This is a genomic window from Streptomyces sp. NPDC104226, assembly GCF_055584085.1.
On the sequence record NZ_JBVJMS010000009.1, the window covers coordinates 345,305 to 460,394 of the forward strand.

The window sequence follows — 115,090 nt, forward strand, 5'->3', positions numbered from 1 at the left end:
CTAGTTTTCTCCGACGTCCGAAGTCCGAGGGGGACTTGATGCGCACCCGTCACATCTACCACGCGGTGGACTCGCACACCGAGGGCATGCCCACCCGGGTGATCACCGGGGGAGTCGGAGTGATCCCCGGCGCCACCATGGCCGACAAGCGGCTCCACTTCATCGAGCACCTGGACCACCTGCGGACCCTGCTCATGTACGAGCCGCGCGGCCACTCCGCGATGAGCGGCGCCATCCTGCAGCCCCCCACCCGCCCCGACGCCGACTTCGGCGTCCTCTACATCGAGGTGTCGGGCCTGCTCCCCATGTGCGGGCACGGCACCATCGGGGTCGCCACCGTCCTGGTCGAGACGGGCATGGTGCCCGTCGTCGAGCCGGTCACCACCGTCCGGCTCGACACCCCGGCCGGACTGGTCAGCGTCGCCGTCCGGGTCGAGGACGGGGCGGCCACCGCCGCCACCTTCACCAACGTCCCGGCGTTCTGCGTCGGCCTCGACCTCAAGGCCGAGGTCCCCGGATACGGCACGGTCACCTACGACCTCGCCTACGGAGGCAACTTCTACGCCTTCGTCGAACTCGACTCCCTCGGGCTCCCCTTCGACCGGGAGCGCGGGGACGACCTGCTCGCCGCCGGACTGGCCGTCATGGAGGCGGTCAACGCCTCCGAGGACCGGCCCGTCCACCCCGAGAACCCCTCCATCGCCGGGCTCAAGCACGTCTACCTCGCAGCCCCCGGCTCCGACGCCCGCCGCTCCCGGCACGCGATGGCCATCCACCCCGGCTGGTTCGACCGCTCGCCGTGCGGTACGGGAACCAGCGCGCGCATGGCGCAGCTGCACGCCCGCGGACTCCTGCCCCTGGACACGGACTTCGTCAACGAGTCCTTCATCGGCACCGAGTTCACCGGCCGCCTCGTCGGCGAGACCACGGTGGGCGGCCGCCCGGCCTTCGTGCCCACCGTCACGGGACGGGCCTGGATCACCGGCACCGCCCAGTACTTCCTCGACCCGTCCGACCCGTTCCCCGGAGGGTTCCTGCTGTGACCGTCGTACGCACCGTGGACTACCACACCGCCGGCGAGCCCTTCCGGATCGTCGACCTCACCTCCGGGGGAGCGCTGCCCGTGCCCGGGGACACCGTCGCCGAGCGCTGCGCCACCGCCATCGGACCGGGGGGATCGGGCACGGCCCCGCGGCGCGGCCCGCTGGACGACGTACGCCGGCTCCTCGTGCAGGAGCCGCGCGGGCACGCCGGGATGTACGGGGGCTTCGTGGTCCCGCCCGACGACGACGGGGCCCACTTCGGGGTGCTGTTCTGGCACAAGGACGGCTACTCCACCGCCTGCGGGCACGGCACCATGGCCCTCGGGGCCTGGGCCGTGGACACCGGCCGGGTCGCCGCCCCGGACGACGGGGACGTCCAGGTGCGGATCGACGTGCCCTCGGGGCGGGTCGCCGCGACCGTGCACCGTGCGGGGGGCCGCACCACCGGGGTCACCTTCCGCAACGTCCCGGCCCGTGCCAGCGCCCGCAAGGTGCCCGTCGCCACCACCCTCGGCATGGCCGAGGTGGACATCGCGCACGCCGGGGCCTGCTACGCCTCCCTGCCCGCCCGGGACCTCGGCCTGGACGTGACCCCGGCCTCCCTGCCCGCGCTCGTCCGGGCCGGGAAGGAGATCCGCGCCGCCCTCGCCACCCACCCCGGGACCTGGCACCCGGACGGGCCGCTGCTCTCCGGGGTGTACGGGGTGACCCTGTACGAGGAGCTCCCCGACACCCCCTTCGGGCCGCACCAGCGCAACGTCACCGTCTTCGCCGACGGGCAGACCGACCGCTCGCCCTGCGGCTCAGGCACCTCGGCTCGGCTCGCGCTGCTGGTCGAGGACGGGCGGCTGGGGGAGGGGGACGACCTGCTGCACGAGTCGGTCGTGGGCACGGTGTTCACCGGCCGCGTCGCAGCACGGGTGGCGGAGGGCGTGGTCACCGAGGTCACCGGTACGGCCTACCGCACCGGCGAACACCTCTTCAGCGTCGACCCGCAGGACGCGCTCGGCGCCGGGTTCCAGCTGTGATCCCCCAGCTGTCGGGTGCGGCGATGGCCGGGCTGCTCGGCCCGGCCGCCGCCGCGGACGCGCTGGCCGGCGTACTGCGGGCCGGGCTGGACCCGGAGACCTGCCCGCCGCGCAGCGCCCTGCCCGTGCCGGGAGGCGGGGAGCTGCTGCTCATGCCGGCCGCCACCGGGGCCTACGCCGGCGTGAAGATCGCCGGGGTGGCCCCGGGGAACCCGGCGCTCGGACTGCCCCGGATCACGGGCTCCTACCTCCTCCTGGACGGGCCCACTCTGCGCCCCCTGGCGCTGCTCGACGGGGCGGCGCTGACCGCCCTGCGCACCCCGGCGGTCTCGGCGCTCGCGCTGCGCCACCTGGCCCCGGCCGGGCGGCCGCTGCGGCTGCTGCTCTTCGGCTCGGGACCGCAGGCGTACGGGCACCTCGACGCGGTGCACGCGATGCGGCAGCTGGCGGAGGTGGTGGTCGTGGCCCGTGCGGGGTCCGCGGCCGGCGCCGCCGGTGCGCAGAAGCTGGCGGCGCACGCGCGGGGGCTGGGCGTGCCCGCCCGGACGGGGGCGGCGGAGGAGGTGGCCGACGCCGACCTGGTGATCTGCTGCACCACCTCCCGCGAACCCCTCTTCGACGGGCGGCTGATCGCGCCGGGGGCCACCGTGGTCGCCGTCGGCTCGCACGAGCCGGACGCCCGCGAGGTGGACACGGCGCTGGTCCGGCGGGCGGCCGTGTACGTGGAGTCGCGTGCGGCGGCTCTGCGCGAGGCGGGGGACCTGCTGGTGCCGGAGGCGGAAGGGGCGATCGGCGCCGGTCACATCAGCGGCACCCTGGCCGACCTGGTCGCGGGCCGGATGCCGGGTCCGGGGGCGGCGAGTTGTCCACAGCTCTTCAAGAGCGTGGGCATGGCCTGGGAAGATCTCGCTGTGGCGGTCGCCCTGTTCGAGGCCGCCGGGAGTGGCGTCCGCTGAGGAGCAAGCGCAACGTGACATTGTACGCTGTTCCTCCGCACGCCGGTCGTGTGAGCGGTCTCGGAGGAAATGCAATGGGTGACCTGAAGCAGCACAGTCTCATCAAGGCTCAGGAACGGCTCCGCGACCAGGTAGGCCACGCCCTGCGGGCAGCCCTGATAGCGGGTGAACTGCGCCCGGGGAGCGTCTACTCCGCCCCCGGTCTCGCAGCCGAGCTCGGCGTCTCGGCCACCCCGGTCCGCGAGGCCATGCTCGACCTGGCCCGCGAGGGCCTGGTGGAGCCGGTCCGCAACAAGGGCTTCCGCATCACGGAGGTCAGCGAGCGCGACCTGGACCAGTACACCGAGCTGCGCACGATGATCGAGGTCCCGACCATCGGCAGGATCACGAAGATCGCCACGCCCGAGGCCCTGGAGGCCCTGCGCCCCATCGCGCAGGAGATCGTCACCAGCGCGCGCGAGCACAACCTCATCGGCTACCTGGAGGCCGACCGCCGCTTCCACCTCACCCTGCTCGGCCTCTCGGGCAACGACCGCCTGGTGGAAACCGTCGGCGACCTGCGCAAGCGCTCCCGGCTCTACGGCCTGACGGGCCTGGACGAGGCCGGCAAGCTGGTCTCCTCCGCCGAGGAGCACATCGAGCTCCTCGACCTGATGCTCAGCGGCGACGCCGAGGCGGCGGAAGCCTGCATGACCCGCCACCTGGGACACGTCCGCTCCCTCTGGGCCCAGGGCCGCGACGAGCCGGTGGGCCGCCCCAAGGGCCGCCTGGGCTCGGGCCTCTAGGCCGGAGCCCAGGCGGACGCTGACGGCCCGCACGGCGGTCGTGCACGCCCGGCGGCGTCGCGGCCCGCCAGGTCGAGCACCGCGCGCATGGCCTCCACGGGCAGGTTGGGGGAGGTGGCGGCGAACATGGCGACGGACTCCGAGCCGTCGCCGAGCAGGCGCGTCAGCGTGCCCGGGGCCGTCCGGGAGTCCTCGGTGACGGCCCGCCGTACGGTGTGGTCCCCGTCCGCCGCCAGCTGTTCCAGCAGCGCGGCGGGCAACTCCGGGTCGCGCAGCGCCAGTACGCGCATCCGGGCTTCGGGGTCGGTGGCGAACCGGCGGAGCGCCTCGGCCGGAAACGCGTAATAGTCCGCGGGCCGGTCGATGAACTTCGACCGACCGTGGCGCCGTTCGATGGACTCGGCGGTCGCGAGGCCCGCGTCGGGCGTCCGGGCCAGCGCGATCATGCGGATCGTCGGGTCCTCGTCGTCGAGCATCCGGCTCACCAGCTCCGCCGGCAGTCGATCACTGCGGGCCGCCGCGCGCCGCAGGCCCAGGTAGGGGGAAGCGGCGTACGGAACGGGGTCGGCCGTGACCCAGGCGCAGGAATTCAGGTCCAAGAGGGTGAGGGCCATCTCGCAGAAGACGTCGTCCTCTTCCGCGTTCTCCCAGTCCTCCTCTGCCCGGCGGGCTCCGGCGGTCAGCCACGCGTGGATCTCGTCCCGGAGCTCCGGCGGGGTGTCCGCGCGGAGGAAGACCCTGCCCCGAACGTCAGGGCTCGCGTCCCGGGCCAGTACGTCCCGTACCCGCGAAGGCAGCAGCGGGTGGGCGGCGAGCTCCGCCCTCACCTCCTCGTCCGGGTCGGTGGCCAGGACCGCGGCCGTGTCCGCATCCAGGTCGAGGAAGCGTACGACGGGCCTGCGCGTGGCCGGATCGGCCAGCAGGGCGGCGTGCAGGTCGAGGGGCGGGCGGTGCCTGCAAGCAGCCGCCCGCACCTGGGGGTCGGCATCCGTGAGCAGCTTCCGAAGGACGTCTCCGGTCGGCTCCGTCCCGCCCTCGGCGAGTGCCCGCCGCACCCGGGCGTCGGGGTCGCCCGCCAGGGCGGCCAGCGAGCCGGCCGACAGATCGGCGCGACCCGCGAGGGCGATGCGTACGTCCGCTGCGGGGTCGGCGGCGAACAGGGCGTGCCGTCCGGCGGCAACAGGCTCGACGTTCGCCCGCGCGGCCCGCACCCGCGGGTCCGCGTCGGCGGCGAGCCGCTCGGCGACTGTCGGGGGCAGCGACTCGGCGTGCGCGAGGGCCTCGGCCTCGCCGCGCGCCATGAACTCCTCGCACAGGGCCGCGCCCGGGGTGACCCCCCGCCGCGCCGACAGGCGCAGCGGGGCCGAACCGTACGGCAGGAGGCGTACGGCGAGTTCGTCGGGGAGGGCGGTGTTGCGGCCCAATCCCTGCAGCACCTCGGAGAGGTGGACGAGCCCGGGTATCCCGGGAGGCCCTGTCAGATCCATGGCGGCAGCATAGAAGGGCGGCTCAACGCCGCGGCTTCCGGCCGCATTTGGACACGGCTGGATAACGACGGCCTCAACCCCTTGTCAGTACAATTTCACATTACTATGTTACCGGTCACATCCTAGAGCGCGGCCCTTCACTGGAGTGACCCATGACCAAGCGCACCCAACTCGCCCTCGCCACCGCCCTGGTGGCCGCACTCGCACTCGGCGCCTCGGGCTGCTCCGACCCCAAGAAGGGCTCCGCCGGCGGCGGCGGTGCTTCCAACCCCGCCTCCGCCAACGACGGGAAGATCCTCGGCGGCGCACCCGTCAAGGGCGGCACCCTCACCGTCCTGTCCAACCAGGACTTCGCCCACCTCGACCCCGCCCGCAACTGGGTCATGCCGACCATGGACTTCGGCACCCGCCTCCTCTACCGCACCCTGGTCACCTTCAAGGCGGAGCCGGGCAAGGGCGGCAGCGAGCTCGTCCCCGACCTCGCCACCGACCTGGGCACCCCCTCCAACGGGGGCAAGACGTGGACCTTCACCCTGAAGGAGGGCGTCAAGTACGAGGACGGATCGCCCATCAAGGCCCAGGACATCAAGTACAACGTCGAGCGCTCCATGGCCCCCGACCTCACCGGCGGCCCCGACTACGCGGCCCAGTACCTGGCCGGTGCCGAGGGCTACAAGGGACCGCTCCAGGGCAAGCACCTCGACTCCGTGAAGACCCCCGACGACCGCACGATCGTCTTCGAACTAAAGCGTCCCGTCGCCGAGTTCTCCGCGACCGCGACCCTCCCCACCTTCGCCCCGGTCCCCGAGTCGCAGGAGAAGGGCACGCAGTACGACGCCCGCCCGTTCTCCTCCGGCCCGTACAAGATCGAGTCGTACGACCGTGACAAGAAGCTCGTCCTGGTCCGCAACGAGCACTGGGACGCCAAGACCGACACCGTCCGCAAGGCCTACCCCGACAAGTTCGTGGTCGTCATGGGCCTCAAGGGCGGTCAGATCGACGACCGGATCATCGCCGGGGAGGGCGCCGACGCCTCCTCCGTCCAATGGGCCAACATGCGGCCGGAGAGCGCCCCCAAGGTGCTGCCCAAGCCGGAGGTCAAGTCGCGGCTGCTCGCCGAGTCCCAGGGCTGCACCACGATGCTCCAGATGAACAACTCCCGCGCCCCCTTCGACGACCCGAAGGTGCGCGAGGCCATGCAGTACGCCGTCGACAAGGAGGCCGTCGTCACCGCGGGCGGCGGGCCCGCCCTCAACGAGGTCGCCACCGCCTACCTGCCCGCGGCCCTCTCCGGCGGCAAGCAGGCCGACACCCTGAAGATCGCTCCGTCCGGCGACCCCGCCAAGGCCAAGGAACTCCTCAAGGCCGCGGGCAAGGAGACCCTGAAGGTCTCCCTCGCCGTCTCCACCGGCGACAAGGGCAAGGCCGAGGCCGTCCAGCAGGGCCTGGCCCGCGCCGGCGTCGAGGTGGTCATCGACACCGTCGACCCGGGTGCCTACTACGACGTCATCGGCGACACCACCACCGCCCCCGACCTCGTCCTGTCCGGCTGGTGCCCCGACTACCCCTCCGGGTCCACCTTCCTGCCCTTCGTCTTCGACGGCCGCACCATCAAGGTCAAGGGCAACTCGGGCAACTACTCGCAGTTCAAGGACGACGCGACGATGAAGCGCATCGACGAGATCAACGCGATGGCCGACGCCAAGGAGGCCAACCAGGCCTGGATCGACCTCGACGCCGAGATCATGAAGAAGTCCCCGGCCGTCCCCGTCCTGCTGGAGCGCAAGCCGCTGCTCGTCGGCACCAACATCGCCGGCGCCTTCGGCCACCCCGTCTGGGTGGGCCAGCTCGACTACGCCACCATCGGCCTCAAGGACCCCTCGAAGAGCCAGGGCTGAGGAAACAGGGGAACACGGGACTTCTGACACCATGACCACCACCGCACCCGACGCCGACGGCCGGGCGGCCCCGGCGTCGGCTCCGGCGTCGGATCCGGGCGGGGTACCGGCACCCGGTTCCGCCGCCGCCCAGACCGCGGCGGCGCCCGGCAGCAGCCCCTGGCAGCTCGCCCGGCGGGAACTCCGCCGCCGTCCCGCCGTCCGCGTCAGCCTCTGCGTCGTCCTGCTCTTCGTCCTGATGGCCCTCACCGCCCCCTGGCTGGGCGCACTGGGCGGCTGGTCCCCGGACGAGTTCGACAAGTCCGCCATCGACCCCTACCTGGGCGGCCAGCCGCTCGGCTCCTTCGGCGGGATCAGCCCCGACCACTGGCTCGGCGTGGAACCGGTCACCGGCCGCGACCTGTTCGCCCGCGTGGTCCACGGCGCGCAGGTCTCGCTCCTCATCGCCTTCACCGCCACCGCCATCGTGGTCGTCGCGGGCACCGCCGCCGGAATCGCCGCCGGCTACTTCGGCGGGCGCACCGACACCGTCCTGTCCCGCCTGATGGACCTGACGATGTCCTTCCCGTCCCTCATCTTCATGATCGCGATGCTGTCGGTGGCCAAGGACGTCAACCGGATCGTCCTCATGACGGTCGTCATCGGCGTCTTCGGCTGGCCCGGCGTCGCCCGCGTCGTCCGCGGCCAGACCCTCTCGCTGAAACACCGCGAGTACGTGGACGCCGCCCGCGTCGGCGGATCCGGTTCCTGGCGGATCCTGACCCGCGACATCCTCCCGGGGGTCTCCGGCCCGGTCATCGCCTACACCACCCTGCTCATCCCCGGCATGATCAGCACCGAGGCCGCCCTCAGCTACCTCGGCGTGGGCGTGCGCCCGCCCACCCCCTCCTGGGGCCAGATGATCGCCGAGTCCGTGGCCTTCTACGAGACCGACCCCATGTACTTCGTCATCCCGAGCCTCTTCCTCTTCCTCGCGGTACTCGCCTTCACCCTGCTCGGCGACGCCCTGCGCGACATCCTCGACCCGAGGGGCGGCCGTACGTGATCCTCTACCTCGCGCGCCGGCTGCTCGCCCTCGCCGGCGTCCTCCTGGCCATCGCCGCCATCACCTTCCTCATCTTCTACGTGCTCCCCGCCGACCCGGCCGCGGCCGCCTGCGGCAAGACCTGCAGCGCCGAGCGGCTGGCCGACGTACGCGCCTACCTCGGCCTGGACCAGCCGCTGTGGCGGCAGTTCGCCGACTTCCTCACCGGGATCTTCACCGGCCGCACCCTCGGCACCGGCCAGTACGCCGTCCAGTGCGACTTCCCCTGCCTGGGCTACTCCTACGAGAACTCCCTGCCCGTGTGGGACCTGCTCATGGACCGGCTCCCGGTCTCCGCCTCCCTCGCCGTCGGCGCGGCCGCCCTCTGGCTCGTCCTCGGCCTCGGCGCGGGAGTCACCGCCGCCCTGCGCAAGGACACGGTCACCGACAAGGCGCTGATGGTCGGCGCGGTCGCCGCCGCCTCCCTGCCCGTCTACTTCACCTCCGTGATGCTCATCTACGGAGTCATCCGCATCGCCGGGCTCCTGCCCTATCCCACCTACCAGGCCTTCACCGACAACCCCCTCGCCTGGGCGGGGAACCTGCTCCTGCCCTGGACGGCCCTCGCCCTGCTCTACGCCGCGATGTACGCCCGCCAGAGCCGCGGATCGATGATCGAGGCGATGGCCGAGCCCTACATCCGCACCGCCCGCGCCAAGGGGATGCCCGAGCGGACCGTCGTGGTCAAGCACGGACTGCGCTCCGGGATGACCCCGATCCTCACCATCTTCGGCATGGACCTCGGCGGCCTGCTCGCCGGCGCCGTCATCACCGAGTCCATCTTCGGACTCCCCGGCATCGGCAGGCTGTTCTACGGGGCCCTGGTCAACTCGGACCAGCCCGTGGTGCTCGGGGTCACCCTGCTGGCCGCCTTCTTCATCGTCGTCGCGAACCTCGCCGTCGACCTCCTGTACGCCGTCATCGACCCGAGGGTGAGGTACTGATGGCTCCTCCTCCCGAAGCCCGCCGGCCCAAGCCGCCGCTGCTCCAAGTCCGCGACCTGCAGGTCACCTTCACCACCCCGCGCGGCACCGTGCGCGCCGTCGACTCCCTCGGCTTCACCGTCGAGGCCGGACGCACCCTCGGCATCGTCGGCGAGTCCGGATCGGGCAAGTCCGTCACCTCCCTCGCCGTCATGGGCCTGCACCGGGGCGCCGAGATCGGCGGCTCCATCGCCCTCGACGGACAGGAACTGACCACCAAGTCCGAGAAGGAGCTCTCCCGGCTGCGCGGCCGCAAAATGGCCATGATCTTCCAGGACCCGCTGTCCAGCCTCCACCCCTACTACACGGTCGGCGAGCAGATCGCCGAGCACTTCCGGGTCCACTTCCGGGCCGGCCGGGCCGCCGCGAAACGGCGCGCCGTCGACATGCTCGGCGAGGTCGGCATCCCCGAACCCGCCCGCCGGGCGGGGGAGTACCCGCACCAGTTCTCCGGCGGCATGCGCCAGCGCGCGATGATCGCCATGGCGCTGGCGTGCGAGCCCGACCTGCTCATCGCCGACGAGCCCACCACCGCGCTCGACGTCACCGTGCAGGCGCAGATCCTGGAGCTGATCGCCGGCCTCCAGCAGGAGCGCGGACTCGGCGTCGTCATGATCACCCACGATCTGGGCGTCGTCGCCCGCGTCGCCCACGAGGTGCTCGTCATGTACGGCGGCCGTGCTGCCGAACAGGCCCCGGTGGACGAGCTGTTCGCCGATCCGGCCCACCCGTACACCCGGGGGCTGCTCGACTCCCTGCCCCGGCTGGACGACGCCGACGACGAACCGCTGCGGGCCATCCCCGGCTCCCCGCCCTCCCTGCTCGCCCCCGCCGCGGGGTGCGCGTTCGCCCCGCGGTGTGCCACGGCCGCCGCGAGCGGCGAGGAGGACCGGGAGCGGTGCGCCACGGTGCGGCCTGAACTCCGGCCGTACGGCGACTCCGGCCGCGCAACGGCCTGCCACTTCGCGGGCGCCGTACGGGAGGTGGCCCGATGACCACGCCGAACCGGACGGATCCCCGCACCACCCGGGACCCGGTGGGCCGCGCCGAGGTTCCGCCGCCCCTGTTGAGCGTCCGCGACCTCACGATGGCCTTCCCCGGCAAACGGTCCGCGACCGGGCGCCGGGGGGCGCCCGTGCGCGCCGTCGACGGAGTCTCCTTCGACCTGGAAGCCGGCCGCACCCTGGGCCTCGTAGGCGAGTCGGGCTGCGGCAAGTCCACCACCGGGCGGATGCTCGTCCGGCTGCTGGAGCCGACCTCCGGAAGCGTGGAGTTCGACGGCAAGGACATCAGCCGGCTCTCGCAGCGCGCCCTGCGCCCGCTGCGCCGGAACCTGCAGATGGTCTTCCAGGACCCGCACTCCTCCCTCAACCCCCGCCAGACGGTGGCCCGGATCATCTCCGACCCGCTGCTCGTGCAGGGGTCGAGCGCGGCGGACGCCCGTCGCCGGTCCGCCGAGCTGATGGAGCTCGTCGGACTGATCCCGGAGCACATCGACCGCTATCCGCACGAGTTCTCCGGCGGCCAGGCGCAGCGCATCGGCATCGCCCGGTCGCTCGCCACGAGCCCCCGGCTGATCGTCGCCGACGAACCGGTCTCGGCGCTCGACGTCTCCGTCCAGGCGCAGATCGTCAACCTGATGGAGCGGCTGCGCGCCGAACTGGGCCTGGCCTACGTGTTCATCGCGCACGACCTCTCGGTCGTCAAACGGGTCAGCGACCGGGTCGCGGTCATGTACCTCGGCCGGATCGTGGAAATGGGCGACAAGAAGTCGCTCTACGAGAACCCCCAGCACCCGTACACCAGGGCGCTGTTGTCCGCCGTACCACTGCCGGACCCGGCGGCGGAGCGGCGGCGCGAGCGGATCGTGCTGCTCGGCGACCCGCCGAGTCCGGCCGCCCCGCCCCCGGGCTGCACCTTCCATCCCAGGTGCCCCGTGGCGCAGGAGATCTGCCGCACCGAACGGCCGCTGCTGCGGACGGTCGCCTCCCGTGAGGTGGCCTGCCACATGGCGTAGCCGCGGACTCCCGGGGGACCGGCGGGGAACCCGGGTACGGGGGAGGGCCCCGGAGCGATGATCTCGCTCCGGGGCCCTTTGCCGTTCGGCCATGCCGTTCCGGTGTGCCTCAGGCCAGGCCCAGCTCCTTGCGGAAGAACTCCAGCTCCAGCGCCATGACCTTCTCCCGCGTCCCGCCCGGGGTCATGTGGGTGACCCCCGGCAGGGCGAGGAGCTGGTGCGGGCGGCCCGCGTCGGTCAGGGCCTGCGAGAGCCGCAGGGTGTGCGAGGGGTGGACGTTGTCGTCGGCCAGCCCCGTGACCAGCAGCAGCGGCCGGCGCAGACCCGCGGCGTCGGAGAGCAGGCTGTCCCGCTCGTACACCTCCGGGTGCTCCTGGGGCAGACCCAGGTACCGCTCGGTGTACGCCGTGTCGTACTGCCGGAAGTCGGTCGGCGCGGCCCCGGCCGCCGCCGCGTGGAAGACGTCCGGGCGGCGCAGCACCGCGAGCGCGGACAGGTAGCCGCCGTACGACCAGCCGCGGATGCCGACCCGGGTCAGGTCGAGGTCGCCGTGGCGCGCGCCGAGCGCCCGCAGGGCGGCGACCTGGTCCTCCAGCGTGACCTCGGAGAAGCCCCGGTACATGGCGTGCGTGTGCCGCGGCGAGACGTACGCGGTGCCGCGGTTGTCGACGGTGACCACGGCGAAGCCCTGGTCGGCCCACCACTGCCGGTGCTGCCAGCGGCGCGGCTCGGCGCTGACGTCCTGCATGCCGGGGCCGCCGTAGCTGTCCATCAGGACGGGCAGCCGGGTACCGGGGACGTGCCCGCGCGGCAGGACCAGGGCGGTGGGCACGGCGTGCTCGGTGACCCGCTCCAGCACCGGGACCACCCGGTACGGCAGCGGCTGCGACAGGTCGACGGGGACGAACTCCCGCCCGCCGGAGGCGCGCAGGACGCGCCGGATCCCGTCGGCATCGGCGGAGGTCAGCAGCAGCGCCCCGGCGGAGGCGAGGACGGAGTGCACCCCGGGCCCGTCCGCGAGCGGGGTCAGCTCGCCCGTGTCCGGGTCCAGCAGGAGCACCTGCTGCTCGGCGGGGTCGCGCTGCCCGGCCTCGATCAGCAGGCGGTTCCCGTGGACGCCGGCCACCTTGCGGACCTGGAGCCCGTCCCCGGTGCGGAGCACGCCGTCCAGCGCGAGCGCGCGGGCGGCCCCGCCGGGGGTGTCGGCCGCGGTGAGCATCCGGCCGTCGGCCAGGCGCGCCGGGGTGCCGGGGAGCAGGGGGTCAACCCACTGGGGGTGCGTGGTGCGCGACAGCTCCCGGGTGCGGCCGGTGTCCGGGTCGGCGGAGAGCAGCAGGACGGTCTGCTGGAGCCGGTCGTGCACGGTGAGCAGGATCTCGGTGGGCGAGTCCCAGTCCGCGTCGGAGCAGTAGGGGTAGGTCTCGGTGTCCCAGTCGAGGCGCACGGCGGCGTCCGGGCCCGGTCCGAGCACCCAGAGCCGCACGTCGGCGTTGGGGCCGCCCGCCTCGGGGTACGCGAAGTCCTCGGCCGGCAGCTCCGGGTGCGCCGGGTCGGCGAACCAGCGCCGCTGGAGGGCGGATTCGTCGACGCGGGCGGCCAGCAGGCGCTCGCCGTCGGGGGCCCACCAGTGCCCGCGGTGCCGGTCGAGCTCCTCGGCGGCGGCGAACTCCGCGACGCCCCAGCGGGCTCCGTCGTCGGGGCTGATCCGGCCGCCGGGGACGGTGTGCAGGGCGTCGCCGGTGACGTAGGCGACGCGCGAGCCGTCGGGGCTGGGGCGGGGGTCGAAGACGGGCCCTGCGGTGGGGAGTTCCTTGGGCTGCGCGGCCGCTCCGGTGTCCGCCGCGCGGGCGCCTTCGTACGCGGCTCGGTACAGGCGCCCGTAGAGCGCGAACACCGCGGTGCGCCCGTCGGCGGAGAGCGCGTACGAGCCGATCCCGGCGGCTACGAGCCGCGAGCGTTCGCGCAGCCTGCGCTCGACGACGGGGAGGGGCGCGGGTTCGGGGGACAGTTCGCGGGGGTCGGCGAGCCGGGTTTCGGCGCCGGTGGCGGTGTCCAGGACCCAGAGGGCGTCGTAGGGATCGGTGGGGCCGGTGGAGCGGAGGAACCAGAGCAGCCGGCCTGCGTCGCCGAAGGAGAAGGCGCGCGGGGTGCCGTGGGTGAACCGGGCGGTGCTCGCGGAGAGCCTGAGGAAGTCATCCATGCGATCCATGGAATCAGTGTGTCATGTGAAATACTACACGGCACATACCACACGGCATATGCCACATGGCCTAGGCTGTTCGAGTGGTGACACCCCACATACAGGTTTAGCGTCGAAAAAGTGGACCCGAACGCTACGCCGAGCAGCACCAGCACCGGGACCGACGGCAAGGTCCAAGACAGCGAAGGCCATCACGGGCTAGCCCTGTTCGTGCTCGCCTCCTGCCAGCTCATGGTCGTTCTCGACATCACCATCGTGAACATCGCGCTGCCGCACATCCAGACCGCACTCGACTTCTCCACCGAGAGCCTGTCCTGGGTCGTCAACGCCTACACCCTCACCTTCGGCGGACTGCTGCTCCTCGGCGGCCGCACCGGCGACATCCTCGGCCGGCGGCGCGTCTTCATCTTCGGCGTCCTGCTCTTCGGCCTGGCCTCCCTGCTGGGCGGATTCGCCCAGAACGCCGGCCAGTTGATGGGTGCCCGCGCCCTCCAGGGCGTCGGCGGCGCCATCGCCTCCCCGACCGCCCTCGCGCTGATCACCACCACCTTCCGCGAAGGACCCGAACGCAACCGGGCCTTCGGGGTCTTCGCCGGCGTCTCGGCCGGCGGTGGCGCGATCGGGCTGCTGGCCGGCGGCGTGCTCGTGGAGTGGCTGAACTGGCGCTGGGTGCTCTTCGTCAACGTCCCGATCGCGCTGCTGATCGCCCTGGTCACCCCGAAGGTGATCCGTGAATCCGCACGCCGCCCCGGACACTTCGACCTCGCGGGCGCCCTGCTCTCCACCCTCGGCATGGTGGCACTGGTCTACGGGTTCATCCGCGCGTCCCAGGACGGCTGGCTGGACGGGCTGACGCTCGGCTCCTTCGCGGCGGCCGTGGTCCTGCTCACCCTCTTCGTCATCAACGAACGGCGCTCGCCCCAGCCCATCACCCCGCTGCACATGTTCGCCGACCGCAACCGGGCCGGCACGTACGCCATCATGCTCTTCTTCGCCTGTGCGATCTTCGGGATGTTCTTCTTCCTGACCCTGTTCGTGCAGAACGTGCTGGGCTTCAGCCCGCTGCGGGCCGGGCTCGCCTTCCTGCCGGTCAGCGCGATGATCGCGGTGACGGCGGGGATGACCTCGCAGCTGCTTCCCAAGTTCGGGCCGAAGCCGTTCATGGTGACCGGCTCCCTGCTCGCGGCCGCCGGACTGGCCTGGCTCACGCAGACCGACATCCACTCGACGTACCTCGGCAGCATCCTGGGCCCGATGCTGCTGTTCAGCGCCGGCATGGGCATGCAGTTCGTGTCCCTGACCCTGATGGCCCTCTCGAACGTCCCCGACCGGGAATCGGGCGCGGCCTCCGGACTCCTGAACGCGATGCAGCAGGTGGGCGGTTCGCTGGGCCTGTCCATCCTCGTCACCGTCTTCGGCACGGCCAGCCGCAACGAGGCCAAGGAGCAGGCGGGCTCCTTCCTGCGCACCGCCACACCCGAACAGAAGCTGTTCTTCGCCAGGACCAAGCAGTACCCGAAGCCCTGGAGCGACCAGGTCCTCACCTCGGGCGTCAGCGCAGCCTTCGTGGCGGCAGCCGTGTTCACCCTGGTCACGGCGCTGATCGCGCTCCTCGTGATCCAGGTGCGGCCCTCGGACCTCGCCCGCCTCCAAGGCAACCACACACCGGCCGCGGGGGCCTGACCGGGCCGGCGGCTCGGGAGCCCGCGCGGCTCGGCCCGGGCTCCCGAGCGGCTCAGGAGCCCGTGCGGCGGATCCGGCAGCGTGCCGGACCGGTGGTGCGCAGGGTGATCCCGGCGGTCACGGGCACCTCGGTGTCCACCGCCTCGAACTCGTAGGCCCGTAGCAGCATCGCCAGCGCGATCACCGATTCCAGCATGGAGAAGTGCTGTCCGATGCAGGCGCGCGGACCGCCGCCGAAGGGCAGCCAGGCGTAACGCGGCCGGGCCGCTTCGGCCTCCGGGGTGAACCGGTCGGGATCGAAACGCTCCGGGTCCGGCCAGTAGTCGGGGTGGCGGTGGGTCACCCAGGGCGCCACGATCACGTCGGCGCCGGCCGGAATGGTGTGCCCGTCGACCTCCGCCGCGGCCACCGAGCGGCGACCGATCGCCGGGGCCGCCGGGTAGAGCCGCATGGCCTCCTTGAGCACCCGGGTGAGGTACGGGAGCCGGTCGAGGTCGGCGGCTCCGGGCGTACGGTCGCCCAGCACCGCGGCGACCTCGGCGCGGGCCCGGTCCTGGAGCTCGGGATGCAGGGCCAGCAGGTGCAGGGAGAAGGCCAGCGAGGTGGCGGTCGTCTCGTGCCCGGCGAGCAGGAAGATCAGCACCTGTTCGCGCAGCTCGGTGGCGTCGAACTCCCCGTCGTCCGCACTGCTCGCGGCGGCGAGCAGCGACAGCAGGTCCTCACCGGCTCCGACGTCCGTACCGCTGCTGCTCCTGCGGCGCTCGGCGATGATCCCGTCGCACACCGCGTACAGCTCGTCCATCGCGGCGGCCGCCCGCTTGTTGCCCGGAGTGGGCCAGTCGCGGGGGACGTTGACGGGGGAGTAGCCGCGGCGCATCACGTAGGCGGTGATGACCGGAAAGGACCGGTCCACGACGTCGGCGGTGGCGTCCACGTCCGTGCCGAAGAGGATCCGGGCGACGGCGCGCAGCGCCAGGGTCATCATCTCGTCCGCGACGTCGACGACCCCGTCCGGGGCCGCCTGCCAGGCGTCGAGGGTGGCGGCGGTCTCGGTCGCGACGGCGTCCGCGTACCCGTCCACCCGGCGCTTGGTGAACAGCGGCTGCACCAGCCGCCGCTGGCGCAGGTAGTCCTCGTCCTGGCTGGTGAGCAGACCGTTGCCGAGGGCGTCGCGGACCTCTTGGTATATGGCGTTGTCCTTGCGGAAGTTGGCCGCCTGCGTGGCCAGGACCTGCTGTGCCCCCTCGGCCGAGAACACGCAGTGCAGCTCGGCGCGCAGCCCGGGCGGGCCGGCCGTGATTCGTACGACGTCGCCGTGCAGGACCCGCGCCCGCTGGTAGGTACCGAGGGCGTCCGCCTTCAGGTCGGCGAGCGACCCGAGCAGCGGGGAGCCCTCCAGCCGGGGGATCCCCGTACGGTCGCCGCTGTCTGTCCGTGATGCTTGCACTGCTGCCATGACTCCGCCCTCAGAACCGTTCCGTCAGGGCGATTCTGGGGGCAGCGGCTCGACGGGGGCGAGGCCCCCCGGACCATCAGGCCGAATATCGCCGCAGTCCCGGGAGCCTCGCCGCCTGCTACTTGTCGCAGGCGATGCCGTCGTTGTCCTTGTCGAGGTGCTTGGCGTAGCCGGGCTGGCCGCGCCGGATCGGGGCGGCTCCGGCGGCCTTGGCCTCGGCGCAGTTCTTGTAGGAGACGTCCTTGGGCGCGGGGGCCGGGGTCGGGGAGGAGGCCGGCGGCTTCGCCTTGCCCGTCGAGGCGGGGGCCGGGGTCTTCCCGGAGCCCTTGGTCGGGGTGGGAGTGGGGGTACCGACGGGCTTCAGCGCGGCCCCGGCCTTGTCCGGGCACGGGGTGGTCGGGTTGGTGAGCGAGAGTTCGGCGGCGGTGCCGGGCGGCAGCGGGGCCCCCGCGGCCGGGGTCTGGAAGCAGACCAGCCACATGGAGTGGAGGCCCGGCATCTCGACGTCGCCGTAGGCGCTGCGGAACTCGATCGGCTTGTCCGTCAGCTTCTTGACGAGGCGCTCGGCCTCGTAGGAGCCCTTGCCGACGAGCGCGGGCATCGTGGGCGCCGAGCCCGGCTTGCCGGAATCCTTCGTGGCCGTACCCCCACAGCCCGCGAGGGACAGGACGACCGCGCCCGCCATCGCCGTCATGGCGACCCCCCTGCCGCGTCTGCGGTGCGTGCTTCGCTGGTACATAAGACCCCCCATGGTCGTTGTCGAGGCGAACCGTCGCAGACTATGTGGATCATCTCCGCGCGCGTACGGGAAGCCAGGAACCGAGACCCGGGGTTCCGCTCCCGAGCGCTCCCGGGGAGATCGCCGCCGAAGGATCGTCACGCCGTCAACTCGCCGCAGCGGGAGGCCGAGGTGGCCTTCCCGGGCGGCATCGCCCGCTCGTTCATCGTGGCCGTCTGCCCGGTGGACACCGTGAAGAAGGTGGAGATCACGGACCGCTGCGAGGACAACCCGCACTACGGGCCCTGGCGGGCCAACTGCTCCTGACCCGGCACCACCGCAGGGGCCGCAGATAAAGAACGGCCGTCAACCGGTGCAGCGCCTAGTGTGTGGCGCATGAGCCAGACTCCCGTCGACCCCATGGACCCCGTAGACCCCGTCGCGCACAACCGTCTCGCCTGGGACCGCCAGGCGGAGGCGGGCAACGAGTGGTCGCGCCCGGTCGGCCCCGAAGTGATCGCGAAGGCGCGGGCGGGCCAGTGGTCCATCGTCCTGATCGGGTACGAGCCGGTCGACCCGGCCTGGTTCCCGCCGGACATCACCGGTCGGGACGTGCTCTGCCTCGCCTCCGGCGGCGGGCAGCAGGGTCCGGTGCTGGCCGCGGCGGGCGCCCGGGTGACCGTCTTCGACAACTCGCCCCGCCAGCTGGCGCAGGACGACATGGTCGCGGCGCGGGAAGGCCTCGACCTGCGCACCGTGCTCGGCGACGCGCGCGACCTGAGTGCCTTCCCGGACGCCTCGTTCGACCTGGTCGTCCACCCGGTCTCCAACCTGTTCATTCCGGAGCTCGGGCCGGTCTGGCGCGAGTGCCACCGGGTGCTGCGCCCCGGCGGGACGCTGCTGTCCGGCTTCCTCAACCCGGACGTCTACCTCTTCGACGCCGAGGCCCTTGAGGAGCGCGGCGAGTTGGCGGTGCGCCACCGCCTGCCGTACAGCGACCTCACCCACCTGGAGCCCGCCGAGCGGGAACGTCTGTGGGGCCTCGATGCGCCGGTGGAGTACAGCCACACGCTCACCGATCAGCTCGGCGGACAGATCGCGGCGGGCTTCGCCGTCACCGGCTTCGCGGAGGCGCCGCACCACTCCGACGCCACGGCCGGCTGGCTCCCCGGCTACTTCGCCACGAAGGCGGTCAAGGCCGGCGCCGGTCACCCGTAGGCGCGCACGCAGAAGCCCCCGCCCGCAGGCGGGGGCTTCCGCGACCCGGACGGCTTCCTAGATGTCGCGGAAGATCTCGATCTGGGCGCCCACCGAGTTGAGGCGTTCCGCCAGTTCCTCGTAGCCGCGGTTGATGACGTAGACGTTGCGCAGGACCGAGGTGCCCTCGGCCGCCATCATCGCCAGGAGGACGACCACCGCCGGGCGCAGGGCCGGGGGGCACATCATTTCTGCCGCGCGCCAGCGGGTGGGGCCCTCGACCAGGACGCGGTGGGGGTCCAGGAGCTGGAGGCGGCCGCCGAGGCGGTTGAGGTCCGTGAGGTAGATGGCGCGGTTGTCGTACACCCAGTCGTGGATCAGGGTCTGGCCCTGGGCCACGGCCGCGATGGCGGCGAAGAAGGGGACGTTGTCGATGTTCAGCCCGGGGAAGGGCATCGGGTGGATCTTGTCGATCGGCGCTTCGAGCTTCGACGGGCGGACGGTGAGGTCCACCAGGCGGGTGCGGCCGTTGTCGGCCGCGTACTCGGGGGAGCGGTCGTGGTCGAGGCCCATCTCCTCCAGGACCGCGAGCTCGATCTCCATGAACTCGATCGGGACCCGGCGGATGGTGAGTTCGGATTCCGTGACGACCGCCGCGGCCAGCAGGCTCATCGCCTCGACCGGGTCCTCGGAGGGGGAGTAGTCCACGTCCACGTCGATGTTCGGGACGCCGTGGACGGTGAGGGTCGTGGTGCCGACGCCGTCGACCCGGACGCCGAGCGCCTCCAGGAAGAAGCACAGGTCCTGGACCATGTAGTTGGAGGAGGCGTTGCGGATGACGGTGGTGCCGTCGTGCCGGGCGGCGGCCAGCAGCGCGTTCTCGGTGACGGTGTCCCCGCGCTCGGTCAGCACGATCGGGCGGTCCGGGGAGACGCCGGACTCGACCTGGGCGTGGTAGATGCCCTCGGTCGCGGTGATGTCCAGGCCGAAGCGGCGCAGGGCGATCATGTGCGGCTCGATGGTCCGGGTGCCGAGGTCGCAGCCGCCCGCGTAGGGCAGCTTGAAGTGGTCCATCCGGTGGAGGAGGGGACCGAGGAACATGATGATGCTGCGGGTGCGGCGGGCCGCGTCCGCGTCCATCGCGTCCATGTCGAGGCGGGCCGGCGGCACGAGTTCCAGGTCGATGCCGTCGTTGATCCAGCGGGTGCGGACGCCGATGGAGTTCAGGACCTCCAGGAGGCGGTAGACCTCCTCGATGCGGGCGACGCGGCGAAGGACCGTACGGCCCTTGTTGAGCAGGGAGGCGCAGAGCAGGGCCACGCACGCGTTCTTGCTCGTCTTGACGTCGATCGCGCCGGACAGGCGACGGCCGCCGACCACGCGCAGGTGCATCGGACCGGCGTAGCCCAGGGAGACGATTTCGCTGTCGAGGGCTTCCCCGATGCGCGCGATCATCTCAAGGCTGATGTTCTGGTTGCCGCGCTCGATGCGGTTCACGGCGCTCTGGCTGGTGCCCAGTGCGTCCGCGAGCTGACTCTGCGTCCAGCCACGGTGTTGCCGGGCGTCACGGATGAGCTTGCCGATGCGTACGAGGTAGTCGTCTGCCATGGATGCACCGTATCTCAGATATGAGATGTTCCCCGCGTTGGGTGTGGCAGACGGGTGTCAACGCACACGAAAAGGGACTTACCGGTCGTCAGCTCCCATGGTGGGGCCGCCGTGCGCGGGGTGCGCGTGGTGCTCGACCAGTCGGCCGAGGAGGCCGACGAGCTGCTCGCGTTCCGGTGCGGACAAAGGGGACAGGAGCTCCTCCTGGGCCGCGGCGAGCAGTTGCTCCAGCTTGCGCAGCCGGCGCCGGCCGGCGGTGGTCAGGGTGATGACGTTGCGCCGCCGGTCGGCGGGGTCGGGGGTCCGCTCGACCAGCTCGCGCGCGGCGAGTTCGTTGATGACGGCGACCAGGTCGCTGCGGTGGATGTCGGTGCGGCCGCTCAAGGCCGCCTGGCTCGCGGGTCCGAACTCGTCCAGGGCGACCAGGGCCGCGTAGTGCCACTTGCGCGCGTCCGCCCCGCTCAGCCCCTCGGTGACGAGGCGCGCGGCGTGCGCCGAGGCCTGTGAGAGCAGTCGGCTGGGCAGTTCGCGCAGGCGCGCCGGGAGGGCCGGTGCGCCCTGGTCCTCTTCCGTGGTCATGACGGGATCGTACCCCTTGCGTTCGGAGCACTAACGGTTTAATTTCGTTGGCGTTACGAACGTTAGTGACACCAACGAAAAGCCCGGTGGATCGAAACGAACGGATGGTTCCGCCATGCCCGTCATCGACGTACTCGACTCGACGATGTACTACGAGGAGCTCGGCGCCCCCGACGGCGTCCCCTTCGTCTTCCTGCACGGCAACCCGACCTCCTCCCACCTGTGGCGGGGCGTACTGCCCCGGATCGGGGGCCGGGTCCGCGTCCTCGCCCCCGACCTCATCGGGATGGGCCGCTCCGGCAAGCCCGGCGGCGAGTACCGCTTCGCCGACCACGCCCGCTACCTCGACGCCTGGTTCGACGCCCTCGGCCTCGACGGGGCCGTCCTCGTCGGCCAGGACTGGGGCGGGGCGCTCGCCTTCGACCGGGCCGCCCGGCACCCGGGGCGGGTCCGCGGGCTCGCCTTCATGGAGACGATCCTGCGCCCGATGACCTGGGAGGAGTACCCGCCCGCCGCCCGCGCCCGGTTCGAGGCGATCCGCACGCCGGGGGTCGGGGAGGAGATGATCCTGGAGCGGAACCTCTTCATCGAGGACAGCATCGGCAAGACGGTGCTGAACCCCTTGAGCGAGGCCGACCACTCCGTCTACGCCGCCCCCTACCCGACCCCCGAGAGCCGGGTCCCCCTGCTCCGGTTCGCCCGCTCCCTGCCGATCGGCGGCGAACCGGCGGACGTGGTCGCCCGGGTCGAGGCGTACGACGCCTGGCTCGCCGCCAGCCCGCAGGTGCCCAAGCTCCTGCTCCACTTCGACGGCTCGCCCGCCCTGATGGTCGGCCCCGGGCTGGTCGCGTGGAGCGAGGAGAACATCTCCGGGCTGGAGAGCGAGTACGCCGGAGCGGCCGCCCACCTCTGCCCGGAGGACCGGCCCGAGGAGATCGCCGCCGCCGTCACGGCCTGGGCCGTCCGCCACGGTCTCGCCGGCTGACCGACGCGTCCTTCCGTGACCACCGTCACGCCTGGGGGTGCGTGCCTCGTCCAGGCGCCCCGGCATGTACTAGAGTTATCTCGACATCGAGATATCTGCCCCGGACGTGCCGCAGCCGCCCCGCTGGTAAGGGTTACCTAACTTAGCCTCACCTTAGCGGAAAGGCCAGAGTGCCTCGCGGCAGGATTGCGGCAATACGCGCGAATTCATGCATGAAGGAGACTGTCGTGTCGGCGAACAGCTTCGACGCCCGCAGCACGCTGCAGGTGGGCGACGAGTCGTACGAGATCTTCAAGCTGGACAAGGTCGAGGGCTCCGCCCGCCTTCCCTACAGCCTGAAGGTCCTGCTGGAGAACCTGCTCCGTACCGAGGACGGCGCGAACATCACCGCCGACCACATCCGGTCGCTCGGAAACTGGGACTCGCAGGCCCAGCCCAGCGAGGAGATCCAGTTCACGCCGGCCCGCGTGATCATGCAGGACTTCACCGGCGTCCCCTGCGTCGTGGACCTCGCCACCATGCGCGAGGCCGTGAAGGCCCTCGGCGGCGACCCCGCGAAGATCAACCCGCTCTCGCCCGCCGAGATGGTCATCGACCACTCGGTCATCGCCGACAAGTTCGGTACGGCCGACGCGTTCTCCCAGAACGTCGAGCTGGAGTACGGCCGCAACAAGGAGCGCTACCAGTTCCTGCGCTGGGGCCAGACCGCCTTCGACGACTTCAAGGTCGTCCCCCCGGGCACCGGCATCGTCCACCAGGTCAACATCGAGCACCTGGCCCGTACGGTCATGGTCCGAAACGGCCAGGCGTACCCCGACACCCTCGTCGGCACCGACTCGCACACCACGATGGTCAACGGCCTGGGCGTACTGGGCTGGGGTGTCGGCGGCATCGAGGCCGAGGCCGCGATGCTCGGCCAGCCGGTCTCCATGCTGATCCCGCGCGTCGTGGGCTTCAAGCTGACCGGCGAGCTGCCGGCCGGCACCACCGCCACCGACCTCGTGCTGACCATCACCGAGATGCTTCGGGGGCACGGCGTCGTCGGCAAGTTCGTCGAGTTCTACGGTGAGGGCGTCGCCGCCACCTCCCTCGCGAACCGGGCCACCATCGGCAACATGTCGCCGGAGTTCGGTTCCACCGCCGCCGTCTTCCCGATCGACGGCGAGACCCTGAAGTACCTGCGCCTGACCGGTCGCGACGCCCAGCAGGTCGCGCTCGTCGAGGCGTACGCCAAGGAGCAGGGCCTGTGGCTGGACCCGGCCGCCGAGCCGGACTTCTCCGAGAAGCTGGAGCTCGACCTCTCCACGGTCGTCCCCTCCATCGCCGGTCCCAAGCGCCCGCAGGACCGCATCGTCCTCGCGAACGCCTCGCAGCAGTTCGCCCAGGACGTGCGCAACTACGTCTCCGACGACGAGGAGGCCGGCAAGGAGTCCTTCCCGGCGTCCGACGCCCCGGCGTCCTCCAACGGTGTGCCCACCAAGCCCACCCCGGTGACCCTGTCCGACGGCACCTCCTTCGAGATCGACCACGGCGCCGTCACCGTCGCCGCGATCACCTCGTGCACCAACACCTCGAACCCCTACGTCATGGTCGCCGCGGCGCTCGTGGCGAAGAAGGCCGTCGAGAAGGGCCTGACCCGCAAGCCGTGGGTCAAGACCACCCTGGCCCCGGGCTCGAAGGTCGTCACCGACTACTTCGACAAGGCCGGCCTGACCCCGTACCTCGACAAGATGGGCTTCAACCTCGTCGGGTACGGCTGCACCACCTGCATCGGCAACTCGGGTCCGCTGGAGGAGGAGATCTCCAAGGCGATCAACGACGCCGACCTCGCGGTCACCTCGGTCCTCTCGGGCAACCGCAACTTCGAGGGCCGCATCAACCCCGACGTCAAGATGAACTACCTGGCCTCCCCGCCGCTGGTCGTCGCGTACGCCATCGCGGGCTCCATGAAGGTGGACATCACCAAGGACGCCATCGCCACGGACTCCGAGGGCAAGCCGGTCTTCCTCACGGACATCTGGCCCACCGAGGCCGAGGTCAACGACGTCGTCGCGAACGCGATCGGCGAAGACATGTTCAACAAGTCCTACCAGGACGTCTTCGCGGGCGACGCCCAGTGGCAGGCGCTGTCGATCCCGACGGGCAACACCTTCGAGTGGGACCCGCAGTCCACCTACGTGCGCAAGCCCCCCTACTTCGAGGGCATGACGATGGAGACCACCCCGGTCTCCGACATCGCCGGCGCCCGCGTGCTGGCGAAGCTGGGCGACTCGGTCACCACCGACCACATCTCCCCGGCCGGCGCCATCAAGGCCGACACCCCGGCCGGCAAGTACCTCACGGAGCACGGCGTCGAGCGCCGCGACTTCAACTCGTACGGTTCCCGTCGCGGCAACCACGAGGTCATGATCCGCGGTACGTTCGCCAACATTCGCCTCCGCAACCAGATCGCGGCGGGCACCGAGGGCGGCTTCACCCGCGACTTCACCGTCGAGGGCGCCCCGGTCGCCTTCATCTACGACGCCTCGCAGAACTACCAGGCCGCCGGCATCCCGCTGGTGATCCTGGCGGGCAAGGAGTACGGCTCGGGCTCCTCGCGCGACTGGGCTGCCAAGGGCACCGCCCTGCTCGGCGTCAAGGCCGTCATCGCGGAGTCCTACGAGCGCATCCACCGCTCCAACCTGATCGGCATGGGCGTCCTGCCCCTGCAGTTCCCCGAGGGTGCCACGGCGGCCTCCCTGGGCCTCACCGGCGAGGAGACCTTCGCCTTCACCGGTGTGGAGGAGCTGAACAACGGCACCACCCCCCGCACGGTGAAGGTCACCACCGACACCGGTGTGGAGTTCGACGCGGTCGTCCGCATCGACACTCCGGGTGAGGCGGACTACTACCGCAACGGCGGAATCATGCAGTACGTGCTCCGCAACCTCATTCGCGGCTAAGCGCAAATCGGCACCAAAGGGCCGTACTTCCGTTAAGGAGGTACGGCCCTTCCGTTTCTGCGGGCGGCTCCGACGGTCCAGCTCAGGTGACGGTGAGGTCTCAACTCGGAAAAGCCGGGGCCCATACCTGTACATGATCTTGCTCACAGGAGCGGAAGTGGACTATACCTGTGCCCGTCCGGGTCACCGCGAAACGAGCGGCACCGGACGGGGGGACGGCGGGGACCTGCGGTGATGTCCGCTGGGCGGCAGCAGTCGCACTTTCCTTCCTCCTTCACACTCCTGACGAAGGCGAGGACTTGAGCATGGAATCCACCTCCGCCCACGGCGAGCACAGCAACGGTGAGGGCTTCGGCCGCCGGGACCTGATCAAGCGCTCCGCGGCACTCGGCCTCATCGCGGTACCGACGATGAGCTTCCTGTCCGCCTGCGCCTCCGGCTCGGACGAGACGACCAAGGGCAACGAGTCCAAGGTGGCCGTCACCAAGGAGAACCCGTTCGGCGTCGCCAAGGGCGGCAAGCTCGACGTGGTCGTCTTCAAGGGCGGATACGGCGACGACTACGCCAAGGCCTGGGAGGCGGCGTTCGACAAGAAGTGGGGCACCACTTCCTCGCACCTCGCCACCCAGGAGATCACCTCCAAGCTGCAGCCGCGCTTCAACGGTGGCAACCCGCCGGACGTCGTCGACGACTCCGGCGCCCAGCAGATCAAGCTGGACGTGCTCGCCAAGGGCAACCAGCTCGCCGACCTCACCGTGGTCCTCGACGCCCCGTCGCTCGACGACCCGAGCAAGAAGGTCCGGGACACGCTGATGCCCGGCACCATCGAAGGCGGCATGATCGGCGGCAAGTTCGTCGCCCTGCAGTACGTCTACACCGTGTGGGGACTGTGGTACTCGGGCAAGCTCTTCAAGGAGAAGGGCTGGACCGCGCCGAAGACCTGGGCCGAGTTCATGGACATCTGTCAGAAGGCCAAGGCGGCCGGCATCGGCGGCCTGGCCCACCAGGGCAAGTACCCGTACTACATCAACGTCGCCATCATGGACCTGATCGCCAAGAAGGGCGGCCTGGATGCCATGAAGGCGATCGACAACCTCGAGCCGAACGCCTTCGCGGACAACCCGGTCGCGCTGGAGGCCGTCGAGGCGGTCTACGAGCTGGTCGAGAAGGACCTGCTCATGCCGGGCACCAACGGCCTGACGCACACCGAGTCCCAGACCCAGTGGAACCAGTACAAGGCCGCCTTCATCACCTCCGGCTCCTGGCTGGAGAACGAGCAGCTCAAGCAGACCCCGGAAGACTTCGACATGCAGTTCCTGCCGATGCCGGTGCTGCCCGACTCGAAGCTGCCGTTCGAGGCCATCCGCGCCGGCGCCGGCGAGCCCTTCATCGTCCCGGAGAAGGCCGCCAACAAGGCCGGCGGCCTGGAGTTCCTCCGCTCGATGCTGTCCCGCGAGTGGTCGACCCTCTTCGCCCAGCAGGCCAACTCCCTCACCGTCCTCAAGGACGGCGTGGACCCGACGGTCAAGCTCCGCCCGGGCACCCAGTCGGCCGTCGCCGCCCTCAAGTCGGCCGGCGACAACACGTTCAACTACCGGTACGCCGACTGGTACAGCGCGATGGGCACCGAGCTCGAGAACGCGTCCAATGAGCTGATGGCCAAGCGCATCCAGCCCAAGGAATGGATCAAGCGGGCCCAGGCTGCGGTAAACAAGGCGACCGAGGACCCGAACGCCAAGAACAACAAGCGCAGCTGACACCGCGTCCACCGGGCACCCGGAACCACCAGGGACGGACACCATGAGCCACGTAGCAAACAGCAAGGGGCGGGGCGGCTTCATCGCCGGCTTCCTCATCCTGCCCCTTGCGCTGTACCTGACCTTTGTCATCTGGCCGTACATTCAGACGTTCGGCTATTCCTTCACCAACTGGACGGGTCAGTCACCGACTTTCGACTTCGTCGGGCTGGACAACTACTCGGCCTTGATGAAGGACGAGGTCTTCGGCGGCGCACTGCTGCACAACCTGCTGCTCCTGGTGTTCGTCCCGACGGTCACCATCCTCATCGCCCTCTTCTTCGCCTTCATGCTGAACGCGGGCGGGCGCAGCGGAGCGGGCGGCGTCCAGGGGGTGGCGGGTTCCGCCCTCTACAAGGTGATCTACTTCTTCCCGCAGGTGCTCTCCCTCGCCATCCTCGCGGTGCTCTTCGGAGCCGTGTACCGCAGTGACGAGGGGGGCCTGCTGAACGGTTTCCTCACCAAACTGGGCCTGGTCGACCCGGCCCACCCCATCGAATGGCTCAACGAGCCCAACTTCGTCCTGTGGTGCCTGCTGCTCGTCGTCGTCTGGCACGGGGTCGGTTTCTACCTCGTCCTGTTCTCGGCGGCCATGCAGTCGGTCCCCAAGGACATCTACGAAGCCGCACTGCTCGACGGCGCGGGGCGCGCCCAGACCTTCTTCAAGGTCACGCTGCCCCTGCTGTGGGATTCTGTGCAGACCTCCGCGGTCTATCTGGGCATCGCCGCGATGGACATGTTCGTCCTCGTGTCGACCATGACCTCGGGCCAGTTCGGCGGCGGACCGGACCACCACAGCGAGGTCATGGCAACGGTGCTGATGCGCAACTTCCTCTACTTCGGCCAGGCCGGCTACGCCTGCGCCATGGGGGTCGTCATGCTCGCCCTGACCCTGATCCTCTCCGCCATCACGCTGCGGGCCACTCGCCGCGAGCACGTCGAGTTCTAGCGGGAGACCACGATGACCACTGTGATCAAAGCACCGGGCGAGGCGGCGGCCGAGAAGCGCTCCGCCGCCACCGGGCAGCCCCGCGGGAAGAGCAAGAACGGCTCCGACGGCATGGTGCTCAACGTCTTCTCGCACGGCTTCCTCGCCGTGTGGGGGATACTGATCGTCCTGCCGCTGATCTGGCTGGTGCTCGGCTCCTTCAAGACCGACGTGCAGATCGGCAGTTCGGCCCTCAGCTGGCCGAGCAACTGGCACTTCGACGCCTTCGGGCGGGCCTGGGACAAGGGCATCGGGGACTACTTCGCCAACACGCTGATCGTGATGGTGTTCTCGGTCCCGCTGACGATGCTGCTCGGCTCGATGGCCGCGTACGTCCTGGCCCGCTACCCCTTCTGGGGCAACCGGCCGATCTACTACTTCTTCGTCAGCGGGGCCATGTTCCCGGTCTTCCTGGCGCTCGTCCCGCTGTTCTTCATGGTGAAGCGGCTGGACATGCTCAACAGCTACCAGGGCCTGATCCTGGTGTACGTCGCGTACTCGATGCCGTTCACCGTCTTCTTCATGCACTCGTTCTTCCGGACGCTGCCGACGGCCGTGCACGAGGCGGCGGTGATCGACGGCGCCTCCCACACCCGGATCTTCTTCCAGGTGATGCTGCCGATGGCCAAGCCCGGCCTGATCAGCGTCGGGATATTCAATGTCCTGGGCCAGTGGAACCAGTACATCCTGCCCTCCGTGCTGATGCAGCCGCAGACCGGATCCGACCCCGAGCGCTACATGCTCACCCAGGGCCTGATCCAGCTGCAGTACCAGATGGGCTACGAGACGGACCTGCCGGTGCTGTTCGCCGGTGTGACCATCGCGATGATCCCGATGCTGGTGGTCTACCTGTCCTTCCAGCGGCAGATCCAAGCCGGACTGACGTCCGCCACGCTCAAGTAGCGGAGGCGGAGGGGTCGGGAACCACCGACCAGCTGACCGCCGAGACGGAGGGGTCGAGAGAGAGGTTGCTGACCGCTTCCTCGAGCATCCGGCCCCCCTCGCCCTCGGCGGTCAGCAGTGCGGACACCGTCACCAGGCCGGCCTCCGGGCCGTCCTGGCTGCGGATCGAGCGCAGCTGGTAGCCCGGCCGGCCCAGCGCGTCGACCAGCCGGTGGCGGATGTGGGCCTCCTCCGCCTCCAGGCACACGGCCTCGAAGTGGAAGTCGGTGGCCACCTCGGCCCCGCCCCCCGGCTCGCGGTCCATCCGCCGGCCCAGCGGGCGCAGCAGGAGGTTCGCCCCCACCACGCCCGCCGTGCCGCAGGCCGCCAGGACGAACATCCCGGTGCCCGCGAGGCAACCCACGGCCGCCGAACACCACAGCGTGGCCGCCGTGTTCAGGCCCCGGACGCTCAGCCCGTCGCGCATGATCACGCCGGCGCCCAGGAAGCCGATCCCCGAGACGATCTGGGCGGCGACCCGCGAGCCGTCGTACTGGACCACCGAGACCTCGCTGATGAACCCGTACTGCGAGAGCAGCACGAACAGCGCGGCCCCGCCCGCCACCAGGGCGTTGGTCCGCAGGCCCGCCATCCGGGCCCGCCACTGCCGTTCCAGGCCGATGGCCGCCCCGAATCCGAGCGCAGCGACCAGGTGCCCGGCCATCTCCCATTCGGTGAGCATCATCGGCCTTCTCCCTTCTTCCTCTTCGTGCGAGCTCTCGTCTGAGCTCTCGAACGCCTAGAGCCAGGTGCCGAACTTGCGGATGTACACGGTCTTCAGCACCTGCGTGAGCGTGCAGTACGCCAGCAGCACGCCGATCAGCCACGGGAAGTAGCTCGCGGGCAGGGGTACGAAGCCCAGCGAGGAGGCCAGCGGCGAGAAGGGCAGCAAGAGTCCGGTCAGCACCGCGAGGACGGTCATCACCATCACGGGCCAGGAGGCCCGCGACTGGATGAAGGGGATCTTGCGGGTACGGATCATGTGGACGATCAGGGTCTGCGAGAGCAGGCCCTCGATGAACCAGCCGGACTGGAAGAGCGCCTGGTGCGCCTCGGTGTTGGCGGCGAAGACGTTCCACATGATCAAGAACATCGCGATGTCGAAGATCGAGCTGATCGGCCCGATGCAGACCATGAAGCGGCCGATGCCCTTGGCGTCCCAGTTGCGGGGCTTGCGCAGGTACTCCTCGTCCATGCGGTCCCACGGGGTGGCCAGCTGGGCGATGTCGTAGACCAGGTTCTGCACCAGCAGCATGATCGCCAGCATCGGCTGGAAGGGGATGAAGGCGCTCGCCACCAGCACGGAGAAGACGTTGCCGAAGTTGGAACTGGCCGTCATCTTGATGTACTTGATCGTGTTGCCGAAGGTGGTCCGGCCCTGGATCACGCCCTGCTCCAGGACGGTCAGGTCCTTCTCCAGCAGGATGATGTCGGCGGACTCCTTGGCGATGTCCACGGCGGTGTCCACCGAGATGCCGACGTCCGCGTCGCGCAGCGCGGCCGCGTCGTTGATGCCGTCGCCGAGGAAGCCCACCGTGTGGCCGTCGGCCTGCAGGGCCCGTACGATCCGGGCCTTCTGGACCGGGTTGACCTTGGCGAAGACCGTCGTACGGGCGGCCAGTGCGCGCAGCTGCGCGTCGTCGAGGGCGTCGATCTCGGTGCCGCCGACCACGTGGCCGACCGTGAGGCCGACATCGGCGCAGACCCGGGCGGCGACGAGCTCGTTGTCGCCGGTGACCACCTTGACCGCGATGCCCTTGTCGGCCAGGCCCTGCAGGGCCCGGGCGGCGTCGGCCTTCGGCGGGTCGAGGAAGGCGAGGAAGCCGACCAGGGTCAGCCGGTCCTCGTCGGCCACCGTGTAGGTGGAGCGCGCGCCGTCCATCGTGCGGGTGGCGACGGCCAGGACGCGCAGGCCCTGGCGGTTGTTCTCCTCGGCGATGCGGGTGACGTGCCACCGGAGCTGTTCGGTCAGCTCCACCTTCTGCCCGCGATCCGTCATGTGGGTGCACAGGGCGAGGACTTCCTCGACCGCACCCTTGGTGATCATGACGTGCTCGGGCCGGCCGGCGCCGCCCACGATGCTGTTGCGGTTCAGGACCACGGACATCCGTCGCCGGGCGAAGTCGAAGGGGATCTCGTCGACCATCGAGAAGCGAGCATCGACGACAACCTCCTCGGCCTCGCCCACGCGGTCGATGACCGCCTGGTCCATCAGGTTCTTCAGGCCCGTCTGGAAGTGCGCGTTGAGGTAGCCGTACTCCAGCACCTCGTTGTCCTCGTCGCCGTGCACGTCGAGGTAGCGGTCCAGGACGATCCGGTCCTCGGTGAGGGTGCCGGTCTTGTCCGTGCAGAGCACGTCCATCGCGCCCAGGTTCTGGATGGCGTTGAGCCGCTTGACGACCACCTTGCGCTTGGACATGGCCACCGCCCCGCGCGCCAGGTTGGCGGAGACGACCATCGGCAGCATCTCGGGGGTGAGACCGACCGCGACGGCGATGCCGAGGAGGAAGGCGGCCTCCCAGTCACCCTTGGTCAGGCCGTTGATCATGAAGACGACGGGGACCATCACCAGCATGAAGCGGATCAGCAGGAAGCTGACCTTGCGCACGCCGGTGTCGAAGTTGGTCTCCGGGCGCTCGCCGACCAGGGATCCGGCCATCGAGCCGAAGTAGGTGTCGGAGCCCGTGGCGACGACGAGTCCGGTGGCGGTGCCGGAGGTCACGGACGTGCCCATCAGGCAGAGGTTGTCGGCCTCGACGGGGTCGGTGGTGGCGCTCTGGCCGAGGTCGTCCGTGCGGGTGTCGGCCTTGGCGACCGGCAGGGACTCCCCGGACAGGGCGGCCTGGCCGACCATCAGGTCCTTGGCGGTGATGAGCCGCAGGTCGGCCGGGATCAGGTCGCCGGCGCCCAGCTTGACCACGTCACCCGGGACCACCTGGTCCATCGGGATCTCGAAGGTGGTCGGTCCGGAGCCGCTGCCGGCCCGGCGCTGCACCGCGCAGGTGGTGGTGACGAGCTGCTTGAGCGCGTCCGCCGCCCGGCCGGAGCGGTACTCCTGCCAGAAGCGGAGCAGGCCGCTGATCCCGACCATCACCGAGAGGATGACGACGCCCGGGTCGCCGGGCTCCTGCCAGTACATGACGGCGGCCAGGAAGACCAGGACGGCGATGAAGGGGTTCGCGTACGCCTTCGCCAGCTGGACGTACCAGCGCGGGGCGCGCTCCTGGGCGATGACGTTGGAGCCGTGGCGCTCCAGGCGCAGTGCGGCCTCGGCGTGGGTGAGGCCGTTGCGGGAGGCGTCCACCTCCTGCAGGACCTGGACGCCGGGGCGGGCGCTGATCGCGGCGAGCCGCTCGCCGACGACCCGGGTACGGGCCTCCAGCTCGGCCGCCTTGCGCTCGCGGCGGGCCCGGCCCGGGGGGGCGAGCTTCGTGGGGGTACGGGGGGTGAGCATGGTCATGACGAATACCTCCCTCCACGCCGTCCGGGCAGCACGGAGCCGCACGGTCACGTGGAGTGATCATGGGTCGGCGCGCGGTGGCACGTACGGCCACGGGGCACGCCGGTGGGCATGGATGACGCGCGCCGGACGGAAGCGTCAGGGCGTGCGGAAGGGGTTACGAAGGTGAATGCAGAAAAGCACGGAGGCGGCGCGGGGCCGCGGGCGTGCACACTCGAAGAGAGACCGGCCGCTCGGAGGGCTCAGCCGAAGAGAGCGCTGCAAGGACTTCGATCGGGACTCATCCCGAACACCTCCTTGCGTAGCGCCGTCATTGCGAAGGGCACCCTGCCAGCCGTGAAAGCCCCGTTGAAGGCAACGAGGGCCACGAAGGCCGTGAAGGCCACGGAGGCAAGCGCCATTGCGACCGTAGCACGATCAGGATGGAGGTTTCTCTCATACTTATGACCGGTCTGACCGATTCGTGCTGCGGCGGCCTCTTGACGTCGCGAGGCGCAAAGGCTCGACTTAAGGTTCACAAGTTGGAGAGACGCCGGGGTCTCGTGTCGGTCGGAGCGCTCAGCCGCCGACGGCCCCGGCCGGGGGGCGACGGCTTGCCGTTGCTTATGGGCAGGAGTGAATGAGTCGTGCAGACTCCCGGATCGCAGTCCTCACTGCATCGCGCCAATCTGGAGCGCGTCGTACGGGCGGTACGGCTCGCCGGTTCGCTGACCCAGGCGGAGATCGCCCGGAGCACCGGACTGTCGGCGGCCACGGTCTCCAATATCGTCCGGGAGCTCAAGGAGGCCGGGACCGTCGAGGTCACGGACACCTCCGCCGGGGGCAGGCGGGCGCGCAGCGTCTCGCTCAGCGGGGACGCCGGCATCGTGATCGGAGTCGACTTCGGCCACACCCACCTGCGGGTGGCGGTGGGGAACCTGGCGCACCAGGTGCTGGCCGAGGAGTCCGAGCCGCTGGACGTGGACGCGTCGTGGGTCGACGGCTTCGACCGGGCGGAAGCCCTGGTGGGACGGCTCGTCGAGGGCATCGGGATCGGCCGCGACAAGATCATCGGCGTCGGGCTCGGGGTACCGGGCCCCATCGACGTGGAGTCCGGCACCCTCGGGTCCACCGCGATCCTGCCGGGCTGGGCCGGGATCAACCCGCGGCGCGAGCTCTCGCAGCGCCTGGGCGTACCGGTCTACGTGGACAACGACGCGAACCTCGGAGCCCTCGGCGAGCTCGTCTGGGGGAGCGGCCGGGGAGTGAAGGACCTGGCCTACATCAAGGTCGCCAGCGGCGTCGGCGCGGGGCTGGTCATCAACGGCCAGATCTACCGCGGACCCGGCGGCACCGCGGGCGAGATCGGGCACATCACGCTGGACGAATCGGGTCCGGTCTGCCGCTGCGGCAACCGCGGCTGCCTGGAGACCTTCGCCGCCGCCCGGTACGTGCTGCCGCTCCTGCAGGGCAGCCACGGGCCGGAGTTGACGATGGAGCGGGTGGTGGAGCTGGCCCGCGACGGGGACCCCGGCTGCCGCCGGGTCATCACGGACGTGGGCCGTCACATCGGCAGCGGCGTGGCCAGTCTGTGCAACCTCCTGAACCCGAGCCGGGTGGTCCTGGGCGGCTCGCTCGCGGACGCCGGTGAACTGGTGCTGGCTCCCATCCGTGAATCCGTGGGGAGGTACGCGATTCCCAGCGCGGCCCGGCAGTTGTCGGTGCTCACGGGGTCGTTGGGCGGGCGCGCCGAGGTGCTGGGGGCGCTGGCCCTCGTACTGAGCGAGATGGGCGATTCGACGCTTTTGGCGGAAAATGGAAGTGGAGTGCGAGCTCCCGCCGTCTTGTCTTCAGCTAGATAACGAATGGCGTCGTTGTCATCTCGTTAAGCATTCACTCCTTGACGACAAACTCGCGGCCGGGGTTGACTCACATCCACCTCGGCCGCAGTGCTGCGGCCTCGTCAGGGAGGTTCAAGTAATGAACACGCGTATGCGCAGAGTTGCCGTCGCCGTTGCCGCCGGAACCATGGCCGTCTCGCTCGCCGCTTGTGGCAGCGCGAAGGAGTCCGGTGACAAGAAGGACAACGCCACCGGCGCGGTCAAGGGTGGCGCCATCAAGGTCGGGCTGCTCCTGCCGGAGAACCAGACCGCGCGTTACGAGAAGTTCGACAAGCCGCTCATCGAGAAGGCGGTCAAGGACCTGACCGCGGGCAAGGGCGAGGTCGTCTACGCCAACGCCAAGCAGGACGCGACCACGCAGAACTCGCAGGTCGACACGATGATCACCAACAAGGTGAACGTCCTGATCATCGACGCGGTGGACTCCAAGGCCATCGCCGGCTCGGTCAAGAAGGCCAAGGAGGCCGGCATCCCGGTCGTGGCCTACGACCGTCTCGCCGAGGGCCCGATCGACGCCTACACCTCCTTCGACAACGAAGAGGTCGGCAAGGTCCAGGGCAAGGCGCTCCTGGAGGCCCTGGGCGCCAAGGCCAAGGACGGCCAGATCGTCATGATGAACGGTTCCGTCACCGACCCGAACGCCGCGCTGTTCAAGAAGGGCGCGCACTCCGTCCTCGACGGCAACGTGAACGTCGGCAAGGAGTACGACACCGTCGAGTGGAAGCCGGAGAACGCCAACACCAACATGGCGGCCGCCCTTTCGGCGCTCGGCAAGGACAAGGTCATCGGCGTCTACTCCGCCAACGACGGCATGGCCGGCGGCATCATCACCGCCCTCAAGGCGGCCGGCGTCTCCCCCCTGCCCCCGGTCACGGGCCAGGACGCCGAACTCGCCGGTGTGCAGCGGATCGTCGCGGGCGAGCAGTTCATGAGCGTCTACAAGCCGTACGCCCCCGAGGCCGAGGCCGCCGCGAAGATGGCCGTCGCCCTCGCCAAGGGCGAGTCGATCGCGACCACCGCCACCGCCAAGGTCGACAGCCCCACCACCAAGGGCGTCCCGTCCCTGCTGATCCCGGTCGTCTCGCTGACCAAGGCGAACGTGAAGGACACCGTCATCCGCGACAACGTCTACACGGTCGACGAGATCTGCACCGACAAGTACGCGGCCGCCTGCGCCGCCGCCGGCCTGAAGTAAGGCCCCCGCCGCTCGGTCACCCGAGCCGGCCCCCGTGCCTGTCCGGTGCCCCCGCCTCCATCCCGCCACCGGCGGGGGTGCCGGACAGAACAGAACAGAAACGTTTCCCCGCTACAGAAACGTTTCCCTCGCTTTCCCCCGTGGTCCTGCTCTTTTTGTACGACATCCCCGCCGGTCAGGCGGCAAGGAGATGGTTCATGTGTCCGCTGCGCCCGTACTGGCGTTGCGCGGGGTCTCGAAGCGGTTCGGTGCCGTTCAGGCCCTCACCGACGTAGAACTCGAGATCCACTCCGGCGAGGTGGTCGCCCTCGTCGGCGACAACGGCGCCGGTAAGTCCACGCTGGTCAAGACGATCGCCGGCGTGCACCCCATCGATGACGGAGTCATCGAGTGGGAGGGCCGGCCGGTCTCGATCAGCAAGCCCCACGACGCCCAGAACCTGGGCATCGCGACGGTCTACCAGGACCTCGCGCTGTGCGACAACATCGACGTCGTCGGCAACCTCTTCCTCGGACGCGAGCTCAAGCGCCGCGGCATCCTCGACGAGGTGGAGATGGAGCGGCGCGCACGCGAGCTCCTGACCACCCTGTCCATCCGGATCCCCAGTGTCCGCATCCCCATCGCCTCGCTCTCCGGCGGTCAGCGCCAGACCGTGGCGATCGCCCGCTCCATGCTGGGCGAGCCCCAGCTCGTGATCCTCGACGAGCCCACCGCCGCCCTCGGCGTCGAGCAGACCGCACAGGTGCTCGACCTCGTCGAGCGGCTGCGCGAGCGCGGTCACGCGGTCATCCTCATCAGCCACAACATGGCCGACGTGAAGGCCGTGGCCGACAAGGTGGCCGTCCTGCGGCTGGGCCGCAACAACGGCGTCTTCTCCGTGAAGGACACGTCGCAGGAAGAGATCATCTCCGCCATCACCGGGGCCACGGACAACGCCGTGACCCGCCGGGCGGCCCGCACCGGGGAGGCCCGCAAGTGAGCACCCAGCACATAGACCCCGTCAATCCGGCGGCCGCCCACGACGCCATCCCGGCCGTGGACCCCCGTCTGCTCGTACGCGAGCAGGGCATCGCCGGGTACGTGAACGAGTTCGGCCGCAAGCTGAAGGCCGGCGACCTGGGCTCCGTGCCCGTCGTCCTCGGCCTGATCATCATCTGGAGCATCTTCCAGGGGCTGAACTCCAACTTCCTGGGCGCCGAGAACCTCACCAACATCGCGATCACGATGACGGCCACCGGCATGATGGCGGTCGGCATCATCTTCGTCCTGCTGCTCGGCGAGATCGACCTCTCGGTCGGCTCGGTCAGCGGCGTCTCGGGCGCGATCGTGGCCGTCCTCTCGGTCACCAACGGCGTCAACGAATGGCTGGCCATCCTCGCGGCGATCGCCGGAGGCGCCCTGATCGGCTCCCTCCACGGCTTCTTCTTCGCCAAGATCGGCGCCCCGGCCTTCGCCGTCACCCTTTCGGGCCTGCTCTTCTGGTCCGGCGCCATGCTGCAGATCCTGGGCAGCAACGGCACGATCAACCTCGACTCCGAGGGCGTGGTCGGGCAGCTGACCACGTACTTCTTCTCGGACGTGGCCGCCGGCTACGGGCTCGCCGCCGTCGCCGTGGTGGGGTACTTCCTCGCCACCTTCTTCGACGCACGGCGCCGCGAGGCCGCCGGGGTGCCCTCCCGCCCCCTCGGCGAGATCGTCCTGCGCACCGGGCTCCTCGCGGTGTTCACCTTCGGTCCGGCCGTGGTCTTCAACCAGTACAAGGGCCTGCCGCTGGCGGTCGTGCTCTTCGTGCTGGCCCTGGTCGTCACGGACTTCGTCCTGCGGCGCACCACCTTCGGCCGCCAGGTCTTCGCCCTCGGCGGCAGCGTCGAGGCCTCCCGGCGCGCCGGCATCAACGTCAACCGGGTCCGGATCACGGTCTTCGCGATCGCCGGCACCTTCGCGGCCATCGGCGGCCTCTTCTGGGCCTCCAAGATCGCGGCGGCGAACCAGAGCGCCGGCGCCGGCGACCTGCTGATGAACGTGATCGCGGCGGCCGTCATCGGCGGCACCAGCCTCTTCGGCGGCCGCGGCCGGACCTGGAACGCCCTCCTCGGCGTCATGGTCATCACCTCCATCCAGTACGGTCTGGCTCTGGAGGGAATCGCGACGCCGATCCAGTACATGATCACCGGCGCGGTCCTCCTCGCCACCGTGGTGATCGACTCGGTCACCCGCAAGACGCAGAAGACGGCCGGGCGCGCCTGACCGGCGTGCGCGGAGTCTGACGCGGTCGCGGCGGCAAGAAGCGCGACGCGGCGGTAAGAACCGTCACAGTGCCCGGTGCCACTTCCTGTGGTGCCGGGCACCTGTGCGTGGACGCGTACGTGCGAATGTACGGGTATTCCCCCTTTTGGGGGGTGTGACTCCGTACTGATGTGTACAGGTATGACAAAGGTGTGACCTGACCGGGACAGCTCTTTCACGACGCCCCAGCGGCGAAGATTAGACTCGGCAGACCAGCAAGCGACTGCAAGGAGGCACGGGTGCTGCTGACCCGCATCAAGGGACCGCGCGATCTGGACCGGCTCAGCCAGGAGGAGCTGGAGCAGCTCGCCGCAGAGATCAGGACCTTCCTCGTCGACGCCGTCTCCAAGACCGGCGGGCACCTCGGCCCCAACCTCGGTGTCGTCGAGCTGACGATCGCTCTGCACAGGGTCTTCGACTCGCCCAAGGACAAGGTCCTCTTCGACACCGGCCACCAGGCCTACGTGCACAAGCTGCTCACCGGCCGCCAGAACTTCGAGGGCCTGCGCACGAAGGGCGGCCTGTCGGGCTACCCCTCGCGCGCCGAGTCCGAGCACGACGTGATCGAGAACTCGCACGCGTCCACCGTGCTGGGCTGGGCCGACGGTTTCGCGAAGGCCAACGAGGTGCTCGGCAAGGAGGACCACCACGTCGCGGCGGTCATCGGCGACGGAGCCCTCACCGGCGGCATGGCCTGGGAGGCGCTGAACAACATCGCCGCCGCCAAGGACCGCCCCCTGGTGATCGTCGTCAACGACAACGAGCGCTCGTACGGCCCCACCATCGGCGGCCTCGCGAACCACCTGGCCACCCTGCGCACCACGGACGGCTACGAGCGCTTCCTGGCCCGCGGCAAGGACCTCCTGGAGCGCACCCCGGTCGTCGGGAAGCCCCTCTACGAGACCCTGCACGGCGCCAAGAAGGGCCTCAAGGACTTCATCGCCCCGCAGGGCATGTTCGAGGACCTGGGCCTGAAGTACATCGGCCCCATCGACGGCCACGACATCGAGGCCCTGGAATCGGCCCTCCAGCGCGCCAAGCGCTTCAGCGGCCCGGTCATCGTGCACTGCCTCACCCAGAAGGGCCGCGGCTACGAGCCGGCCGTCCAGGACGAGGCGGACCGCTTCCACGCGGTCGGCGTGATCCACCCGGACACCGGCCTGCCCGTCTCCACCGACGCCGCCAGCTGGACCTCCGTCTTCGCCGACGAGATGGTCAGGCTCGGCAAGGAGCGCAAGGACATCGTCGCCATCACCGCGGCCATGCTCCAGCCCGTCGGCCTGAAGAAGTTCGCCGACGCCTACCCGGACCGGATCTTCGACGTCGGCATCGCCGAGCAGCACGGCGCCACCTCGGCGGCGGGCCTGGCCTCCGGCGGCGCCCACCCGGTCTTCGCGGTGTACGCGACCTTCCTCAACCGCGCCTTCGACCAGGTCCTGATGGACGTCGCCCTGCACAAGTGCGGGGTCACCTTCGTCCTGGACCGGGCCGGTGTCACCGGAACCGACGGCGCCTCCCACAACGGCATGTGGGACATGTCCATCCTCCAGGTGGTCCCGGGGCTGCGCCTGGCCGCCCCGCGCGACGCCGAGCAGCTGCGCGCCCAGCTGAACGAGGCCGTCCTGGTCAAGGACGCGCCGACGGTCGTGCGCTTCTCCAAGGGCGTCGTCGGCCCGGCGGTCCCGGCCGTCGGCAGGATCGGCGGCATGGACGTGCTGCGCCGTCCGGCCGACGAGGTCACCCGGCCGGACGTCCTGCTCGTCTCGGTCGGCGCACTCGCCCCGATGTGCCTGGAGATCGCCGACCTGCTCGACAAGCAGGGCATCTCCACGACGGTGGTCGACCCCCGCTGGGTCAAGCCGGTGGACGAGGCCCTGGCCCCGCTCGCCGACCGCCACCGCGTGGTGGTCACCGTCGAGGACAACAGCCGCGCCGGCGGTGTGGGCTCCGCCGTCGCGCAGGCACTGCGGGACGCGGGCGTCGACGTACCCCTGCGTGACTTCGGGATCCCGCAGCGGTTCCTGGACCACGCCACGCGCAAGGAGGTCATGGCCGAGATCGGTCTGACCGCCCCGGACATCGCGCGGCAGGTCACCGGCCTGGTGGCCAAGCTGGACGGGCGCTACGACAGCGAGCCGGCCGCCGCCGTCGACTGATCATCTGCGGTTGCACGTCACGGGCCGGGAGGGTCACCCTTGGAGGGTGGGCCTTCCGGCCCGTTCCGTTTCGATGCGGTCTCTCCTGCGGAGGTGCGTCGGTGAGTAGCAACCTGAACGGTCCCTTCCGTACGAAATCGGTCGAGCAGTCGATCCTCGATACGGAAGAGCCGGAACACGCGCTCAAGAAGTCGCTCTCCTCCTGGGACCTGACCGTCTTCGGCGTGGGCGTGATCATCGGCACCGGCATCTTCGTCCTCACCGGCAAGGTCGCCAAGGAGACCGCCGGACCCTCCACGGCCCTCGCGTTCGTCGCCGCCGGCATCGTGTGCGCGCTGGCCGCCCTGTGCTACGCGGAGTTCGCCTCGACCGTCCCGGTGGCCGGATCCGCGTACACCTTCTCGTACGCGTCCATCGGCGAGCTGCCCGCCTGGATCATCGGCTGGGACCTCGTGCTGGAGTTCGCGCTCGGCACCGCGGTCGTCGCCGTCGGCTGGTCGGGGTACGTCCGCTCGCTCATGGACAACGCGGGGCTCCATCTGCCCGCCTCGCTCCAGGGACCCGACGTTCCGGGCGGCACCTTCGACCTGCTCGCCTTCGTCCTGGTCCTGGTCCTCACCGTGATCCTGGTCATCGGGGTGAAGCTGTCCGCGCGGATCACCGCGGTGGTCGTCGCGATCAAGGTCACGGTGGTGCTCATCGTGATCATCGCGGGCCTGTTCTTCATCACGAAGTCCAACTACACGCCGTTCATCCCGCCGGCCGAACCCCAGAAGGGCGGCTCCGGGCTGGACGCCCCGCTCGTCCAGCTCCTCTTCGGCTACGACCCGACGAACTTCGGCGTCATGGGCATCTTCACCGCCGCCTCCGTGGTCTTCTTCGCCTTCATCGGCTTCGACGTGGTGGCCACCGCCGCCGAGGAGACCAAGCTCCCGCAGCGGGACATGCCGCGCGGCATCCTCGGCTCGCTGATCATCTGCACCGTGCTCTACGTGGCGGTGTCGATCGTGGTCACCGGCATGCAGAACTACAAGGACCTCTCCGTCAGCGCCCCGCTGGCCGACGCCTTCAAATCCGCCGGCCATCCGGTCTTCGGGGGCATCATCAGCTTCGGCGCCGCCGTGGGCCTGACCACCGTGTGCATGATCCTGCTCCTCGGCCAGACCCGGGTGTTCTTCGCGATGAGCCGCGACGGCCTGCTGCCGCGCTTCTTCTCGCGGACCCACCCGAAGTTCCGTACGCCCTACCGGCCGACGATCCTGCTCGGCGTCGTCATCGCCGTCGTCGCCGGGTTCACCAGCATCAACGAGCTGGCGACCCTGGTGAACATCGGCACCCTCTTCGCCTTCGTCGTCGTCGCGCTCGGCGTGATGGTCCTGCGCCGCACCCGTCCCGACCTGCACCGGTCCTTCCGCACCCCGTGGGTGCCGCTCGTGCCCGTCCTGTCGATCGCCGCGTCGGTCTGGCTGATGCTGAACCTGCCGGCCGAGACCTGGCTGCGCTTCGGGATCTGGATGGTCATCGGCTTCGTCGTGTACTTCCTCTACGGCAAGCAGCACAGCCGGCTGGGCCGCGGCGAGGGCATGACGGCCAACCCGGCCCGGGAAGGGCGCTGAGTCCCCCGTCTACGGTGAGGGCATGGAGATCACCGTAGGACTGGAACCCTGGGCGGAAGACGACTTCTGGCTGCTGGTACGCAAGAACGAGCCGGCCATGACGGAACACCTGGGCGGCCCCGAGACCGAGGCCAAGCTCAGGGACCGCCACCGGCGCTACCTGGCGCTCAGCGCCCGGGAGCCGGGGGCCGGGCGGATGTTCCGGGTCGTGGCCGACGGGGAGTCCGTGGGCAGCATCGGTTTCTGGGAGCGGGTCTGGCAGGACGAGGAGGTCTATGAAACCGGCTGGGGCATCCTCCCCGAGTTCCAGGGCCGGGGGCTCGCGGCCCGCGCGGCCCGGGCGCTCGTCGCCCACGCGGGCGTCCACGGCACCCGCCGCCACCTGCACGCCTTCCCCTCCGTCGAGCACACGGCGTCCAACGCGGTGTGCCGCGCGGCCGGGTTCGTACTCCTCGGCGAGGTGCGGTTCGAGTACCCGCCGGGGCAGTGGCACGCGAGCAGTGACTGGCGTGCGGTGCTGCGGGGTGACGGGGCGTGACGCCGACGTGCCCCGGCTCCCATCGGGGGCCGGGGCACGTCCTGCGAGCCGGGAGCGGGGGTGGTCAGCCGCCGGTGGCGGGGGACTTCTTCGCCGAGGCCGGGATCGGCTGGTCCTTGCGCAGGGCCTCCCACAGCTGGCCGCACTGCGGCTCCACGGCGACCACGCGGTTCTTGTCGATCTTGTCGTAGGCGACCGGGAGCATGATCGTCTCCATGGTCTCCGGGTCCACGCCCTTCATGCTCTGGGCGAAGTCCGACAGGCCCTTGAGGGAGTCGAGTTCGGCGTCCGTGGTCAGCGCCTTGGTACCGGCGTCGGCGAGCTTGTACAGCCGGGCCGGGTTGCTGAGCGCGTCCTGCTTCTTGATCTCGGACAGCATCGCGATCATGAACTTCTGCTGGAGGTCGATGCGCCCGAGGTCGCTGCCGTCGCCGTAACCGTGGCGGGTGCGAACGAACTTGAGCGAGTCGGTGCCGTTGAGGCGGTGCGTGCCGGCGTCGAGGTTCAGACCGCCCTTGATGGGCTTGTCGATGGTGACGTCCACGCCGCCGAGCGCGTCCACCAGCTCCTTGAAGCCGGCGAACTCCACCTTCACGAGGTGGTCGACGCGGATGCCGGACATCTGCTCGACGGTCTTGACGACACAGGCCGGGCCGCCGGTGCCGATGATGCTGTTGATCATGACGCGGTTCGCGCCGGCGATCGACTTGCCGTTCTTGTCCTTGCACTCCGGCCGGGTCACGAGGGTGTCGCGGGGGATGCTGATCGCGGTGGCCTTCTTGCGGCCCTCGGGTATGTGCACCAGCATGTTGGTGTCCGAGCGCTGGCCGCTGACATCGCCGTGGTCGAGCTCGCCGTTGGCGCCGTCGCGCGAGTCCGAGCCGAGCACCAGGATGTTCTGCCCGCTGTCCGGGACCTTCGCCGGCCGGTTGTCGACACCGATCGCCTGATCCAGGTCGACACTGTCGATGTTCCCGTTGAGGTGGTTGTATGCCCACCAGCCGGTGCCGGCGGCGCCGAGCAGCAGCAGAACCAGTACGAGCAGGACGATCCTCAGGACGCGCCGTCTGCGCGGACGCACCCCGCGCCCCGTGGTTCGCCGACGACTGCGTACGGTGGTGTCTTGGGTCATACTGCTCGAATCCTCGGGGCCCTGGGTCGGAGGGCAGCGGGCAAGGGTGGCCGGATGCCGCTGCACTATAAGCAGATTTCCGAGTCGAATGGGAGTGCGCTTATCGTCCTCCTGGTCGGCCGTGATGCGGAAAACACAGGAGTCCCCACAGCGCGGGGGAGGGGGAGCGGAAGCCATGGCCCGAAATGCCGGACGTCGTGCGCGACGCGGTGACGCCTCGCGCGAGCAGCTCCAGCAGGGTTCCCCCTCGCAGGCCGGCCGGGCCTCCACGGTGGCCATCGTGGTCGCCGGTCCCGCCGACGCCGTGCCGCTGATCAACTCGGAACCGTCCGGTTCGGTGATCGAACTGGTCTGGCTCGACGGAGCCGCCCCGGCCGAGCAGCGCGCGATGGAAGCGGCCGTGGCCCAGGCGAAGCGGCGCGGGTGCAGGTTCCCCGGGGAACCGTTCCTCCTGTACGCGGCGGACGGCAACCTCACGGGCCAGATCCTCGACGCCCTCCACGAGATCGAACCCGTACGCGTACGCACCCTCGACCCGGACCCCGCGCACAGCGACTTCGACCGCGAGCGCAAGCTCCCGATCGTCAGCGAGCCGGCCGCGCGCGGACAGGTGGCGCGCAGCACGCTCAGGGCCGCACGCCGCTACCAGCTCGCCGTCGGCACCCCCGTGTTCGTGGACTGCCGCCGCGCCGGTGCGGACCCGGCGCTGCCGGCCGCTGCCTGCTCCCGCTACCCCAGGCCGACCGATTGGTTGCTCAGGGGCAAGGACGGGCGGCTGTCCGCCTACCTGCCGACGGCTGCCGGCGTGGTCCGCTGGACCGAGGGAGCCACCGAGGCCCAGGGCTGGAGCGGACCGGAACTGCTCCAGGGCCCGGAACTGATGCCGGCGCTGACCGTGCTGCGGGGCCCCGAGGGCTACGCGTACCTGATCGGCCTGAGCCGGACCAAGCGCAAGGACAGCGGCTCCGACGTCGAGGTGGTGTACGCCGCCCAGTACCAGACGGGCCGTCCCCTCGGCCCCTGGACCGCGGTCGGCAATCCCAACGCGGCGAGCTGGCAGATGGCCCGGGAAGCCGGTTTCCCCGTGGCCACCTTCGACGCGGACGGCGTCCTGCACGTGTTCGTGCGCAACTTCGGGCACAGCATCAGCGTGCGCCGGCAGAACCCGAAGGGCCGCATGACCGCCTGGGAGGCGCTGGGCGGGCTGCGGGTGGCCGACGAACTGGTGGCCTTCCCGGCCGCGCAGGGCGGGGTGCACGTCGTGGCGCGGGCGCGCGACACCGCGTCCGCGGGGCACTTCTTCCAGCAGGACGCGAAGGCGGCCTGGGTGGAGAACCGGCGGATCCCCGTGAGCCCGTACCCGGGCAGCCTCTCGGTGGCCGCGGACGGCGGAGTCGTGCGGTTCCGCTACGCGGGGAGCAACGAGGTCTGCGTCTGGTGGCCGGGCGCGCAGGTGCCGATAGGGCTCGGCGGGCCCGAGGGGATCGGACCGGTCGCGGGGGTGGCGGGAGCCGACATCCAGGGCTGGGGCTGCACGGTGCTCGTGCGCGAGGGCGCCGGGGGAGTGGCGGCGATCGGCGCCTACCCGGACGGGCGGCCGGACACCGGGGTGTGGTGGGAGGAATCCGGGGAGCCCTCGGTGGTTCCGCCGGCCGCGGCGTTCGACAGCCGGGGCCGTGTGGTGATCGCCACAGTGGGAACGGACGGCAGGCTCCGTGTGGCGCGCCAGCAACTGGGATCTCAGGGCCTGGAGTTCACTCCGTGGACTGTCCACTAAGGATCGTTTGAGTCCTGGATATGCAGGTTTAAGCACAGCGATGGCCGACTTGCGTGCTGGATGGTGCCACGCGTGACTTGTTATGGTCATTGAGCGCCCATTTACCTGGACCATAGGTGAACGTTCGGCGTCACGGGGGCGGTGCTCGCCTTCGTGTCTCGTGGGGTGGGCGCAGGCGCTCTGTTGACCAGGTTCGCGCCGTTGACGACTGAGGGGTTATGTCCAAGCTGTCACTGAAGGCTGTCCAGAAGCTCACGTGCAAGAAACGGGACGCCTGGTGGACGGTCCTTCTGGTCGATCCGATCGCGACCCGCCTCGTCTGCGTGTTCGCGCGCTGGAACTTCGTGACGCCCAACCGTGTGACGTGGGCCGCGCTCTACGTCGGCCTCGGCTCGGCCTGGTTCTTCCTCCAGGGTGACTGGCTCTCCCTCTGCATCGGCGCGGGGCTGTACCACATCAGCTTCATCCTCGACTGCATCGACGGAAAGCTCGCCCGCCTCAAGGGCAACGGCACCATCTTCGGCGGCTGGCTCGACTACGTCTTCGACCGCATCCGCGTGCTCTTCTGCGCGCTCGCCCTGATGGGCGGGCAGTTCCTGCAGCACGACGAAGAGGTCTACCTCCTCGCCGCCCTCGTCGTGATCTTCCTCGACATGCTCCGCTACGTCGACGCCCTCCAGATCTACAAGATGCGCATGTCCATGCGTAACAAGATCGAGGCCGTCACCCTCGCCCGCCAGGCCGAGGAGGGCATCGAGGAGGAGGAGCGCAAGGTCGTCTTCATCGAGGACCTCCTGCGGGAGAACCCCCTCGGTCAGGCCGACGAGCTCAAGCGGGAGTCCGCGCAGGTCGAGCAGGCCGAGGTCATCGACCTCCACCAGCAGTTCCGCGAGAGCTTCCCCTGGTACGCACGGTTCCGCCACGCCCTGGTGCAGAGCCGCATCCGGCCGCACCTCATCAGCGGCATCGAGTTCCAGATGTTCATCTTCATCGTCGGACCCGTCATCGGCCACATCCTGTGGACCACGGCGGTCTCCGCCGTGCTGATGGGCGGCTTCGAGCTCGTGATCATGTTCAAGTTCTGGCTCTCCACCCGCGACTTCACGCGCACCATGGAACGCCTCGACCCCGGCAACATCCCCTCCCGGGCCGGCTCCATCGCCCCGCACCTGCACGCAGGACGCCACCGGCGCCGCGGCGAGGACGGCCTGAGCCCGAGCGAGGCCGCCGAGATGTTCCCCGCACCCGAGCCCTACGAGGACCCCGGATTCGAGCCGTTTCCGCGGGCCTACACGGACCAGTTCACGGGCAGCGTGACCGACACGATGCAGCTGGCCCAGATCCCCTCGCAGAACTCGCAGCGACCTGACTACGCCGAACGAGAGCGCCACCCCCGATGACTTTCCCGGTCGACATCTCTCCGTACGGCGTCACGATCGTCATTCCGGCCTACAATGCGAGCGCCACCCTCGCCCGCGCCATCCAGTCGGCCGTGGCCCAGACGCACCGGGGCATCGAGGTGCTCGTCGTCGACGACTGCTCCACCGACGGCACCAAGGGCGTCGCCCGGCAGTTCGCCCGCCAGGACGCCCGGGTCCGCATCATCGAGCGGCCCCACAACAGCGGCGGCTGCGGCGCCCCCCGCAACAACGGCATCGAAGCGGCCGCCGGCCAGTTCGTGATGTTCCTCGACGCGGACGACGAGCTGCCGCTCAAGGCCGTCGAGACCCTGCTCTCCTCCGCCGTCGTCACGGGGTCGGAGGTCACCGCCGGCCGCGTCGTGCGCATCAACCAGGCCACCGACGAGGTCACCGTCTGGCAGCCGCAGCTGTACCCCGCCGACCAGACGGTCGGGGGCCTGTCGGCCATGCCGGAGCTCTTCGAGGACCCGATCGCCGCCGGCAAGCTGTACCGGCGGGACTACCTCAACAACTTCGGCATCCGCTTCCCCGAGGGCGTCTTCTTCGAGGACACGTACTTCTCCACGGTCGCGAACTTCCACGCGCGCTCGTTCACCATCCTCGCCACCCCCGTCTACCGGTGGATGTGGGAGCGGGAGTCCGACCAGCCCTCGATCACCAACCGCCGCCACGAACTGCGCAGCATCGGCGACCGCATCCGGGTGCACCAGTACACGGACAGCTTCCTGCACAGCGTCGGCCGGCCCGACCTGCTGGCCCGCAAGGCCGCCAAGTTCCTCTCGCACGACCTGCGCCTGTACACCCCCGAGCTCCGCAGCGGCGACCGCAACTACCGCAACGGGTTCCTCGCGGCCGTGGCCCCGTACCTGCGCACCCTGGAGCCCACCACCTACGAGCTGTGCGGGCCCATGGAGCGGGTACGCGCCTTCGGCCTGATGCACGGCCGCGTCGACATCGCCGTGTCGGCCTCCGACTACATGCGCCGCCGCAGCGTCATCAGCTCCGACGTCGTGGAGCGCGACGGCCGGGTGTTCTGGTCCGGGTCGCTGCTCCGCCACCCCGACGCCGAGCGCTTCCTCGAGGTCACCGAGCTCGATCTGACCGGCCAGAAGCTCGCCGAAGCCCGGCTCTACAACCAGGCGACCTCCGTCGAGCTGGTCGACGGCGAACTGCACATAGCGGGCGCGATACGCAACCAGTTCGGCCGGGTCCGCCCCGACGACAAAGTCGAGCTCATCGCGGTGCTGCGCCGCCGCAGCTCCAAGACCGACTACCACTTCCCCGTCTCCAGCGTGGAGATCGACGCGGAGTGGATCCGCTACCACGCCACCGTCGACCTCACCTCCACCCTGGACAAGGCCGACCGCGCGGGGCACTGGAACTTCTTCGTCCAGCTCCGGCACGACGGCGAACGGGCCTCCACCGCCCTCAACGTCAGCGGACTCGACGCCACCAGCCTGCGCTACGCCTCCGCCAAGGGCGTCCACGAGGTCTACGAGACCATCAGCGGGAACCTCGGCCTGCGCCCCCAGACCGAGGAACTGCAGGCCAAGGCCTCCGACCGGGGAACCCCCTGGCTGTGGTGGCAGGACGCCCAGCCGACCGGCCCCGTCCAGCCCCCCGAGCAGTACGCCGCCGCGCTCGTGGTCCTGTGCCACAACGACGAGTACCACCTGCGCGAGTTCCTCTCCTCCCTCGTGGCCCAGGGCAGCTTCGGCGGCACCCAGGTGGTGTTCGTCGACGACGGCTCCAACGACACCACCGCCCAGCAGCTGGCGGCCTTCGCCGCCTACTACCCGAACGCGATGGTCGTCACCCAGCACAGCCTCGGCGCGCGCACGGCCTTCGAGAACGGCCTGCAGTACGTCGCCGCCCCCTACGTGATGTTCGCGCGGGCCCGGGACATCCTCGGCGAGGACTCCGTGGGCCGGCTGCTCACGGCGGCCCGCAAGGCCAAGGGCGCCGACGCCGCCGTCGGCGTGGCGGACAACTTCCCGGGCCCGTGGCTCGGCAAGGACGAGCCGTGGGAGCGCTACTTCACCGCCAAGGGCACCATCCGCAAGCTCGCCGACGCCCCGTACCTCGTCTTCTCGACCCGGCTCGGCGGCAAGCTCTTCAAGACCTCCTTCGTGCGCGAGCACGGCTTCCGGTGCGGCCCGGGCCACGGCCTCGAGGACGACTGGTTCACCGTCCCCGCCCTCCTGTTCACGAAGACGGTGGCCGTCGCACCCGGTGCCCGCTTCTTCGAGCGCGAGGAACAGAAGCAGAACTCGCTCTTCGACCGCCCCTGGAACGACCCCGCCAAGGCGGTGGACCGGGTCCGGCTGGCCGAGTACGTCCTGACGTCGGTCCAGGGCGCACCGCCCCGGGTCGTCCGCCTGGCCCACCGCTTCGTCGTCCGCTCGCTCCAGCCCTACGTGCGCAACATGCACCGCATCATGAGCAAGACGGAGCTCGCCGGGGTCCTTCCCCTGCTCGCGTCGGTCTACGGCAAGATCCCCGACGAGATCATCCTGCAGTACGCCACGCACCCGCAGTCCAAGGTCCAGCACCACGCGATCGTGACGGGCAACCTCGAACTCTTCGCCGACCCGCTGGGCGCGCCCGAGTTCCTGCCCCGGCTCTTCCTCGACGACGAGGGCATCTACCGGCGCCTCGCGAGCGACCCGGTGGAGACGAAGCTGCTGCGCGTCCCGCGGTCCAACGCCGTCATGGAGACCTTCGTCTGGAAGGACGACGAGATCCAGCTCGAGGGCCTCCTCGTGATCTCCGGCGTCGACATCGACACCCAGTACACCAACCGCATCCAGCTGGTGTTCTCCGACGGACACCGCGAGGTGGCGCTCCCCGTCGAGCAGGTCTACCGCCGCGACCGCTGGCGCACCCGCAAGAACCAGGACTGGTTCTCCGGCTGGCGCGCCACGGCGCGCCCGTCCGCGCTCAACCCCCTGGCCAACGCCGAGCTGACCATGGTGATCCGGGTCCTCGACGAGGACCGCCACCACGACATCAAGCTCGCGGCCCGCATGAACATGCACCGCTTCAAGGGCGTGCACACCTCGGGCAAGCAGCGCTTCGTCCTGTCCATCGACGAGGAGGAGCAGGTCACCGCACGCTGGGTGAAGGGCTTCTCGGCCCGGCGCAAGGACAAGATGCACCGCTTCCGCGAGGAGCTGCGCAACTCCCTCCCGGGCCGTCCCGGCTGGCGCACCCGCTTCATGTACTGGCTGACGTACCCCTACCTGCACGGCCGGGGCATCTGGATCATCGGTGAACGCGAGGACACCGCCCAGGACAACAGCTACCACCTCTTCAAGTGGATCCGGCTGAACCAGCCCAAGCGCAAGATCTACTACTCGATCAACCGGGACGCGCACGACTGGGACAAGGTCGCCCAGTACGGGCAGGTCATCGACAGGCTCTCGTGGAAGCACCGCGCGTACCTGCTGCACGCCGAGCGCCTGATCAACTCCTACGACCTGGAGGCCTACCTCGGCTTCCCGGGCCTCAACAAGCGTTCCTTCCTGCGCGGCTACGGCGACCTGCTGCGCTACAAGCGCGTGTTCCTCGGGCACGGCGTGGGCTACAACGACGTCGTCGCCTCGATCCACGGCCAGACCACCAACGTGGACATGGTCCTCAGCACGGGCCGCAGCGAGCGGTCCTACACCGCCGAGCACTGCGGCTACGGCTACGGGCGCGTCGCCGCCACGGGCATGCCCCGGTTCGACGCACTGGAGCCGGTGCCGGGCCTCCGGCGGGTCCTGGTCATGCCCACGTGGCGCCGCGACATCGTGGCGCCCTCGTACAACAAGGCCGCCAAGCCCGAGATCCCGTTCGCGGCGTCCGAGTACTACCGCTTCTTCTCGTCCCTGCTGCGCAACGAGCGGCTGCTGGCCGCGCTCCAGTACCACGGGGTCGAGCTGGAGTTCATGCCGCACTACGAGATCCGGCCCTATCTCCAGCACTTCAAGATCGAGCACCCGTCGATCATCGTGTCCTCGACCGGCCGCGACGTACAGCTGGCCATGCGCGAGTGCTCGATGATGGTCACCGACTACTCCTCGGTGTTCTTCGACGTGGCGTACATGGGCAAGCCGGTCGTCTACACGAACTTCGACGACGAGTCCTTCTACAGCAAGCACTACAAGCGCGGGTACTTCGACATCGACCGGGACGGCTTCGGTCCGGCCTGCCGGACCGTCGACCACGCCGTCGAGGAGATCATCGGCGTCCTGGAGCGGAACTTCCAGCTGGAACCCCGCTACAAGCAGCGCGTGGACGACTTCTTCATCCTGCGCGACACCTCGAACTGCGAACGCGCCTTCAAGGTCATCGACTCGATGGACTCCAACATCGTGGGCGACGAGCGGGCCCGGCTGCACTTCGGGGAACGCGGGAACGGGGAGTTCTGAGAGACGTGAAGGTCGCACGATGACGTCGATATACCTGGCGGGCGGATCCGCCGTGTCCAGCCGCCGGCGCAGCACGGCACCGATGGCCGGGTGGGGGCAGACGCTCCCCCTGTTCCTGCAGGGCGTCGAGGTGGTCAACTGCGCCCGCGACGGCGCGAGCACCACGAGCTTCCGGGACCACGGACACCTCGGTTGGATCCTGGAGAACATCCGGCCGGAAGACCTCCTGGTCGTCTCCTTCGGCCTCAGCGACACGGACGAGCGGCCCGGCCCGCACGCCGAGCCGTTCGGTACGTTCCAGGCCAACCTGCGGCGCTACGTCAACGAGGCGCGGGACCGCGGCGCCCACCCGGTGCTCGTCACCAGCCACGAACGCCGGGTCTTCGACCGCTTCGGCAACATGCGCCGGCCGCTGGTGATGCACCCGGCCGCGATGCGCGAGGTGGCGGTCGAGCTCACCGTGCCGCTGGTCGACCTGAACGAGTGGAGCGCCGGCTGGTGGCGCCAGCTCGGCCCGGAGGGCACGAAGAGCCTCTTCGTCCACCTCGCGCCGGGAGAGCACCCCAACTACCCGCGCGGGGTGGCCGACGACTCGCACCTGCGCAGCCACGGGGCGCTGGAGTGCTCCCGGTTCGTCGCGCGCCGGCTGCTGGAGCAGGGCATGCTGCCCGCGCAGGCCTTCCGGAACCTGGAGACGGGTTTCGACGCGGACCGGGTGGTGGAGTTCCTCGACGACGACGCCGTCTTCGACCAGATGACCAAGACACGTGTCGCGGGAGGCATGAAGTGAGCGGGAACTGGTTCCCCCTGGTCCGGGCCTGGGCCACGCAAGGGCCGTACACCGGGGTGCTCGACGTGCTCGCCACGGCGGACCCGGCGTACCCCCTGGTGCCGGGCACGCAGTTCCAGATCGCCATGACGGTGACCCCGTCGGGCGGAGCGTTCCGCACGTACGGCTACGTCCTCGGCGAGAGCCTCGAGGACGGCGTGGTCGTCGAGGACCTCCAGGGCGGGCTGCGCAAGCTGCCCAACGGCCGCTACGCGCTCTTCGCCTCGGGCGACGAACCGGCCACCGCGACCTTCACGGTCCGCGTCCTGGACGACTCGGACGGCTCGGTCGTGGTGCCGCGCGCGGTCGTCGGCGTCATGCCCTTCCAGGGGGACAAGCTCTCCGCCTCCTCGGGCATCGAGGACAAGGGCTACTACGTCCGCCGCCACAGCATCCCGGCACGCCGCCTGGACCTGCGCCCCGGCGAAGTGGTGTCGCTGCCGCCGGGCGCCGAGGGACTGCGGGTGACCGGAGTGACCCTCGCCCGGTACGGCATGCTCGGTGCCTCCCCCGACGGCACGGTCACCTACCAGGCCCCCCACTCCTTCCACGGGTACGACCGCTTCGTGTGCACCTACGAGGACCAGGGCGGGCACGTGGCCGAGGGCCACGTGGTCGTCCGCGTGGGCGACCTCGGTGCGTCCCCCGGCGCGCTCGGCGCCCTCCGTGGCTAGGCGCACGCGGCTCGCCGCCGCCGCACTGGCCGTGTCCGTGGCCGTCGCCCTCGCGGGATGCACGGCGGACCCGCGGCCCCCGGACGACCCGGCCCCCTCGGAATCCCAGCCCGAGGACCTCAAGCTGCCCGAAGGGGTCACGTACAAGGAGTCCGTGCGCAAGCTCGACGGCCAGGAGAGCTCGCACGTGCGGGTCCTGACCATCCGTCCCGACGCCAAGGTCAGGGTGGCGGGCATGCACGGCCCCGCCGTGGCGCACGCCGAGACGGTGCGCAAGATGGCCGAGTCCTTCGGGGCGCTGGCCGCCGTCAACGCCTCCTTCTTCGACATCAGCACCGGCAAGAGCTACGCCGGCTACGACGGAGACCCCCTCGGCCTGTACACCGAGGGCGGCAAGGTCCTCAGCGAGGCGATCAAGGGCCGGCCCACCCTGCTCCTGGGCTACAACCGCGGCAAGCTCAGCGCCCGGGTCGACGAGGTCTCCACCGACGGGGTGGTGGTCCCGGACGACGGCGTGCCCCAGGAACTGGACGGGATCAACCGGGTCCCCGGCCGCGTCCTGGGCTGCGGGGGCGTCGGCGGCGACGTCCTGGCCGTCACGGAGGAGCCGATGCAGGAACCGTACGGCGGGCTCTGCACGGACCCCGACGAGCTCGTGGTCTTCACCCCGGAGTGGGGAGAGCGCACGCCTCCCGGCCCGCCGGGCAGCATGGAGGTCCTGCTCGACGCCGACGGCCTGGTGACGAGCGTCCGCAAACCCGCCGGAGGGGCCGTTCCCAAGAACGGCAGCACCCTCTACGGGATCGGGACCGGCACCGACTGGCTGCGCACGAACGCCCAGCCCGGAGCCGCGCTCACCACCTCCTTCGTCATGAACGACGCGACCGGAGCGGTGGTCCCCGGCCCCGTCGAGACGGCGGTGGGCGGCCGGTACCGGCTGCTGCGCGACGGAGTCCCCGACATCGGCGAGCCGACGTCGCCCACGAAGACGGCCCCGCGGACCGCCGCCGGCGTCACCAAGAACGGAAGCCTCCTCCTGGTGACCATCGACGGCCGGGCACCGGGGGTGGACGCGGGCGCCACGGTCATGCAGACGGCCAAGCTCATGGCCTCGCTCGGGGCCCGGGACGCCATGATGCTGGACGGCGGCGGCTCGACCACGATGATCGTGCGCGACGAGCTGCGCAACACCCCGCGCGGGGCCGAGGGCGCGGAGCCCTCGGAGCGGCCCGTGGCCAACGGCATCGGCATCTTCGAGAAGTAGGCGGGCAGCCGGTCCGAGCAGCGAGCGGGCGGACGCGAAAGAGCGGGCCGTACGGGATCTCCTCCCGTACGGCCCGCTCTTCGTGCTACCGGCGGCCGCTCGTTACGCGGGAACGCTCGCGACGCCCGGCGCCAGGAACTTCTTGCCGTTCACCCGCTCGGAGACGCCTTCGCGGTCCAGGTACGGGGTGACCCCGCCCAGGTGGAAGGGCCAGCCCGCGCCCGTGATGAGGCAGAGGTCGATGTCCTGGGCCTCGGCCACGACACCCTCCTCCAGCATCAGGCCGATCTCCTGCGCCACCGCGTCCAGGACGCGGTCGCGGACCTGCTCCTCGGTCAGGACGGTGTCGCCCTGGACCAGGAGCGCGGCGACCTCGGGGTCGAGCTCCGGCTTGAAGCCGTTCTCCGCGTTGTAGACGTAGAAGCCGCGCTTGCCGGCCTTGACCACGGCGGCCAGGTTCGGGGACACGGTGAAGCGCTCCGGGAAGGCGCGGTTCAGGGTCTCGGAGACGTGCAGACCGATCGCCGGGCCGACGAGCTCCAGGAGCACCAGCGGGGACATCGGCAGGCCGAGCGGCTCGATGGCCTTCTCGGCGGTGACCACCGGGGTGCCCTCGTCGATGACGTTCTGGATCTCGCCCATGAAGCGGGTCAGGATGCGGTTCACGACGAACGCCGGGGCGTCCTTGGTGAGGACCGCGGTCTTCTTCAGCTTCCGCGCCACACCGAAGGCCGTGGCCAGCGAGGCGTCGTCGGTCTGCTCGCCGCGGACGATCTCCAGCAGCGGGAGGATCGCGACCGGGTTGAAGAAGTGGAAGCCGACCACGCGCTCCGGGTGCTGGAGCTTGGAGGCCATCTCCGAGACCGACAGCGAGGAGGTGTTGGTGGCGAGGATCGCGTGCGCCGGGGCGACCGCCTCGACCTCCGCGAACACCTTCTGCTTGACGGACATCTCCTCGAACACGGCCTCGATGATGAAGTCCGCGTCCGCGAAGCCCTCGGCCTTGTCCAGCACGCCCGTCACCAGGGCGGTCAGGCGGTTGGCCTTGTCCTGGTTGATGCGGCCCTTGCCGAGCAGCTTCTGGATCTCGGCGTGGACGTAGCCCACGCCCTTGTCCACGCGCTCCTGGTCGATGTCGGTGAGGACCACCGGCACCTCCAGGCGGCGCAGGAACAGCAGCGCCAGCTGCGAGGCCATCAGGCCCGCGCCGACGACGCCGACCTTGGTGACCGGGCGGGCCAGGTTCTTGTCCGGGGCGCCGGCCGGGCGCTTGGCGCGCTTCTGGACCAGGTTGAAGGCGTAGATGCCGGAGCGCAGTTCGCCGCCCATGATGAGGTCCGCGAGCGCGGCGTCCTCGGCGTCGAAGCCCTTCTGCAGGTCGCCGTCCTTGGCAGCCTCGATGATCTCCAGCGCGCGGTAGGCGGCCGGGGCCGCGCCGTGCACCTTGGAGTCGGCGATGAAGCGGCCCTTGGCCACGGCCGCGTCCCAGGCCTCGCCGCGGTCGATCTCCTCGCGGACGACCTCGGTGGTGCCGTTCAGCACGTTCGCGGTCCACAGGAGCGACTGCTCCAGGAAGTCCGCGCCGTCGAACAGCGCGTCCGCGATGCCCAGCTCGAAGACCTGCTTGCCCTTGAGCTGACGGTTCTGGTTCAGCGAGTTCTCGATGATGACCGAGACCGCGCGGTCCGCGCCGATCAGGTTCGGCAGCAGGGCGCAGCCGCCCCAGCCGGGAACCAGGCCGAGGAAGACCTCGGGCAGCGAGAAGGCCGGGATGGCCTTGGAGACGGTGCGGTAGGTGCAGTGCAGACCGACCTCGACACCGCCGCCCATCGCCGCGCCGTTGTAGTAGGCGAAGGTCGGGACCGCCAGCGCCGCGAGGCGCTTGAAGACGTCGTGGCCGCCCTTGCCGATGGCGAGCGCCTCGTCGTGCTGCTTCAGCAGCTCGACGCCCTTGAGGTCGGCGCCGACCGCGAAGATGAACGGCTTGCCGGTCAGGCCGGCGCCGACGATGGAGCCCGCGAGGGCCTCCTGCTCGACCTGGTCGATCGCCGCGTTCAGGTTGGCGAGGGACTGCGGGCCGAAGGTGGTCGGCTTGGTGTGGTCCAGGCCGTTGTCCAGCGTGATCAGCGCGAAGCGCCCGGCGCCGAACGGCAGGTCGAGGTGGCGTACGAGCGCGCGCGTGACGACCTCGTCCGGGAACAGCTCGGCCGCACCCTTCAGGAGCTCAGTGGTGGTGGTGCTCACTTGCTGTCTCCCTCGGCGGTGAAGTGCGGGTTCTCCCAGACGACCGTGGCGCCCATGCCGAAGCCGACGCACATGGTGGTCAGGCCGTAGCGGACCTGCGGCTGCTCCTCGAACTGGCGGGCCAGCTGGGTCATCAGGCGGACGCCGGAGGAGGCGAGCGGGTGACCGAAGGCGATGGCCCCGCCGTACTGGTTGACGCGGGCGTCGTCGTCGGCGATGCCGTAGTGCTCCAGGAACGCGAGGACCTGGACCGCGAACGCCTCGTTGACCTCGAAGAGGCCGATGTCGTCGATCGTCAGACCGGCCTGCGCGAGGGCCTTGTCGGTGGCCGGGATCGGGCCGTAGCCCATGACCTCCGGCTCGACGCCCACGAAGGAGTACGAGACCAGGCGCATCTTGACCGGGAGGTTGTTCTCGCGGGCGAAGTCCTCGGACGCGATGATCGCGGCGGTGGCACCGTCGTTGAGACCGGCGGCGTTGCCCGCGGTGACCTTTCCGTGGGTACGGAAGGGGGTCTTGAGGTTCGCCAGGTTCTCCAGGGTGGTCCCCGGACGCATCGGCTCGTCGGCGGTGACCAGGCCCCAGCCCGTCTCACCGGCCGCCTCGTTGTTGTTGCGCACCGAGATCGGCACCAGGTCGGGCTGGATCTTGCCGTCGGCGTACGCCTTGGCGGCCTTCTCCTGCGAGCGCACGGCGTACTCGTCGACGCGGAGCTTGGTGATCGTCGGGTACCGGTCGTGCAGGTTCTCGGCGGTCATGCCCATGAACAGGGCGGACTCGTCGACCAGCTTCTCCGAGACGAAGCGCGGGTTCGGGTCCACGCCCTCGCCCATGGGGTGGCGGCCCATGTGCTCGACACCGCCGGCGAGGGCGACGTCGTACGCACCGAAGGCCACACCGCCCGCGACGGCGGTCACGGCGGTCATCGCGCCGGCGCACATGCGGTCGATGGAGTAGCCCGGGACGGACTGCGGGAGGCCCGCGAGAATGCCGGCCGTGCGGCCCAGCGTCAGGCCCTGGTCGCCGATCTGCGTGGTCGCGGCGATGGCGACCTCGTCGATCTTGGCGGGGTCCAGGTCCGGGTTGCGGCGCAGCAGCTCCCGGATGGCCTTGACGACGAGGTCGTCGGCGCGGGTCTCGTTGTAGATGCCCTTCGGGCCCGCCTTGCCGAACGGGGTGCGGACGCCGTCGACGAAGACGACGTCCCTGACGGTACGAGGCACGTTGGCTCTCCTCCAGGTGCGGGTGTGCACTGCTGCGCGGGGGCGGGCTCATTGCTGAGCGCCCGCTCACCTCTCCATGCTACTTGCCGGTAACTGGCATGGACAGCCCCCTCGGAAGGAGCGGCGAAGGTCACACTCCGCCGCCCCGGCCCGCACGCGCCGGGGCGGCGCCGCCGGACCGGCCCGCCTACGCCCGCAGGCGCCCCCTCGGAGCGCGTACGAGGCCTGCGGGGCCCGTGGGACCGGGGGAGCCGGCGGCCGCGATGGCGGCGGCCATGGGGGCCGAGCTGCGGACGGTGTCCGCCACGAAGGTGCGGCGGCGCAGGCCCAGGGTGCGCAGGGCCGGGCCGTGGTCGACGGCGACCACGGCGGCCGCGGCGGCGAGGGCGGCCCGCCAGGCCGCGACCGCCGCCCGGCGGGCGGGGGCGGGCAGGGGTGCGAGCGACGCGCGCAGGCGCAGGCAGTGGAAGGGGACGTGGCGCTCCTCGTCGGCGAGGATCAGCCGGGCGACCTCGGAGGCCAACGGGTCGGCGGCGCCGTCCCGCACGGCCCGGTAGTAGCGCAGGGCCACCACCTCCGCCACCATCAGCACCAGGAGTTCCACCCGCAGTCCGAGCAGTCTGCGCAGCCGGACGAACACGGTGTCGCTCCAGTGTCCGGCCAGGGTTCCCTCGCCCGCGGCCTCCAGCAGCAGGGCCAGCATCCGGGCGTGGTTCTGCTCCTCCGCCACGAAGAGGCGTACGGCCCGCGCGTACACCGGGTCACCCGCGCGGTCGGCCTTGCCGATCAGCGCGGAGCCGTCCCCGTCCTCCCCGACCTGGAACCGCTGCAGGCTCCGGACCAGCTCCGCGGGGAGCGCGGCGGCCCGGCCCCAGTCCGGATCACCGCGCTCGGCCCGGCGCTCCCGTTCGGCTTCGAAGTCGGCCAGCCACGTGTCGTATCCCCACCCATGTTTGATCACGTTCAAAAACTAGTGGGCTTTGAGCGTGTTCAAAAGGAGCGGGGCCGGGCTGTAGCGGAACCGGGACATGGCGGAGCCCCCCGGCCGAAGGGCAGGGGGGCTCCGCCATGTCCCGCGGGCGCGGGTGCGTCAGTCTTCCGGCGCGGGCGCCGGCGCCGCCACGGGCGCGGTCGCGGCCAGGGCCGTGACCAGGGCGTCCGTCACCTGCTCGATCTGCCACGGGCGGGCACCGTAGCCCGCCAGCGCCTCGGCCACCGCGCCGGCCTCCCGCCGCGACGGCGGCTCCCAGCACAGCCGGCGGACCGTGTCGGGAGCGATGAGGTTCTCCTGGGGGAGGTTCAGCCCCTCCGCCAGTGCCGACACGGCCGTACGGGCCGCAGCCAGCCGCGCCGCGGCCTCCGGGTCCTTGTCCGCCCAGGAGCGCGGCGGCGGCGGACCCGCCGGAGTGGCCCCGGGCAGCGGGAGCTCGGCCTCGGGCAGGGCCTTCGCCCGGTCCACGGCGGCCATCCACTGGTCCAGCTGGCGCCGGCCCATGCGCTGCCCGTAGCCGGGCAGGGCGGAGAGGGCCTGCACGTTCAGGGGCATGGAGAGTGCGGCCTCGACGATCGCGGCGTCACCCAGGACCTTGCCCGGCGACACGTCGCGCCGCTGCGCGATCCGGTCCCGGGACTCCCACAGCTCCCGGACCACGGCCAGCTGCCGGCGCCGGCGCACCTTGTGCATGCCGGACGTACGGCGCCACGGGTCCTTGCGCGGCGGCGCCGGGGGTGCGGCGCAGATGGCGTCGAACTCCTGGCGGGCCCATTCCAGCTTGCCCTGCCGGTCGAGCTCCTTCTCCAGCGCGTCCCTCAGGTCCACGAGCAGCTCCACGTCGAGCGCGGCGTAGCGCAGCCACGGCTCGGGGAGCGGACGGGTCGACCAGTCGACGGCGGAGTGGCCCTTCTCCAGCACGTACCCGAGGACCCCCTCGACCATCGCGCCGAGTCCGACCCGGGGGAAGCCGGCCAGCCGGCCGGCCAGCTCGGTGTCGAAGAGGGAGGTGGGAGCCATGCCTATTTCGCGCAGGCAGGGCAGGTCCTGGGTGGCGGCGTGCAGGATCCACTCGGTGCCGGACAGGGCCTCGCCGAGGGAGGAGAGGTCGGGGCAGCCCACCGGGTCGATCAGTGCGGAGCCCGCACCCTCGCGGCGCAGCTGTACGAGGTAGGCGCGCTGGCCGTAGCGGTAGCCGGAGGCGCGCTCCGCGTCCACGGCGACGGGTCCGGTGCCCGCGGCGAAGGCCGCGACCACCTCGGCGAGCGCGGCCGCGTCGGCGACCACCGGAGGGATGCCCTCGCGGGGTTCCAGCAAGGGGATCGGCAGCCCGTCGGACGAAACCTCTTCGTCCGGGGGGCCGCCCCCGGTGGTGGTGCGCAGGCCTGCTGCGGTTTCTTGGGCGTCTGTCACCGGTCAAGGGTATCCGTGGATGCAACGCGCCCGTCGCCGGAACGTTCCGGCGACGGGCGCGAGGGGGGAGGGCGGACGTTTCCCCGGGTTCTCCGGGAGTTCTCCCGGGGGCCTACGGGGGATATCGGCCGGGTCAGTGGATGATCCCGGTCCGCAGGGCGACGGCGACCATCCCGGCCCGGTCGCCGGTGCCCAGCTTGCGGGCGATCCGTGCGAGGTGGGACTTGACGGTCAGGGCGGACAGGCCCATCGAAACGCCGATGGCCTTGTTGGACTGGCCCTCCGCGACGAGGCGCAGGACCTCGACCTCGCGGCCGGAGAGCTCTCGGTAGCCGCCCGGGTGGCTCGGGGCACCCGGGGGGCGGCGGTGCATACGGGCGGCGGCGGCGCCGATGGGGGCGGCGCCGGGCCGGGACGGGAGCCCGATGTTGGTCCGGGTGCCGGTGACGACGTAGCCCTTCACTCCGCCCGCGAGGGCGTTGCGCACGGCGCCGATGTCGTCGGCGGCGGACAGGGCCAGGCCGTTCGGCCAACCGGCGGCGCGGGTCTCGGAGAGCAGGGTGAGACCGGAGCCGTCGGGCAGGTGCACGTCGGCCACGCAGATGTCGCGCGGGCTGCCGATGCGTGGGCGGGCCTCCGCGATGGACGAAGCCTCGATCACGTCGCGTACTCCGAGGGCCCACAGATGGCGGGTCACGGTGGAACGCACGCGCGGGTCGGCCACGACGACCATGGCCGTCGGCTTGTTCGGGCGGTAGGCGACCAGGCTTGCGGGCTGCTCGAGGAGAACGGACACCTAGGCCTCCTGGGGGGAGTGGCGGGACGGCCGGCTCGGGGAAGGAAGCCGGTGCGAACCGTGCGGATGGTCTATGACTCCTTCGGCACGTCACCCGCCCGGCTTTAGGGAATGATCACGATTTGGTGAGTAACAATTCGGGCAATTCGGACGCACGATCGATCATAGGGTGATCAGAAGCCCGCATGGGGCGCCCCGTAACGACATCCGGACCCGGCATTCCGGCCCCGCACCGGGTCCGGGTCGGCATGCCGGGAGGGGCCGTGGCCTCGGGCTGTTACCCCTGGGGGTGATGCGGACCGCGCCGCTGGGGCAGCGAGACCACGCCGGTCACCGTCTCGGTCGGTCCGACCGGCGGCAGCCCCGCGATCTGGCACAGCAGTTCGCACCATGCCGACAGGTGTGCGGCGGTGTCGGGCACCCCGCCCACCCCCTCGCGCGGCGTCCAGGAGGCCCTGATCTCGATCTGCGTCGCCGGACGCCGCTCTCCGAGCCCGCCGAAGTAGTGCGAGGCGGCCATGGTCACGGTCCCGCTCGCCTCCCCGTACGTCAGCCCGCGCGCGTCCAGCGCCCCCGTCAGCCAGGACCAGCACACCTCGGGGAGGAGCGGGTCCACGGCCATCTCCGGCTCGAGCTCCGCCCGTACGAGCGTCACCAGCCGGAAGGTGCCCTGCCAGGCGTCGTGCCCGGCCGGGTCGTGCAGGAGGATGAGCCGGCCGTCGGCCAGGTCCTCGTCGCCGTCCACGACCGCCGCCTCCAGCGCGTACGCGTGGGGCGCCAGCCTCTGTGGCGGTTTGGTGGGGTCGATCTCGATCCCGTGCCGCAGCCTCGCCTTCTTCAAGCCGTCGACCGCCCGCCGGAACGGGAGTGGGACGGAACTGTCCTTCGCGCTGTCCGTACCGTCAGCGCCATCTGAAAATCGTCCCTGAGCCGCAGCCATGCGGGGAAGACTAGGCGGAACGAGCGCCCGTACGGCGCAGGGACACCCGCGCCGGGCCGGGCACTTCTTCATACGTGCGAAGATTTGAGTCGTGAGCGCCAACACCCGCCCCACGGGCACGCCGAGCCAGACGTACGATTCCGCCTTCCTGAAGGCGTGCCGGCGCGAGCCGGTACCGCACACCCCCGTGTGGTTCATGCGACAGGCGGGGCGCTCGCTCCCCGAGTACCGCAAGGTCCGCGAGGGCACGCAGATGCTGGAATCCTGCATGCGGCCCGACCTGGTCACCGAGATCACGATGCAGCCGGTCCGGCGTCACAACGTGGACGCGGCCATCTTCTTCTCCGACATCGTGGTCCCGCTGAAGGCCATCGGCATCGACCTGGACATCAAGCCGGGCGTCGGCCCGGTCGTCGCCCAGCCGATCCGCCGCCGCGAGGACCTCGCACAGCTGCGCGACCTCACCCCGGAGGACGTCTCGTACGTCACCGAGGCGATCGGCATGCTCACGGGTGAACTCGGCTCCACGCCGTTGATCGGCTTCGCCGGTGCGCCTTTCACCCTCGCGAGCTACCTGGTCGAGGGCGGCCCCTCCAAGAACCACGAGCACACCAAGGCCCTCATGTACGGGGACCCGGAGCTCTGGGCCGACCTGCTGGACCGCCTCGCCGAGATCACCTCCTCCTTCCTGAAGGTGCAGATCGAGGCCGGCGCCTCCGCCGTCCAGCTCTTCGACTCCTGGGTCGGCGCGCTCGCCCCGGCCGACTACCGCCGCTCCGTGATGCCCGCCTCCGCGAAGGTCCTGGAGTCCGTCGCCTCGTACGGGGTCCCGCGCATCCACTTCGGCGTGGGCACGGGCGAGCTGCTCGGCCTCATGGGCGAGGCCGGCGCGGACGTCATGGGCGTCGACTACCGGGTCTCCCTGAACGAGGCCGTCAAGCGGGTCGGCCCCGGCAAGGCGCTCCAGGGCAACCTGGACCCGGCGGTCCTCTTCTCCACCCCCGAGGCGGTGGAGACCAAGACCCGCGAGGTCCTGGACGCCGCGGCGGACCTGGAAGGCCACATCTTCAACCTCGGCCACGGCGTCCTCCCCACGACCAACCCGGACGCCCTGACCCGCCTGGTGGACTACGTCCACACCCAGACGGCGGTCTGACCCGAACCGCGCCGACGTCGGTACCGTGCCGTGCATGACATGGCACGGGCCGACGTTTCGCATATCCGACGGAGAGACCATCGACGGGGCCTGGTGCCTCGTGTGGTGGAAGCCCGACCGGCAGGACGACTACTTCCCCGAGAACCTGTTCGTCTACGCGGACGGCCGGATCAGCCGGGGAGGGTACGAAGCGACCGATCTCGCAGGGCTGGCGGGACTGCTCGCCTCGGGAACGGTCGCGCTCGCGCGGCCCGACGACCGCGAGCGGACCCCGGAGCGGGGCCCCGAGCCCTCGAAGTGGCTCGCCCGCTACCCCGAGCCGCGGACGGACGAGAGCTTCCTCGCGGAAGTCGCCGACGAGATCTCCCGGCTGGCGGGCCGGCCCAGGGCCGCGGACCTGCTCTGGGAGGCCGTCCGCCGCTACCAGCGGGACACCACGGAGGCCAACCGGTCCCTGCTCCGGGCCGCGTACCTCGCGGTTCCCGCCCACCGGCGGGTCTTCGTCCTGGGGGACATGGACCAGCAGGACCGGCCGCTGCGCATCCTGGTGACCGATCCGGGCGAGCCGGTGGACGGCGACGGGCCGGCGGCGACGCCGGAGATGCACCGGGGCGCCCTGGACTACTTCGCCGACGTGGACGAGGCCGTCGAGCGTGCGGAGCGGCAGCGTGCCGTCCGGTACGCGGACGCGCCGCCCGGTGACCCGCAGCCCCCGGTCGTCCTCCACGAGGCCGTGTACCCCCGGGGATGGCCGGCCGAGCTCGGCACCTTCGCGCTGCGCAACGACTACGACTCCCCCTTCACGCACGAGGGGGAGACCTACCCGACCGTGACGCACGGCTATTGGGCCCTCTTCGCCGCCGACCGGGCCGACCACGACCGGATCCGCGACGCCGCGACCGCCCGCGAGGCGCGGGAGCTGGGCGGAGCGGCCGCGGGGCGCCCGGACTGGGCCGCCCGGCGGGTCGCCGTCATGGCGGCGCTGCTGCGGGCCAAGTTCGGGCAGCACCCGCGCCTCGCGGAGCTGCTGGTCGCCACCGGTGAGGGCGCGATCCTCCACACCGGCATCTCCGACGCCCCCTTCTGGCGGGACGAGGGCCCGCGCGGAGGCCGGAACTGGACCGGCCGCCTGCTGGAGCTGATCCGCTCCGAACTCCTCGCTACACCCCCGCCGCCCGCACCGCGGTGACCGTCTTGCGGGCCGCGACCAGGACCGGGTCCCAGACCGGGGAGAACGGTGGGGCGTAGCCGAGGTCCAGGGAGACGATCTGGTCCACCGTCATGCCGGCCGTCAGGGCGACCGCGGCGACGTCCACCCGCTTCGCGGAGCCGGGGCCGCCGACGATCTGGCAGCCCAGCAGGCGGCCCGTGCGGCGTTCCGCCAGCAGCTTGACCGTCATCTCCGTCGCCCCCGGGTAGTAGCCCGCCGTGTTCGTCGAGCTGATCGTCGCCGTGACGAAGCGCAGGCCGACCGACAGGGCGTCCCGCTCGCGCAGGCCCGTACGGGCGATCTCCAGGTCGCAGACCTTGCTCACGGCCGTGCCGACCACGCCCGGGAAGGTCGCGTAGCCGCCGCCGACGTTCGAGCCGATGACCTGGCCGTGCTTGTTCGCGTGCGTGCCCAGCGCGATGTGCCGCGTCCGGCCCGCCACCAGGTCCAGGACCTCCACGCAGTCGCCGCCCGCCCAGATGTTCTCGTGGCCGCGGACCCGTTGGGCGAGGTCGGTCAGCAGGCCGCCCGACGCGCCCAGCGGCAGGCCCGCCGCGCGGGCCAGGGCCGTGCGCGGCTCGACGCCGATGCCCAGGACGACCACGTCCGCCGGGTACTCCTCCCCGGTCGCCGTGGTCACGGCGCGGGCCCGGCCCTCCCCGTCCGTGAGGATCTCCGTCACCTCGGCGCGGGCGACCGTACGGATCCCCATGCGGTTCATCGCGCCGTGCACCAGGCCGCCCATGTCCGGGTCCAGCGTGGACATCGGCTGCTCGCCCCGGTGCAGCACGGTGACCTCGAAGCCCCGCCCGAGCAGGGCCTCCGCCATTTCCACGCCGATGTACCCGGCGCCCACGACCACCGCCCGGCGGCCGGCCGTCCGTTCCAGATCCGAAAGCAGCCGCTGCCCGTCGTCCAGCGTCTGCACCCCGTGCACCCCGTGCGCGCCGATGCCGGGCAGCCGGGGGCGGACCGGCCGGGCGCCGGTGGCGAGGACGAGCTGGTCGTACCCCGTCCAGTACTCGGAACCCGAGTCCAGATCCCGGGCACGCACCCGCCGCCCCGCGAGGTCCAGCTCCACGACCTCCGTCCGCGTCCGCAGGTCGATGTCCCGCGCGCGGTGCTCCTCGGGCGTCCGGGCGATCAGCTCGTCCCGGTCGCCGACCAGGCCCCCGATCCAGTACGGGATCCCGCACGCCGAGTACGAGGTGAAGTGCCCGCGCTCGAAGGCGGTGATCTCCAGCTCCGCCGGGCCCTTGAGCCGCCGGGCCTGTGACGCGGCGGACATACCCGCCGCGTCACCGCCCACCACCACCAGCCGCTCCGTGCCGTTCCCCATGCGCCCGTACCGTCCTTCCCCGCCGCCTGTGTCTGCGGGCCCCACGGTACGGGCGCACGGGTGATCAGTCCTGGACCTGCGGCGGCGTCGCCTTCGGAGCGGCCGGATCCGCCGGCACGGCGACCGCGTTCCACGGCCGTTCCGGCCCGCCCTGCGCGGGCAGGCGCCGCGCCGCGGCGGGCTTCTCCTTCGCCGGCCGCCACCTGCGGTACAGCCGGAAGGCGACCAGCAGGACACCGCCGCTGAGCAGGAACGGCGAGGCCGCGGCGAGCGCCATCAGGACGTAGAGCAGCACGGCGGCGAAGGCCTTCCAGCCACCCGCCAGGGCGTCGAGGAAGCCCGGATCCGGCTTCTCGGCCTCCTTGACGGGCGGCTTCCCCGGCTCCGAGAACGTCAGCGTGATCGTGCCGAGCGAGGTCTGGTCCTTCAGCGCCGTCTGCTGGGCCAGCAGCGACTCCAGATCGGCCTGGCGCTTGCTGAGTTCCGACTCCAGGGTGACCACCTCGGACAGCCCCGAGGCCTTCTCCATCATCTCCCGCACCCGCGCCACGCTCGCCTGCTGGGACTTCACCCGGCTGTCGACGTCCGCGACCTTCTGCGTCACGTCCTGCGCCTCGACCTTGCGGTTGAGCAGCTTCCCCGCGCCCTCCATCGCGGCCAGGACCGCGTCGAAGCGCTCGCCCGGCACCCGCAGGGTCACCGTCGAGGTCATCGCCCCGTCGGGTGCGCGCGTGGTGCCCTCGTTGCCCACGTACCCGCCCGCGCTCTCCGCCGCCGTCCGCGCGCCGGCCGTCGCCTTCTGGACGTCGGCCGTCTCCACGCCCAGCGTGGCCGTCCGGATGATCTGCGTGCGTACGGCGGGCGCCTGCGGCTGGCTCTTCTCGGCGCCCGGGGCCGGGGCCCCCGACGCGGCCGGGGCCGGCGCCTGGGCCGCCGCCCCGCCCTGCCCGACGGCCTCCTGCCCCTTCGAGTCCGCCGCGACCGCCGCCTTGTCCGAGGCGGCGCCGTCGGCGCCGCAGCCGGTGAGGACGAGGGCCCCGGTCAGGGAGAGCGCGGCGAGGGCCGTCGCCGAACGCCGCCCGTACCGTCCGTAACGTCTGTGCTGGGTGTGCATCGTGAGTACCCCCGGTCGTCTTCGGATGCGTTCATGCCAGTGCTCTGGGCGTTCTTGACGTTCTGACGTACGCCGCCTCGCCCCGGGTTTCGTACGCCGGGTTCCGAGCCGATCCCGAAGCGGTCACGGTCAGGCCTCGGCGATCGCCCGGTGAGCGGTCTGAGACGATGTGTCCATGCACGAAGCGGACACCCGTACGGACCGGCCGGCCCCCGCCGGCCACGTCGTCGTCATCGGAGGCGGCATCGCCGGCCTCGCGGCAGCCCACCGGCTGCTCGCCGAGGGCCTGCGCGTCACCCTCCTCGAGGCCGGCCCGCGCCTCGGCGGCAAGCTGCGATCCGGCGAACTCGCCGGCCTGCGCGTGGACCTCGGCGCCGAATCCGTACTCGCCCGCCGCCCCGAAGCACTGGAACTGGCCCGCGCCGTGGGCCTCGGCGAGGCCCTGCAGCCGCCCGCCACCGCCACCGCCCGCCTCTGGACCCGCGGCGTGCTGCGCCCCCTGCCGGGCGGCCACGTCATGGGCGTCCCCGGCGACCTGGGCCCGCTCGCCGCCTCCGGGGTGCTGTCCGCCGAAGGCCTGGCCCGGGCCGGAGCCGAGGACGCGCTCGCGCCCGGGCAGCTCGGCGAGGACGTCGAGGACGTCGCCCTCGGCGAGTACGTCGCCGCCCGGCTGGGCCACGAGGTCGTCGACCGGCTCGTGGAACCGCTGCTCGGCGGGGTCTACGCCGGCAACGCCTACCGCATCTCGATGCGGGCCGCCGTCCCGCAGCTCTTCGACGTCGCCCGCAGCCACGCCTCCCTGGGCGAGGGCGTACGCGAACTGCAGGCCCGGGCGGCCCGGGCGGGGCAGACCGGTCCCGTCTTCTCCGGCATCGACGGCGGCATCGGCAGGCTGCCGCTCGCCGTCGCCGACGCCTGCCGGACGGCCGGAGCCCGGATCCTCCTCGACAGCCCCGCGAGCGAGCTGACCCGTACGGCCACCGGCTGGCGCGTGGTCGCCGACGGCGCGGGCGGCGCCGAGACCATCGAGGCCGACGCGGTGGTGCTGGCCGTCCAGGCCGGACCCGCCGCCCGCCTCCTCGACCGCATCGCGCCCTCCGCGGCCTCCGAGCTGCGCGGGGTCGAGTACGCCTCCATGGCCCTGGTCACGATGGCCCTGCGCCGCTCCGACCTGCCGGCCCAGGTCGCCGAAGGCGGCGCGAGCGGATTCCTCGTACCGCCCGTGGACGGCCGGACGATCAAGGCCTCGACCTTCTCCAGCAACAAGTGGGCCTGGGCCGGGACCGATCCCGACCTCTTCCTGCTGCGCACCTCCGTCGGCCGCCACGGCGACGAGGGCGACCTGAAGCGCAGCGACGAGGAACTGGTCGAGGTCTCCCTCGCCGACCTCGGCCAGGCCGTGGGCCTCGCGCCCACCGTCCGCCCGGTGGCCACCACCGTCACCCGCTGGGACGGCGGCCTGCCCCAGTACCCCGTCGGCCACCTCGGTCGGGTGGCCCGGATCCGCTCCGCCGTCGAGGCCCTGCCGGGCCTCGCGGTGTGCGGAGCGCTGTACGACGGGGTCGGCATCCCGGCCTGCATCGCGAGTGCCGGCCAGGCCGCCGACGTGGTGATCGCCACGTTGGGGGCCGCTGGGGGACCCCTGGCACCGACCACTGATCAGCACACGGGACAATAGACACATGACTGCACCAGAGAAGATTCCCAACGCGGGGAAGAAGGCGAAGGACCTCAACGAGGTCATCCGCTACACCCTGTGGTCCGTCTTCAAGCTGAAGGACGTGCTCCCCGAGAACCGCGCCGGCTTCGCCGACGAGGTCCAGGAGCTGTTCGACCAGCTGGCCGCCAAGGACATCACCGTCCGCGGCACCTATGACGTCTCCGGCCTGCGCGCCGACGCGGACATCATGATCTGGTGGCACGCGGAGACCTCCGACGAGCTGCAGACCGCCTACAACCTGTTCCGCCGCACCAAGCTGGGCCGCGCGCTGGAGCCGGTCTGGTCGAACATGGCCCTGCACCGCCCGGCCGAGTTCAACAAGTCCCACATCCCGGCCTTCCTGGCCGACGAGACGCCGCGCGACTACGTCAGCGTCTACCCCTTCGTGCGCAGCTACGACTGGTACCTGCTGCCCGACGAGGACCGCCGCCGCATGCTCAAGGACCACGGCATGATGGCCCGCGGCTACCCCGACGTGCGCGCCAACACCGTCGCCTCCTTCTCGCTCGGCGACTACGAATGGCTGCTGGCCTTCGAGGCCGACGAGCTGTACCGCATCGTCGACCTCATGCGCCACCTGCGCGCCTCCGAGGCCCGCATGCACGTCCGCGAAGAGGTGCCCTTCTACACCGGGCGCCGCAAGTCCGTCGCCGATCTGGTGGCCGGACTCGCCTAGAGACCTCCCCTGGGGGGAAGGACCGGAGGACCGCTGACCGGCGTCCTCCGGGGATCGGGAGGCCCTGCCCCCGAATCGACGCAGCCGGAGATCCCGCCCGGAAGTTCAGACGACTGGCGGCAGCAACGCCCTGGGGTGCCCCCTGGCGATTGCTGCCCGGTCGTCCAGCGACACCGGTGCGGGCTCCGGATGCGGCGCACACGTGACACTCCGCCCCGGGGTGTCACCCGTCAGCAAGTACCGCTCCACGTGGGCGTCCACGCAGTCATTGCGTCCGCCGACCACCCCGTGGGTGCCGGCCCCCCGCTCCGTCACCAGCCCCGCCCCCGGCCCGAGCCGCCGCTGGAGCTCCAGCGCGCCCCCGTACGGAGTGGCGCCGTCCCGCTCGGCCGCGACGATCAGCGTGCGGGGGAGCGGCGAGCCCGCCCTCGCTCCCACGTCCACCGGCCGCTGCCGTTCGCGCACCGGCCAGAAGGCGCAGGGCAGGTTCAGGAAGGCGTTGGCCCAGGTCTCGAAGGGGGCCGTGCGGGCCAGTTCGGTGTTGTCGCGGTCCCAGGTCTCCCAGTCGCCGGGCCACGGGGCGTCGTTGCACAGCGTCGCCGTGTACACGGCGGTCGCGTTCTCGCCCTCGACGGCCGCTGCCGGGTCCGGAGCGGCGAGCGAGACGAGCGGGCCCGGATCGCCGCGCAGGAACGCCGCCAGGGCAGCCGCGCGGCCCGGCCACACCTCGTCGTAGTACGCGGCCCGCAAGTACGCCGAGTGCAGCTGCCCGGTGCCGACCACCCCGCCCGCCGGCTCGCGGGCGAGCGCGGCCCGCACCCGGTCGTAACTCGCCTGCACCGCTTCGGGGGTGGAGCCGAGCCCGTACGCGGCGTGGTGCCGGGCCGCCCAGGCACGGAAGTCGGCCCAGCGGCGCTCGAAGCCGGGGGCCTGGGCGAGGTTGTTGCGGTACCAGACCTTGTCCGGGTCGGGGTCGACGGCCGAGTCGAGGACCATCCGGCGGACGTGGCCGGGGTAGAGGGTGGCGTAGACCGAGCCGAGGTACGTGCCGTACGAGGCCCCCATGAAGGTCAGCCGGCCCTCGCCGAGCGCGGCGCGCAGCACGTGCAGGTCGCGGACATTGTTCAGGGTCGTGTACGAGCCGAGGGCGGCCCCGGCCAGCTCCGCGCAGCCGCGGGCGTAGGCCCTCGCGGCGGCGATCCGCGCCTCCTTGGCGGCGGCGTCCGGCTGCGCCCCGGCGGCCTCGGCCGGGGCCTGGGCGTACTGCGCCGGGTCCTGGCAGGACAGCGGGTCCCCCGAGCGGCCCACACCGCGCGGGGCGTAGCCGACGAGGTCGTAGGCGGCTCCGGTGCGGCGCCACTCGGGCAGGTCGGCGACGAGCGGGAAGAACAGGCCGCTGCCGCCCGGTCCGCCGGGGTTGTAGACGAGTGCCCCCTGCCGCCGGACCCCGCCCGCGCCGGAGGCGGCGACCCGGCTGACGAGGATCTCGGTCTGCTCCCCGAAGGGCCGGGCGTAGTCGACCGGGACCCGGAGCGTGCCGCACCGCACGTCCGGCCCGAGCCCCTCGGCCACGGGACACGGCCCGAACTCCAGCCCGTCCCGGGCGCCCTGACGGTCCGGCGCCGGACGGCTGCCCTCCGGGCCCGGGAGCCCCCCGCGCGCGGCGGCGGCCGCAGCCCGCCCGGCCACGAGCTCGGCCCCGGCGGCCTCGGCGGCGGCCCGGGCGGCCCGGGCGGGGTCGGAAGGGGCGGGGCTTGAGAGCGAGGGGCCGGAAGGGGCGGGACTGGAAGGGGCGGGGCCCGAGGAGAACGTGCCGTGCGAGGACGGGCTGGCCGTCACCCGGGCCGGGCCCGGGGAATCGGTCGCGGAGGCGGCCCCGGCGGCGGAGGCCGCCGGCAGGGAAGCGGTCAGCGCGAGGGCGGCCAGCACGACCGTGGCGGGCACCCGGGGCATGCGCATGGCGGGCCTCTCATCTCATCGGACCGTCCGATGAGATCCGGCGGGCGGCCTCCTGTACAGGACCACCGGCCGGTGTCGCGCTCAATGCCCCCGTTGCCGCGCGATCCGACCCCGCCTGCCGTAGGCGAGCGCCGCCCGCAGCTCGGGCTCCGTGACCGCGCGCAGCCCCCGCAGGGCCACCGCCGTGAGCGAGCCCCGGACCCCCTGCTCCCGACCCAGCTCCACGAGGAGCCGCCGGCCGGCGGGGGAGGCCCACCCGGACTGCGCGTGCCCCTCGACCCGGGCTATGGCCAGGCAGCCCAGCGCCAGGATCAGCGGCAGGGCGAACCAGCACAGGATCATCGTGGTGGTGGTCCCCGGATCGGGTACGCACAGCGCCGCCCCCGTCATGGCGAGGACCAGCACGGTGGCCTGCCGGACCGCCCGGATCCCCGCGTCGATCTCCTGGTGGACCCCTTCGCGCAGCGCGAGACCGGCCTCCCCGAGCCGCTCCGCGAGGGCCCGTACGGCAGGATCCCGCGCCGCGACCGCCCGTACGGAGGTCACCGGCTCCTGCCCGTCCGGCCCGAACGCGCCGAGCACCGAGCACTCGTGCGGATCGCGCCCCACCGGGTCGACCACCGTCGCCCAGCCCGTGTACGCGAGCAGCAGCCGCCGCTGGCGCTGCATGGACAGCAGCGTCAGCTCGGCCACCCGCTCCGGGCCGCCCGCGAGGTAGGCGGCCTCGTACAGGCTCAGCTCGTCGTGGTGGTGGCGTGCGGCGGTGCCGGGCACGGGGTCCGCCGGTTCGGCGGCGGCCTTCAGGAGGCGGGTGCACGCGAACAGCAGCCCTGCCCAGGCAAGGAGGAGGAACAGGACCCAGAACATGTCCGTGTTCTACACACTGTGGAACCTGCGGGTACAGGCTTCTGCCGAGGTGTGAGCAGCTCGTGACGGGTCCGTGATGGATGATCAGGAACTGCTGCCACAGCTGGAACTGGACGAACTGCCACAACTCGAGCCGCTGGAACAGCTGGACCCACTGGAACAGCTCGACCCGCCGGAACTGCCGGAACAGCTCGACCCGCCGGAGCCCCCGCAACCGCTCCCGGAGGAGCCGCAGACCGAGCCCGAGGAGCCGCAGCCCGACCCGCCGGATCCGCCGCCGTCGGACCCGCCACCGCCGTCGGACCCCGCGCACCAGACGATCGGGACCACCTCGGCCCCGGACTCCCAGGAGGACCCCGAGCCGCCGGAACGCGTACGGGACTGGGCCGCCGCCAGCCGGGTCCCGCGGGCCGCGGGCACCAACTGCTCGCGCAGGTACGGGTCCCGCAGGCCCCGCAGCCCGAACAGCGAGGTCTGGACGTACGGGCTCTGGTCGGCCCCGTACTGGGCGCGGACGGCGCGCAGCGCCGCGGCCCCCGCGGGGGTGATGCGCTGCCGGGCGCGGGAGGCGCCCGTGACGCCCACGACGATGCCGCCCAGCAGGACGGGCAGGACCTTGACGACGAAGGGCACGCTGAAACTCCCGGACTCCGCCGTCAGCACGAAGTCGACGAAGGACAGCGGCAGCGAGAGGAACAGCAGCACCCCGCACACCACGGCCTGGACCACGCCGTGGCGCGGCCGGCGGGGGCGGCCGCGGGGGACGACGATCAGCCCGCGGGCGGCCAGCGCGTCGCCGGTCTCCTGCACGGCCGGGTCGCGCATGGCGGCGTAGCGGATCTGGTAGAGCCACCCGGACGGGGCGTCCTGGTAGGCCTGGAGCACGGCCCGCTGGGCGGGGTCGGAGCCCCGCACCCCCGGCCGTACCTGGACGATGCCGGGCCCGCCGACCAGCATCCGGCCGTCGCAGAGCAGCGAGACGATCGCGGCGTCCACCACCGCGCCGGGCCCGCCGGCCATGAAGGCGGCCTCGGACAGGTCGTGCAGGCGCGGGGCGGGGACGGGCGTGGGCGGCCGCGAGTGCCGCAGGCCGCGCAGGAGCAGTGCGCTGGAGGTGATGACGCCGATCCAGACGGCCACGGCGAGGAGGTTGAAGAAGTTCACGCCGCCCTCCCCACGAGGGCGCGGGCCCAGCGCACGGCCCGGCCCGGCGGCCGGGCCCCGGCCCGGTCCCGCCACCAGAGCGTGAGCCGGCGCCGGGCGGCGGGGTCGGCGGGCAGGTCCCGGACCAGCAGGTGCTCGGCGAAGTCCAGTGCGTCGCGCCGGTATCCGGCGGTCATGGGCCGGTGCCGGGCATAGCCGAGGAAGGCCTCCCGGTACGCGTCCTCCCCGCCCAGGATCCCGGGCAGCTCGGGCGCCACGTTCGCCACGATCCCGGCCCGCTTGGCCGCGAGCGCCCGCGCCTGCACGCGCACCCGCTGCCGGTCGAACCCCTCGGGCACGGGCGTCCCGGCGACCAGCGCCGACAACAGGGCGGCCTGCCCGATCCCGACCCGCGTCCGCACGGCGCCGAGGCCGACGTCAGCCCCGCCACGGCCGAGGACCGCCCCAGGGACCGTTTCAGCCCCGCCGGTCTCCGGGGCGAGCGTCCGGTCAGGGCCCGTTCCCGCCCCGCCGGTGTCCGAGGCGGGGGTCCGGTCGGAGCCCCTCCCGGCCTCACTGGTGCCGGAGCCCGTCTCAGCCTCGCCGGCGTGTGAGGCGCGGGTCCGGGCAGCGCCCGGGGAACGGTGGAAGGGCGGGGAGGGGACGTGCCCCGCAGGGCCGCCGCCCAGCACCCCCCGGATCGCGGCCAGCTCACCCGCGAGCTCGGCGCCGGCCGGGAAGTCGTCGTCCCGCTCCAGCAGCACCCCCGGCGGGTCCACCCGGGAGCGGAGCTCCGCAAGAACGGCCAGCACCTCCGGCGGCACCGGATGCGCATGCGTGTCGTGCCACACCCCACCCCGCTCGACACCCCCGGCCACGTGCACGTACGCCAGCGCCTCCAGCGGGATCCCGTCCAGCACGGCCACCGGGTCCTCCCCCCGGTTGACCCGGTTGGTGTGCAGGTTGGCCACGTCGATCAGCAGCCGCACCCCGGTCCGCTCCACCAGCTCGGTCAGGAACTGCGCCTCGGTGAGCTCCTCCCCGGGCCACGACACGAGCGCCGCGATGTTCTCCAGCGCGAGCGGCACCGGCAGCGCGTCCTGCGCGATCCGTACGTTCTCGCAGAGCACGTCCAGCGCGTCCCGGGTCCGCGCCACGGGCAGCAGGTGCCCGGCTTCGAGCACCGGTCCCGGCGCCACCGACGAGGTCCGCACGAAGGCGATGTGCTCGGTGACCAGCGGAGCCCCCAGCGCCACCGCCCGCTCCCCGAGCGCGGCCAGCTTCGCCGGGTCCGGGCGGTCGGCGCCGCCGATGCCCAGCGAGACGCCGTGCGGCACCACGCGGACCCCGCGGTCGAGCAGCCGCTGCAGGGACTCCGGCAGGTGGCCGGGGCAGATGTTCTCCGCCACCACCTCGACCCAGTCCAGGCCCGGCAGGCCTTCGACCGTCCCCGCGATCTCCGGCCGCCAGCCGATGCCCACCCCCAGGTGTGCCATGGGCTTCATGTCCCCTCGCCCCCTCTCATCGGTCCGTGTGCCGATGTCATGGCCCCGACGGAGCCGGGCCAACCCGCCCAGGGGGACGTTCAGAGCAACATTTGAGGTTCCCGGCCCGGGCCCCTTCCCGAATGCCGGGACGGCGGGGCCCGGCGGACCCCTGTTACAGCCGTGCCCGCAGCGCGGGATGGTCCGCGACCACCGTGCAGGAGCCGGGCGCGATCTCCGTGAACCCCGCGTCCCGGACCACCGGCAGCCCGCTCCCGGACAGCTCCGCCCACCGCTCGCGCGCGGCCGTCCGTACGGCCAGCCGGAAGCCGGACTCCCGCCACGCCGTCCGCTCCGGGCCGGTCAGCTCCCACCACGCCAGCTGCGCCGCGTGTCCGGCCTGGGCCATGGCCTTGCCGGCGGACATCTCCAGGCCGGGGTTGAGCCAGAGGACCGGCAGTCCGGGCTCCGCCGGTGCGACGGGCTCCGGGTCGTCCAGGTCGGTGCCCGACACCTGGAGCTTGGCCAGCTCCTTGGGCCAGCCGTCGAGCGGGACCGGCGGGAAGACCCGTACCTCCGCGTCCGCGCCCTGCACCGTGAGGCCCGGCAGGGTCCCCGCCTTGCGCCACTCCGCGCCGCGCGCCCGGCGCACCACCTTGCGGATCCGCGCGTCCTGCCAGTCCCGGACCGCGGCCGCCCACTCGCCCTCGCCGGCCGACCGCTCGTCGGTGAGCAGGACGAGCACGGCGCGGGCGGCCGTCTCCAGGGCGTCGGTCCGGGCCGGCGGCTCCGCCTTCTCGATCCGCACCACCAGCGGGAGGACGTACTGCGGTGCGTCGTCGCGGGCGATCCGCTCCTGCCGGAAGGGGCTGTCGGACCCGACTGCGGGTACTGCGGGTGCAAGGGTGCTGTGGCGCGTGTCCTCGGTGCTCATCCGGCCAAGGATGCCAGCCTTCGCCTCCGGGCCGATGCGCGAGGGGCCGCGCAGTAGGCTCGGGGGCATGGACCAGACGGAGCAGCAGGCACCCGACTCCACCGACCGTTCGTACTGTCCCGCCCCCGCGGCCCCCGTCGATCGGGTGGCCGGGCCGCCCTACGCCGACTGCGTGGAGTGCGGGAAGCCCACCGAGTACGGGGTCGCGACACCGGGCATCGTGCTGTGCCCGGTGTGCGAGTGGCAGGACGCGCAGCGCACGGCCTGTTCCGGCTGACTCACTTGCCGATGAGGTCGGAGACCTTGACGAAGCGGTAGCCGCGCTTGCGCAGCTCCGGGACGATCTTCCGGATCGCCTCCTCGGTGACCGGGGCGGCGCTGCGCGTGCAGTGCATGACCACGACCGAGCCGGGCTTCACCCCGGACAGGACCTGTTCGGCCACCGCGTCGGGATCCTTCGCGAACGCGTCCCCGCTGACCACGTCCCACTGGACGGCCGTGACCTTGGCCGTGGAGATGGCCCGCAGCGCCTGGTCGTCGTAGCAGCCGCCGGGGAAGCGGAAGTACGGGACGGTGTTGACCGCGCCCGCCTTGCGGAAGGCCTCGAAGGCCCGGTCCACGTCGGCGCGGGCGGCGGCCTCGTCGAGGGTGGGGAGCCCGTAGCAGGGCGACTTGAAGGCGTGGTGGCTGTACGAGTGGTTCGCGATCTCGAAGTTCGGGTCCGTGCCGATGGACTTCGCCTGGTCCGGGTACTCCTCGGCCCAGCGGCCCGTCATGAACACCGTCGAGGGCACCTTCAGGGTGCGCAGCGTGGAGATCAGCTGCGGGTTGTCGAAGTGCTCGCCGCCCGCCGCGCGCGGCCCCTGGTCGGAGGTCATGTCGGCGTCGAAGGTCAGCGCCACCGTCTTGTCGGTCCGCTGCTTCGCGCGGTCGAAGACGGGGGTCAGACCGCCCGGACCGGGAGCCATGGTCGGCGCCTTGCCCGGAGCACCGGCCTGCGGTGTCGCCGGCGGGCTGCTCCCGGGGCTCGGCGGCGGGGTGGCGGACCCCGCGGCGGAAGGGGAGCCGGAGGCCGGAGCGGAGGGGGCCGCGGAGGCCCCCAGCCGGGCCCGGCCGCCGGTGTCCGTCGTACCGGTGCCGCCCCCGCACGCGGCGAGGGCGGCACTGAGAGCTGCTACGGCCGCGACGGCAGCCGTCCTGCGCACTGAGATGGTCACATGCGCAAAATATATGACTATGTGGCAAGCAGACGGGTGCGGCACTCCTCCACGTCGAAGTCACCCTTCGGGTACTGCGGCGCGATGCCCTCCAGATGCTCCAGCAGCAGTTTGCTGACGGCCCAGTTGCGGTACCACTTGCGGTCGGCGGGGACCACGTACCAGGGCGCCACGTCCGTGGAGCAGCGCTCCAGGGCCAGCTCGTACGCCTGCTGGTACGCGGGCCACAGGGAGCGCTCCTCGATGTCGCCCGCGTTGAACTTCCAGTGCTTGTCCGGGTTGTCGAGCCGCTCCAGGAGCCGCTTGCGCTGCTCCTCGTAGCCGATGTGGAGGAAGACCTTCACCACGGTGACGCCGTCGTCGGCGAGGGACTTCTCGAACCGGTTGATCTGCGCGTAGCGGCGGCCCAGCTGACTGCGCGGCACCAGGTCGCGGACGCGGGCGATGAGGACGTCCTCGTAGTGCGAACGGTCGAAGATGCCGATCTCACCCGGTTGGGGGAGCGCCTTCATGACGCGCCACAGGAAGGGGTGGTTCTGCTCCTCCGGAGTGGGGGCCTTGAAGGCCTTGATCCGGCAGCCGGAGGGGTTGAACAGGCCGATCACGTGCTTGACGGTCCCGCCCTTGCCGCTGGTGTCCATGCCCTGGAGCACGAGCAGGACGCGGCGGCGGTCGCCCGCGGTGCTGGCGGCGTAGAGCCGTTCCTGGAGGGAGGCGAGCCGCTCGCCCATCAGCGCGGTGGCCGCCACGCCGGCCGCCTTGTCGGTGGGCCCGGCCGGGGTCGCTCCGGTGTGGAAGGCTCCGAGGTCGACGCGCTCGCCGGAGGGGACGCGGAGCAGGGGGCTCAGGGGGGCGTCGTACCCGTACGCGTTCGCGTGTCCGTGCCCGCCGGACTTGCGGGCGCCGCCCTTGGAGCCCTTGGAGTTCTCCGCCGAGATGCGGAGCAGCTCGCGGAGGGAGAGGGGCTTGGACTTCGGCTTCCCGCCGGTGCCGGTGCCGGTGGCACTGCCGGTGTCGGCATCGGCCTTCTTCTCCGCCTTGGCGGGCTTCGCGGAGCCGGAGCCCTTGGCGGCCTCGGCCGTCACCGCGGCCTCGGCCCCTGCCTTGGCCTGCGCCGCCTTGGCCTCTGCCCTGTCCGCCTTGCCGGGCTTCTTCGCCTTCTCGGCCTTGGCGGGCCTCTCGGCCTTGGCGGCCTTCCCGGGCCGCTCCGGCGTCCCGGGCTCTGCCGATGCCCCGGCCTTCGCCTTCTCGCCCTTGGGGCCCTTGGCGGACTTCCTGTCCTTCTTGGCCACCGCTACCTACCTCATCCGTCGACTCCTTACGATCCTCCACCACAACGCAGTGGACCGCGACGTGACGAAAGGCCAGGCCGGGCGGGTCGGAAGGCGGTACGGGCGGGCCGGAAGGCAGTACGGGCGAGCGGGAGGGCAGTGCCCGTCACTGCCACGGGCCGGTCACCGCGAAGGTGGTCCCGGGCGTGTAGGCGTTCACGTACATCGTCCGGGCGTCGGGGGAGAAGGTGACCCCGGCGAACTCGCCCCACTCCGGCGCCCCCGGCTTCCCGATGTCGGCCGCGTTGCGGGCCATCGGGTAGACCTCGCCGCCCGGGGTCACTCCGAAGACGTACTGCGCGCCGCCGCCGTCCTCGCACACCATCAGGCCGCCGTCGGGGGCCAGGCAGATGTTGTCCGGGGAGTCGCCGGGCAGCTGGATGTCGGCGGCCGGGCCGAAGACCACGTCCAGCCGGAGCCGCGCGCGCAGCGGGTCGTAGAACCACACCTGGCCGTGGTGGTCGGCGGGGGAGCCCTCGCGGGTGCGGGAGTAGCTGGAGACGAAGTGGACGCCGCCGTCGCCCCAGTAGCAGCCCTCCAGCTTCTGGGCGTGGGTGATCCCGCCGGGTCCGAAGTCCTGGAGCCTGATCGGGGTCCCGGCCGCGGACGGGTCCGGCACGGGGACCCACTCCACCGGGAACTCGGACCCGGGCTCGTCCACCACCGCGAGGTTCGCCAGCCCGGGGACCCGCAGGGCCTCCAGCTCGCCGCCCGCGCGCAGGGAGCCGAGGCCGCCGAGGGGGCGGGCGGGCAGGAACCGGTAGAAGAGCCCGAAGGGTTCGACGAAGGCGTCCTCCGTCTCGTAGACCACACCGCTGTACGGGTCCACCGCGACGGCCTCGTGAGCGAAGCGGCCCATCGCGGTGAGCGGGACGGCGCCGGAGCGCCGGGGGTCGGCGGGGTCGACCTCGAAGACGTAGCCGTGGTCGCGGGTGTAGCCGGCGGTGCCCGCCCGGTCCTCGGTCTCCTCGCAGGACAGCCAGGTGTTCCAGGGAGTACGGCCGCCCGCGCAGTTGACGGCGGTGCCGGCGAGAGCGACGCGCTCGGCGGTGACCCGGCCCGTCGGGTCCAGGTCGAGGAGGGTGCAGCCGCCCCGGGCGTACGGGTCGTAGGTGAGCCCCTCGACGGGAGGGACCCGCAGGGCTGCGGTGGTGCGGTTCTCGTGGTTGCGCACCAGCCGGACGCGGCCCTGCCCGGCGTCGAAGGCGGCCATGCCGTCGAAGTTGCCGGGGACGGTGCCCTCGCCCGACAGCAGCGGGTCGCCGGCGCGGGAGAGGACGCGGTACGTGAACCCGGCGGGCAGATCGAGCAGCCCGGCGGGGTCGGTGACGAGCGGGCCGTAGCCGTGGCGGGAGACCGGGGCGGCCTTGTGCGTACCGGCGCCCGTGCTCGCGGGCGCTCCCGCGCCCGCTCCGGTCTCCGCCCGCGACCCCGCTCCCGACCCGGGGCCGGCTCCGGCGAAGAGGGCGCCGAGGGCTCCGGCGAAGGTGACGGAACCGGCGGCGAGCAGGCTGCGCCGGCTGAGGGACATCGGCGGCTTGGGCGGCATGGGGAACTCCCGGCGGTGGATCAGGACAGAGGAGGACCGAGCCGTGTTACCACGGCTGCCCGGCGGGCCGGCTCCGCCGCGCCGTTGCCCGCCGCCGTTGCCCGGCGCGGCCGGATCCCGGCCGCGCCCGGCAGACGGACGACGAACGGACGCCGGCCGGACGTCGAGCGGACGCCGGCCGGACGTCAGACAGGCATCAGGCCAGCGTCGCGGTGAGGGTGATGGTCGTGCCGGTCAGGGCCTGGCTGACCGGGCAGTTCTTCTTGGCGTCCTCGGCGGCCGCGGCGAAGCCCTCGGCGTCCAGCCCCGGCACCTCGGCGACCACGGTCAGGTGGATGCCGGTGATGCCCTCGCCCGGCTGGAACGTCACATCGGCCTTGGTCTCCACCCGGGTGGGCGGGGTACCGGCGCCGTCCAGGCCGTGCGAGAGGGCCATCGAGTAGCAGCTGGAGTGCGCGGCGGCGATCAGCTCCTCCGGGCTGGTCTTGCCGTTCGCGGCCTCGGCGCGCGAGGGCCAGGAGACGTCGAACGAGCCCTGGCCCGAGGAGTCGAGGGAGACGACGCCGGAACCCTTGAGCAGGTTGCCTTCCCAGACGGTGTGCGAGGTGCGCGTGGTGGCCATGGTGGATCCCTTCACAGAAGGTGGGTAAGGCCGGGCCGTGGGAACGGCCCGGCGCCCCCAAACCTACTGGGACACCAGGGGCTTCGCGTCGCGCGCGAGCGCGGTGAGCCGCGAGATGGCCCGGAAGTACTTCTTGCGGTAGCCGCCGTTCAGCATCTCGTCACTGAACAGCCGGTCGAAGGCGACGCCCGCCGCCAGGACGGGGACCTCCCGGTCGTAGAGCCGGTCGGCCAGGACCACCAGCCGCAGCGCGGTCGACTGGTCCGGGACCGGGCCGACATCGGTGAGGCAGACGGCCGTTATACCGTCGGTCAGGGCCCCGTACCGGCTGGGGTGGACCCGTGCCAGGTGCTCCAGCAGCCCCGGGAAGTCGTCGAGGCTCGCGCCGTCGGTGGCGTACGCGGCCTTGGTCACCTGCTCGTCGGAGAACGGTGCGGGAGCCTCGGGCAGGCCGCGGTGGCGGTAGTCCTGGCCGTCGATGCGCAGCGGGCGGAAGTGCGCGGAGAGCCCCTGGATCTCCCGCAGGAAGTCGGCGGCGGCGAAGCGGCCCTCGCCGAGCTTGCCGGGCAGGGTGTTGGAGGTGGCGGCCAGCGCCACGCCCTGCTCGACCAGGCGGCTGAGCAGGGAGGAGACGAGGACGGTGTCGCCCGGGTCGTCGAGCTCGAACTCGTCGATGCACAGCAGGCGGTGCCCGCCGAGGGTCTGCACGGTCTGCTGGAAGCCGAGCGCGCCGACCAGGTTGGTCAGCTCCACGAAGGTGCCGAAGGCCTTGAGCGCCGGTTCTGCCGGGGTGGCGTGCCAGAGGGAGGCGAGCAGGTGGGTCTTGCCGACGCCGTAGCCGCCGTCGAGGTAGACCCCGCGGGGGGCGGTGGAGACCGCCGGCTTCTTCGCGAACCAGCGCCGCTTGCCGGAGCCGCTCGCGTGCGCCCCGCCGAGGCCGGCGGCGAAGCCGGCGAGGACGGTGACGGCCTCGGCCTGGCTGGGCTGGGCCGGGTCCGGGTCGTAGGTGTCGAAGCGCACCGAGTCGAAGCGCGGTGGCGGCACCATCTCGGCCACCAGCCGCTCGGCGGGCACCCGCGGCTCGCGGGCGCACAGGGACTGCGGTCCCGCGTCGGCTATCGGGGGCCGCCCGGAGGCTGACGCTGAGGGCGAGAGAGATGTTGACACAGCTCTTAACTCTACGGGGCGTGGCACACTGCACCGATGCGACGCCTGTTCCCTGTGACCGATCAGACATCAGCGGACCAGACCGGCCACGCGTGGTCGCTGGACGAAATCGCCGAGGCGTACGAGTACCCCGCGCTCGCCCCGGACGGCCACTGGCTGCGGGCCAACATGGTCTCCACGCTGGACGGCGCGGCCCAGCACGACGGGCGTTCGCAGCCCATCTCCGGCGAGACCGACATGCGGATCTTCGGCACCCTGCGGGCCCTGGCCGATGTGGTGGTCGTCGGTGCGGAAACGGTTCGCCAGGAGGGCTACCGCCCCGCCCGGGCCCGGGAGGCCTTCGCCGCCCGCCGCGCCGCCGCAGGTCAGGGGCCCGCCGCGGCCATCGCCGTGGTCTCCGCGAGCCTGGACCTGGACTTCTCGCTGCCGCTGTTCACCTCCCCGCTGGTGCCCACCCTGGTGCTCACGGGAGCCGCCGCCCCCGCCGACCGGGTGGCCGAGGCCGCCAAGGCCGGGGCGCAGGTGGTGGTGGCCGGAGACGGGGCGGGCGTGGATCCGGCCCGGGCCGTACGGGAACTCGCGGACCGGGGGCTGCGCCGCCAGCTCACCGAGGGCGGACCCCGGCTGCTGGGGCAGTTCGTGGCCGCGGACGCGCTGGACGAGCTGTGCCTGACGATCTCGCCGGTGCTCACGGCGGGTGACGCCCAGCGGATCTCCGGCGGCCCCTCCGTCACGGTTCCGCACCGGCTCGCACCGGCCTGTCTGCTGGAAGAGGCCGGGTTTCTCTTCACGCGTTACCGTCGGATCTGAAGAGAGGCGGAATTTGTCGTTCCGCTTTGCTTCCGCTGGGCACAGTAGTGGGCAGGTATAACCGCACAGGCCCCGTGCGACAGCGGGGCAGGATGGTTTCCGCAGGGGCCGGCCGGCCGGCCTCGGCCCACGAAGGAGAGGGCGTCCGTGTTCACGAGCGTATTGATGATCGAGCAGCCGCTGACCCCCGTCGACGTGGACTTCGTCACGACCCTGCACGGAGACGAGCCGGTCTCCTTCATCGTCCTCATGCAGCCCCGCGGCGACCGGGACCGGCTGCTGCGCGCCATCGACGACGTAGCGCTCGGTGAGCTTCCCGAGGCCATCCACGAGGGCGACGAACCGGAGGGCGATGCGGCCCGCGGCCCGGCCGAACTGGCGATCGAGCATTCCCTCGCGTCGCTGCGCGCCAAGGGCGCCAAGGCCGTCGGACAGATCGTCGACGACCATCCGCTCGACAAGCTGAAGGCGGTGGTCGACGAGACCAGCGCCGACGAGGTGATCGTGCTGACCGCCCCGCACTACGTCGAGGAGTTCTTCCACCGGGACTGGGCCTCGCGGGCGCGCCACAAGGTCGGCGTTCCGGTGCTCAAGCTCTTCGCCCACAAGGAATAGGGTGGAGGCGGCCGGACCGCGCATCCGTACGTTCCCGTACCCGCGCACCCGGCTGCCGTACGTACGCACTCGATCCTGGAGCTACCTGAATGAAGCCCGGCCTGCCGACCGCCATGGAACGGCCCCACTTCATCGGCATCGGCGGCGCCGGCATGTCCGGCATCGCGAAGATCCTGGCCCAGCGCGGCGCGCAGGTGGCCGGCAGCGACGCCCGTGACTCCGAGACCGCCCAGGCGCTGCGCTCCCACGGCGCCACGGTCCACATCGGGCACGCCGCCGGCCACCTCGCCGACGACGCCACCTGCGTGGTCGTCTCCAGCGCCATCCGCGCCGACAACCCGGAGCTGGCCCGCGCCGCGGAGCTCGGCATCCCCGTCGTGCACCGCTCCGACGCCCTGGCCGGGCTGATGGACGGCCTGCGGCCGATCGCCGTCGCCGGCACCCACGGCAAGACCACCACCACCTCGATGCTGGCCGTCTCCCTCTCGGCGCTGGGCCTGGACCCCTCGTACGCCATCGGCGGCGACCTGGACGCCCCCGGCTCCAACGCCCACCACGGCGAGGGCGACATCTTCGTGGCCGAGGCGGACGAGAGCGACCGCAGCTTCCACACGTACACGCCCCAGGTCGCGATCATCCTCAACGCCGAGCTCGACCACCACGCGAACTACGCGTCGATGGACGAGATCTACGAGTCCTTCGAGACCTTCGTCGGCAAGATCCCGGCCGGCGGCACCCTGGTCGTCGCCCACGGCCAGGCCGGCGCGGCCGAGATCGCCGGGCGGGTCTCCGGCAACCCCGGCCTCCAGATCGTCACGTACGGCGAGGATGACACCGCCGACGTCCAGATCACCAAGATCACCCCGCGCGGGCTGACCAGCGAGGTCACCGTCGTCATCGACGGCCGGATGCTCACCTTCACCGTCTCCGTGCCCGGCCGCCACTACGCGCACAACGCCGTCGCGGCCCTCGCCGCCGGCGTCGCGCTCGGCATCCCGGCGCACAACCTGGCCTCCGCCCTCGGCAAGTACACCGGGGTCAAGCGCCGCCTCCAGCTCAAGGGCGAGGCCGCCGGGGTCCAGGTCATCGACTCCTACGCACACCACCCCACCGAGATGACCGCCGACCTGGAGGCCATCCGCGGAGCCGCCGGGGACTCCCGCATCCTGGTCGTCTTCCAGCCGCACCTCTTCTCCCGCACCCAGGAACTCGGCAAGGAGATGGGCCAGGCCCTCGCCCTCGCCGACGCCTCGGTCGTCCTCGACATCTACCCGGCCCGCGAGGACCCGGTCCCCGGGATCACCAGCGAGATCATCATCGACGCCGCCCGCGCCGCCGGGGCCGACGTCACCCCCGAGCACTCCAAGGAAGCCGTCGCCGACGTCATCGCGGGAATGGCCAAGCCCGGCGATCTCGTTCTCACCATGGGTGCGGGCGACGTCACGGACCTGGGGCCGGCCATCCTGGCCCGTCTGTCGAACTGACGGCTCTGGGAAGAGCGGGAAACGGGAGAACAGTCATGTCGTACGAGGTAGAGAAGACGGACGAGCAGTGGCAGGCGGAGCTGACCCCGTCCGAGTACCAGGTACTGCGCCTCGCCGGGACCGAGCCCGCCTTCCGCGGTGAGTACACGGACACCAAGACCGAGGGCGTCTACAGCTGTCGCGGCTGCGGCTCCGAACTGTTCCGCTCCACGGAGAAGTTCGAGTCGCACTGCGGTTGGCCGTCCTTCTACGACCCGAAGGACTCCGACGCGGTCGAACTGAAGGCGGACGTCACCCACGGCATGGTCCGCACCGAGGTCCTGTGCGCGAAGTGCGGCTCCCACCTGGGCCACGTCTTCGAGGGCGAGGGCTACCCGACCCCCACGGACCAGCGGTACTGCATCAACAGCATCTCCCTGCGCCTCACGCCCACGGAGGGCTGACACCCGGCGGCGAAGAGGTGGGGCGGCGGCAAGGGCAGGATTCGAACCTACGTCCACCCGGAGATCGAGCCGGGAGCTCCTCCGCAGAGCTTCCTCGCCGCCGCCCCGATTCTCGTCGGGCGGGGCCGTCCCGGGCAAGCGGTTTGCGCCCGGGCCGGCCGGAACCTCAGAGCCACTCCTCGGCGGCCGCGCGCTTGTCCCGGCCCGAGAACACTCCGGCGGACCGCATGGCGCTCGCCATCAGCGGGTCGGCGACCGCCACGCCGTTCACCAGCTCCGGCGTGCGGCTGAAGCGGACGGCCTCCGCGGGCGGCCGGGGCGCGGTCCAGCCGCCGGCCACCGGGTCCACACCGTGCCGCGCGCAGGCCGCCTCGACCAGCGATCGCGGGCACTGCTTCTCGCCCCGCAGGACTTCCCAGGGCAGGGGCAGCTCCGCCCACACGTAGGTGTCGGCGTGCAGACCGCCGCCGGTCCTGCGGTGCCAGTACGCCACGTCCGCCGCCATCAGCCGGGGGACCTTGCCCGGGCACACGCGGGTCAGGACCTCCTCCTGGCCCAGCTCGGTCATCAGGGCGAACCAGTGGGCCCGGGCGGTGCTCCAGGCCTGTGCGGCCTGGTTCCACGTCGAGGAGTCGTCGCCGCGCCGCACGACCATGCTCGCCGGTTCGATGCGGGAACGGTTCCAGGCGTCCTCCAGCAGTTCGGCCACGGTCCGCAGGAAGCCGTTCCAGCGGATCAGGAGCCGGGTGAGCTCCTGATCGGAGAGGTGCCCCAGCACCTCGGCGGTGGGATGGACGTGCGCGACGGCGTACCAGTTCGTCTGCCCGGGCGCCGCGCGCAGCCGCCGGAACAGTGCGTCGGCGACCTCGTCGTACGGGCGGCGCTGCGTGCCGTTGGTGAAGATGCTGCGCATGTTCGCGCGGGCGGTGAGATAGGCGACGAAGGCCGCGGAGTCCGCGTCGGCGGCGAACAGCTCGTAGGGCAGGGTGTGCGCGAGCGCGCCCTTGCCGGTCATCGTGACCTCGCGGCGGCATTGCTCGTGGACGAGCCGGGCCAGTTTGGCCTCCATGCGCCGCAGCAGCCGGAAGCGCTTGTTGTACTGGCGTTTGGAGACCTCGCCGATGCCGGCTTCGGCGCGCTCGGCCCGGTTCAGCCGGTCGAGGCCGAAGTCGTTCTCCCCGTACTGCCGGCGGATCTCCTCGCCGGCCCGGCGGATCACCGCCTCGATCCGCGCGGGATCGTCACCGGCTCCCTCGGGGACGTCGGGCACGGACGCGAACAGCGCCCCGGCCCGGGCGAGCTGGCGCTGTGCGCCGACGGGGCGGGCGAAGTCCTCGAGCATGGAGGTGTAGCCGTGCCACATCCTGTGCAGCGAATGTGCGGCGGCCTTCTCCAGGGCGCCGGCGGTGGCGGGGTCGAGGGCGATCTCGCGGGCGGCGAACAGGTCCTGGACCAGCTGGGCCATGTCTTCGGGGCGCTTGCGGAGCCCGAGCGAGGCGTGCAGCTCGCGCAGCAGCTGCTCGGCAGGGTGCGACGGCATGCGCCACACCTTGCCATCGCGCGTACGGGACCTCCACCGGATATCCGGCGCCTTCCACGGTGTCGGGGGTGTCGCGGCTGGGTTCCGATCAGGTCTCGCCTGCGGTGATCCGCCGTAAATGGCACGCTTTGACAGCGGAAGACACCTATCGGATTCCTCGGTGTGGCTGGTTATGATCGGCACCCTTACCTCCCGCACATCCCGTCGCAGTCCGCATGGTTGTGCCCGTCCCGCTCCCAAGGGCCGTGCGGGGCAAGGCCGCCCGGCCGCCCCCCGCCGTCCCCCGCCCCCGAGGACCGATGACTTCCATAGAACCCGAAGGCGAACCTGAAGGCGCACAAGGGCAGTCGGCGACGCGTCGGCGGCGGACCCTGCGCCTGCGCACCCTGCTCATCTGGCTGGCCGTGCTCCCCACCCTGGCGATGGGCACCCAGGTGGCGGTGACCGCCCAGCGGCTGCTGGCACAGTCGGAGCGCCTGCGGGCGGACGTCGCGGCCGCCGAGAAGGTCGGCGCACCGCTGTACACCCTCATGATCGACATGCAGGCCGAGCGGACGCTGACCGCCTCGCTGTGGGCGGGGGCGCCCGGGACCGAAGAGGCGCTCGCCATGCGGCGCGAGGCCACGGACCGGGCCGCGGCCGACTTCCGCCGACTGGCGGTCGGTTCGGACGCGTTCTTCGAGGAAGTGAACCGGCGGCTCGACAGCCTGGCCGCGTACCGCCAGCGCGCCGATGCGCGCAGCGGCGCCGCCGACGGCACGCTGACGTACTACACCGGGGTGATCGACGCGGTCATCCAGGCGTACCAGCTCGACTTCAGCCACGCGGACGACGCCGAACTCACCAAGGAGAGCCGGACCGTGGTGTCCATGCTCTCCGCCACCGAGATGGTGGCGCGCGAGGACACGCTCCTGGCCCTGGCCGGGCCGTCCAGGGAACTGAACGCCGCCGGCTTCGACCAGTTCGTCGGCGCCCTGGGCTCCCACCGGTACCTGTACGACACATGGGTCGTGCCGTACCTGCCCGAGGAGGACCGGCGGTTCTACGAAAGGATCGTCGCCTCCCCGGACTGGCAGACGAAGATCCGCATCGAGAAGGCGATCCTCTCGAAGCACACGGACATCGCCTCCGGCATCAAGCTGCCCGCCGAGGCCGCGGGCTGGCGCTCCGCGCACGAGAGGTTCTCGGTGCAGCTGGCCACCTTCAACGTCGACCGGGCGCGGAAGATGCTCGCACGCGGCGAGGCCAAGGCCGCGGAGCTGGACACCGAGGTCGCCTGGCTGATCGGCGGAAGCGGTGGCGGGCTGCTGATCGTCGTCACCGTGGTCGTGTTCACCACGCGATCGGTCCTCCGCCGCCTGCGCGACCTGCACGACCGCACGGTGACCGTCGCCGAGGAGACCCTCCCCGACGTCGTCGCCCGGCTGCAGCGCGGGCAGTCCGTCGACCTCGGCGCACTGCCGCAGGTGCGCGGCGACCGGGACGAAGTCGGGCGCGTCAGCGATGCGTTCGCCCGGGCCGTCGCCGTGTCCGTCGACGGGCACCGGCAGCTCGCGGCGGAACGCCACGGATTCGGTCTGTTCGCCTCGGGCATCGCCTCGCGCACCGGAAACCTGGTCAGCCGCCAGCTGAGCCTCACGGAGGACCTCCAGGACACCTTCGGCCACGACGAAGCGCTGCTCGCCCAGTTGATGCGGGCCGACCAGCTGACGGTGGGCATGCGGCGGCAGATCGAGAACCTCCTGATCCTGGCGGGCGGCGAGGTCCCCGACCCGCACACCGAGCCCATGCGCGTCGCCGACCTGCTGCGCGAAGCCGCCGCGGAGGTCGAGGAGTTCCGGCGCATCGAGCGGCACGCCCTGGACGAGATCAGCGTGGAACCGCGCGTGATCAGCCAGATCAGCCACCTGCTGGCGGAGCTGCTGGACAACGCCACCCGCTTCTCCCCGCCGCGGTCGAAGGTGGTCATCCGCGCCGAAACGGTCGCGGGCGGGCTGTCGGTCGAGATCGAGGACCGCGGGCCGCGCGTGAGCCCCGAGCGGTACGAGGAGATGAACGGGCGCCTCCACCAGGCCCCGCCCTACTCCGTCCTGGCGCAGAACGCGCACCGGCTCGGGCTCTTCGTGGTCGGTCACCTCGCCGACCAGCTCGGAGCGACGGTCACCCTGCGCCGCTCGGTGTACGGAGGGACCGCCGCCGTGGTGATCCTCCCCGGGGAACTGCTGGTGGCGACCGAGGCGGAGACCCCGCGCAGGCCCGTACCCGTAACCGCGCCTGCGCCCGTACCCGCGCCCGAGCTCGTACTCGCGCAGGCGTCCCCGGCGCCCTCCGCGGACGTCCCGGCGCCGCGCCCGCCCGAGGCGCCGGCGCCCGGGCCCCTCCCGCGTACGGCCGCCGGGCTGCCGAGCCGCCGTACGACGGCGCCCGCGCCCGCCTCCGGACCCGCGGTCCGCCCGGCGCTCCCCGAGCGCGTCCCCCAGACCCACATCGCCGAGCAGCTACGGGCCCCCAGCGCACCGGAACCGGCTGCCCGGCCGGACACGGAGACCCCGGAAGAGGTGGCCGACGCCTGGGCGGACTACGAACACGGGACCCAGACAGTGGAAGAAGAGCTCCGACGGGATCAGCCATGACTACTTCACCGAACACCGCGGCATCCGGCACGGCATCGTCCAACGACGTGATCTACAGCGTCCTGGACAACAACCTGAGCAGGATCGCCGGCATCCAGGGAGCGGTGCTCCTGTCCAACGACGGCATCAAGCTCAGCGCCTACCTGCTGGACGAGCCCCAGGCCGAGCGCATGGCGGCCGCCGCCTCCGGCATCGCGGCCACGATGAAGGCGATATCCCGCGAGGTCGACGGCGGCCGCGTCATCCGCCAGCTGGTCGAGATGGACGACCGCTACCTCTGCATCGTCGGGTGCGGTGAGGGCAGCACGCTCATCGTGGTGACCTCCCGGAAGGCGCGGCTCGGGGAACTGGGCGGCGAGGCCGTACGGACCGCCCAGGCGCTCGGCGAGTGGCTGGGCACCCCCGAGCGCGCCCAGGTGCCGACCGCGTAATGCCGCAGGACGAGCCCCAGCCCGCGAGGCGCCGCCGGACACGGCTGTACGCCCTGACCGACGGACGGACAGCCGTTCCCCACACCGTCCTCACCATGGACACCACCATCACGGCGGCGGTGGCCGAGGACGCCCGCGCCGGGCTGCCCACCGAATGGCAGGAGATCCTTGCCATGTGCACGGCGCCGGGTGGCCTGGCGGTCGCCGAGATAGCGGCGCGGATGCACATCCGCCTCACCCCGATGACGCTGCTGCTCGGCGAGCTCGCCGACCGCGGGCTGATCCACCACCGGTCGCCCCTGGGGGGCGCCGAGACCACCGACGTCGACCTGCTCATGAGAATCAGGGACAACCTTGCCCGGATATGACACGCCCGCCCCCCAGGCCCCGGCCTCACCCGAAGCGGCCCCGGTCAAGATCCTCATCGCCGGCGGATTCGGAGTCGGCAAGACCACCCTGGTGGAGACGATCTCCGAGATCGAGCCGCTGCGCACGGAGGAGCGGCTGACGGCCGCCGGTGTCGGCGTCGACGACCTCGACGGGATCGAGTCCAAGACGGCCACCACCGTGGCGATGGACTTCGGCCGCATCACCCTCTCCGACGCCGGCGTCGTCCTCTACCTCTTCGGCACACCGGGCCAGGAACGTTTCTGGTTCATGTGGGACGACCTGCTGGCCGGGGCTCTCGGAGCGATCGTGCTGGTCGACACGCGGCGCCTCGACCGCAGCTTCCCGGCCGTCGACTTCTTCGAGAGCCGCGGACTGCCGTTCGTGGTCGGCGCGAACTGCTTCCACGGCGAGCAGCCCTACACCGCGGAGGAGATCGCGACGGCCCTGCACCTGCGCGATCCGAACACCCCCGTGCTCATGCTCGACGCCCGCTCCCGCCCGGACGTCCGCGCCTGCCTGCTCTCCCTCCTGGACCAGCTCATCGCCGCCGCGGGAGCCCGGGCGACCGCCTGACGCGGCCCGGGCCGTCTCCTTCGGATCCGGTGCCGTGACCGGAAAGGTCCCCGAGGTGGTCCCACAGGGTCCGGGACGGGGTCCAGCCCTGGGCGCGGGCCCGCGTGAGGTCCAGGACCACCGGGTGGGCGAGCTGGTCCACCGCGTAGCGGCTGAGGGCCGGTTCGGCGCAGGACAGGGATTCCGCGAGGCGCGCCGCAGCCCGGGCCAGGGCCGTCGGGAGGTGGCGTACGCGGGCGCGGACCCCGTGGGCGCGCAGGACCTCCCCTACCGCCGCATCGCGCTGGTAGGGGAGGGCGTCGGCGATGTTGTACGCGCCCTGCGGCCAGCCGGGAGCCGCCAGGCAGGCCCCGGCCAGGTTCTCCACCGCCGTCAGGCTGAGCGGGACGTCCGGGCCCGGCAGGAACAGGGTCCCGGCGCGGACCCGGGAGAGCAGCCGGGGCAGGAGCTGGGTGTCGCCCGGGCCGTACACGGCGCGCGGGCGCAGCACCACGGAGCCCGCTGCCAGCGCCAGGGCCTCGCCCTGGGCCTTCGTACGGCCGTAGGCGTTCAGCTGGCCCGTGCGCGGGTGCTCCTCGCGGACGAGCGTGCGGTCGCGGCCGGGGTCGTAGACGCTGGCGCTGCTCACCCAGACCACCGGGCGGCCGCCCGCCGCGTGCAGCAGCCGTTCGGTGCCCGTCACGTTGACCGCGTGCATGACCGTCTCGGCGGGGGAACCCGGGGCCGGATCGCCGACCGCCGCCGCACAGTGCACGACGAGGTCCGTACCCGAGAGGTCCGGCTCCCCGAGGGACGCGTCCCAGAAGCGGTGTTCCCCGATCGGGCCCGGCCTGCGGCCCAGGCACACCACCCGTGCCCCGGCCGCCGCCGCGGCGCGGGCGACGTGCCCGCCGCAGAAGCCGCTCGCCCCCGTGACCGCGATCCGGACCCCGGCCGCGGACCCGGCAGGATCCGGACGGGACGGCCTACGGGACGTCATGCCGCCGCCCGTACGACGAGCGAACGCCACCCGGGCAGAGCGGCCCGGCGGTCGACCCGGGCCCGGGTCACGACCGGCCGGTGCGGAGCCAGTGCCGCCAGGACGCCGACCAGTTGCTCCCGGGCCAGCCGGGCTCCGGGGCAGGCGTGCGGCCCGGCGCCGAAGACCAGGCGGGCGGCGGCCGGCTCGGCGGGCCGGCGCCCGTCGGGGTCCCGCACGTGGGCCCCGGCCGCGTGCCGGGCCACCAGGAGCAGCCGGTCACCGGCCCGGACCGGGCAGCCGCCCACGGATCCTTCGGCCGCGGCCACCCGGGGGAGGAGCGGAGAGGCCGCCGTGACGCGCAGGAGTTCATCGGCCAGCGCGGGACGCAGTGCCGGGTCCGCCGCCTGGTCCCACAAGCCCGCGTCTGCGCACCAGGCCACGGCCCGGGGCAGCGCCGCGACCGTGGTGTTGACGGCCGCCACCGCCAGTATCGCGGCCCGGGCGTCCGCCCCCGGGCCCAGGAGCACGCGGAGCCGCTCGGCGGTGCGGATCGCCGCCGCCCGGGCGCCGGGGCGGGGCGGGCCGGGGAGGTGGCTGCGCACGGAGGCGGCAGCGGCCTCGGCGGCGGTCTCCGCGAGGGCGAGGGGGGAGGCGCCGGCGCCGGCCCCGGAGCCGGGGCGCAGCAGCGCGTGCACCACGGAGCCGGCCAGTTCCCGGGCCAGCGGGACCAGGTCCACCGTGCCTCCGAGCGGCAGCGGCGCGAGCCGCCGCAGCAGCAACGGGTGCCATACAGCGCGCAGTTCCCGGGTCGCGGACGCGCCGAGCAGCTCGGCGAGCTCCCGCCGGCCGGCCCGGTGTCCGGAGCCCTCCTGGTCGAAGAGCGCGCCCTCCATCCGGGTGGCCCGCACCGCGCCGCCGGTGGTGCCGGGCGCGGTGCGGTCCAGGGGCAGCCGGGTCAGCGCCTCCCGGTAGGCCGCGGTGCCGTGGACGAGCAGGGTGCCGCCTCCGAGGCGGCCCCCGAGCCGCCGCACGGGCCGCCCGCGGGTGGCGGCGAGCAGCGCGAACAGGAGCGGGTGGGAGCGCAGGTAGACCCGGCGGTCCCGGCGGCGGGCCTTCGTGCCCGCCTTCGTACGGGTCCGGATGCGGAGCGTCGGGTCGGTGGTCATCGGACGTGTGCCTCCGCGGTGTCGGCGGGCCGGTAGCGCCGGTCCCAGTACCAGAGCAGGGTGCGGCGCGGGCCCCAGCTCCGCAGCCTGCGCAGGCTGTTCTGCACCACCAGGTGCTCCGCGCGGACGATCCGCTCGCTGTGCTCCCGGGCCCGGTTCAGCAGGGCCACGTCCTCGGAGCGTTCGTGCAGCGGCACCCGCAGGGCGCCGCCGCAGCGCAGGTAGAGGCCGGCGGTGATGCCGAGGTTGTGGCCGTGGCACAGGACGTACGGGGTGCGGTAGCGCGGGTGCCGGTGGGAGGGGCGGTAGCGGCCGTAGAGCGAGGTGAGCCGGATCAGCGACGGCAGCAGCCGGGCTTCGAGGGGACCGGGCCGCTCGTCGCGGCGCGGCACGCTGCGGCCGCACAGCATCTCGGCGCCCCGCCCGAACTCCGCCTTCGCGACGGCCGTCCAGTCCGGGGCGGGCAGGCAGTCGGCGTCGGTGCGCAGCAGGTGGGTGGCGCCGGCGGCGATGGCGTACCGGAAACCCGTGTCGGCGGCGGTCCCCGCGCCGGGCAGCTCCTCCCGGACCAGCTCGACGCGAAAGGGCGCCGCGTGTGCGAAGTCCCGTACGGCATCGGCGGTCCGGTCGGTGGAGGCGTTGTCCACGACCACGAGCGCGAATCCGGTGTCGTACTGGGCGGCGAGCGCGGCCAGGGTGGCTCCGATGGCCGCCGCCTCGTTGTAGGCGGGCACGACCACCCACAGGTTCGGGATCGTCAACTCCTCGTTCCTTCCGGCTGATCGGTGGTTGTGATGGCGGTGGTGGGCGTGGCGGTGCTGGTCGTGGCGGCGGTCGTGGCCGCCCAGGAGGCCGCGCGGAGCAGCACCCGGGCGCACAGGCCGGCCCAGACGAGCAGCCCGACGAGCGGCCCGATCCGGTGGTAGAGGTCGCCGTGCAGTGCGGCGGTGGCGGCGAGATAGGGGTCCGCGGCGAGCAGGAGCAGCCGGCATGCCAGCGCGGCCGCCAGCGCCGGCCCGGCGACGGCGGCCGGTCGGGGCCTGCCGGGTGCCGGGTGCGGGGCGAGCCACAGGACGGCCGCGAACAGCGCCCACAGTGCGGGGACCGTACAGGCGGGACCGCCCGCCGTCACCACGACGGCGACGGCGGTGCCCGCGAGGCAGAGCACGGCCGCTCCCGCGAGGTCCCTGACCGCGTCGCGCACGGGGTTCCCGCTGCCCGCGTTCTGTCCGCACACGGCCCGGACGCCGGTGCGCAGCGCCCGGGTCGTGCGCACCACCGACCAGCCGAGCGCGAGGACGAGCAGGGGCCGCCAGTGCGGAGCCACGACCGGCAGCCGCCCGGCCGCCGGAGCGGCGGCCGCGGGCAGCAGGGCCGCGGCCAGCCCGTCCACGCCCCGGCGGACCCCGTCCGGCCCTGCCCCGGCCCGCCCGGCCAGCGAGCCGATCAGCAGCACCGCCGGGGCCGTCCCGACGAACAGGGCGTACGTGAGCGAGCCCGCGAGCGCGTCACCGTTGGCCCGGGTGTAGCGACGGTGGGAGACCATGACCCGCTCCCGCAGTGCACGGGCGCGGGCCCGCCACGGGGGTGAGGGGTGTTGGTTCACGGCCGGGGTGCGCCCTTCCCGGCGGGGGCGGAGCCGGTCCCCAGTCGGTGGGCCGCCAGGGCGGCCGTCGCCGCGCGGTCCGGTTTGCGGGAGCGTCCCGACAGCGGGATCCGCGCGAACAGCAGGGCGTCGGGCGCTGCTTCGCCCATGCGGCGCAGCGGGCCCGCCAGCGCGGACCGCAGGGCCGGCTCGGAGGTGCCGTGGCAGGGCTGTACGACGGCCACGAGGCGCTCGTCGCCGTCGGCGCAGCCGTCGCCGGGGCGGCGGCCCGCGTCCGCGGGGACCCCGACGAGCAGCGCCAGTTCCACCCCCGGCACGTGCAGCGCCGGTTCGTACAGGCCCGGGTAGATGTTCTCGGCCCGGCGCAGCACCATGTCCTTGGCCCTGCCCTCCAGCACGATCCGGCCCGCGCCGTCCAGGCGGGCCCGGTCGCCCGTGCGCACCCACGGGTCGGGGTCCTCGCCGAGGTAGCGGTGCCGGGCCCCGGGACCGGTCAGCAGCAGCTGCCCGTCCGCGTCGGACGCGGCGCGCACACCGGGCAGCGGGGCGCCGACCAGGTCACCGGCCCCCTCGTACGCGGCCTTCTCCCGGGACTCCACCGCGGCGGCGGGAAACAGCTCGGTGAGCGCGTACACCCCCCAGGCCTCGTCGGCCCCCGACTCCCTTACGCGGCCCAGTAGTTCGGCGCTGGCAGGCGCCGAGCCGGTCCACACCCGGCCCCCGAAGCGGGCCCCCTCCCGCAGCGCGTCCCGGAGCTGCGGCGGCGTGAGGTAGGTGTCCCGCGGCGCCAGCCGGGCCAGCTGGCGGGCCAGGACCCGGGGAGAGCGGGCCGGGAGGGCCACGGGGGCGCCGCGCACGAGGGAGGGGACGAGCACGAAGAAGGTGCCGCCGAGCACGGGACCCGCGGCGGCGGTGGCCGGGCCGGCCGCAGCCTCCCCCTGACGGCCGGAGAACAGCGCCGACACCGTCTCCATCCCGGCGGCCAGACTCGCCCGCGTGTGCACCACGGCCCGGGGCCGTGCGGTGGTCCCGGACGTGAACACGATCACCGCGTCGGCGTCGGCATCGACGGCCCCGTCACCCGTGAACCGCGCCGGAACCCCGCTCCGCGCCGCATGCCGGTCCAGAGCGGGCGCGCACCCCGGCAGCCGCCGCCCGACCGTGGCCACCGGCGCGCCCAGCCCGGCCAGCTCCGGCAGTTCCAGCCCGGCCGCCCGCCGGGCCAGCGGCCGGGCCCACCCGGCCACCGCCTGCGCGGCGGCGTCGGCCAGCACCAGCGCGGGCCGCGCCGAAGCCAGCCGGGCGCGCAGCACGTCGGGTCCGGCCCCGGGGTCGAGGACGGCCCCGCGCAGACCGAGCCGCCACAGCGCGAGCAGGACGGCGAGCGCACGCGGCCCGGGGCGTACGGCGACGCCGACGGTGTCCCCGGTGCGCAGCCCGCGCGCGTACAGCGCGGCGGCGAAGGCGTCGGCCAGCTCGGCGAGTTCCCCGCACGTGGCGGCGGTCCGGGTGGCTCCCGTGCGGGTGGCGGTCAGGACGGCGGGCCGCTCAGGGCGGGCGCGCAGCGCGTGGTCGAGGCGGTCCAGCATCAGCGGGGGTCGTCCGTTCCGTGCGGGCCGCTGCCGCGGCCGAGGTACCAGCGGGCCGTGCCGGCGATCCCGTACGCCTGCAGCCGGCGCGTGGAGTTCTCCACGACCATCGCCCGGCAGCGCGTGATCCGGTCGGTGTGGCGGCGCACCGCGTTGAGGAAGAGCCGGTCGGTGGGGGAGGGGCGCCGGGGCATCCCGCCGACGGCCAGGTACAGCTCGGCGGTGATGGCCATGTTGTTCCCGGCGTGCATCCGGTACGGGGCGCGGTAGCCGCGGCGCCGCGCGTGGGCGGGCCGCAGCCGGCCGAAGAGCCCGGCGACCCGTACGAGGATCCCGAAGCCGGCCCGCCCCAGCGGACCGTGCTCGTCGCGCCGGGCCACGATCCGCCCGCACACCAGCCCGGGGTCGCGGATCAGCGCCGCCCGTGCCGCGCCGGTCCATCCCGGGTGGGGCAGGCAGTCGGCGTCGGTGCGGGCGAGCAGGGTCGCGCCGCGTCCGATCGCGTACCGGAAGCCGGTGTCCACGGCGGAGCCGACGCCCTTCTCGGGTTCCTCGATGACCTCCACGGCGAAGGGGGCGCCCGCCGCGAACTCCCGCGCCACGGCGGCCGTCCGGTCGGCGGAGGCGTTGTCCACGACCAACAGGATGAAATCGCGGTCCTGTTGGCGGGAGAGCGCGGCGAGGGTCCCGGCGATCCGGGCTTCCTCCTCGTGGGCGGGCACCACCACCCACAGTCGTCCGGCCGCGTTCACGACTTCTCCCAGACCATCGTCATGATGCTGATCCCGCCGCCGAGCCCGACGAACAACACCCGGTCGCCCGAGGTCAGTTCACCGAATATCCGTCCCAGCTGCACCCCGATCGTCGCGCTCGCGATGTTCCCGAGCTCGGGCACGGTCACCACCAGCTTTCCGGCGGGGACCCCGGTCAGCTCGGCGAACCGCTCCAGATAGGGCACGGTCACCTGGTGCACCAGCACCTTCGAGAAGTCGTCCCAGCCCAGGCCCGTGCGGTACAGGGTCCGGTCGATGACGGCGGTGCCCACCTTCTCGAAGACCCCGCGCAGTTCGTGCCCGTCGCCGCGGAAGTAGGTGTACGCGTCCCCGCGCGGGTGGCGCGAACCACCGCCCGGGATGCCGCCGACCTCCCAGTGTTCGGAGTGGGTCTCGGTGTCCACGTCGAGGATCCCGCCGCGTTCCACCGGCTCCACGATCACGGCGGCCCCCGCGTCGCCGAAGGTGTAGCCGGCGAACCCGGCGCGGAACTCGGCGAAGTCGGCGGGCGCCGTCCGTACGGCCCGGCTCGGGGTCTCCCCGGTGACCACCAGGGCCCGCCGGGCCCGGCCGGCCAGGATCATGGCGCGGGCCAGGTCGATGCCGTTGACGAAGCTGTTGCAGGCGTTGGTGACGTCCAAGGCGTGTGCCTTCGTGCCGAGTTCGGCCTGCACGATGTGAGCGGTGGCCGGTTCGGCGACGTCGCGGGAGGCGGAGGCGAAGAGCAGCAGGTCGATGTCGGCGGCCCCGAGTCCGGCGGTGTCCAGTGCCCGGCGGGCCGCACCCACCGCGAGCGTGGAGGCGTACACCCCCTCGCCCGCGATCCGGCGGGTGCGGATGCCGGTGGCCTGGGTCAGCAGCCGGGGCGGCAGCTTGATTCCGGCCCGGTCGGCGATCTCGCGCTGCAACCGGTCGGAGCCGAGGACCTCCTCGGGCAGCATGCCGGCGACGGCGGTGATCCCGGCACGGGGTCTCGACTGCGGTACGGATGGCTGATTCGGCATGTCCTCACCATGACGCGCCGTCCGCTCCCGGTCCTGAGTACGGATGCTCAACCGGCCTGTGCACCAGGTGAGTACGGGCCCGGCCGGCAGCGCGAAGGGAAGGCGAGGAAACAGAGAGATAGTGAAGGTAAGGGACAGGAAATGAACGGAAGTGAAAGAAAACGCTGCGTGGGGCAAGAATTGCGCGACGAGGTATTCCGTTCTCCAGGTGTACGGCTCACTGTCATCACAGCAATGCCGACCGGTACCCCGGGGCAGTTGTCCTTGGGGCGCCCAGTGACATCCCCCCGCACCCGTCTCACCCTCAGAGGTCGCTCTCCATGACTGAATTGAATCGGCGCAGGTTCCTGCAGATCGCCGGTGGCGCAGCCGCCGTCACGATGCTGAACGACAGCATCGCGCGGGCCGCCGCGATCACGGCCCAGGGCAGTACCGGCACGATCCAGGACATCGAGCACATCGTCGTCCTCATGCAGGAGAACCGTTCCTTCGACCACTACTTCGGTGCGATGAAGGGGGTCCGCGGGTTCGGGGACCCGCGACCGGTCATCCAGGACAACGGCAAGTCCGTCTTTTACCAGTCCAACGGCACGAAGGACATCCTGCCGTTCAACCCCCAGATCAACGACCTGGGCATGCAGTTCCTGACGGGGCTGGACCACGACTGGGCGGGCGGCCACCAGGCCTACAACAACGGCAAGTACGACAAGTGGGTCCCGGCCAAGACGGCCACGACCATGGCGTACATGACCCGGAACGACATCCCGTTCCACTACGCGCTCGCCGACGCCTTCACGGTGTGCGACGCCTACCACTGCTCCTTCATCGGCGCCACCGACCCCAACCGCTACTACATGTGGACGGGTTACACGGGCAACGACGGCGTGGGCGGCGGCCCGGTCCTCGGCAACCAGGAAGCCGGCTACGGCTGGAAGACCTACCCCGAGCGCCTGGAGGCGGCCGGAGTCTCCTGGAAGGTGTACCAGGACATCGGCGACGGCCTGAACGCCGCCGGATCCTGGGGCTGGATCAACGACGCCTTCCGCGGCAACTACGGCGACAACTCGCTGCTGTACTTCAACAGTTACCGCAACGCCCAGCCGGGCAGCGCCCTGTACGAGAAGGCCCGTACGGGCACCAACGTCAAGGCGGGCGGCACCTACTTCGACAAGCTGCGCGCGGACGTCGTGAACGGCACGCTCCCGCAGGTCTCCTGGATCGCCGCCCCCGAGGCGTTCAGCGAGCACGCCAACTGGCCGACGAACTTCGGCGCCTGGTACATCTCGCAGGTCCTGGACTCGCTGACCGCGAACCCCGACGTGTGGGCGAAGACGGCCCTGTTCATCACCTACGACGAGAACGACGGCTTCTTCGACCACGTCGTCCCGCCGTACCCGCCCGCCTCCTCCGCCTGGGGCCTGTCCACGGCGAGCGTCACCGGCGACCTGTACGCCGGGGGAGTCTCCGGCTACGCCGCCGGAGCGTACGGCCTCGGCCCCCGCGTCCCGATGATCGTGGTCTCCCCGTGGAGCAAGGGCGGCTACGTCTGCTCCGAGACCTTCGACCACACCTCGGTGATCCGCTTCATGGAGAAGCGCTTCGGCGTGCAGGAGCCCAACATCTCCCCGTGGCGCCGCGCGGTCTGCGGAGACCTGACCTCGGCGTTCGACTTCACCCGGGCGGACTCCGCGCCCGCCGCGCTGCCGTCCACGGCCGCGTACGTACCGCCGGACAAGAACCGCCACTCGTCCTACAACCCGACCCCGCCGGCGACGGGCACCCTGCCCAAGCAGGAGGCGGGTGCCAAGCCGACGCGCGCCCTGGGCTACGCCCCGTACGTGGACGGCAAGGCCACGGTCTCCACGGGCAAGTTCACGCTGACCTTCTCCTCGGGCCCCACCCTCGGTGCCCACTTCCACAGCACTTCGGGCAACCGCACGGACGGCCCGTGGCCCTACACGGTCGAGGCGGGCAAGACCCTGTCGGACACCTGGAGCACGAGCAGCTCCACCGGCAACCAGATCAACCTCACGGTCTGGGGCCCCAACGGCTTCCTGCGCACCTGGAAGGGCCCGGCGAAGAAGGCCGGCCCCGAGGTCACGGCCCGCCACGACAAGGCCACCGGCAACCTGGTGCTGTCCCTGACCAACGGGGGCACGGCGGCCGTCAACCTGACCGTCACCAACGCCTACGGCGGCACGGCCCAGGTGATCCGCGTCGCCGCGGGCGCCACCGTCGCGCACACGGTGATCCTGTCCGCCACGGCCCGCTGGTACGACGTCACGGTCGTCTCGGACGCGGACGCCACCTTCCTGCGCCGCTTCGCCGGCCACGTGGAAACGGGCGCCGCCGGCGTCTCCGACCCGGCGATCAAGACCGTCTGACGCGGTCCTCCGGCATACGCAGCAGCCGCCGTTCCAGCACCGGGAGGTCGCGGGGACGGTGGCTGCGGGCGTGCCGGAGCAGCAGGTTCCGGGCGGTGTCCGGGACCCGGCGCCGCTTGGGGTGCCGGGTGGTGAACTCCTCGCTCGCGAAGAACCGCACGGCGCCCTCCAGGCCCGACCGGTCCGTCTCCCGCACCGCCCAGGCCAGCTCCTCCGTCGCAGCTCCCGCCAGCAGTCGCCCGGGTCCCCGTTCGGCGAGCAGCCACGCGGCGTCGCGGGGCTCTGCGCGTACGGCGCCCAGCCAGCCGAACACCACGCCCAGCGGTACCCCGCGCGGCAGGTCGGGCTCCTGCGCGCCCCCGGCCAGCGCAGCGGCGTACTCGCGCAGACCCTCGGGCGCGGCCGACACCCACCGCGCGCGGTGGCGGGCAGGGATCCCCTCGGGGGAGAGCGGGTCGAGCAGACGCAGCGACTCGGGGGTGGCGGGACGCGGGTCCCATCCCTCGTGGCACATGCACTCGAACGTTCCGGCACCGGCGAAATCGGTGTGCCGTTCGGGCGGCCGCGCGGCGCGCACCTCGACGATCTCCGCCGGGTCGCTGATCTCGTAGCTCCGGGGATGGTGCGGGTGCCGCGGCCCGCCGCTCGGCGAGAAGTCCCCCATACGCAGCGGCTCGGCGTCAGGTATCGGTTTCACGGTGTGATGGTAGGCGCGGTGGGCATGACGTACGGCGGCACCTGTTTCCGCCCCGTCACCGAGGGAGAACGCATGGCCATCGCCCACCGCAGGATCGGCACCGGCCCCGTCCGCGTCATCGTGCTGCACGACTGGTTCGGAACGTCCGCCCACTGGGGCTCCGTACTGGACTACCTGGACCCGGGGGAGTTCTCGTACGCCTTCCTCGACTACCGCGGCTACGGCGACCGCCGGGACGTCCCCGGCCGCTACGCGCTCCCCGAGATCGCCGACGACGTCCTCGCGCTCGCCGACGAGCTCGGCTGGGACACCTTCTCCCTCCTCGGCCACTCCATGGGCGGCAAGGCCATGCAGCAGGTCCTCGTGCGCGCCCCCGAACGCGTCGAGAAGCTGATCGGCATCAACCCGGTCCCCGCCGGCCCCTACGAGATGGACGACGCCACCCACGACCTCTTCTACGGGGCCGCCGGCAGCGCGGAGAACCGGCGCGCCATCCTCGACATCGTCACCGGCCGCCGCGCGAGCCCGTACTGGCTGGAGCGGATGGTCGAGCACTCGCTCGCCGGGTCCCGGCCGGAGGCCTTCGCCGGGTACCTCGCGAGCTGGCAGCCGCTCGACCTGTCCGCCGCCGTGAAGGGCAGCACCGTCCCGGTGCTCGTCCTCGTCGGCGCGTACGACCTCGCGCTCACCGCCGACTTCATGCGGGCCACCTGGCAGGTCTCGTACCCGAACTGCCGCATCCAGCCGCTGCCCGGCGCCGGCCACTACCCGCCGCACGAGGCCCCGGTGGCCCTCGCCACCGAGGTGGAGGCCTTCCTGCGCGCCTAGGCCGTCTCTTTCGGATCTTGAGAGACGGCCTGGGCCGTCTCTTTCGGATCCTGCCGGATCAGCGGCGTACTTCCGCGACCCGCTCCTTGGTCTGCTGGTCGAAGACGTCGTCGGGGAGGAACTCGACGGCCTGCTCCGGATCGAACTGTGCCTGGAGGTTGCGGAAGTGCGAGGGCGGCAGCAGCGCGCGGTTCTGCATCTCCGCCGCGATGAACCGGGAGCACTCCACGCCGCCGTGGGCGCGCAGGTGGGTGTTGTCCGCCACGCCCTTGGGGTAGTTGGGGTGCTCGCCCGGCTCCAGGTAGAGGAACAGTGCCTTGGTCCCGTCGGGGCCGGCGTGCCGCCACCAGGCGACGCTCCACTCGTTCAGGTCGATGAGCGGCACCGAGAGCTGCGTCGCGACCTCGCGCATGGCGGCCGGGTACTGCCCCAGGGGGCGGCGCATGTTGCCGTACTTGTCGAAGACCCGGCGCTCGTGGCTGGTGATGAGGACCGGGTGCATGCCCCGGTCCCGCGCCGCGTTCACGTACTGGCGCAGGAAGCCCTGGTACTCCTTGAACGGCTCGGTGAAGCGGCCGTCGCCGGGCTTCATGTCGATGAGGCCGAAGGAGATGAGCATGAGGTCGCCGGGAGCGCCGTTCTCCAGGATCCAGGCGAGCCGCCCGCGCTCCAGGAAACTGCGGGTGCTCGCTCCTGCGCGCGCGCAGTTGATCACCTCGGCGCCCTGGACGAACAGCTGCAGGGTCTGGCCCCATCCCACCATCGGGGCCATGCTGGCCTGCCGGCTCGTCACGCTGGAGTCGCCCGCGAGGAAGATTCTCGTCATGCTTCGTGTACTTCCCATCAGAACGTGCCGGGGCTCCGTGCCCCGACGATGACCCGGCAGGCGGGGCGTGTCCCCCACCCGGACGATCTCACCCGGCACCCGATTCCTGAACGCGTTCATCGGAATCCGTCTCAGGCTACATGTCCGCAGGCCGGAGCCTCAGCGGGGCCCGAGCGGAGCCTCGGCGGGGCCCGGGCGGAGCCTCGGCGGGGCCCGGGCGGAGCCTTCAGGGTGGACTCAGTCGTCCCACCAGCCACTCCAGGGCCGGCGGCACCTCGCGCGCCCAGGTCTCGTAGTTGTGACCGCCGCTCGCGAGCACGATCGAGGAGACCCGTGCGGGTGACCGTACCGCGTCGACGAACTCCATGGTCGCCGGGTACTGGTGCTCGCCCTTGCGGCTGCTCGCCACCAGCAGGGACACCGGCGGCTGGGGCAGGTTCCGCAGACGCCACAGCAGGTCCTCCTCCTGCCGGCGACCCGCGTCGCCGCCGAACAGGTCGCCGGTGTCCGCGTCCCGCACCGCCGCGTACGGGGCCGACAGCGCGGCCGCCGCCCGGTAGGCGTCCGGCGTGCGCAGGGCCAGCTTCAGGGCGCAGTAGCCGCCCACCGAATTGCCCATCGCGCCCCACCCCCGGGCGTCCGGCGTGAGGCCGTAGTGCGAGGACACCACCGCCCGCAGGTCCCGCGCGAAGAAGGTCTCCGCCTGCGGCCCGCCCGGCACGTCCACGCACTGGGTGTCCCTGGGCGGCGCCACCGTCGGCGTCATCAGGACCAGCACCGCCGGCCGCATCCGCCCCGCCCGCACCGCCTCCAGCGCGAGCTGCGGATACCGCAGCCGGTCGACCAGCACCCCCGGCGTGCTCGGGAACCCGCTCAGCGCCAGCACCACCGGGAACTCCGCCCGACGCCCGGCGGACGCGTGCACGTACTGCGGCGGCAGGTACACATACCCCTGCCCCGACAGCCCGCTGCGGGCCCCGCGCACGGTCACCGCCTCGATCCGGCCGATCACCGCGGGGTCGTCGGTGCCGGCGTGCCGCCAGGAGTGGGTTCCCCGCACCAGCAGCGCCGCCGCCGGGGCGTCCGCGCCGGCCGGTACCGGGTCCTCCCGGCGCAGGGAGAGCAGGTCGCGCCAGGAGCCGTAGAAGCCGTACGAGGAGTTCACCGCGAGCAGCAGCGCCGACCCGGCCGTCAGCGTGATCGCGAGCTGGAGCCCCACCCGCCCCAGCACCGGCCGGACCCCGGACCCCGCGAGCCGGGGCCACAGCCACACCGAAGCCCCGAACACCGCGGCCGCCACGAGGGCGGCGAGGAGCAGCGCCGGGGTGCCCCCGATGTCGCTTTTCATGCGTGTGATCCTGCCAGGACTCCGCCCGGCGGGCCCGGCCGGCCGCGATACGCGGCTCCCCTCGGAGGAACGAAAAAACCCGTGGGGGTTACGAGAAGAACTCGTAACCCCCACGGGATCAACAGGGTGAGTGACGGGACTTGAACCCGCGGCCACCTGGACCACAACCAGGTGCTCTACCAACTGAGCTACACCCACCACGAAGGGCGGCGGACCGCCCGTTCGATGTGCAAGCACAGCATAGCTGATCAGCGGGGTGCTCCCGCGACGCCTTTTCCGGCGGCCCGTCCGGCCGCCCCCGCAGGCACCCCACCGCAGGCAACCCTCGCAGACAACCCCCGCAGGCAACCCCGCGCCCCGGATCGCCATCCCTACCCGTATGGGACCAAACCGACTGACCGGCCTGGACGCCGCACGCGGCATCGCCGTCCTCGGCATGTTCGCCGTCCACGTCGGCCCGCCGCCCGCGCCCTCGGGCCCCGGCTGGCTGCTCGTCGCCGCCGACGGCCGGGCGCCCGCCGTCTTCACGCTCATCGCCGGGTTCTCCCTCGCGCTCGCCCGCTCCCGCGCCGCCGGACCACCGCCCCTGCGGGCCACCCTGACCCGCTGCGCGATCCTCGGCGCACTCGGCCTGTGCCTGGCCGCGCTCTCGCCCGGCATCCTCGTCATCCTGGCCTTCTACGCCGTCTACTTCCTGGCCGCCGAACCCTTCACCCGGCTGCGCACCCGCACCCTGGCGGCCGTCGCGGGCGCCTCGGTGGTGCTGGGCCCGGTCCTCTCCTACCTCCTGGGCCCGCCCCTCGGGCTGCGCACCGCGGGGCGCGGCGCCACACCCGTCCCCGCCGACCTGACGAGCTGGGCGGGGGCCGCGAGGATGCTGCGGGAGCTGCTGGTCTCGGGTGCGTACCCGCTGCTCACCTACTTCCCGTACATCCTGGCGGGCATGGCCCTCGGCCGCCTCGCCGACCTGCGCGGCAAGCGGTCGCTGCGCCTGCTGACCGGCTTCGGGGCGGCGGCCGCCGCGGCCGGCTACGGCGCCTCCTGGCTCGCCCTGGGGCCCGGCGGCCGGCGCGGACCGCTGCTGGAGGCCGTCGCACGGGAACACCCCTGGGCGGCGGCGGAGCCCGATCCGGTCGCCGCCGTCCTGGGGGAGCAGTTCGGCGCCGTCCCCAGCACCTCCTGGGACTGGCTGCTGATGGCCGGCCCCTACAGCCAGACCCCGCTGGAGACCCTCGGCAACTCCGGGGTCGGGGCGGCCCTCATAGGCCTCCTCGCGCTGGCCGCGCGCGCCCGCCGGGCGGCCGGGCTGCTCCGGCCGCTCGCCGCCGTCGGGGCGATGGCCCTGACGGTGTACGTGGTGCACGCGCTCGCGCTGGCGGTGTTCCTGCGCGGCTGGAGCGGCTGGGAGGCGCTGGCCGCGTTCTCGGGCGCCGCGGTACTCGGCTGCCTGGCCTGGGCCCATCTCCTCCGCGGCACGGAGCTGCGTCGCGGCCCACTGGAGTGGGCCCTGCGCGCGGTGACCCCGGCTGGGCGGGCGGCGGGCTGACGCCCGGGGCCGTGTCTGGCCCCGCCGGCGTTCGAGGCGATCTTCTCGGGTCCGGGCAGCGCCCGGGGAACGGTGGAAGGGCGGGTAGGGGACTTCGCCCCGCGCACCGGCACGCCCCACCGGCGGGCCGATGGGCTGTTCGGCGCGGCCCCCTGCCGTCGGAGGGTGGGGCGCGGGAGGATCGGGGCATGGACCATGACTCCGATCCCTTCACGGCCGCCGACTACGCCGCCCGGATGGCGGCCGCCGCGCAGGCCGCCGCCGATGCGGGGCTGGCCGGCCTGCTGGTCGCCCCCGGGCCCGACCTGGCCCACCTCACCGGGTACCGGCCCGTCGACACCGAGCGGATGACCCTGCTCGTCCTCGCCGCCGGGCAGGACCCCGTCCTCGTCGTCCCCGCCCTCGAAGCCCCCGACGCGGCGAAGTCCCCCGGAGCGGGAGCGCTGACCCTGCGGGACTGGGCCGACGGGAGGAACCCGTACGCCGTGACCTCACCGCTGCTCGACGTGAACGGCCGCTTCGGGGTCAGCGACAACGCCTGGGCCCTGCACCTCCTGGGCCTGCAGCGGGAGTTGCCGAGTACTTCGTACGTCTCGCTGACCGATGCGCTGCCGATGCTGCGCGCGGTGAAGGACGAGCGCGAGCTGGCCCGGCTCGCGGCGGCCGGCGAGGCGGCCGACGCCGCGTACGCGCAGATCCTGCACGTCCCCTTCGCCGGGCGGCGGGAGAGCGACGTCGCCGCCGACCTGGACGCATTGCTGCGCGTGCACGGCCACTCCCAGGTGGACTTCACCGTCGTCGGCTCCGGCCCGAACGGCGCCAACCCGCACCACGAGGCGGGCGACCGGGTCATCCAGCACGGGGACATGGTGGTCCTCGACTTCGGCGGCCTCAAGCACGGCTACGGCTCCGACATCTCCCGCACCGTGCATGTCGGCGAGCCCACGGAGGAGGAGCAGCGGGTCCACGACATCGTCCGCGAGGCCCAGTTGGCGGGCGTGGCGGCGGCCCGGCCGGGGGCCGCCTGCCAGGACGTGGACCGGGCGGCCCGCGCGGTGATCACCGAGTTCGGCTACGGCGAGCAGTTCATCCACCGCACGGGCCACGGCATCGGAGTCACCACGCACGAGCCGCCGTACATGGTGGAAGGGGAGGAGCGGCCCCTCGTGCCCGGCATGTGCTTCTCCGTGGAGCCGGGGATCTACCTCCCGGGCCGGTTCGGGGTCCGGATCGAGGACATCATCACGGTCACCGAGAACGGCTGCCGCAGCTTCAACAACGCTTCGCGCGAGCTGGCCCTCGTGCAGTAGCCGCGGCGGCGCCGGCCCGCCACCGCATGCCTGCCCCCACCCGATCCGGCCCATCTGCCGCCCCGTGCAACGACGTTGCTACAGTCCGCGATCATGGGGAGAACTACCTGGCTGACCAGGGCTTCTGGTGGGGGCGCGCTGCTGTTCGCAGTGCTGGCGACATGGACGCTGCTGCTGCGGGCGGGCATGTCCGTGTACCGGCCGGACGTGGCCGTGCTCGGGGCCGCGGCTCTGGTCCTGGGCGCCGTATGGGTGTGGTCGGGTTCCCGTCCGGTCCGTGTCGCGGCCCCCCGGCAGGTCGATCCCGCGCCGCCGCCCGCCCGGCTGCCGGTCGGGCCCCGGTGGATCCCCCTCGTCGCACCGTGGCTGTTGGGCGTGGCCGTGCTCCTCCCCGCCCTGGCCGTGGCCACCGAGCTGGCGATCCGGCCGGACGGCGCCGACCTCAGGCGCATCGCCGCGATCCAGCGGGCCGGCGCCGAAACCGCCGAAGGCACGGTCGTCGAAGTGCACCGGGTGGAGAAGGACGACCCGAAAGTCGCGCTGTTCAGCGGTGACGTGACGGTCGAGGTCCCGGTGCTCGCCCCGGACGGTCGCCGGGTCACCGGGCGGGTCGAGGTGCGCAACGGGCATTTCAACGAGATGCGGTCGAGCACGCGCAGCTCGCCCAGACCCAAGATCGTCCTGTACGCCCCCTCGGCACCCGAACTCGGCGGCGTGATCGACTACACCGGCCAGGTCGGCCGGTACGCGCGGACGGACTCCCTGCTGGCGTTCTCCTGGCCGCCCATGCTCACGGTGGCGGCCTTCCTTCCCGGCGGCCTCGTGCTGTTCGTCTGGGTGCTGCGCGTGACCGCGCACGCCCCGAAGGCGGACGCCGCCGTCCGCACCCTCCGCGAGGACGCGGCCGCCGGATCGGCCCTGCCGGCCGTCCGCGCGCGGATCACCTCGGCGCGGCGCGGCGACCACGTGTCGCTCGGAGACGTCGACGGCACCGTCCGCGTGACCTCGGACCACAAGCTGCGCCTCGCACTGGAGGACGGCTCCGAGGTGCCGGCCGCCCACCGCGGCGGCCCGCCCCACGCGCTCGCCCTGCTCGCGGCGACCCTGGGCGAACGGCCGGGCTGGCTGTGCGGCGCCCGCAACTGGCGCCTGATCAGGAACGACCAGCCGGTCGCCTTCGTCACCGACGAAGGCGAGGTGGCCTGGCTGGAGCTGGACCGCGCCGACTTCGAGCGGATCCTCGCCCCCGCCACCCCCGTACGGCCCGACCCGGACCGCAGCACCGTCCTCGCCCCCACCCCCGCCTCCGTGCTGCCGGGCGCCCACTGGCCCTGGCTCGGCGGCCTGCTGCTGTCCTACGCCTTCGTTGCTTGCGTCCTGCTGGTCCCGATGTCCTGGGGCGCCGCCCTGTCCGTGACCGCGGCCGCCGCGACCACGGCCGTCGCCGCGTTCGTCCTCCTGGCCCGCCGCCGGGAGGCGCTCACGGACACGCTGGGCGACTGGGAGGTCCACGAGACCCGCGACCCCGAACTGGGCCCGGTCTAAGGCGCGTCTTGCCGATCAGGCCGGCTCAGGACCCGGCGAGGACCAGGCGGTAGCCGTAGTCCATGCTCTCCCGCTCCAGCAGGTCGGCGTGGCGCCGCTGCCAGGCCCCCGACCGCAGGTCCTCGCGGAGCCGGGCGATCGCCGGTTCCACGACGGAGGCCGGCAGGCTCGCGAGGGTGGAGCTGGCGGCCCGGATCGCCGGGTCGAGGTAGGACTCGGGCCGGCGCCAGAAGGCGGCCCGGAACCCGTCGGTGAAATCGTGCGGGACGGGGAAGGGCAGCACGGTGTGCGCGTCCAGCGCCCCGGTCACCACGGACAGCGGGGTGAAGGCGGCGCGGTCCCGCTCACCGGCCTCCGGCAGGTACTCCTTGAAGAGCCACAGCTCGGTGCTGTGCGCCGGGTCCCAGGTGAAGACGGCCTGCCGCCGGGAGACCCGCCGCAGTTCGGCCAGCCCGCGCGCGGCGTCGGGCCAGTGGTGGACGGTCATCACGGCCATCCCGGCCTCGAACAGCCCGTCGGGGAAAGGCAGTTCCTCCGCGCCGGCTTTGAGTTTGCGGGTCCCCGGATGCTGGTCGAGCATGACCCGGGACGGGTCCACGGCCGTCACCTCGCGGTCCTGCGGCTCGTACGAACCGGTGCCCGCACCGACGTTGACCACGGTGCGGGCGTCCCCCAGGGCGTCCCTGATGAGCGCCGCCAGCCGGGGGTCGGGCCGCCGGATCCTGCTGTAACCCACCCCGATCCGGTCGTACTTGGCCGTGTGCCCGCTCCCGTTCGCGGGAGATGAATCGGATTCGGTCTTCATGGGCCGATCCCATCAGACGGCCCCGGCCGCCGCGAGCGGGTTTACGGGCCCAGCACCACCGCCGACTCGGCCGGTACGTGGACCCGGCCGTCGGGGTCGGGGTGGTCGACGGGTTGCCAGGCGGCCAGGACCCGGACCCCGTTGCGGCCGAGCGCGACGGTGACCGGCTCCCCGGAGAGGTTCACCACCACGCGGACGTCACCCCGGCGGAACGTCAGCCAGCGGCGTTCCTCGTCATGGGCGATCCGCAGCGCCGCCAGATCGGGATCGCGCAGGTCGGAGTGGGTCCGGCGGAGCCTGATCAGGGAGCGGTGCCAGTCCAGCAGGCGGGCGTGGGACGCGCGCCCCGGCTCGGCCCAGTCCAGGCAGGAGCGGTCCCGGGTCGCCGGATCCTGGGGGTCGGGGATCTCCTCCGCCTTCCAGCCGTGCGCCGCGAACTCCCGCCGCCGGCCCGCCCGTACGGCCTCGGCGAGCTCCTCGTCGGGATGGTCGGTGAAGTACTGCCACGGCGTGCCGGCGCCCCACTCCTCGCCCATGAACAGCATCGGCACGAACGGCCCGGTCAGCACCACCGTCGCCGCGCACGCCAGCAGCCCGGGGGAGAGGGAGGCCGCGAGCCGGTCGCCCAGCGCGCGGTTGCCGATCTGGTCGTGGGTCTGGGCGTAGCCGAGGAAGCGGTGCGCCGGGGTGCGGCCGCGGTCCACCGGGCGGCCGTGGTGGCGGCCGCGGAAGGAGGACCAGGTCCCGTCGTGGAAGAAGGCCCGGGTCATGGTCTTGGCGAGGGCTCCGAGCGGGGCCTCGGCGAAGTCCGCGTAGTAGGCCTGTGACTCGCCGGTCAGCGTGCAGTGCAGGGCGTGGTGGAAATCGTCGTTCCACTGCGCGTGCAGGCCCAGGCCCCCGGCGGCGCGCGGGTTCGTGGTGCGCGGATCGCAGCGGTCGGACTCCGCGATCAGGAACAGCGGCCGCCCGGTCTCGGCGGCCAGCGCGTCCACCGCCGCGGACAGCTCCTCCAGGAAGGTCAGCGCCCGCCCGTCGGCGAGCGCGTGCACCGCGTCCAGCCGCAGCCCGTCGATCCGGTAGTCGCGCAGCCAGGCGAGCGCGCTGCCCAGCAAGTACGCGCGCACCTCGTCGGAGCCGGGCGCGTCCAGGTTCACCGCCGCGCCCCAGGGCGTGTGGTGGCTCTCGGTGAAGTACGGGCCGAAGACGGGGAGGTGGTTGCCGGAGGGGCCGAGGTGGTTGTGGACCACGTCGAGGACGACGCCGAGCCCGGCGGCGTGCGCGGCCTCCACGAAGCGGACCAGCCCGGCCGGCCCCCCGTACGGCTCGTGCACCGCCCAGGGCGCGACCCCGTCGTACCCCCAGCCGTGCCGCCCGGGGAACGGGCAGACCGGCATCAGCTCGACGTGGGTGACGCCGAGGGCCGTGAGATGACCGAGGCGGGCCGCCGCCGAGTCGAAGGTGCCCTCGGGGGTGAAGGTGCCGACGTGCAGCTCGTACAGGACGGCGTCCTGGAGCGGCACCCGGGGGGAGGGGGCCGGCTCGGCCGGCGCGAGGGAGGCGAAGTCGACCACGGCCGAGAGCCCGTCGGGGCCGTCCGGCAGGCGCCGCCCGCGCGGATCCGGCCGGACGGGGTGGACGGGTCCCGCGAAGACGGCCCGCACGCCGGCGGCCGCGCCGTCCGAGTGGTGCCCGAGGAGCTCGGGGTGCCCGGGGTGGACCGGGTCGCGCGGATCGTCCTCGGGGTGGACCGGGAGGCTCGGATCGTCCGGACCGCTCCCGCTCCCGGGAGGCGCGGGAGCCTCCGGGGCGCCGCCCAGCTGGAACCCGTACCGGGAACCGTCGGCGGCCGGGGCCTCCACGACCCACCAGCCGGCGCGCTCCGGATCGGGAGCCATCGCGTACGCGGCCCCGTCGAGCCGCAGCGCGACCCGGTCTGTCAGCGGTGCCCACACCTCGAACTGCACGGACGGTCCCCTCGTCTGGCGGCGGTACCCCAACCTGCGTGTCCGGGCCATCATCCCCGGCTCGTCGCGGGAGTTCTGGACACTCTGCCCCCGACAGGCCGACAATCACCTGGTGACGTCGAGTTTCGAGTTCCCCGCTTTCCCCGCCCCGCGGCTCTCCGATGCCGAGCGCGACCGCGCCCTGGGCCAGCTCAGGGAGGGCGCCGCCGTCGGCAAGCTGTCGCACGACACCTTCCTGCGGCGCATGGAACTCGCCCTCGTCGCCCGCCGCTCCGAGGACCTCGCCGTGCTCACCGCGGACCTGGAGGGCCGGGAGGCCGGGGAGAGCCCGTGGACCCGCCGGCTGTTCGGCTGGGTGGGGCGGGTCTCGGCCGTGTCCGTGGGAGTACGGCGGGCCTGGGCAGCGGAGAAGCTGCCCGCGCTGCTCCTCCCGCACCCGGGCGCCGGACCGCTGCGGATCGGCCGCGACCCGGGCAACGGACTGCGGCTGAGCCACGAGACGGTCTCGCGGGCCCACGCGGAACTGAGCGTCCGGGACGGGGTCTGGGTGGTGCGGGACCTCGGCTCGACGAACGGGACCACGGTGAACGGGCGCCGCGTGACGGGCTCGGCGGTGGTGCGCGACGGGGACCAGATCGGCTTCGGACGGATGACCTTCAGGCTCTCGGGCGGCTGAGCCCCCGGGTGCCGGGTGCCGGGTGCCGCGGGCCGGGTGTCGCGGGCCGGATACCGCGTACCGCCTACCGGGACCCGGTTGCGCGGCGGGCGGCGTCCGTGCGGAGGATGGCACCCATGGAACACACGTCTGCCGCCCCCGTCGTACGGCCCGCGCGCCCCGAGGACCTGCCCCGCCTGGTCGAGCTCGTGCGCGAGCACATGGTGTACGAGAGGTCCGAGCCCCGCACGGCCGGTCTCGCCGAACGGCTCGGCGCGCAGCTGTTCGCCGACGGGGCCCGGCTGTGGGTGCTGCTGGCCGAGACCCCGCAGGGCGAGGTCGCCGGGTACGCCGCCTGCTCGGCCGAGTTCTCCTTCTGGGAGGCCCGCGACTACCTGCACATGGACTGCCTCTACCTGGCCGAGGAGGCCCGCGGACACGGCCTCGGGGCCGCCCTGATGGACGGCGTGGCCGCACTGGCCCGCACGCTCGGCCTCGGCCACGTCGAGTGGCAGACGCCCGACTGGAACGAGGGCGCGATCCGCTTCTACGACCGGCTCGGAGCCACCGGCAAACCGAAGCTCCGGTACGCCCTGCCGGTGGAGTAGGCCGCGCCCGCCACCCCCTCGCCTACCGGCCGACCACCCCCTCGCCCACCGGCCTACCGGCCCGCCGCCACGAGCCGGTCGTAGGCGGCCAGGACCACCCGGGACTGGTGCTCCACCTGGGTGGCCACCGGGACCCAGCGGGCCTGGAAGCGGTCCGCGAACTCCTCGCACCACCCCGTGACGAGCCGGTCCAGGGCCGGCGCCGCCGGCTGCCCCTGGGCGCGCAGCACCCGGAGCAGCATCGCTGCGGCGCGCAGCGAGAGCCGCCGGCCGAAGGCGTCGATGCTCCCGATGTACGCGGCGGTCGCCTCGGCGGGAGCTCCGGCTCCCGTCCACTCGGCGGTGATCCGGGGGATCAGCGCGAGCGTCCAGTCCACCGCGCGCAGCAGGGCCGCGGCGTCCGGATCCGTACCGCCGCCCGCGCCCTCCCGCAGGGCCGCCACCCGCGCGGCGTCGGCGGTGAGCCGACCGGCCAGGACGCGCAGGGCGGCCCGGGGGTCGGGGTGCGGGGCCGGGTCGTCCACCAGGTCCGAGGCCCACATGGGGACTTCGACGATCGCGGTGGTGCCGGCGTGGCGGTGGGCGTGGTACCAGGTGCTGAGCCGGGTGTCCTCGGGATGGAACGGCCCGTCGTCCGTGGTACCGGGCTCGGGCATCACGAAGATCCCCGCCCCCGGCGAGGGCCACCCCGAGGCGTCGGAGGCGCTGGTCTCGACGGGAATGTGCAGCTCGGCGGCCGATTTGCCGAAGGGTTCGGCGAGCCCGGGTATGTTCCGGGTCAGCTGCACCCAGGAGCCGCCGAGATCGGTGCCGTGCAGGGAGACCTGGAGGGCGGGCCGGAGCTCGTCGATGAGCCGGGTCAGCGCGAGGGTCTCGGGCGGCAGGCGGTCCGGGGGCAGTAAAGACGGCGCCCACTCCGGCTGTTCGGGGCCGGGCGGCCGGAAGAAGTTGCGGTGGTAGTCGAGCAGGGAGTACGGACGCGGCGTGCGGTGCAGGGCCGCGCCGTCGGGGTCGGCGCAGAGCAGGAAGTGCCAGGTGGTTCCGGCGGCGGGAGCGGGCGCGGCCACGGAGGCGGGGGCGGGGCCCGCTCCGGCGCCGGTGCGCGGTACCGCGCTGCCGGCCCCGGACTCGGCGTCGCCGGTGCTCGTGGCTTCGCGGATGAGCCCGCGGGCGAGCGCGAGGGCGGTGGCCCCGCCGACGGGCTCGTTGGCGTGGGCCCCGGCGACGACGAGCACGTTCGCCGCGCCCGGGGCGGTGGCCCCGGCGCCCTCCGCGGCGCCCACGGAGAGCAGCCACAGGGGCTCCCCGGCCCGGGACGCGCCGATCCGGCGGAGCCGGGCCAGGGAGGGGTGTTCATCGGCCAGGGCCCGCGCGGCCAGGGAGAGTTCGTGCGGGGTGGGGTAGCACATGTCACGGATCAGGGTCACAGACGGTCCCATTCCCGCCCGGCGCCCGCCCTAGTGCTGTGACCGGGAAGTTTGCCGATCGGTGCCGGGCCGGGAGCCTCGGCCGGGCGGGTCACGCCGGGTCGGCGGCCTCCCTGAGCAGGACCGCGACCGGAGAGGCACCGCCGAGGAGCGCGGCGAGCGGGACCCCGCCCTCGTACGGGGCTTCGTGCCCGCCCGCCCGGGGCCCGAGGAGCGGCTGCCGCCGCCAGCGCCCGGGCGGCAGGGGCAGGACGGTGTCGCGCCAGCCGCCGGCCCCGGCCAGCCGGTGCGACAGGCGGGTGGCCACCGCCACCAGACCGGCCGAACGGGCGAAGGCCACGCAGTGCTCCGCCGCCGGGCCACGGGCGGGCAGCGGTGCGTAGCCGGCGAACAGCCCGGGGCGGTCGCGGCGCAGCCGCAGCAGGGCGGTGGTGAGGGCGAGCTTCTCCTCCGCCGTGCCCGAGGGTGCGGCGCCCGCGTCCAGGCGGGCCAGGGCCTCCCGGGGGAAGACGGCGGGCCGCCGGTTGTCCGGGTCGACCAGGGCCCGGTACTCCGTCTCCGCGCCCTGGTAGACCTCCGGGACCCCGGGCATGGCCAGGTGCAGCAGCGCCGCGCCGAGCAGGTTGGCGCGGGCGGCCGCCGCCAGGGGCCCGGCCGGCTCGACCGCGTCCGCCGGGACGTACCCCGGGACCGTGGCCTCGTACGCGGGGTCCTGCTCGGTCCACGTGGTGTGCAGGGCGGCTTCGCGGACGGCCTTCAGCAGGGCCTGCGAGAGGCGGTCGCGGCGCACGGCGGGGGAGTCGCCGTCCCCGAGTCCGAAGGCCGTCTGCCAGGCCACCCAGGCGAGTTGGGGGTCGGCCCCGGCCGGCTCCGGTACGGACTCCGGGTCCTGCGAGAGCGCCGAGATCCGCGCCCGGACGTCCGCGCTGCGCTTCGTGTCGTGCGTGGTCAGCACCGTCCCGGCCCGGGGCCACAGCCTCGCCTGCTCGGCGCAGTACGCGTGGAACTCCGCCACCGTGACCGTCGGAGCCCCCGGATCCCCGCCCACCTCCGTGGCCGACAGCAGCGGGGCGTACCGGTAGAAGGCCCTGTCCTCCAGGGACTTGGCGCGCAGGGCGGCCGAGGTCTGGGCGAAGCGGGCCGCGAAGGCCGGGTCCCGCAGCAGCAGTTCGCGTACGCCCGCCACCGGGGCCCGGCCGGCCTCCGCGGCGGCCCGCTCCAGGGACTCCGGAGCGAGGTCCGGATCGCCGGGGTAGGGCCGGTAGACGGGGTAGGCGATCAGCAACTCGCGTACGGCAGAGGCCAGTTCCGGTCCGGCCAGCCGTTCCAGTGTAGCGAGCTCGGCGGCCAGGTCCCCGGTCAGGACCTCCCGGGCTCCCGCCGCGGCGGTCCGCTCCCACCGGGGCTGCCCGGTCGCCCCGCGGAACCGGGCGTCGAGCCGCGCGGCCCCGGCCGGGTCGGTCAGTACGCCGTCCACCCGGTACAGCGCGTCGTACCCGGTGGTGCCGGCCACCGGCCAGGCGGGAGCCAGCCGTTCCTCGCGGGCCAGGATCTTCTCGACCACCACCCAGCAGTGCCCGCCGACGGCGTCCCGCAGCCGCCGCAGGTATCCCCCGGGGTCGGCCAGGCCGTCCACGTGGTCGATCCGCAGCCCTTCGGCGACCCCGTCGCGGACCAGTTCCAGCACCTTGGCGTGCGTGGCGGCGAAGACCTCCGGGTCTTCGACGCGCACCCCGATCAGCTCCGAAATGGTGAAGAAGCGCCGGTAGTTGAGCCCGGTCCTGGCCTCCCGCCAGCACGCGGGCCGGTACCACTGGGCGGCGAGCAGGGCTGCCGGCTCCAGCCCGGCCGTGCCCTCCCGGAGCGGGAACTCCTGCTCCCCGATCCGCAGGACGCCCGCCCCTCCCGTCCCGACGACCTCGACGGAGCCCGGATCCAGCGGCTCCGCGAGCACGGGCAGCAGCAGCTGCCCCCCGCCCGCCTCCCAGTCGATGTCGAACCAGCGCGCGTACGGCGAGCCGGGTCCCTCCCTGGCCACCTCCCACAGGGGCCGGTTGAGGCGGAGCGGCGCGGGCAGCGCCATGTGGTTCGGCACGATGTCGAGCACCAGTGCGAGCCCGTGCGCGCGCGCCTCGGCGGCCAGGGCCCGCAGGCCGTCCTCCCCGCCCAGCTCCACCCGGACCCGGGTGTGGTCGGTGACGTCGTACCCGTGCGAGGAACCGGGCACGGCCTCCAGCACGGGGGACAGGTGCAGGTGGGACACCCCGAGCGAGGCGAGGTACGGCACGACGGCCCGCGCGTGCCCGAAGGTGAACTCGGGGCGCAGCTGGAGGCGGTAGGTCGACGCCGGGGTGACGGCCGGTGGTCCGTCGGGTTCCGGCCGGCTGAACTCGGGACTCGGGCGACCGGTGCGCGGGGGCAGGCTCATGAGAACGTACGTACCCAGGATGCGGGATTCCGTGCCATTACCCAATGCATCCGGGTGACTGCACCGGGTTAACGTTGCTCAAGTGTTTGGAACCGTCAACACCTATCGAAGAGTCATCGCCCTGACCGGGCCCCTACTGCCGCTCGTTTCCTTCCTCGCCCGACTGCCCGTCGCGATGTCGCAGTTCGGCAGCGTCCTCCTGGTCGCCGAGACCAGCGGATCCCTCGCCACCGCGGGCATAGTCGGCGGCACCCTCTCCGCCGGACAGGTGGTCTTCGGACCGGTCCTGGGCCGGCTCGCCGACCGCCACGGGCAGCGGTCCGTCGTCCTCGCCGCCGCCGCGGTCAACGCGGTGGCGACCGCCGCCCTGGTGACCGGGGCGCTCGCCGACCTCGCCACCGTCCCGCTCGCCGCGATCGGCTTCGTCACCGGGGCCTCCGTCCCGCTGATCGGGCCGCTCGCCCGTACCCGCTCCGTGGCGCTGGCGCACCGCGCCAAGTCCGACGAGAGCGTCGTGGGCGCCATCCACTCCCTCGAAGGCACCCTGGACGAGGTCTCCTTCGTCTTCGGACCCGCCCTCGTGGGCCT

At 72.3% G+C, this 115,090-nt stretch carries 94 protein-coding genes and 2 tRNA genes (2 of these 96 cut by a window edge); 52 read left to right on the top strand and 44 right to left on the bottom strand.

Annotated features, from left to right (window positions below; translation table 11 throughout):
- From ACZ60J_RS27945 to ACZ60J_RS27965, 5 genes are all read left to right on the top strand, one after another.
- A protein-coding gene (locus tag ACZ60J_RS27945; protein WP_469685976.1) for a dihydrodipicolinate synthase family protein crosses the window boundary here: on the top strand, positions 1-4 show its 3' portion. It extends 926 nt beyond the left edge of the window; only the last 4 of its 930 coding nucleotides appear in the window; its start codon lies beyond the left edge, outside the window; its stop codon occupies positions 2-4.
- Between the two features lie 34 nt (positions 5-38).
- Complete coding sequence (locus ACZ60J_RS27950) at positions 39-1,043, top strand: proline racemase family protein (protein ID WP_469685978.1); 1,005 nt, start codon at positions 39-41, stop codon at positions 1,041-1,043.
- Positions 1,040-2,071, top strand: a complete 1,032-nt coding sequence (locus ACZ60J_RS27955) for a proline racemase family protein (RefSeq protein WP_469685979.1) — start codon at positions 1,040-1,042, stop codon at positions 2,069-2,071. The genes ACZ60J_RS27950 and ACZ60J_RS27955 overlap by 4 nt, the downstream gene beginning before the upstream one ends.
- 23 nt (positions 2,072-2,094) lie before the next feature.
- Positions 2,095-3,027 (top strand): ornithine cyclodeaminase family protein, encoded by a 933-nt coding sequence (locus ACZ60J_RS27960; RefSeq protein ID WP_469686180.1) that lies wholly within the window; start codon positions 2,095-2,097, stop codon positions 3,025-3,027.
- Positions 3,028-3,101: 74 nt separating this feature from the next.
- Complete coding sequence (locus ACZ60J_RS27965; RefSeq protein ID WP_469685981.1) at positions 3,102-3,812, top strand: GntR family transcriptional regulator; 711 nt, start codon at positions 3,102-3,104, stop codon at positions 3,810-3,812.
- Here the strand turns inward: ACZ60J_RS27965 and ACZ60J_RS27970 are convergent.
- Entirely contained in the window at positions 3,809-5,299 is a 1,491-nt protein-coding gene (locus ACZ60J_RS27970) for a hypothetical protein (RefSeq protein WP_469685983.1), read from the bottom strand. The two genes, ACZ60J_RS27965 and ACZ60J_RS27970, sit on opposite strands and share 4 nt — an antisense overlap.
- 152 nt (positions 5,300-5,451) lie before the next feature.
- On the opposite strand from ACZ60J_RS27970, the gene ACZ60J_RS27975 reads away from it, so the two are divergent.
- From ACZ60J_RS27975 to ACZ60J_RS27995, 5 genes are read left to right on the top strand one after another with little or no spacing between them, the layout of a single operon-like run.
- Positions 5,452-7,197 carry an ABC transporter substrate-binding protein gene (locus ACZ60J_RS27975; protein ID WP_469685985.1) on the top strand — a complete coding sequence of 582 codons (1,746 nt, stop codon included), beginning with the start codon at positions 5,452-5,454 and terminating at the stop codon, positions 7,195-7,197.
- A gap of 31 nt (positions 7,198-7,228) precedes the next feature.
- Complete coding sequence (locus tag ACZ60J_RS27980; protein ID WP_469685986.1) at positions 7,229-8,242, top strand: ABC transporter permease; 1,014 nt, start codon at positions 7,229-7,231, stop codon at positions 8,240-8,242.
- Positions 8,239-9,225 (top strand): ABC transporter permease, encoded by a 987-nt coding sequence (locus ACZ60J_RS27985; protein ID WP_469685987.1) that lies wholly within the window; start codon positions 8,239-8,241, stop codon positions 9,223-9,225. The genes ACZ60J_RS27980 and ACZ60J_RS27985 overlap by 4 nt, the downstream gene beginning before the upstream one ends.
- On the top strand, positions 9,225-10,259 hold the full coding sequence (locus ACZ60J_RS27990; RefSeq protein WP_469685989.1) for an ABC transporter ATP-binding protein: 1,035 nt from the start codon (positions 9,225-9,227) through the stop codon (positions 10,257-10,259). The genes ACZ60J_RS27985 and ACZ60J_RS27990 overlap by 1 nt, the downstream gene beginning before the upstream one ends.
- A complete protein-coding gene (locus ACZ60J_RS27995; RefSeq protein ID WP_469685991.1) occupies positions 10,256-11,281 on the top strand; it encodes an ABC transporter ATP-binding protein in 1,026 nt (341 codons plus the stop codon). Before ACZ60J_RS27990 ends, ACZ60J_RS27995 begins: the two co-directional genes overlap by 4 nt.
- A gap of 109 nt (positions 11,282-11,390) precedes the next feature.
- On the opposite strand, the gene ACZ60J_RS28000 is transcribed toward ACZ60J_RS27995, so the two are convergent.
- Entirely contained in the window at positions 11,391-13,490 is a 2,100-nt protein-coding gene (locus ACZ60J_RS28000) for a S9 family peptidase (RefSeq protein ID WP_469685993.1), read from the bottom strand.
- A gap of 111 nt (positions 13,491-13,601) precedes the next feature.
- Here ACZ60J_RS28000 and ACZ60J_RS28005 point away from each other — a divergent pair, with 111 nt between their 5' ends.
- Positions 13,602-15,164, top strand: coding sequence for an MFS transporter (locus tag ACZ60J_RS28005; protein ID WP_469685994.1), 1,563 nt, complete (start codon positions 13,602-13,604; stop codon positions 15,162-15,164).
- A gap of 52 nt (positions 15,165-15,216) precedes the next feature.
- Here ACZ60J_RS28005 and ACZ60J_RS28010 read toward each other — a convergent pair whose 3' ends face one another.
- Both ACZ60J_RS28010 and ACZ60J_RS28015 read right to left on the bottom strand, forming a co-directional pair.
- Entirely contained in the window at positions 15,217-16,620 is a 1,404-nt protein-coding gene (locus tag ACZ60J_RS28010; RefSeq protein WP_469685996.1) for a cytochrome P450, read from the bottom strand.
- A 118-nt stretch (positions 16,621-16,738) separates the two neighbouring features.
- Positions 16,739-17,314: an excalibur calcium-binding domain-containing protein gene (locus ACZ60J_RS28015; RefSeq protein ID WP_469685997.1), complete on the bottom strand. Its 576-nt coding sequence runs from the start codon at positions 17,312-17,314 to the stop codon at positions 16,739-16,741.
- 87 nt (positions 17,315-17,401) lie between these two features.
- On the opposite strand from ACZ60J_RS28015, the gene ACZ60J_RS28020 reads away from it, so the two are divergent.
- Entirely contained in the window at positions 17,402-17,665 is a 264-nt protein-coding gene (locus ACZ60J_RS28020; RefSeq protein ID WP_469685998.1) for a scabin-related ADP-ribosyltransferase, read from the top strand.
- 69 nt (positions 17,666-17,734) lie between these two features.
- A complete protein-coding gene (locus ACZ60J_RS28025; protein ID WP_469686000.1) occupies positions 17,735-18,556 on the top strand; it encodes a class I SAM-dependent methyltransferase in 822 nt (273 codons plus the stop codon).
- 57 nt (positions 18,557-18,613) lie between these two features.
- On the opposite strand, the gene ACZ60J_RS28030 is transcribed toward ACZ60J_RS28025, so the two are convergent.
- Positions 18,614-20,143 (bottom strand): helix-turn-helix domain-containing protein, encoded by a 1,530-nt coding sequence (locus ACZ60J_RS28030; protein WP_469686001.1) that lies wholly within the window; start codon positions 20,141-20,143, stop codon positions 18,614-18,616.
- A 78-nt stretch (positions 20,144-20,221) separates the two neighbouring features.
- Positions 20,222-20,722, bottom strand: coding sequence for a MarR family winged helix-turn-helix transcriptional regulator (locus tag ACZ60J_RS28035; protein ID WP_469686003.1), 501 nt, complete (start codon positions 20,720-20,722; stop codon positions 20,222-20,224).
- Between the two features lie 115 nt (positions 20,723-20,837).
- Here ACZ60J_RS28035 and ACZ60J_RS28040 point away from each other — a divergent pair, with 115 nt between their 5' ends.
- The 5 genes from ACZ60J_RS28040 (at position 20,838) to ACZ60J_RS28060 (ending at position 28,336) form a co-directional block, all read left to right on the top strand.
- Complete coding sequence (locus ACZ60J_RS28040) at positions 20,838-21,707, top strand: haloalkane dehalogenase (RefSeq protein WP_469686005.1); 870 nt, start codon at positions 20,838-20,840, stop codon at positions 21,705-21,707.
- A gap of 227 nt (positions 21,708-21,934) precedes the next feature.
- The gene (gene acnA / locus ACZ60J_RS28045; RefSeq protein ID WP_469686006.1) at positions 21,935-24,649 is read left to right on the top strand and encodes an aconitate hydratase AcnA; all 2,715 of its coding nucleotides are present in this window, start codon (positions 21,935-21,937) and stop codon (positions 24,647-24,649) included.
- A 305-nt stretch (positions 24,650-24,954) separates the two neighbouring features.
- Positions 24,955-26,406 (top strand): N-acetylglucosamine/diacetylchitobiose ABC transporter substrate-binding protein, encoded by a 1,452-nt coding sequence (ngcE, locus tag ACZ60J_RS28050; protein WP_469686008.1) that lies wholly within the window; start codon positions 24,955-24,957, stop codon positions 26,404-26,406.
- A gap of 43 nt (positions 26,407-26,449) precedes the next feature.
- Complete coding sequence (locus tag ACZ60J_RS28055; protein ID WP_469686010.1) at positions 26,450-27,394, top strand: carbohydrate ABC transporter permease; 945 nt, start codon at positions 26,450-26,452, stop codon at positions 27,392-27,394.
- Positions 27,395-27,406: 12 nt separating this feature from the next.
- Positions 27,407-28,336 (top strand): carbohydrate ABC transporter permease, encoded by a 930-nt coding sequence (locus tag ACZ60J_RS28060; RefSeq protein ID WP_469686011.1) that lies wholly within the window; start codon positions 27,407-27,409, stop codon positions 28,334-28,336.
- Here the strand turns inward: ACZ60J_RS28060 and ACZ60J_RS28065 are convergent.
- Together ACZ60J_RS28065 and mgtA are read right to left on the bottom strand one after the other, a co-directional pair.
- Entirely contained in the window at positions 28,329-29,060 is a 732-nt protein-coding gene (locus ACZ60J_RS28065) for an MgtC/SapB family protein (RefSeq protein WP_469686013.1), read from the bottom strand. The genes ACZ60J_RS28060 and ACZ60J_RS28065 overlap by 8 nt on opposite strands.
- Positions 29,061-29,114: 54 nt before the next feature.
- A complete protein-coding gene (mgtA, locus tag ACZ60J_RS28070; RefSeq protein WP_469686014.1) occupies positions 29,115-31,835 on the bottom strand; it encodes a magnesium-translocating P-type ATPase in 2,721 nt (906 codons plus the stop codon).
- 626 nt (positions 31,836-32,461) lie between these two features.
- Here mgtA and ACZ60J_RS28075 point away from each other — a divergent pair.
- The 7 genes from ACZ60J_RS28075 (at position 32,462) to ACZ60J_RS28105 (ending at position 41,506) form a co-directional block, all read left to right on the top strand.
- Positions 32,462-33,676, top strand: a complete 1,215-nt coding sequence (locus ACZ60J_RS28075) for an ROK family transcriptional regulator (RefSeq protein WP_469686015.1) — start codon at positions 32,462-32,464, stop codon at positions 33,674-33,676.
- Between the two features lie 118 nt (positions 33,677-33,794).
- Complete coding sequence (locus ACZ60J_RS28080) at positions 33,795-34,910, top strand: substrate-binding domain-containing protein (RefSeq protein ID WP_469686017.1); 1,116 nt, start codon at positions 33,795-33,797, stop codon at positions 34,908-34,910.
- A 190-nt stretch (positions 34,911-35,100) separates the two neighbouring features.
- Positions 35,101-35,889: an ATP-binding cassette domain-containing protein gene (locus tag ACZ60J_RS28085; protein WP_469686018.1), complete on the top strand. Its 789-nt coding sequence runs from the start codon at positions 35,101-35,103 to the stop codon at positions 35,887-35,889.
- The gene (locus ACZ60J_RS28090; RefSeq protein WP_469686019.1) at positions 35,886-37,157 is read left to right on the top strand and encodes a sugar ABC transporter permease; all 1,272 of its coding nucleotides are present in this window, start codon (positions 35,886-35,888) and stop codon (positions 37,155-37,157) included. Before ACZ60J_RS28085 ends, ACZ60J_RS28090 begins: the two co-directional genes overlap by 4 nt.
- 278 nt (positions 37,158-37,435) lie before the next feature.
- Positions 37,436-39,352, top strand: a complete 1,917-nt coding sequence (dxs, locus tag ACZ60J_RS28095; RefSeq protein ID WP_469686021.1) for a 1-deoxy-D-xylulose-5-phosphate synthase — start codon at positions 37,436-37,438, stop codon at positions 39,350-39,352.
- A 101-nt stretch (positions 39,353-39,453) separates the two neighbouring features.
- Positions 39,454-40,968, top strand: coding sequence for an amino acid permease (locus tag ACZ60J_RS28100; RefSeq protein ID WP_469686023.1), 1,515 nt, complete (start codon positions 39,454-39,456; stop codon positions 40,966-40,968).
- Positions 40,969-40,990: 22 nt separating this feature from the next.
- Positions 40,991-41,506 (top strand): GNAT family N-acetyltransferase, encoded by a 516-nt coding sequence (locus ACZ60J_RS28105; protein WP_469686024.1) that lies wholly within the window; start codon positions 40,991-40,993, stop codon positions 41,504-41,506.
- A gap of 64 nt (positions 41,507-41,570) precedes the next feature.
- Here ACZ60J_RS28105 and ACZ60J_RS28110 read toward each other — a convergent pair whose 3' ends face one another.
- Complete coding sequence (locus ACZ60J_RS28110) at positions 41,571-42,638, bottom strand: LCP family protein (protein ID WP_469686026.1); 1,068 nt, start codon at positions 42,636-42,638, stop codon at positions 41,571-41,573.
- Between the two features lie 175 nt (positions 42,639-42,813).
- On the opposite strand from ACZ60J_RS28110, the gene ACZ60J_RS28115 reads away from it, so the two are divergent.
- The 6 genes from ACZ60J_RS28115 (at position 42,814) to ACZ60J_RS28140 (ending at position 53,018) form a co-directional block, all read left to right on the top strand.
- Positions 42,814-44,415, top strand: coding sequence for a PLL family lectin (locus ACZ60J_RS28115; protein ID WP_469686028.1), 1,602 nt, complete (start codon positions 42,814-42,816; stop codon positions 44,413-44,415).
- A gap of 218 nt (positions 44,416-44,633) precedes the next feature.
- On the top strand, positions 44,634-45,815 hold the full coding sequence (locus tag ACZ60J_RS28120) for a CDP-alcohol phosphatidyltransferase family protein (protein ID WP_469686030.1): 1,182 nt from the start codon (positions 44,634-44,636) through the stop codon (positions 45,813-45,815).
- A complete protein-coding gene (locus ACZ60J_RS28125) occupies positions 45,812-50,251 on the top strand; it encodes a bifunctional glycosyltransferase/CDP-glycerol:glycerophosphate glycerophosphotransferase (RefSeq protein WP_469686032.1) in 4,440 nt (1,479 codons plus the stop codon). The genes ACZ60J_RS28120 and ACZ60J_RS28125 overlap by 4 nt, the downstream gene beginning before the upstream one ends.
- Positions 50,252-50,270: 19 nt before the next feature.
- A complete protein-coding gene (locus ACZ60J_RS28130) occupies positions 50,271-51,041 on the top strand; it encodes a rhamnogalacturonan acetylesterase (RefSeq protein WP_469686034.1) in 771 nt (256 codons plus the stop codon).
- On the top strand, positions 51,038-51,754 hold the full coding sequence (locus ACZ60J_RS28135; RefSeq protein WP_469686036.1) for a hypothetical protein: 717 nt from the start codon (positions 51,038-51,040) through the stop codon (positions 51,752-51,754). Before ACZ60J_RS28130 ends, ACZ60J_RS28135 begins: the two co-directional genes overlap by 4 nt.
- The gene (locus ACZ60J_RS28140) at positions 51,747-53,018 is read left to right on the top strand and encodes a phosphodiester glycosidase family protein (RefSeq protein WP_469686038.1); all 1,272 of its coding nucleotides are present in this window, start codon (positions 51,747-51,749) and stop codon (positions 53,016-53,018) included. The genes ACZ60J_RS28135 and ACZ60J_RS28140 overlap by 8 nt, the downstream gene beginning before the upstream one ends.
- Positions 53,019-53,120: 102 nt before the next feature.
- Here ACZ60J_RS28140 and ACZ60J_RS28145 read toward each other — a convergent pair whose 3' ends face one another.
- The 6 genes from ACZ60J_RS28145 to ACZ60J_RS28170 form a co-directional block, all read right to left on the bottom strand.
- On the bottom strand, positions 53,121-55,262 hold the full coding sequence (locus ACZ60J_RS28145; protein ID WP_469686040.1) for a 3-hydroxyacyl-CoA dehydrogenase NAD-binding domain-containing protein: 2,142 nt from the start codon (positions 55,260-55,262) through the stop codon (positions 53,121-53,123).
- Positions 55,259-56,485, bottom strand: coding sequence for a thiolase family protein (locus ACZ60J_RS28150; RefSeq protein ID WP_469686042.1), 1,227 nt, complete (start codon positions 56,483-56,485; stop codon positions 55,259-55,261). The genes ACZ60J_RS28145 and ACZ60J_RS28150 overlap by 4 nt, the downstream gene beginning before the upstream one ends.
- Before the next feature lie 187 nt (positions 56,486-56,672).
- Positions 56,673-57,452: a ferritin-like domain-containing protein gene (locus tag ACZ60J_RS28155; protein ID WP_469686043.1), complete on the bottom strand. Its 780-nt coding sequence runs from the start codon at positions 57,450-57,452 to the stop codon at positions 56,673-56,675.
- Between the two features lie 123 nt (positions 57,453-57,575).
- Positions 57,576-58,889 (bottom strand): HRDC domain-containing protein, encoded by a 1,314-nt coding sequence (locus ACZ60J_RS28160; protein ID WP_469686044.1) that lies wholly within the window; start codon positions 58,887-58,889, stop codon positions 57,576-57,578.
- A 133-nt stretch (positions 58,890-59,022) separates the two neighbouring features.
- Positions 59,023-59,685, bottom strand: a complete 663-nt coding sequence (locus ACZ60J_RS28165) for a response regulator transcription factor (protein ID WP_214956508.1) — start codon at positions 59,683-59,685, stop codon at positions 59,023-59,025.
- A 277-nt stretch (positions 59,686-59,962) separates the two neighbouring features.
- Positions 59,963-60,625, bottom strand: a complete 663-nt coding sequence (locus ACZ60J_RS28170; RefSeq protein ID WP_469686046.1) for a DUF3000 domain-containing protein — start codon at positions 60,623-60,625, stop codon at positions 59,963-59,965.
- Between the two features lie 91 nt (positions 60,626-60,716).
- Between ACZ60J_RS28170 and hemE the strand changes: the two genes are divergently transcribed.
- On the top strand, positions 60,717-61,781 hold the full coding sequence (hemE, locus tag ACZ60J_RS28175) for a uroporphyrinogen decarboxylase (RefSeq protein ID WP_469686048.1): 1,065 nt from the start codon (positions 60,717-60,719) through the stop codon (positions 61,779-61,781).
- Positions 61,782-61,815: 34 nt separating this feature from the next.
- Complete coding sequence (locus ACZ60J_RS28180) at positions 61,816-62,970, top strand: NADAR family protein (RefSeq protein WP_469686050.1); 1,155 nt, start codon at positions 61,816-61,818, stop codon at positions 62,968-62,970.
- Here the strand turns inward: ACZ60J_RS28180 and ACZ60J_RS28185 are convergent.
- A complete protein-coding gene (locus ACZ60J_RS28185) occupies positions 62,942-64,330 on the bottom strand; it encodes an FAD-dependent oxidoreductase (protein WP_469686052.1) in 1,389 nt (462 codons plus the stop codon). The genes ACZ60J_RS28180 and ACZ60J_RS28185 overlap by 29 nt on opposite strands.
- 64 nt (positions 64,331-64,394) lie before the next feature.
- Positions 64,395-65,444, bottom strand: a complete 1,050-nt coding sequence (locus ACZ60J_RS28190) for a DUF4349 domain-containing protein (RefSeq protein ID WP_469686054.1) — start codon at positions 65,442-65,444, stop codon at positions 64,395-64,397.
- A gap of 175 nt (positions 65,445-65,619) precedes the next feature.
- Here ACZ60J_RS28190 and hemG point away from each other — a divergent pair, with 175 nt between their 5' ends.
- Entirely contained in the window at positions 65,620-67,122 is a 1,503-nt protein-coding gene (hemG, locus tag ACZ60J_RS28195) for a protoporphyrinogen oxidase (RefSeq protein WP_469686055.1), read from the top strand.
- 4 nt (positions 67,123-67,126) lie between these two features.
- Positions 67,127-67,840 (top strand): hydrogen peroxide-dependent heme synthase, encoded by a 714-nt coding sequence (gene hemQ / locus ACZ60J_RS28200; protein ID WP_243331434.1) that lies wholly within the window; start codon positions 67,127-67,129, stop codon positions 67,838-67,840.
- A gap of 105 nt (positions 67,841-67,945) precedes the next feature.
- On the opposite strand, the gene ACZ60J_RS28205 is transcribed toward hemQ, so the two are convergent.
- The 5 genes from ACZ60J_RS28205 to ACZ60J_RS28225 form a co-directional block, all read right to left on the bottom strand.
- Entirely contained in the window at positions 67,946-69,799 is a 1,854-nt protein-coding gene (locus ACZ60J_RS28205; protein ID WP_469686057.1) for an alpha/beta hydrolase, read from the bottom strand.
- Between the two features lie 81 nt (positions 69,800-69,880).
- The gene (locus ACZ60J_RS28210; RefSeq protein WP_469686059.1) at positions 69,881-70,666 is read right to left on the bottom strand and encodes a TIGR04222 domain-containing membrane protein; all 786 of its coding nucleotides are present in this window, start codon (positions 70,664-70,666) and stop codon (positions 69,881-69,883) included.
- Between the two features lie 84 nt (positions 70,667-70,750).
- Positions 70,751-71,830, bottom strand: coding sequence for a TIGR04222 domain-containing membrane protein (locus tag ACZ60J_RS28215; RefSeq protein WP_469686061.1), 1,080 nt, complete (start codon positions 71,828-71,830; stop codon positions 70,751-70,753).
- Positions 71,827-73,314: an MbnB/TglH/ChrH family RiPP precursor modification enzyme gene (locus ACZ60J_RS28220; RefSeq protein WP_469686063.1), complete on the bottom strand. Its 1,488-nt coding sequence runs from the start codon at positions 73,312-73,314 to the stop codon at positions 71,827-71,829. The genes ACZ60J_RS28215 and ACZ60J_RS28220 overlap by 4 nt, the downstream gene beginning before the upstream one ends.
- A 154-nt stretch (positions 73,315-73,468) precedes the next feature.
- Positions 73,469-74,227, bottom strand: coding sequence for an aminoacyl-tRNA hydrolase (locus ACZ60J_RS28225; protein WP_469686065.1), 759 nt, complete (start codon positions 74,225-74,227; stop codon positions 73,469-73,471).
- A gap of 67 nt (positions 74,228-74,294) precedes the next feature.
- Between ACZ60J_RS28225 and ACZ60J_RS28230 the strand changes: the two genes are divergently transcribed.
- Complete coding sequence (locus ACZ60J_RS28230; protein WP_469686066.1) at positions 74,295-74,504, top strand: hypothetical protein; 210 nt, start codon at positions 74,295-74,297, stop codon at positions 74,502-74,504.
- Between the two features lies 1 nt (position 74,505).
- On the opposite strand, the gene ACZ60J_RS28235 is transcribed toward ACZ60J_RS28230, so the two are convergent.
- From ACZ60J_RS28235 to zapE, 5 genes are all read right to left on the bottom strand, one after another.
- Complete coding sequence (locus tag ACZ60J_RS28235; RefSeq protein ID WP_469686068.1) at positions 74,506-75,444, bottom strand: polysaccharide deacetylase family protein; 939 nt, start codon at positions 75,442-75,444, stop codon at positions 74,506-74,508.
- A 17-nt stretch (positions 75,445-75,461) separates the two neighbouring features.
- Positions 75,462-76,382, bottom strand: coding sequence for a polyphosphate kinase 2 family protein (locus tag ACZ60J_RS28240; RefSeq protein ID WP_469686181.1), 921 nt, complete (start codon positions 76,380-76,382; stop codon positions 75,462-75,464).
- Between the two features lie 499 nt (positions 76,383-76,881).
- Positions 76,882-78,324 (bottom strand): alkaline phosphatase PhoX, encoded by a 1,443-nt coding sequence (locus ACZ60J_RS28245; RefSeq protein WP_469686070.1) that lies wholly within the window; start codon positions 78,322-78,324, stop codon positions 76,882-76,884.
- Positions 78,325-78,520: 196 nt separating this feature from the next.
- The gene (locus ACZ60J_RS28250; RefSeq protein ID WP_469686072.1) at positions 78,521-78,946 is read right to left on the bottom strand and encodes an OsmC family peroxiredoxin; all 426 of its coding nucleotides are present in this window, start codon (positions 78,944-78,946) and stop codon (positions 78,521-78,523) included.
- Positions 78,947-79,009: 63 nt separating this feature from the next.
- Positions 79,010-80,113, bottom strand: a complete 1,104-nt coding sequence (gene zapE / locus ACZ60J_RS28255; RefSeq protein ID WP_469686074.1) for a cell division protein ZapE — start codon at positions 80,111-80,113, stop codon at positions 79,010-79,012.
- A 36-nt stretch (positions 80,114-80,149) separates the two neighbouring features.
- On the opposite strand from zapE, the gene ACZ60J_RS28260 reads away from it, so the two are divergent.
- The 4 genes from ACZ60J_RS28260 to msrB all read left to right on the top strand — a co-directional run bounded on the left by ACZ60J_RS28260 (position 80,150) and on the right by msrB (position 83,465).
- Positions 80,150-80,923 carry a pyrimidine reductase family protein gene (locus ACZ60J_RS28260; protein ID WP_469686075.1) on the top strand — a complete coding sequence of 258 codons (774 nt, stop codon included), beginning with the start codon at positions 80,150-80,152 and terminating at the stop codon, positions 80,921-80,923.
- Between the two features lie 147 nt (positions 80,924-81,070).
- The gene (locus tag ACZ60J_RS28265; RefSeq protein WP_469686077.1) at positions 81,071-81,538 is read left to right on the top strand and encodes an indole-3-glycerol phosphate synthase; all 468 of its coding nucleotides are present in this window, start codon (positions 81,071-81,073) and stop codon (positions 81,536-81,538) included.
- A gap of 89 nt (positions 81,539-81,627) precedes the next feature.
- Entirely contained in the window at positions 81,628-83,022 is a 1,395-nt protein-coding gene (murC, locus tag ACZ60J_RS28270; protein ID WP_469686079.1) for a UDP-N-acetylmuramate--L-alanine ligase, read from the top strand.
- A gap of 35 nt (positions 83,023-83,057) precedes the next feature.
- Positions 83,058-83,465, top strand: a complete 408-nt coding sequence (msrB, locus tag ACZ60J_RS28275) for a peptide-methionine (R)-S-oxide reductase MsrB (protein WP_469686081.1) — start codon at positions 83,058-83,060, stop codon at positions 83,463-83,465.
- Positions 83,466-83,491: 26 nt separating this feature from the next.
- Here the strand turns inward: msrB and ACZ60J_RS28280 are convergent.
- Together ACZ60J_RS28280 and ACZ60J_RS28285 are read right to left on the bottom strand one after the other, a co-directional pair.
- Positions 83,492-83,564: transfer RNA gene (locus ACZ60J_RS28280), tRNA-Ser, on the bottom strand.
- 67 nt (positions 83,565-83,631) lie between these two features.
- On the bottom strand, positions 83,632-85,005 hold the full coding sequence (locus ACZ60J_RS28285; RefSeq protein ID WP_469686083.1) for a hypothetical protein: 1,374 nt from the start codon (positions 85,003-85,005) through the stop codon (positions 83,632-83,634).
- Positions 85,006-85,304: 299 nt separating this feature from the next.
- On the opposite strand from ACZ60J_RS28285, the gene ACZ60J_RS28290 reads away from it, so the two are divergent.
- From ACZ60J_RS28290 to ACZ60J_RS28305, 4 genes are read left to right on the top strand one after another with little or no spacing between them, the layout of a single operon-like run.
- Positions 85,305-87,638, top strand: coding sequence for a sensor histidine kinase (locus ACZ60J_RS28290; RefSeq protein WP_469686085.1), 2,334 nt, complete (start codon positions 85,305-85,307; stop codon positions 87,636-87,638).
- Entirely contained in the window at positions 87,635-88,069 is a 435-nt protein-coding gene (locus tag ACZ60J_RS28295) for a roadblock/LC7 domain-containing protein (protein WP_469686086.1), read from the top strand. The genes ACZ60J_RS28290 and ACZ60J_RS28295 overlap by 4 nt, the downstream gene beginning before the upstream one ends.
- Positions 88,069-88,437, top strand: a complete 369-nt coding sequence (locus tag ACZ60J_RS28300) for a DUF742 domain-containing protein (RefSeq protein WP_469686088.1) — start codon at positions 88,069-88,071, stop codon at positions 88,435-88,437. The genes ACZ60J_RS28295 and ACZ60J_RS28300 overlap by 1 nt, the downstream gene beginning before the upstream one ends.
- Positions 88,424-89,032: a GTP-binding protein gene (locus ACZ60J_RS28305; RefSeq protein WP_469686090.1), complete on the top strand. Its 609-nt coding sequence runs from the start codon at positions 88,424-88,426 to the stop codon at positions 89,030-89,032. The genes ACZ60J_RS28300 and ACZ60J_RS28305 overlap by 14 nt, the downstream gene beginning before the upstream one ends.
- On the opposite strand, the gene ACZ60J_RS28310 is transcribed toward ACZ60J_RS28305, so the two are convergent.
- From ACZ60J_RS28310 to ACZ60J_RS28340, 7 genes are read right to left on the bottom strand one after another with little or no spacing between them, the layout of a single operon-like run.
- Positions 88,998-90,011: an NAD-dependent epimerase/dehydratase family protein gene (locus ACZ60J_RS28310; protein WP_469686092.1), complete on the bottom strand. Its 1,014-nt coding sequence runs from the start codon at positions 90,009-90,011 to the stop codon at positions 88,998-89,000. The two genes, ACZ60J_RS28305 and ACZ60J_RS28310, sit on opposite strands and share 35 nt — an antisense overlap.
- A complete protein-coding gene (locus tag ACZ60J_RS28315; protein WP_469686095.1) occupies positions 90,008-91,159 on the bottom strand; it encodes a cytochrome P450 family protein in 1,152 nt (383 codons plus the stop codon). The genes ACZ60J_RS28310 and ACZ60J_RS28315 overlap by 4 nt, the downstream gene beginning before the upstream one ends.
- Complete coding sequence (locus ACZ60J_RS28320; protein WP_469686097.1) at positions 91,156-91,920, bottom strand: glycosyltransferase family 2 protein; 765 nt, start codon at positions 91,918-91,920, stop codon at positions 91,156-91,158. The genes ACZ60J_RS28315 and ACZ60J_RS28320 overlap by 4 nt, the downstream gene beginning before the upstream one ends.
- Positions 91,917-92,705: a YhjD/YihY/BrkB family envelope integrity protein gene (locus ACZ60J_RS28325; RefSeq protein ID WP_469686099.1), complete on the bottom strand. Its 789-nt coding sequence runs from the start codon at positions 92,703-92,705 to the stop codon at positions 91,917-91,919. The genes ACZ60J_RS28320 and ACZ60J_RS28325 overlap by 4 nt, the downstream gene beginning before the upstream one ends.
- 56 nt (positions 92,706-92,761) lie before the next feature.
- Positions 92,762-94,354 (bottom strand): AMP-binding protein, encoded by a 1,593-nt coding sequence (locus ACZ60J_RS28330; protein ID WP_469686101.1) that lies wholly within the window; start codon positions 94,352-94,354, stop codon positions 92,762-92,764.
- Entirely contained in the window at positions 94,354-95,106 is a 753-nt protein-coding gene (locus ACZ60J_RS28335; protein WP_469686103.1) for a glycosyltransferase family A protein, read from the bottom strand. Before ACZ60J_RS28335 ends, ACZ60J_RS28330 begins: the two co-directional genes overlap by 1 nt.
- The gene (locus ACZ60J_RS28340; protein ID WP_469686104.1) at positions 95,103-96,131 is read right to left on the bottom strand and encodes a 3-oxoacyl-ACP synthase III family protein; all 1,029 of its coding nucleotides are present in this window, start codon (positions 96,129-96,131) and stop codon (positions 95,103-95,105) included. The genes ACZ60J_RS28335 and ACZ60J_RS28340 overlap by 4 nt, the downstream gene beginning before the upstream one ends.
- 320 nt (positions 96,132-96,451) lie before the next feature.
- On the opposite strand from ACZ60J_RS28340, the gene ACZ60J_RS28345 reads away from it, so the two are divergent.
- Positions 96,452-98,515, top strand: a complete 2,064-nt coding sequence (locus tag ACZ60J_RS28345) for a phosphocholine-specific phospholipase C (RefSeq protein WP_469686106.1) — start codon at positions 96,452-96,454, stop codon at positions 98,513-98,515.
- On the opposite strand, the gene ACZ60J_RS28350 is transcribed toward ACZ60J_RS28345, so the two are convergent.
- A complete protein-coding gene (locus tag ACZ60J_RS28350) occupies positions 98,502-99,212 on the bottom strand; it encodes a hypothetical protein (protein ID WP_469686108.1) in 711 nt (236 codons plus the stop codon). The genes ACZ60J_RS28345 and ACZ60J_RS28350 overlap by 14 nt on opposite strands.
- Positions 99,213-99,284: 72 nt before the next feature.
- Between ACZ60J_RS28350 and ACZ60J_RS28355 the strand changes: the two genes are divergently transcribed.
- Positions 99,285-100,040: an alpha/beta fold hydrolase gene (locus ACZ60J_RS28355; protein WP_469686110.1), complete on the top strand. Its 756-nt coding sequence runs from the start codon at positions 99,285-99,287 to the stop codon at positions 100,038-100,040.
- Positions 100,041-100,098: 58 nt separating this feature from the next.
- Here the strand turns inward: ACZ60J_RS28355 and ACZ60J_RS28360 are convergent, their stop codons facing one another.
- The 3 genes from ACZ60J_RS28360 to ACZ60J_RS28370 all read right to left on the bottom strand — a co-directional run bounded on the left by ACZ60J_RS28360 (position 100,099) and on the right by ACZ60J_RS28370 (position 102,412).
- Positions 100,099-100,866: a rhamnogalacturonan acetylesterase gene (locus tag ACZ60J_RS28360; protein ID WP_469686112.1), complete on the bottom strand. Its 768-nt coding sequence runs from the start codon at positions 100,864-100,866 to the stop codon at positions 100,099-100,101.
- Between the two features lie 226 nt (positions 100,867-101,092).
- Complete coding sequence (locus ACZ60J_RS28365; RefSeq protein ID WP_469686113.1) at positions 101,093-102,214, bottom strand: alpha/beta hydrolase; 1,122 nt, start codon at positions 102,212-102,214, stop codon at positions 101,093-101,095.
- 125 nt (positions 102,215-102,339) lie between these two features.
- Positions 102,340-102,412: transfer RNA gene (locus ACZ60J_RS28370), tRNA-His, on the bottom strand.
- Between the two features lie 181 nt (positions 102,413-102,593).
- On the opposite strand from ACZ60J_RS28370, the gene ACZ60J_RS28375 reads away from it, so the two are divergent.
- The 3 genes from ACZ60J_RS28375 to ACZ60J_RS28385 all read left to right on the top strand — a co-directional run bounded on the left by ACZ60J_RS28375 (position 102,594) and on the right by ACZ60J_RS28385 (position 106,615).
- Positions 102,594-103,760: a heparan-alpha-glucosaminide N-acetyltransferase domain-containing protein gene (locus ACZ60J_RS28375; RefSeq protein WP_469686114.1), complete on the top strand. Its 1,167-nt coding sequence runs from the start codon at positions 102,594-102,596 to the stop codon at positions 103,758-103,760.
- A gap of 188 nt (positions 103,761-103,948) precedes the next feature.
- Positions 103,949-105,070 carry a M24 family metallopeptidase gene (locus ACZ60J_RS28380; protein ID WP_469686116.1) on the top strand — a complete coding sequence of 374 codons (1,122 nt, stop codon included), beginning with the start codon at positions 103,949-103,951 and terminating at the stop codon, positions 105,068-105,070.
- 93 nt (positions 105,071-105,163) lie between these two features.
- Entirely contained in the window at positions 105,164-106,615 is a 1,452-nt protein-coding gene (locus ACZ60J_RS28385; protein WP_469686118.1) for a hypothetical protein, read from the top strand.
- 25 nt (positions 106,616-106,640) lie between these two features.
- Here the strand turns inward: ACZ60J_RS28385 and ACZ60J_RS28390 are convergent, their stop codons facing one another.
- Both ACZ60J_RS28390 and treZ read right to left on the bottom strand, forming a co-directional pair.
- The gene (locus ACZ60J_RS28390; protein WP_469686119.1) at positions 106,641-107,420 is read right to left on the bottom strand and encodes a class I SAM-dependent methyltransferase; all 780 of its coding nucleotides are present in this window, start codon (positions 107,418-107,420) and stop codon (positions 106,641-106,643) included.
- A 41-nt stretch (positions 107,421-107,461) separates the two neighbouring features.
- Complete coding sequence (gene treZ, locus ACZ60J_RS28395; protein ID WP_469686120.1) at positions 107,462-109,384, bottom strand: malto-oligosyltrehalose trehalohydrolase; 1,923 nt, start codon at positions 109,382-109,384, stop codon at positions 107,462-107,464.
- A 112-nt stretch (positions 109,385-109,496) separates the two neighbouring features.
- Between treZ and ACZ60J_RS28400 the strand changes: the two genes are divergently transcribed.
- Together ACZ60J_RS28400 and ACZ60J_RS28405 are read left to right on the top strand one after the other, a co-directional pair.
- Positions 109,497-110,060: an FHA domain-containing protein gene (locus ACZ60J_RS28400; protein ID WP_469686121.1), complete on the top strand. Its 564-nt coding sequence runs from the start codon at positions 109,497-109,499 to the stop codon at positions 110,058-110,060.
- 116 nt (positions 110,061-110,176) lie between these two features.
- Entirely contained in the window at positions 110,177-110,647 is a 471-nt protein-coding gene (locus ACZ60J_RS28405; protein ID WP_469686122.1) for a GNAT family N-acetyltransferase, read from the top strand.
- A 53-nt stretch (positions 110,648-110,700) separates the two neighbouring features.
- Here the strand turns inward: ACZ60J_RS28405 and ACZ60J_RS28410 are convergent, their stop codons facing one another.
- Both ACZ60J_RS28410 and treY read right to left on the bottom strand, forming a co-directional pair.
- Complete coding sequence (locus ACZ60J_RS28410) at positions 110,701-112,074, bottom strand: M14 family zinc carboxypeptidase (protein WP_469686124.1); 1,374 nt, start codon at positions 112,072-112,074, stop codon at positions 110,701-110,703.
- Between the two features lie 91 nt (positions 112,075-112,165).
- A complete protein-coding gene (gene treY, locus ACZ60J_RS28415) occupies positions 112,166-114,502 on the bottom strand; it encodes a malto-oligosyltrehalose synthase (protein WP_469686126.1) in 2,337 nt (778 codons plus the stop codon).
- An 82-nt stretch (positions 114,503-114,584) separates the two neighbouring features.
- Between treY and ACZ60J_RS28420 the strand changes: the two genes are divergently transcribed.
- Positions 114,585-115,090 carry the start of an MFS transporter gene (locus tag ACZ60J_RS28420; protein WP_469686128.1) on the top strand. It continues 775 nt past the right edge of the window, so only the first 506 of its 1,281 coding nucleotides appear in the window; its start codon is at positions 114,585-114,587; its stop codon lies off the right edge, out of view.

Excerpts from the sequence above, each read along its gene's own strand:
- ACZ60J_RS27950 (WP_469685978.1), top strand. The coding sequence starts at position 39 with ATGCGCACCCGTCACATCTACCACGCGGTGGACTCGCACACCGAGGGC.
- ACZ60J_RS27960 (WP_469686180.1), top strand. The coding sequence starts at position 2,095 with ATGGCCGGGCTGCTCGGCCCGGCCGCCGCCGCGGACGCGCTGGCCGGC.
- ACZ60J_RS27965 (WP_469685981.1), top strand. The coding sequence starts at position 3,102 with ATGGGTGACCTGAAGCAGCACAGTCTCATCAAGGCTCAGGAACGGCTC.
- ACZ60J_RS27970 (WP_469685983.1), bottom strand. The coding sequence starts at position 5,299 with ATGGATCTGACAGGGCCTCCCGGGATACCCGGGCTCGTCCACCTCTCC.
- ACZ60J_RS27975 (WP_469685985.1), top strand. The coding sequence starts at position 5,452 with ATGACCAAGCGCACCCAACTCGCCCTCGCCACCGCCCTGGTGGCCGCA.
- ACZ60J_RS27980 (WP_469685986.1), top strand. The coding sequence starts at position 7,229 with ATGACCACCACCGCACCCGACGCCGACGGCCGGGCGGCCCCGGCGTCG.
- ACZ60J_RS27990 (WP_469685989.1), top strand. The coding sequence starts at position 9,225 with ATGGCTCCTCCTCCCGAAGCCCGCCGGCCCAAGCCGCCGCTGCTCCAA.
- ACZ60J_RS27995 (WP_469685991.1), top strand. The coding sequence starts at position 10,256 with ATGACCACGCCGAACCGGACGGATCCCCGCACCACCCGGGACCCGGTG.
- ACZ60J_RS28000 (WP_469685993.1), bottom strand. The coding sequence starts at position 13,490 with ATGGATCGCATGGATGACTTCCTCAGGCTCTCCGCGAGCACCGCCCGG.
- ACZ60J_RS28010 (WP_469685996.1), bottom strand. The coding sequence starts at position 16,620 with ATGGCAGCAGTGCAAGCATCACGGACAGACAGCGGCGACCGTACGGGG.
- ACZ60J_RS28015 (WP_469685997.1), bottom strand. The coding sequence starts at position 17,314 with ATGACGGCGATGGCGGGCGCGGTCGTCCTGTCCCTCGCGGGCTGTGGG.
- ACZ60J_RS28020 (WP_469685998.1), top strand. The coding sequence starts at position 17,402 with ATGTGGATCATCTCCGCGCGCGTACGGGAAGCCAGGAACCGAGACCCG.
- ACZ60J_RS28025 (WP_469686000.1), top strand. The coding sequence starts at position 17,735 with ATGAGCCAGACTCCCGTCGACCCCATGGACCCCGTAGACCCCGTCGCG.
- ACZ60J_RS28030 (WP_469686001.1), bottom strand. The coding sequence starts at position 20,143 with ATGGCAGACGACTACCTCGTACGCATCGGCAAGCTCATCCGTGACGCC.
- ACZ60J_RS28035 (WP_469686003.1), bottom strand. The coding sequence starts at position 20,722 with ATGACCACGGAAGAGGACCAGGGCGCACCGGCCCTCCCGGCGCGCCTG.
- ACZ60J_RS28040 (WP_469686005.1), top strand. The coding sequence starts at position 20,838 with ATGCCCGTCATCGACGTACTCGACTCGACGATGTACTACGAGGAGCTC.
- ngcE (WP_469686008.1), top strand. The coding sequence starts at position 24,955 with ATGGAATCCACCTCCGCCCACGGCGAGCACAGCAACGGTGAGGGCTTC.
- ACZ60J_RS28055 (WP_469686010.1), top strand. The coding sequence starts at position 26,450 with ATGAGCCACGTAGCAAACAGCAAGGGGCGGGGCGGCTTCATCGCCGGC.
- ACZ60J_RS28060 (WP_469686011.1), top strand. The coding sequence starts at position 27,407 with ATGACCACTGTGATCAAAGCACCGGGCGAGGCGGCGGCCGAGAAGCGC.
- ACZ60J_RS28065 (WP_469686013.1), bottom strand. The coding sequence starts at position 29,060 with ATGATGCTCACCGAATGGGAGATGGCCGGGCACCTGGTCGCTGCGCTC.
- mgtA (WP_469686014.1), bottom strand. The coding sequence starts at position 31,835 with ATGACCATGCTCACCCCCCGTACCCCCACGAAGCTCGCCCCCCCGGGC.
- ACZ60J_RS28080 (WP_469686017.1), top strand. The coding sequence starts at position 33,795 with ATGAACACGCGTATGCGCAGAGTTGCCGTCGCCGTTGCCGCCGGAACC.
- ACZ60J_RS28085 (WP_469686018.1), top strand. The coding sequence starts at position 35,101 with ATGGTTCATGTGTCCGCTGCGCCCGTACTGGCGTTGCGCGGGGTCTCG.
- ACZ60J_RS28105 (WP_469686024.1), top strand. The coding sequence starts at position 40,991 with ATGGAGATCACCGTAGGACTGGAACCCTGGGCGGAAGACGACTTCTGG.
- ACZ60J_RS28110 (WP_469686026.1), bottom strand. The coding sequence starts at position 42,638 with ATGACCCAAGACACCACCGTACGCAGTCGTCGGCGAACCACGGGGCGC.
- ACZ60J_RS28115 (WP_469686028.1), top strand. The coding sequence starts at position 42,814 with ATGGCCCGAAATGCCGGACGTCGTGCGCGACGCGGTGACGCCTCGCGC.
- ACZ60J_RS28120 (WP_469686030.1), top strand. The coding sequence starts at position 44,634 with ATGTCCAAGCTGTCACTGAAGGCTGTCCAGAAGCTCACGTGCAAGAAA.
- ACZ60J_RS28125 (WP_469686032.1), top strand. The coding sequence starts at position 45,812 with ATGACTTTCCCGGTCGACATCTCTCCGTACGGCGTCACGATCGTCATT.
- ACZ60J_RS28130 (WP_469686034.1), top strand. The coding sequence starts at position 50,271 with ATGACGTCGATATACCTGGCGGGCGGATCCGCCGTGTCCAGCCGCCGG.
- ACZ60J_RS28170 (WP_469686046.1), bottom strand. The coding sequence starts at position 60,625 with ATGGCTGCGGCTCAGGGACGATTTTCAGATGGCGCTGACGGTACGGAC.
- ACZ60J_RS28180 (WP_469686050.1), top strand. The coding sequence starts at position 61,816 with ATGACATGGCACGGGCCGACGTTTCGCATATCCGACGGAGAGACCATC.
- ACZ60J_RS28185 (WP_469686052.1), bottom strand. The coding sequence starts at position 64,330 with ATGGGGAACGGCACGGAGCGGCTGGTGGTGGTGGGCGGTGACGCGGCG.
- ACZ60J_RS28190 (WP_469686054.1), bottom strand. The coding sequence starts at position 65,444 with ATGCACACCCAGCACAGACGTTACGGACGGTACGGGCGGCGTTCGGCG.
- hemG (WP_469686055.1), top strand. The coding sequence starts at position 65,620 with ATGCACGAAGCGGACACCCGTACGGACCGGCCGGCCCCCGCCGGCCAC.
- hemQ (WP_243331434.1), top strand. The coding sequence starts at position 67,127 with ATGACTGCACCAGAGAAGATTCCCAACGCGGGGAAGAAGGCGAAGGAC.
- ACZ60J_RS28205 (WP_469686057.1), bottom strand. The coding sequence starts at position 69,799 with ATGCGCATGCCCCGGGTGCCCGCCACGGTCGTGCTGGCCGCCCTCGCG.
- ACZ60J_RS28210 (WP_469686059.1), bottom strand. The coding sequence starts at position 70,666 with ATGTTCTGGGTCCTGTTCCTCCTCCTTGCCTGGGCAGGGCTGCTGTTC.
- ACZ60J_RS28220 (WP_469686063.1), bottom strand. The coding sequence starts at position 73,314 with ATGAAGCCCATGGCACACCTGGGGGTGGGCATCGGCTGGCGGCCGGAG.
- ACZ60J_RS28225 (WP_469686065.1), bottom strand. The coding sequence starts at position 74,227 with ATGAGCACCGAGGACACGCGCCACAGCACCCTTGCACCCGCAGTACCC.
- ACZ60J_RS28230 (WP_469686066.1), top strand. The coding sequence starts at position 74,295 with ATGGACCAGACGGAGCAGCAGGCACCCGACTCCACCGACCGTTCGTAC.
- ACZ60J_RS28245 (WP_469686070.1), bottom strand. The coding sequence starts at position 78,324 with ATGCCGCCCAAGCCGCCGATGTCCCTCAGCCGGCGCAGCCTGCTCGCC.
- ACZ60J_RS28250 (WP_469686072.1), bottom strand. The coding sequence starts at position 78,946 with ATGGCCACCACGCGCACCTCGCACACCGTCTGGGAAGGCAACCTGCTC.
- ACZ60J_RS28260 (WP_469686075.1), top strand. The coding sequence starts at position 80,150 with ATGCGACGCCTGTTCCCTGTGACCGATCAGACATCAGCGGACCAGACC.
- murC (WP_469686079.1), top strand. The coding sequence starts at position 81,628 with ATGAAGCCCGGCCTGCCGACCGCCATGGAACGGCCCCACTTCATCGGC.
- msrB (WP_469686081.1), top strand. The coding sequence starts at position 83,058 with ATGTCGTACGAGGTAGAGAAGACGGACGAGCAGTGGCAGGCGGAGCTG.
- ACZ60J_RS28285 (WP_469686083.1), bottom strand. The coding sequence starts at position 85,005 with ATGCCGTCGCACCCTGCCGAGCAGCTGCTGCGCGAGCTGCACGCCTCG.
- ACZ60J_RS28290 (WP_469686085.1), top strand. The coding sequence starts at position 85,305 with ATGACTTCCATAGAACCCGAAGGCGAACCTGAAGGCGCACAAGGGCAG.
- ACZ60J_RS28295 (WP_469686086.1), top strand. The coding sequence starts at position 87,635 with ATGACTACTTCACCGAACACCGCGGCATCCGGCACGGCATCGTCCAAC.
- ACZ60J_RS28300 (WP_469686088.1), top strand. The coding sequence starts at position 88,069 with ATGCCGCAGGACGAGCCCCAGCCCGCGAGGCGCCGCCGGACACGGCTG.
- ACZ60J_RS28310 (WP_469686092.1), bottom strand. The coding sequence starts at position 90,011 with ATGACGTCCCGTAGGCCGTCCCGTCCGGATCCTGCCGGGTCCGCGGCC.
- ACZ60J_RS28315 (WP_469686095.1), bottom strand. The coding sequence starts at position 91,159 with ATGACCACCGACCCGACGCTCCGCATCCGGACCCGTACGAAGGCGGGC.
- ACZ60J_RS28325 (WP_469686099.1), bottom strand. The coding sequence starts at position 92,705 with ATGGTCTCCCACCGTCGCTACACCCGGGCCAACGGTGACGCGCTCGCG.
- ACZ60J_RS28330 (WP_469686101.1), bottom strand. The coding sequence starts at position 94,354 with ATGCTGGACCGCCTCGACCACGCGCTGCGCGCCCGCCCTGAGCGGCCC.
- ACZ60J_RS28340 (WP_469686104.1), bottom strand. The coding sequence starts at position 96,131 with ATGCCGAATCAGCCATCCGTACCGCAGTCGAGACCCCGTGCCGGGATC.
- ACZ60J_RS28345 (WP_469686106.1), top strand. The coding sequence starts at position 96,452 with ATGACTGAATTGAATCGGCGCAGGTTCCTGCAGATCGCCGGTGGCGCA.
- ACZ60J_RS28355 (WP_469686110.1), top strand. The coding sequence starts at position 99,285 with ATGGCCATCGCCCACCGCAGGATCGGCACCGGCCCCGTCCGCGTCATC.
- ACZ60J_RS28360 (WP_469686112.1), bottom strand. The coding sequence starts at position 100,866 with ATGACGAGAATCTTCCTCGCGGGCGACTCCAGCGTGACGAGCCGGCAG.
- ACZ60J_RS28365 (WP_469686113.1), bottom strand. The coding sequence starts at position 102,214 with ATGAAAAGCGACATCGGGGGCACCCCGGCGCTGCTCCTCGCCGCCCTC.
- ACZ60J_RS28375 (WP_469686114.1), top strand. The coding sequence starts at position 102,594 with ATGGGACCAAACCGACTGACCGGCCTGGACGCCGCACGCGGCATCGCC.
- ACZ60J_RS28380 (WP_469686116.1), top strand. The coding sequence starts at position 103,949 with ATGGACCATGACTCCGATCCCTTCACGGCCGCCGACTACGCCGCCCGG.
- ACZ60J_RS28385 (WP_469686118.1), top strand. The coding sequence starts at position 105,164 with ATGGGGAGAACTACCTGGCTGACCAGGGCTTCTGGTGGGGGCGCGCTG.
- ACZ60J_RS28390 (WP_469686119.1), bottom strand. The coding sequence starts at position 107,420 with ATGAAGACCGAATCCGATTCATCTCCCGCGAACGGGAGCGGGCACACG.
- ACZ60J_RS28405 (WP_469686122.1), top strand. The coding sequence starts at position 110,177 with ATGGAACACACGTCTGCCGCCCCCGTCGTACGGCCCGCGCGCCCCGAG.
- treY (WP_469686126.1), bottom strand. The coding sequence starts at position 114,502 with ATGAGCCTGCCCCCGCGCACCGGTCGCCCGAGTCCCGAGTTCAGCCGG.